Genomic DNA, 81,352 nt, shown 5'->3' with positions numbered 1-81,352 from the left:
CCGACACACAGCATAAAAGGTCACGAAACTGTGCACAATGTCATGACATTAGGTGTAAACAATGTCATGACCTTAAGCGTGCACACTGTCATGACTTTAAGCGTGCAAAAGGTAGTGACACATAACATTCCGGATCTGTGGTACTGCCGGTTTCCGGTTAGTTGGTACCGCAGCCGGGGGTTGACCGGCGAGAGCCCAGAAGCGAAGTCGGGTTTCGCCGGTCAGTGAAGGCTAGCTGTCTACGGTTATCTGAGCGTGCGCGAGGTGTCGGCGCATGTCGTAGTCACCGAGTTCGATGCGCTGTCCGGCGTTGAGTCTGCTGACCAGTGAGTCCGCGCTGATAGGGTCAGGCCCAGTTTTTCGAAATCCGGCTGGTCATAGCACTTGCGGCGGGCCCCGCGATGGTCGCTGACGTGCTCGTCGAAAATGATGGGTCCAGCTGAGTAAACGACTCCTTGGTGATGCCGTGGTCAGCGATGAGTGTCTTGGTTTTGGCGATATCGCGTCTAGAGCAGTCAAGCGCTACTGCAATAGCGGAGTAGGTTGCCCCCTCTAGACACAGTGTCATGATGTCTTTGAAGTTGGCCATGAAAGGTGATGACGCGCCGGCACGGGTTGTGCCAACGCCACCTATACAATGATCGAAAATGAATGACGGTACCACCTACCTGGAAACCCGGTACCAACTACGCGCAACTACGCGGATTACCGGTACCAACTACGCCGAAACGGCACGCATTGGGATGTGGTGTTTGGTGCAACAATCGAATCCCGGCGGCCTGATACGAAAAGTCGCATCCGACCGCCGGGCCGTCTAAATATTCCAATTTCCCGGGGCCGCCTTCGCGTAGTCAACCCCGATCGTCTTGAAGTGCTCGTGGGCGGCATCAATCTTCGCCTGCTCAGTTGTGCGCAGGAGATGCTCGAGCACCGTGCTCTTTGTTTCGCGGATCATGTACAACTTGTCTTCGCCGTCTACCTGTTTCACGATTGCCCAGTCGGGGTTGTATGGCCCGACCGGGGTATCAATCTTGAACTTCGGCGGTAGCTTTAGGAACAGTTTGATGTCTTCGCGGTCGTCGAGGAGTTCGGCGAACCGGCGCTCGGCTTCGGAGTCGTAGACGACGAAGTCGTAGTCGGTTTTCTCGCGGTTCTTGACCTTGTACAGGTTGTCCAGGAAGTATTGCTTTTCTTCGATGCCGTCTTGCTGAAGTTCGGTGAGCGAGTACACGCTGCCGCCGATCTTTTCGTATTGGACGCCTTCGGTGACGATTGAGGCGAGTTCGGCTTCGATGATGCCTTTGACCATCTTGATGTAGTCGTTCGGGTTGGAGATGAACTCGTCGAGGCGGTCACTCTGGATGAGGATGTCGATGATCGTTCTGCGGGTGAGTGACGTTGCTTCTTGGAGCTCAGAGACGATATCCGGCAGCTTGTACCCGCCTCGCAGCTCCGCTGTACGGCTGCTTGTTTCTGAGCCTTTGGTGCCGCCGCGAGCAACAGTCAACCGGGCCTTCTTCACTTCGATTCGAAGGGGTGCAATCTCTTCAGCCTTCTTGATCTTCTGTACGGCGTTCTTGATCAGTACATCGCGATCAACTGAGACGCTATAGGTCGTGCGTTGGCTGATCTTCTCCCAGAATTCTTCGAATTCGCGCGACTGAAAGTACAGCTGCTTGTTCAGTTTGCGCGTCGTTCGAGCACGCTTCGGTTTTACGTAATGCTCAATATTCGCGCGGCGCAGTACCTCGATGACCGCCTCTTCCACGGGGCTGTACTCTGCTGCCAGGCCTAGGGAGAAGTCATCGGCATCCGGGGTGAAGGATGCGGTGACGTAGCCGTCTTTGTTCAGGAAGCCACGCTGTTTCAGGTGGTCCCAGATCTCGGCGGATGTAGTGAACCCTAAGTTTTCTTGCTCTTCCGCGTCGGGTTTCGGCAGCTTGGCAAAGTCGCCTTTGCGAATGTACCCAATCGCCACACCGGCCTTCTTGTATTCCTTTTGGAGGTTGGTGGCGAACTCTTGGTAGGACTCATTAGCGACGACGGTGAGCTGGGCAACGGAACGGTCCGCTACGCGCTCGCCGTGCTGGTTCACAGGAAGTCGCAACCCACGCCCAATCGTCTGGCGGCGCTCGGTCTCGGATCCCATTTCACGCAGGGTGCAAATTTGAAATACGTTCGGATTGTCCCAACCTTCGCGCAGCGCGGAGTGGGAAAAGATGAATCGAACCGGTTCGTCTTCGCTCAGCAGCCGGGCCTTGTCCTTCATGATGAGGTCGTAGGAGTCATCATCCTTGGCTGTGACACCTGAGGTGTCGCCGTAGACGCCTTTTTTGATCTGCGAGAAGTATGCACGCCGCAGCTCAATCGGATCCTGTGGGAGCAGGTCTTTATACTGCGGGAATCGGTTTCGTTCTTCGATGAAGAGCTCGTCGAACCACTGGGCGAACTTGCCGTCGGCAGTGGTGTTGTCGGCGCCGTCTCCGAGGTAGCTGGCCACTTTATCCACGAAGAAGAGGCTCAGCACCTTGATGCCGAGGGGGCGCATCAGCGTTTCTTTGCGGAAGTGTTCGCGGATGGTTTCGCGGATCATTTCGCGGTAAACGGTCTCGTCGTTGCCACCGATCGTTTCGCCGACTTGGAGAATGCCGTGGTTGGTCAGCTCGATAAAACCGCGACCGTCGAGGTTTATTTCATTGATTCGCCAGTTGTTGTCGTAGGCGGGGTTGCCGGTGACCTTCTCGAGGTCCTGGTTCTGCTTCACCTTCTTCACCTGGCGGGCTAGCGATCCGTCCTTCTTGCGGCACACCAACTCGAGGCTCGCCTGCCACGGATTGCTATCGATGGAAAGAAGTTTGATGTACGGCTTGGCGTCGCCACCATGCTCCGTTGCTTCCGCCACAACGATCTGTTTGACCAGGCCCAGCTCATGAGCATCAACCGGGTCCAACCGGTAGGTAACGTTTCGTGTTTCGCGGTGTGTCGCACTGTAGCGAAGGATGAACGCCGGATCCATGCCTGCCAGCGCCGTTTTGGATAGTTCAGATTCCATGTTCTGCGGCTCATCCATGATCAGAATCGGCCGTGTCGCACGCAGAAAATCGATCGGGCGCAACCCGTTGAGCTTGTCTCGGGTTTGGTTCATGATCAAGTTGTTTCCACGACCACGCACGGAGCCGATCGTCATGATCATGATCTGAATGCTTGTCGACGTCGCAAAGGATTGCACTTCCTCAGCGTTTTTACCGCTGTAGACCATGTAGTCAAACGGCGACGCAGGGTATAGCTGGCGGAAGTGGTCGTGCATCAGCTCGATGCTTGTTTTCACGCCTTCGCGGATCGCAACGCTGGGCACAAGAATGACAAACTTGGTGAAGTTGTATTTCTCCGCCAGCTCAAAGATCGTGCGGAGGTACACATAGGTTTTGCCGGTGCCGGTTTCCATCTCGATGTCGAACTGGAGGCCGTCAATAAGCTCTTTTGCAGGCTCAAGCCCGTGCTCGTTTTGCACGATCTTGAGGTTCTCGAGCACAGTTGCTTCATCGAGTAAGAAGTTGTTGCCGACGGCCCCAATCTCTTCACTCAGATCTATGTCAAGCGCCTGGTTGCTGGTCTCTGGCAGAACTCGTTCGGTGTGGAACGTTGTGAGAAAATCCCCGGCGTCGTTCGGCTGGCCCTCAAACAGGTCGGTGACTGAATCAATCGCCTGAACCTGGTACTCCTGCTTAGCATCAAACTTGAATTTCATGTTGATCCTTTACGCCGTCCAGAGTTCGATGCCGTTGGTCTTGCAGATTTGCGCCAGGTTGGTTTTCAGCTCGTCGTCGCCTTGGAAGGCATCCTCGAGCATGATGAACTGAGCTGGCTTGACTTCCATAGCCTCACGAAGCTGTGCCAGGGTCGGCTTGGTGTGTTCATCGAGGTAGGCGAGCACTAGCGTGTCTTCTTCACCGTCTTCGTCATCGACTCGGACCACCGCTTTATACGACAGACCGTCGATATTGCGGTCACGAATCTGCTCAACCAACGAGTGGCCCTGTTTAAGCAGAATCTCAGTGAGTAGGTCATCAGGGGTAGCGTTGTCATCGGCGCTTTCACGGAGATCCAGTAGGTGTTGCTCTAGAGCAGTCGCGTCGGTGTCGGAGTCGGTCCGCCACTTGGTGAAGTTGGTGTCGGCGAGCTTGTAGGAACGGAAGCCGGTATCTAAACGGTCTAGGTCTGCGTGGTTCTGCTCTTGGACGCTCTCGCGAACACTGTCCGAAGCTTTTCCGATCCGCACACGAGATATATCCGCGATAGTTTTGAATCCTGACTTCGCAGCACTTGACTTTTCGGAAAGTGGTTCTGGAAGCTGGACCATTATGAAGCTTCTGTCTTTGAGGTCTTCCGAGTTTAGCTCGAACGTAGCATGTGCTGTGGTGCCGGAACCAGCAAAGAAATCTAGCACGATATCGCCTTCTGCGGTAGAGACCATCGCAAGAAGCTTGACTAAATCGACAGGTTTCGGATAATCAAACCAATTCTTGTCTATTCCTAAGTCGTTGATGTCCGTTGATCCCGATGATGTAGTGATGTCCATCACAACATCCTTCATGGTCGTAGTGTCTACATTCCTTACCTTTGTGTAGACTTTCCAACCTGCCGCAGTATTGGTGAAGAATAAGTTGTGGCCTTCTTCACTTACCTTCTTCCGGCTCCATCTGTTGGCGTGGAATAGATGTGTCCCATTATTGTTTCGCTTCGGTGGGATTTTTATGAACCCCTCATGCAAATGGGCTTCGGAAACATTCTCGGTCTTAATCTCTTTGCTGGAGGGGTTGTAATAGATGTCGTATACCAGGTTTGGGCGGGTCTCCTCGTTGAAAGCCGAGTTAGTATTATATAGCTCATTTTTTACAACGTAGGGTCCGTAGTCATCATGCTCGATCTGGTAGTTAAAACCCTTGTAAATCGACGGCATTAGCTCCTTTAGCGTTCTGCCGGGGCCAATAAATTCCCCAACCTGTTTGCCATTGCGCGCGTAAACAAAAATGTACTCTTTAGTTCCGGCTGCACCGCAACCTGAAATCTGGCGGCCTTTGAGGTTGTTAACCCATACAAAAGTATTTACGTGGTTGGCTTCACCAAAAATTTCATCAGAAATCTTCTTTAGGTGAACGCTCTCATTGTCATCAATCGAAATGAAGATCACGCCATCGTCGGTCAATAGGTTCCTCGCCAGCTTCAACCGTGGGTACATCATGTTGAGCCAGTTGGAGTGGTACCGACCCTCGGACTCGGAGTTGGACGAGAGCTTCTTGCCATCTTCGTTGACCTGCTTGGACCACTCGAGGTAGGTCTGTAGGCCCTCTTTGTAGTTATCGGGGTACACGAAGTCTTTGCCGGTGTTGTACGGCGGATCGATGTAAATCATCTTGATCTTGCCGTGGTAGTGCTTCTGCAGAATCTTCAGCACTTCGAGGTTGTCGCCCTCGATGAATACGTTCTTTGTGGTGTCCCAGTCTTTGGAGTTTTCCTTATCCGGGCGAAGCGTCGCAGTGGTTGGGGTTTGCGCTGCGCGCATCGCACGCTTCTTACCTGGCCAGAACAGGCCGAAGCGTTCGCTGGTGTCTGCTACGTCCCCCCCCCTAGTAATTCTTTGAGTTTTTCGACGTCAATTTTGCCGTCGGCAACCGCTTCCGGCACCAACTCGGCGAGCTGCTCGGCCAGCTCGGTACGGAACTCGGGGCTGCTGCCAGGAACTTCGTTGATCATGTCTCGCTCTTCGTTCATTGTTCTTCCCTTTGACTACCTTCGTTTACGCCTTGATCTGCCACCGGATAGTGAACAGCTCTTTTTCAGATCTCTTGCCTTGAAGCGACTGCCTAATCAGAATAAGCAACTCGTCGACATTGTCGCGCAGGTTTCGCTTCTCTTTTCGATATTTGTCCTCGACCGAATCGATCTCGTCGTCAAGATTTCGAGCCTTCTTCTTGAACCGCAGCTGCTCCATCGGGTCGTCAGCTTGAGTAGCTTTCCTACGCAGGTCCTTCCGCTTCTTCTCAAGCTCACGGACAGCTTTCCTGCGCTCCGTGTCGAGATCAAGGATCTGACTTTCAAGCAGTTCTTCCTGCTGGTTGTAGTAGCTCGAGTTGCGGTGCTGGACTTCTTTTTCCAGAGAATCCCGCTGCTGCTCGATCGCTGCCGCAAACAGGTCCGCGTTGAGCGGCCCAGCTATATCCAACGTGTCGACGACGCGCAGATCCATCATCTCTGCTGCATCTTCTTGGTTCAGTACCTCGCCGGAATCGGTGATGCCTGCCGCGAGTAAGTAGCTCTCGGAAATATCGCTGTCGTTGGCTTTCATCCTGAACGTCAAACCCCGGACAACCAGGGACCCAGACTGTCCGGCCAGTTCCTTCATGCGGGAGCTGACGCGGTCGGACTTGCTGATGTCGAACACGAGAGTCTGGCACGGCGTATCCGCCGTCAAAGCGCCATCGATGACGTACTTCGCTAGGTCGCTGTGATAGCGGTACTGCTTGGAATTACCACTTGGCGAGGACTTGAAGTGGTAGCGGCCAGCCGCAATGCCGGCAGCCGGTGGCGTGTTCAGCACGAAGTTGCGTCCGTCGCCTTCAAACGTTGCCTTGCCTTGTAAGCGGTTGATGGTGAGTAGGAGGAGTAGCCGCTCAAACTTGTTCAGTACTTCGCCAGACTGCTCGTCGTAGGATTTCAAGCGGTCACGCACTGACGGATCAAGGTTGTCGAACACCTTCGCTTTCGCTTCAGCCATGTCCTTGCTCACGGTGGCGGCGTACTTCTTCTCAAGCTCCTGGAACGCCTGATTGATCTCATCTGCAGTGCGGTAGCTGTCGTAGATCTTCGCAATCTCCTGAGCGAAATCGAAGCCACTCTCAATGCGGCCCAGCACTTCGTCACTGGCTCCAAAGACGCTGTCGAAGAGGTGGAATTTGTTCTCCAGCAGCTCCAAGATGCGCGCCTCAGCAGCGTTGCCCTCATTGAAGAAATTGACGATGACAACGTCGTGGTTCTGTCCATAACGGTGAATGCGGCCGATACGCTGTTCCACCCGCTGCGGGTTCCACGGCAGGTCGTAGTTGATCAGCATCGAGCAAAACTGCAGGTTGATGCCTTCGGATGCCGCCTCCGTCGCAATCATGATTGAGCCGGAGTCACGGAAGTAGTCAACAAGAGCTTTTCGACGATCTGCCGACGGGTTGCCGGTAATGACGTCGCTACCATCATTCTTTGTGAGCCACTCTTGATAAATCGCAGTCGCCTCAGGCGAATCGTTTTGGCCGTTGAACAGCACCAGCCCTTCCCCGTACCCTGCTTGCCGTAGCGTTTCCGCGATGAAGTTTTGGGTGTCGCTGTACTCGGTGAAGATGATGGCCTTCTCCGGGGCACCGACCTCACGCAGCCGCGCGAAACCACGCTCAATGGCCTCCCCGAGTTTCAGTGACTTCTGATTCTGGTGAATCGATTCCGCGAGCGCTGCGTACTCTCTGAGCTCATCGATCTCGCCCTGCACTTTCTTGCGGACTTCTGGGTCCGACCAGTCCTCGTGCTTCTCCACGAGGTCCCCGAATGCTTCATACGCTGCCTGCTCCTCATCAAGCATGTCGCTATCGAAATCAAACAGCGGTATACGATCGCTCTGCGGCTGGCCTGCTGCCAGTTCCTCCGCCAATCGGTTCGCAGTTCTACGCAACGTGATCCCGACGGCGTACGTCGAGGAGCCCAACCGCTTGCGCATCACCTGCGAAGAAAGTGCTCGTTGCGAGTCATTGAACGCATACAAAGTGTCACGCTGAAGGTAGGCATTAACGAGGTCATAAAGATCCAGCTCTGCCTGCGAAGGCTGGAACTTCACCGTCAACGGGTCACGCTTAGTGAACCGGATGTACTTCTCTGCATCTCGGCGTAGGGTGCGCTTCGTCAACTGGCCGACGCGCTCCGCCAGGTCATCTGGGCTGAATTCGGTGCTTCCTGTTTTCACATACCGCTCACGGAAAACGTCGATAGACCGGAAGTACTCCGGGTCAAAAATCGAGACAAGCCCGTAGATCTCTTCAAGGCGGTTCTGTAATGGGGTTGCTGTGAGCAGCACTACCTTGCTTGCACCATCAAAAACCTCACCGACCGAATGCGCCACTTTGGCATGCTTCCTGCCCTTATAAAAGTTGCGTAGACGGTGGGCCTCGTCAGCAACGACTAAGTCCCACGGACGCATCAGGTCGGCCTTGTTCTGCTGGACAAACTCGTAGGAAGCAATCAAGACCTGACCAGGCGCCTTGTTAGCCAGGAGCGTGGTCTTGGACTTTGCATCGAGCAGCTCGGATGGGATCAAGAACTTCTCGTACAGCTCCTGCTTCCACTGTTGCCGAAGACTGGCAGGCGCAACGATCAGGATGCGACGTTTACGCTCCGCCCAGTACTGCGTAATAACGATGCCCGCCTCGATCGTCTTACCGAGGCCGACCTCATCGGCCAACACGACTCCCCTAGTCGCGTTGCCCTTCAGCGCGAATAGTGCTGCCTCAATCTGGTGAGGTTTGGGTTCCACTTGGGCGTCGAAAAGCAGTCCTGCAAGCTTGCCGACATGATCGTTGGCATAACTCCGCTCAAGCTCATGCGCGAAATACTTCGCTTGATGGTTGGAGAGGTGCATCCCGAAGGAGATTCCGGGGTTCTCTGGGCTTACGCTCTCCGGTACAGACTGGTCAGGGCTCTGAATCATAAATTTCCTGATGTAGTGAAACCGCTTGAATGTAACTGCGTCATTGTACTGTAGCGAGAGGGGCGTGAAGGGTGAATGCGGATGACTCTACGGATTTCACCGCCCATTCCTTTCCACTGTTCGAACAAGAATTCCACAGCCCGCCAGTAATGTCCGGACCGTCTTTTATATTGGGGTCTATGACAAATGAAAACCCTATATACGCGCGGTATGTGCTCACGTTGCCGTCGAAAGTATCCGACAAAATCGCGACAGACCACGGCGCTGGCCACCGCCTTTTGATGGCGCTGCTTCCTGATGGAGTGCTTGATCACCAATCCCCGCGACAGTCCGCACACCTGCTGTGGACGATGGCGAAACCAACTGAGATGCTCGTCAGTTCCTGCATCCCGTTGAAGCAGACAGCCGATATTTCGGTGGTGGCCGCAGAACACACCGAACCGCAGGCTGGAAAGCGCTATCTCCTCCAGACAACGGTTGAAACCACTTACACCCCTGCTACGTGGGTACCGGAAGAAATCTGGAACCTTCCGAACCGGCCGGCAATCCATGGCAAACGTGTCCCCGTGCCGAACGAAAAGCTCGAGCAATGGTTGGTGGAAAAACTTGAGCGGGCCGGCTTCTCGGTCGCCAGTCTTGATGCTGCACGCTCGTACCGGCTGCCGATCAGGAAACGTACGGTGCCGGTTGCAGATATTGCTGCTGAAGTCACAGTCGCGGACGCTGAGTTGGCGCTGAGGGCGTATCGCGAGGGCTTCGGCAGGTCGAAAAACTTTGGCTGCGGCCTTTTGCGGCTCTCGCCACTCGCATAAACCCACTTGAACTATCTGAAAGGACTACTTCTTATGTCTCATGATTCCCTCTCAAAGAACTACGCGGCGATCACATATGTTGGGGACATGGTGCCCACAGCTGGTCGTGGCGCACCAATCGCACCGCCGACCTACATTGGAAGCTCTGATGGGGCTGCATTTGCTCGTTCTGAGGCGCAACCAGTACCTACTCCTGAATCGGGCTATCGCGAGTTCGCGAAGGACCCTGATTCTGGTGCGCTCGTGCTTCGTCCGTCGGTTGTTGTGAATTCGCTTGGTGCTGAGGCAACGCGGATTGAAACGGCGATCATCGAAAATGAGGATCTCTTGGGGCTAAAGCTGCCAGGTATCTTCTTGGATCATGAAAAGACCAGCGACGAGAAGCTACTCGAGGTGGCAACGAAGGCGTTGAAGAAGAAGGATGCAGCACCGTATGACGAGAAGTTCCTCGCTGAAATGCTGCGTAATGACCTACGCCAGGCTGAAGCGAGCACGTGGGTGACTTCTCACCGTCATGCGGATGCATACATCAGGCACAGCGAGATTGATGGCAAGCAGATCTGGGCAGATCGCGATAGCGAGGTGTACAGGATCATCACTAACGCCTCAGCCGATCGTGCAGACTTGCTGTTCCGCTACTTCCCTAACTCCGCGCTGTTTGGGTTCTGGCTGTCGTCGGTCGCTCCGCGGCGTCACAAGCTGGCGCGTTCGCTCTCGTCGGTGATGACAGGCTATGACGCGCACGATATTGCGTATGGCGCGACGAAAGGTGACGTACTTGGCGGCATCTCGGCCGAAGTGAATTTGCAGCGGGATGATAAGACACTGGAGCTTTGCGAAGGCGGCGACCAATCCCCATCGGAGTTCGGTCTCGGTCCTGTACCAAACGCACCGACGACAAAGGCCTTTTCGTGCGGTTCTATTCTGCGCCAGTCCTCTGTATCGTTGACCAACCTGCGGCACCTTAAGGTGCCTGGTAACCGCGAAGCGTCGCATCTGATTGCTGATGTACTGGCCTGGCTAGGAATCTTCGGGTTGCTTGTTACGCAGGATGACAACTTCCTCCGTTCAGGGTGTGACCTGGTCACGGTGCAGTCGACATCAGGATTCAAGCGCATCACCGCTGCTGGTACTGCTGAGGATTGGGACATTGACTTGGACGCAGCGATCGCTGGTTTCCAGGCAGCATATGGCCGACTGCCTGAGGAGCTGCGCTTCGCAGAGCCGATCTATACCGAGTACCCGGAGGCCATTTTGGCTGCACGAGCGACGACTATCCTGAACGAGTCCAAAGCTTCGAAGTCTGAGAAAGGCAAGAAGAAGTCTGAGAAAGGCAAGAAGTAGTGGCACTGACATTTTCCGTTCAATTTGTCGCGGGGATGTACTCGGGGCATCACGAGGATCATGTCGTGTTCCCGCCGTCGCCAGCGAGGTTGGTCGCAGCGCTGCTTGCAGCGGCACATCGCTTACCGGAGGTCGAAGATGCTCGTGCGATTTTGAGTGAGATATGCGCTGCGGCGGATCCGCTCATCGTTGTCCCGCCCGCGTATGCAGGAGGCTCAGGAGAAACGTATATGCAGCCGATTACCGCAACCCCGGGCGGTAAGAAAGCTAATCAAAAGGTGTTTGAAGGTCCGCAGAGAATCATGAGGCAACGCGGTGGAAAGATTCGCAAGCGCTCCAGTGGGCATTTTGTGGTCACTGGGGACCTGTACTTCGTGTGGGAGCAGCTCGACATCAACGATGAGCAGCTTGCGCTGGTGCAGCAGCTCGCCAACGACGTCGGGTATTTCGGCCGCGAGTCTGACCTGGTGGTGATCAGCGCAGGCCGCACCTCCAAGGTTGACTTGATCCGCGAGTGTGCGAACTCGCATGAGTTCTACTCGCCGATGCCACGGGGAGGTAAGCAACTCCGTGTGCTCTCACCGGGTTTTCTGAGCTGGCTCGATGATCGCTACGCGTCCACGTTCGGTGAGGATGCACGGGTCACCATTCCCGTGGATCACCGCGTGCGGACAGCTTCGTATGCTCCCGCCGCAGTGGTTCCGAACAACGACAGTGTGCTCGTTCCCCTCGCTTTTCGACGCCCACTTCCCCTCGAGCAGGCGCTCAAGTACGCGAAGTCGGTTCGTGGCGAAGGCGGCGTCGCAGCCTTCCCTCTAACCCGTTCCGGCAACCGTTACCTGGATGGCTCCGCGGTAGGCCTAGGCGTCGTGACCACCGGTGGAGTCGTTCTTGATCCGTCATTCGATACTGAAGTACTCGGCGAGAATACAGGGGCGATCACGCTGCAGCCGAGCTATTGGCTTCGCCCAGCGCAGGTTTGGATGGCAGCGGTTCCGTTCATAGGCCACCCTGACAAGTGGGTCGCTACCCAGCAGATTCTTGCCGCGGTACCCGATGCCGAAATCCTTGAGATGTCTGCAGCGCCTGTTCGCGCCGGGCAACAGCATGTTCCGACGTTACCCACGCAGCGCGCTTGGCATCTTGTTTTGCGCACCCCGGATGTCGTCCACGGCCCGCTGTTACTGGACCCTAAGCATGGCACCGGAGTCTGTCTTCCCGATTATCGAGCGAAAGAGGCCCAATCATGAGCACTTTCCCAACATTTGCCTCGTTCTACGAGGCGGTGCATGGATTCGCGCCGTTCAAGTGGCAAGATGAGCTCGCCCAGCAAGTGTGGGAGCGCAAGAGCTGGCCTGAGCAGGTCGCTGCACCAACCGGTGCCGGCAAGACCTCGGCGTTGGATATTGCCGTCTGGGCGCTAGCAAAAGACGTTGCCGAGCACGGCGTAGGTGCGCGCCATTTTCCGCTGCGTATTTTCCTCACAGTTGAGCGCCGCTTAGTAGTGGATGGTGCTGCTGCACACGGCGCCATTATCGCGAACAGACTCGAGACACAGCCGCAGCTTGCGCCGGTACGAGACGCGCTACGCCAGCTGCTTCCACGAGATCACAAGGGGCCGGTGCTTCGTGTCACGTCGCTCCATGGTGGCAAAGCCCCCGAACGTGAGTGGCTTACTCCGGTGGGCGCACAAATCATTACGGCAACGGTAACGCAGCTTGCTTCCCGCACGCTGTTCCGAGGCGTCTCTGTCTCCCCACGCACACTGTCCATGCATGCAGGTCTTACGGGTGTTGATCGCCTCATTCTTATCGACGAACCCCACCTTGCCCCGGCCGCCGTCAAAATGTGGCGCGAGGTGGAGCAACTCCAACGCCAGTACCCGCGTTCGCCTCTCGTAGGCTCGACCGTTGTTCTCGGAGCGACAATTCCTGAAAGCCTGAGGTCAGCTGATTGCTTCATTGGTTCTCTTGCCGAGGATCCGTCTCCAGCGGCGAAGGCCCGGTTGGGGATCAAGAAACCGGTCCGATTAGTTGAGACGTCGAAGCCGGTAGACGAGCTGGTAGCGGCTGCGGAAACCGCATTTCAATCACGCTCCCAAGACCCAGACAGCGATGGCGTCTTGGTCGTAGTGAATACGGTGAAGCGGGCTGTTGATGTGGCGAAGAAATTGCGTACGAAGCTGAAGCGTAGTTCTGCCAATGTCGTGTTGCTGACTTCGACGGTTCGACCCATTGATCGGGTACTGCCGGATGATTTCACTCCGGACACGGTGATCGTCGCAACGCAGACTGTCGAGGTCGGCGTGGACATTGATGCAGAGGTACTGGTGACGGAGTTGCCGTCGCTACCTGCACTAGTGCAACGCTTTGGGCGTGTGAATCGTACCGGCCTGCGCCAGCAGCGCGAGTCCACTGTTGTGATTCCGGTAAAGCCTGACGGTGCCGCGAAATCCATTTATGGACGCGAGCAGATGCAGGCATCGCGTGACAGTCTCTTTGCACAGGCAGAAGACGGTCTGATCGGAGACGCAAGCACGCTCGTGGTTCCCTCTGAGGCATGGGAACCTGATCCTCGTACCTGTTCGGTGGAGGAGTACTTGCCTCGTTTGACTTCGACCAGGCCTCCGGCGCAGGTTCCGTGGGAAGCGTTGGCGTTCGGACCTGATGCGACAGACCGCGCTAGTGTCACATTGGCGTGGCGTGAAAACCTGGATGAGATACTTGACCAAGCGCAAGTATTTCCCGACGAAACGATCGCTATTCCGATCGGGCAGGCGCAGGCGTTTCTCTCTGGAAAGTCATCGGATGCGGCGTTCGCGGATACTGTGGCGAGGAGTGGCGACAAACCGAAGTCGCAGCGTATCACCATCAACTGTCGTATTCGTGTTGGCGAAGAATGGGTGCAGCCCGAGTCCATCAGCCAGGTGGAACCGGATGCGCTAGTGGTTATCTCTGCGTCCGAGGGAGGCTACTCCCCAGAGACGGGGTTCTCTACGAAGCTGCAAGCGCCGGTGGAAGACCAATCGATGCAGATCTGTGTTCAGCAGGGACGTGGTTTCTTCGATATCGGGCTTCTCGATGAGCAAGACCTCTTCATGCTTGCCGAGCAACTTGGCCTCGAACCAGCCGATCTCATCTTGCAACGCATAGCGGAGCGCTTCTCCGACGTTGACGTTGAGAACCTCGACGTTGTGCTCAGCGGCCGTGCCGTTGGCGTCCGCTACTCCACAGCTGCAGCGCGACGCACCCCCAAACGCGTCACGCTTGCCGACCACAGCGTGCAGACTTCCCAGCTCGCCGAACAATACGCGACGCTTTCCGGTATTCCCGACGACATGGTTGAAGCAGTCTCTCGCGCCGGGCTCCTTCATGACGCCGGCAAGGTTGACCCCGGATTCCAACACAGTTTCGGCAACTATCTGCCTGAACCCGTTGCGAAACCGGTCGGTCGCGTCATGCCGTCGTTGCTTGATCGCGGTCAAACGACGTGGCGTCACGAAGTCCTTTCAGCGACCGCGGTTCGTGGTGACTCTTTCGCGGACGAACTCGTGCGCCACCTGATCCTGTCCCACCACGGTTGGGCTCGGCGCCTGAGCCCGCACGATGGCACAACCTACACGAACTCACTGCGCTACCGACTTCTCGAGGAACAATTTGGACCTTGGGGCGTGGCCCTTTACGAAACGATGCTGCGGAGCGCGGATTGGGCAGCATCGGCCTCTCCACGCAGTGGACTAGCCGAGTCGTGGGAGTCCCTCAACATCCATGTCAACCCCAATTCCCTCGTCGATGTCTCCGAGTACGCGGTGACGCACGTGTTCACAGGCCCACGGCCGTATTCCCTCACGATGCTTCTCGCAGGCATCGGAGCGCTCGCTTCTTGCGTCCGCAATGGCGATACCTCGGCGAAACTCAGGGTGGTCGACGGCAAGGTGGAACTGTCGTCGACAGTTGATCCTTCTTGGGACATGCAGCTCTATAACTCGATGGCCTTTTCTCTAGAGGTCGGGGCCGGTTTCAAGAGTCCGGATGGCACTTTGTGCGATAGTGATGCAAAGGATCGAGTGAAGGGGCGAAATAAGTGGTACCTCCAACACCGGCAGTCGGCGCTTGAACAGTGCCCGGAGGCCGCTCCTTTGTTTTTCGATGCCTTCACTGACGATGGGGAGTCGAGGTTGTTCTCAATCCCGATTTTCCACGGGAACGGAAAGCCGTATTTTGCCATTGTCACCGATGACCCCGTTCAACGAACACAATCACTTTACGACCCCACCATCGGCCTCGTGGATGGCAAAGGGACCGGAGGACTCGACGTCAACACAGACGATCGCTTCTCTGGTGACATGGATCGGCGATACTCCGAAGACCATCTGGCCTGGGCAATCGCGGGCATGGTTGCACTCGGCATGCCAGGTGACGAGAACGGGTCCGGTGTCCGCGATAGGCAATTGACACTGACCGCGCCTACCGAATGGTCGACTTTGGAAGAAATCCAAGACTTCGTCATGAGTCCCATTTCGACCTTGCCAATCTACAAGTGGCGCGACCAGCCAACCCGGCAATCTGGCCAAATCAAAGTATGGGAGCCCATCATGGACAGTTCTTAATCCCCGTAGTGTCACGGTTGTGCTCCGGTTTAAGACTACTAGTGCTCCTGCCTTGCTGACGGGGCAGTCGTATCTAAAATGGTCGGTGGTGTGACATCACTCCAGGTCAGTAAGCGTCTTCCCCGCATGCGCGGGGGTGGTCCGCAGGGCTTTAAGCGCAAAACAGACGCGCAAGCGTCTTCCCCGCATACGCGGGGGTGGTCCCTCATCGATGACGGTCGCGTCGTAGTCGTCTTGGTCTTCCCCGCATACGCGGGGGTGGTCCGCACTGCGCCCCCTCCACACGCAGACGGGTAAGGTCTTCCCCTCATACGCGGGGGTGGTCCGCCAACGTCATCGGAGAACAGCGTGCCCGGCCAGTCTCCCCCGCATACGCGGGGGTGGTCCCGTGGGCGTGCAATCCAGGAGGGTGCAGCGCAGGTCTTCCCCGCATACGCGGGGGTGGTCCCAACAAGCTGCAACAGCCGCAACCCTTGATCACGTCTTCCCCGCATACGCGGGGGGTCCCGAGTCCAACGGGCGTGAAACGTCCGGCCAAATGTCTTCCCCGCATGCGCGGGAGTGATCCCTTGGTTATGGTGGCCTTGATCAGCTGCGAGGTGTCTTCCCTCCATGCGTGGGGGGTGGTCCCCGAATCAGGCAAGCCGTACTTTGTGTCGGAGCGTCTTCCCCGCATGCGCGGGGGTGGTCCCAGCCGGGATGGTCACGGCGCGGGGGTTCGATTGTCTTCCCCGCATGCGCGGGGGTGGTCGAGGATGACCTTCCCAACCTGCCCCGGCCACGACCTCTCTACCCCCATTACTCTCCTCTGCAATTCTGTTCACAAATTCTCGACTCCGCGCGTGAAGCACGTCCCCACCCACTACCTAATCCCTCTTCTGCCCCCATGTCTCCGATTCGCCGATCCACCCCTCGAACGCCAGCATTCAGGCCTCGGATCTGTCCCCATCGATCTTGCCTGCGACTGGGGAGCGGTCCGAGCGTGATGTGGGTCCGAGTGCGGTCGCAAGATGTTAGGTTGTAGCACTTCGGCCGCCATCATTGCTCGCCTAAAATCCGCTCCGGTTAACCTCCTATGGTCGACCAACCCCGGTACGCACTTTCGGCGATTAGGCGATCGCCGAACCGCGAAATCGGCGCAGATACTCGAAACTGGTCGAAAACCCCGTGACCAGCATTGGTCGACGAGACCAAAGCAGCACGCGAGGCGCGCCGAGCACCCGGGGTGCGGAGGGGGCGTCGATAATTAAAGCTCTATTAAAACCGTCTGCAAAGGGTTATTGTTATCCGTGTAAGTCGCCTGTGTTCGGCGTTGTGCAGATTTGTGGAGAAATAGAGTATGAACCGGAAGAAACTGGTTGCGCTGTGTGGTGCCATCGCTATTGCGTGCGGGTCAATTACTGCGGTGGGTGGCCCGGTGGCGGGCGCGTACGTGGAGAAGCAAGACACTGCAGGCATGCAGCCGAGCCCCGATGTGACTAACCCGGCGAAGATTCCGGCTGTGGACGTGAAGGTCGAAACGGATAAGAAGGACGAGGTCAAAGCTGGCGACACGTTTAATGTAACGATTTCGGGAACAGCGGAGGCGCCGTTTCCTGCTAAGGGCGGAGCTGCTCAACCCGGTCAATCCAACATTCAAGGCTTCACTGTTGAGGTAACACTACCGGACGGCATCGAGCTTGCCGACCGAGCACGAGTAAACATCAATGGCCAGTCTTTGGGAACTCAGGGGTTTAATGAACTCCCCTCAGGGTCGTACGAAGTAGACCTTCACGGCGCTATGGGCGAGAAGGGCAACTTCCAGGTCACCGCCCCCGTAAAGGCAACGAAAGATGCTCCGGCGGGCGAGACTTTGAAGTTTTCTGGCGCTGCCCAAGCACTGATTAATCCGGAGTTCTCTTTCGACGCTGTCCCGGGTAAGCGTACCGTTTCGCCTCAGGTAGTTGACGGCAAGTGCACCTGGATTGCCAAGACGGAATACGAACTCCATGCTGGTGAATACGGCGCCTGGCTTACTGAGCTTTTCCTCGGCGTCACCGACCCAACCAATGTTCAGCTTGGCGACGCCACCATTACCATTTTTGACGCCGACGGCAAGAAGGTCACCGGCAAAGCTGGTGAGTTCAACGCTGAGGGACGGTTGACGGACCCGAGAACGTTGGAGCAGCGCAATGAGCAGTATAAAAACACGACTTGGCAGCAAACTTACGACTGGGGATTGAACCCCAATCGCGCCGACCTGAACAAAACGCTTGGGCAGGTGTTCCTTCCTAGCGGTAGCCGCGTAGTCATCGAGCAGCCCGTATACGATAACCAGCGTCATTGTTCGATGACGGAGGTGTACCCGTCGGATATTTATAGCAGCTACGTCGGCGGCGTCATCATGAACCCAATCAAGCGTGAGACCGCCGAGATCCAAATCTCAGCGCCGGAAGCCCCGACCTCGCCTGCCGAGACGCCAACGCCCACCGTAACTACGACGGCAACTACGACGGCGACTACCACCGCAACCACCACGGCGACGACGACGGCGGACTGCGATTGCTCTCCAACGACGGTGACTGAGACCGCGACGACGACGGAGAAGGCCCCTGAGCCGACCACCGAAACCGCCACGGTGACCACCAAGGAGATCACCCCGACCACCGTTACGAAGAAGGTCCCTGAGCCGACCACCGAAACAACCACGGTGACCACCAAGGAGACCACCCCGACTACCGTAACGTCCACAGCCACCGAGACCACTACGGCGACCACCACAGCGACCGAAAAGGCCACCGAGACCGTCACGACCACGGTCACCACGACCCCGGCCACCCCGGTGGACCCGCAGGAGCCCACCCCGACCGTCCCCGCAACGTCGACCCCGACCGCGCCGGGCAAGGTCGCTGAGCATTGCTTTGCCAACGCGATCGCGTCCCCGCTGTTCTACCTGGTGCCGGTTGGTGTGCTTGCGGCGGTTGGCGGTGAGCTCGCCCGTCCGTACGCCGGTGCACTGAATGAGCAGCTCGCACGCATCAATGCGGATATTCAGGCAGCGTTCCAGCAGGATTCGCCAGATCGCGGTCGCAATGGTCGCACTCCGCGTAACGACGACCCCTCCGCCGCCCTCCGCGCCCAATTAGAGAAAGCGAACCGGAGGTTCCAGGAGATTGCTTCTGACCCGAACGTACAGCGTATCGGCACGGTCGCCGCAGTGATCTTCGGTTTAGCTGCTGCCTCCGCCATCCTTTACGACTGGTGCTCCTCCGAGCCTGGCAAAGCCTTCACCGCTATTGAGGGCAGCAGTGCCGCGGAGCGTTTCCTGAACCGGAACCGCTAACCCCCTGCCCTGCCACAACCGGAAACGGGATACTAGTGAACTGAATTGAGCAGCGACTGTGTAGTGCCTCAACCCCATTACTCCCCGCTGCAATTCTGTTCACAAAATCCCGACTCCGCTGGAGGCAACTACTTCAGGAGGCCTCCAGCCTCCGCACCCACTGGGCGAGCGTGCCGTCGATAATCGCGGCATGCAACATAGTGAGGCCAACGATCCACCGCCCGGTGAATTCGCCGGAGTCGCCCATCGCTTCGGTGGGCAGCATGACTTGGGGTGGGGTGAATGTCGTCGTTGGCATGCGCCGCAGAATCTGGTCGATCGCAGTGCAGTTGGGGCGATTCGGCCCCATCATCACCTACGGTGGGTCGTGTTGACTCAATTTTGACTAGCGGGCGTCGATGAGTAGCTCGGTTGCGTAGTTCTTTGACCGCAAGCGCCTGGCTTTGGAAACGCCTGCGATTACTGGCGCTTCGGCCATAGGGCGAGAGGTTCGGTTCAAGCGCCTCATTCCAAAGAATTACGCGAGCATTGCGTTCTCCCGCATGAGGCTTGGGGAGAAGATGCACCCACTGACCAAACGTCAGCCCCGCTAACGAGTCATCCTGCGTACGCCACACACTGCGGACTGAGCCGATAAAATGGTGCGTAAACGCCCAGACGCCACCACCCCCGATACCCCACAGATTGGATCAACGATGTCCCAGCCAAAAGACGACCTACCTGTCAACCGCCCCGAAGTGTTTGGTGCTGCCGCCTCGGCAGACTCGACTGACCACGCCACCTGCATCCAGACGATCAACGCCGTCGCTCCAAGGCCGGACAACGCGCGGCCAGGCGTCAAGCGCCTGCTGCAGGGCGACGGAGTGAACCTTATCGTCTTCAATTTCTGCCCTGGCCAGACGTTGCCGGATCACAAGTCGGCCAACCCGATCACCGTGCAATGCCTCAACGGGTCTCTCGAGTTCGAGTGCGGCGGCGAGCGCTTCCCGCTCAAGCAGGGAGAAGTTGTCCACCTGCGCGCGTATGTGCCGCACGCGGTCTACTGCCCGGATAACGCCCTGTCGGCGGGCAACATTTTGCTGCTCAGCATGCTTACGGGCGAACGCCACGGCGAGCAAGACAGCTAAGCCCAAACACAACCCTAAAGGTGCACGATCTCCACGTCGTCCCAAACTTTGGCGAGGTACTCGGCGGCAACTAACCGGTGGCAGGTGGAGGGGTCTGCTTCGGAGCAAAGCAGCACGGCGTCGTCAAAAAGCGACCGATCGAGCGACGAAACCTCCCCAGCGTCGTACTCCTCGCGCAGCTGCTTCGAAAACTCATCGAAGCCAACTTCGTCATGCCGGTACGCGTGCATCAGATCCGCCGACGGCGCGAGAGCGAGCTCGTGCGTGTACGGCATGTCCAGGATGACCCGCAGGAAGTAGCGCAGGTCGTCCTTCTTGGTAAACCCGGCAAGCTGGTTCGTGTTCGAGCGGCGAATATCCACCACGCGCCGCACGCCGGACTCGCGCAGAATGTCGAAGAACTCCTCCGCGCTCTTGTGTGAAAACCCGAGTGTGTAAATTCGCATAATCCTCCTAGATCACGAAGTCTTGCCCGCAGCCACCGGGTCGTAGCCCTGCTCGCGCAGCTCCGACGGCGCGTCGATCGAAAGGTCTTCAGGCTTCGGTGCAAGTGCATCAGTCACGCAGCCCACGGTACCGCAGGGACTCTTGCTTATCGACGCCCCACTGTTCCACCAAACGTCTTCCGCTGTGCCCTAATGTCCCTTAAGCCCGGATTACTCCCATCTGCAATTCTGTTCACAAATTCTCGACTCCGCTCGTGACGCCTGTCCCTTCCCCTATCCTGTCCCCATGCCTACGATCCGCCGCGCCAGGCCCGACGACGCCGAAGCCCTCGTCGAACTGTCTATCGCCACGTTCACGCAGACCTTCGGCCACCTCTACGACCCCGCCGACCTCGCAGCCTTCCTCAACGAGGCCTACAACCTGCAGAAACACAAAACTCTCCTCGCCGACCCCGACCACGCCACCTGGCTCGTCGAGGACAACGGCGCCCTCGTGGGCTACGCCCTCGCTGGGCCCTGCAGCCTCCCCCACCCCGACGTCCTCCCCGAAGACCGCGAGCTCAAACGCCTCTACCTCCTTGCCGACCACCAACAGTCCGGCCTCGGCTCCACCCTCATCGAGCTGGTCCTCGACTGGATCGGCCCGCGTACCGCGTGGCTCGGCGTGTGGTCACAGAACTTTGGTGCGCAGCGTTTCTATCACCGCTACGGCTTCTCCAAGGCTGGCGAGTACTTCTTCAAGGTCGGCAATCACCGCGACCACGAGTTCATTTACCGACGCCCCGCCCCCTCTGCCCCCTAAACTGCTCCCGTCGACCTCTTACGGTCGACCAACCCAGGTCAGCGCAAAATCGGTAAAAACGCCCCAAAATAGCCGAAAACGCCGTGACCTGCATTGGTCGACCGGAGCAGGTCGACGGGAACGAAACCAGCGCGAAACCGGCGCGAAAACAGTGTGAACCCACCACGCTACCAGCGCCCCAAACCGGCACGATCGTGCCGAAAACGCCTCTTGCGCACGCCAGAACTGCAAACTACACTCCAAAACGGCATGATCGTGCCGAAACTCCAAAAGGCCGAAACCCCTCCAGAATCACAACACCGAAAGGCCCCCCATGTCCCCCACGCCCCGCAGTCTCGGCGAGCAGGCTCGCGAGCAACGCCGTGCCATGCGCCTGACACAGGCGGACGTGGCCGACCTGTCGATGGTGTCGGAACGGTTCATTCGAGAGTTTGAGCAGGGAAAACGCTCGGTTCGCCTGGATAAGGTTGAAGCCGTGCTGGCGGTGCTTGGCTTGGATGTGGTGGCGGTGCAGCACGTTCCGGAGGCGCTGCGATGATCCAAAACCCGATGATTCAGCACCAACCCAAGTCCCGGCCGCTGGTGTGTGGGTGAATGATGTGCTTGCGGGGCAGATTGTGAGTCGGGGTGGCGTCAATACGTTTAGTTACGTTGATGGGTACGCGGAGTCGGGTGGCGCTATAGTCGCGACGACGTTGCCGTTCGGCAAAGTGGTGGAGACTTCGTCGGGGGCGCTGCCCCCGTTTTTTACGGGGCTGTTGCCGGAGGGGCGTCGTCTGAGCGCGTTGCGCAGGAGCGTGAAGGCGTCGTTGGATGATGAGCTGGCGATGCTGCTCGCCGTTGGCGGCAACACGGTTGGTAATGTGCGGGTGCTGCCGTGGGGTCAGCCGCCGTCCGAGGTCGCACCGCTGGTGAACGTGCGGGATGGGCATGGCGATTTCGCTGACCTGTTGGATCCGTCGACCGGTTTTGATGCGAATGCGTTGGCGGGGGTGCAGGAGAAGGCGTCGGCACGCACGCTTGCACTTCCGGTGCGGGGCGACGCGGTTTTGAAGATTACGCCACCGGAGTTTCCGGGGGTCGTCGAGAATGAAAATACCTGCTTGGCGGCGTATCGCACAATGCCTTCGGCGCGGGGCCGCGTGGTGGAGGCCCAGGTGGTTCACGATGCTTCAGGCAGGTCAGGCTTGGCCGTCTCGCGTTTCGACGGCCACTTCCCCCACAAACGTCCCGTCGAAGATGCTGCGCAATTGCTGGGCATCTACCCGAGTGAGAAATACAACGTGAGCTACGAGGATGTGTGTGCCTCGGTGCTTGGCGTTGTTGCTGCTCCGTTGGTTGCGGCGCGCGGGTTGGCGCAGCAGTTGGCGTTTGCGTGGCTGTCGGGCAATGGGGATCTGCATGCGAAGAATGTGTCCGTAATGGATTCGGGTAGAGGCTTCGAGCTCGCCCCGGTGTATGACATCCCGAGCACCGTCCCCTACGGCGATACTTCCCTTGCGCTCCCCGTTCGCGACTCGACGTCTGGGTTGAGTTACAAGAAGTTCCTCGCCTTCGCGGAGGATATTGGGTTGCCTGAGCCGGTTGTTCGCAAAGTCGCCGACGAAGCCCTTGCCGCCACGGCGGATCTGGCCGAGCACCTCATCCGGGACTGTGATTTTGATCCACGCCGGGCCAGGGATCTGAGGCGGGTGCTTCGGGCTCGTCGTGCTCACTGGTAGCCCAGGTGCAATTCTGTTCACAAAATCGCTAAGGACAGTTTTCGACACCTTCCGCCCAAGCCTCCGCGCAGCTGGCCGTCGATAAGTTAGCTCAATTTCATTCATCGGCTAAGGTGTGTGGGGTCACATTATTGTCGAGCGAGAGAGGATTTCATGAGCGAGCGCGCCACGGACCCCGTACCTTTCAGCAGCGAGCACCAGGAGGTTGCCGCTGACGAGTTCGAGCTGGAGAACCTCACACCGGCGGACAAGCGCGAGATCCGCCGCACGCGGCGAGCCCCGTCTCCGGACGGTAGTACCTGGTCGTGGGCGATTACGCTGTTTGGCACCGCGGTCGGCGCCGGAATCCTCTTCCTGCCTATCGACGCCGGCTCCTTCGGCTTCTGGCCCCTCCTCCTCGCGACAATCCTGGTTGGACCAATGGTGTTCTTCTCGCACCGTATGTATTCGAGGATTGTGTCGGCGTCGCCGGTGAAGGGCCTGGACGTGCTGCAGGTCATCACGTCCCTGGCCGGCCGGAAGCGCGGCCTGGCAACGGCGCTGATGTACTGGCTGGCGATCTACCCGATTGTGCTGATTTATGGCGTTTCGGTGACGAACACGATGGACAGTTTCATCGTGAACCAGATGGGCGGCCCGCACGTGGACCGTTGGCTGCTGGCCACGATTTGCGTCGGCGTGATGACGGGCGCGTACGCCCTCGGCAAGAAGGCGACGCTGTGGTTCGCGAATCTGCTGGTGTATCCGCTGATCGTGGCGCTCGCTGCCGTCTCTCTGTACTTGATCCCGTACTGGGATCTGGAGAGTTTCATGGCGTACAAGTCGGACGTGCCGCTGTGGAAGGCGATGCTGTTTGTGCTGCCTGTTCTGGTGTTTTCCTTTTCGCATATGGCGGCGGTGTCGCAGTCGGCGTTGGATGTGCAGAAGTCGCACGACGGTGATGTGGCCGGTACGGAGAAGGAGGTCTCCAAGATTGAGTTGATCACTTGTACGCTCCTGGTCAGCTTCACGATGTTCTTCGTCTGGTCCTGCACGCTCGCCCTCGGCGCGGATGGCATGGCCGCCGTGCGCGAGGAGAACATTCCGGTCCTCTCCTACTTCGCCAACACGACGAATGCCCCGTTCATGGCGGTGGTGACTCCGGTGGTCGCGCTGTGTGCGATTGCGTCGTCGTACTTTGGGCACATGCTTGGCACGGAGGAGGGCACGCAGTACCTGTTGCGTGCGGTGGCGCCGAATGCGACGGAGAAGTGGAATCCGCGTGCGGTCCGCGCGGGCATCTATCTCTTCGTCTTCGTATCGACGGTCGCTGTCGCCATCTTCAACCCGTCAATCCTGGATTTGATCTCGGTCGTCGGCGGTATCTTCATTACCTTGCTGGTTTACATCGTGCCGATGCTCCTCTTCCGCCACGCGACCGCCTTCCGCCATTACGCCAACCAGCCGGAGGCGATCTTCGTGTTCGGCCTGGGCATCGTGATCATTTGTGTCACGGTCTGGCAGATGGTGGCGTAGTACGGCGGGTTGCACGTTTATGGTGTGGATGTTACAGTTGTAAGTGTAAACCCTCTGGAGGTGAAGCGCTGTGACAACGAAAACTAATCCGGCAATTGAGGTCACCCAAGCTGTCGAGCAGCAGGCCAGCCAGGTCGTGGCTAACCCCGAAACGTTTCATGATGCCGTGCGCGGTACGTTTCCACCTGCATTAGCCTCATTTATCGAGTCCATCTTGGCCAGGGTCGCGCGCGGAGAGAGCGTCGCGCTTTCCCGCCCCTCCGAGATACTCACCACCACTGAGGCCGCTGAGTATCTCGGGATCTCTCGGCCGACTCTGATGAAACGGATTCGAGAAGGCGAAATCGATTACTTCAAAGCCGGGTCACACACGCGGCTTCGCAGGGAAGACGTCGTCGCATACTTGCAGCGGTGCCGTGCGCGCGCACGTCACGAGTTCGATGCGATTCGAGAGCTCGATAATGAGATCGAAGGCCTGTGAGTATTCCAGTCCTTTTTGACGCTAACGTCTGGTACTCGCGCACTCTCACCGACTGGTGCTTCCTTCTCTTCCTGGGCTCTGATAAAGATGTCGAGCCACCATTCTTTCCAGTGTGGATCGAGGATATTATCGCCGAAGCTCAGTATCATTTGCGCAGAAATAACCCACACGCTCCCGAGGGTGCTATTTCAAAACGCTTCAAGCGAATTCGCGGTGCGGTGGCGGAATGGGAAATCTCCGGTTTTGCTGTTGGCAAGTATGGGTACGCGGACATTCATGATCATCACGTTCTCAGCGCTGCCGTGGCTGGCAACGTCCAGTACGTCGTCACCAGCGACAGGGGACTCGTTGACTATGTCGACTCACAGCAGTTTCTGTTTGACGTGCTGACTCCGGATGATTTCTTTTGCCACATTTTTGAGGCGTTCCCAGGGCTTTGTAAGAGGGTAGCGCAGGAAAACGAGGCTTATTGGGAGAAGGTAAAGGGCGTCAAAGCGGCGGACCGGCCGATAACTGCCGTAATGCTAGAGCGCTCGGGCTGTCCGAATTTCGCAACGGTTATTGATTACGTTTTAAGGTAGCGAGTGCAGTCGGCGTTTCGCGCACCACATTCCATTGCTGATTGTTCGCGAACTGGGGAAATGGCATGCGACTCGGTCGAAAATAGAGATTGTGGTGCACAGGGAGTTCGCAGAGTGCCAAATCTGACATCGCGTAATATCTAGCACTTTTCTCACCTGGAACTATAAATGGACAGACCAAATGGGGTTGCATCTCTTGGCATGCGTCTCACTTTGCTAGGCGCCAAATTCCCTCGCCGGAGGTCGCCGACCTGAGGGAATGTAGTGGAGCCTCGCCGAAAGGCCGGGTTTTGGTGCGCAGCGCTCCGCCGCTACGTGAATCGGACGCAGCCCGGGAATACTCTCAGCACTGACGCGTTAGGGTAGTTGACACGTCACGTAAATGAGAGGGGCTAACGATGCACATTGGAATCCTGAGGGCGGGCAAGCTCGGTACCGTCCTGGGTAGGCACGCTATCGCCGCAGGCCACGAGGTTACGCTTGCTGGTGCGGGCGAGCCGGAGACGATCGACCTGATCGTGCGCGCGCTCGTACCGGGCGCGGCGACCGCTACCGCAGGGGACGTCGTCAAGGTTGCTGACGTCGTGATCCTCGCGCTGCCGCTGCGGAACTTCCGCCAACTGCCTGCTGATGCGTTGGCGGGAGCGCTGGTCGTCGACGCGATGAATTACTGGTGGGAGACGGACGGCCACCACCCTGAGCTCGCGGAGGCGAACTCCTCGCGGCTGGTGCAGGACCACCTGACGCAGTCGCGCGTGGTGAAGGCGTTCAACCACATGGGCTACCACGATCTCGATGAGGGCTCCGGGACCGGCAAGGCGATTGCGGTGGCGGGGGATGGCGAAAGGGACGTCGAAAAGGTGGCGGGGCTCGTCCGCGACTTTGGGTTCGATCCCCTGCCCCTGCACTCCCTCGATGCCGGGGTTGCGCTGCAGCCCGGGCATCTCGCGTTCGGCGCGAATGTTGACGTGCACACGCTACGCACACTGATCAATGACAAGGAGCAGGCATGACCACGGTAGATACCGCAGCTATTGAGTTCGGCTTAGATACGTTCGGCGACATCCCGCGCAAAGAGGACGGCGCGCTGTTCACGCACGCCGAGGCGATCCGCGCGACACTCGAGGAAGCAAAACTCGCCGATGCCATAGGTGTCGACGCCTTCACCGTCGGCGAACACCACCGGCCCGACTACGCCATCGCCTCCCCGCCGACGATGCTCGCGGGCATCGCCACCGCCACGCAACGCCTCAAGTTGGCGTCCGGGGTGACGGTGTTGTCCTCCGACGACCCTGTCCGCGTCTTCGAGCAGTTTGCCACCCTCGACGCGTTGTCGAACGGCCGCGCAGAGGTGATCCTCGGGCGCGGATCCTTTACCGAGTCCTTCCCGCTCTTCGGTTACAACCTCGAGGACTACAATCAGCTCTTCGAGGAGAAGCTCGGCCTGTGGGCCGAGGTGGTGAAGGAGGAGCCGGTGACCTGGTCCGGCCAGACCCGAGCCGCGCTCAATAACGCGGACCTCTACCCGAAAACCGAACATGGCCTGACTACCTGGGTCGGCGTCGGCGGTTCGCCGGAGTCCGTCGTGCGCACCGCCAAGTACGGGTTCGGCCTCATGCTCGCGATCATCGGCGGCGCACCCGTCCGGTTCAAGCCGTACGTGGATCTGTACAAGCAGGCCTCGGCGCAGTTCGGAACCACCGCGCACCCCGTGGGCGTACACTCCCCCGGCTTCGTCGCCGACACTGATGAGGAAGCCAGGGAACTCATCTTTGAGGAGTACGCGGCGGCTCAGCATCGCATCGGGAAGACGCGTGGGTGGCCGCCGCTGACCCGCAGCCGCTTCGAGTCGGAGATCAGCCGCGGCGCGCTCACGGTGGGTTCGCCGGAGACGGTAGCAGCAAAGATCGCCAACACGGTTCGCACGCTTGACCTCGGGCGATACGACATGGTGTACTCCACCGTCGGGCACATCCCCCACGCCGCCCGCATGCGTTCGGTGGAGCTCTACGGGACCAAAGTCGTGCCACTGGTACGCGACATGATTGCCGACACCTAGCACCCTAGCCCCGCGCCACCGGCCCCGGGTTGAGGCGCGGCTTCAACGTCGCGTGCGGCAATTCCGGCGCAGGCAGCCAATCGGCCCTCGCCTGCTTGATCTCGCCGACGCTCATGTAGCCGATCGCGTGCTCCGGCAGGGCTACGTTCTCGAGGCGGACGACAAGTAGGCCGTGCTCGAACGAGGCCTGAGCGCAAGCTCAACCTCAGCCCCCGAGGCGATGCGCAACTGCGCCCCAAGCATCGGACGCTGCCGATGCGGAATCGTCCGATGCACCGGCATCGCCCTCGGGCCACCAAGCGGCACCTCCCGCGGGAGAAGCACCTCGACTGCGCTGTACTGGGAACTCATGGCGGCAATGGTATCCGGTGCGGGGTGAAGGGAGCTTGTGTGCTCGCATGCCGCACCAAATTCCATTGCTGGCCAGTGACGACCTGGGCTTTTGCTGTCTCGGCACGCCGGAAACCCGGGTTCTGGTGCACAGCGAACTGCCAGAAACCCTTTCGTTAGTGGAGCCAGTGCCAAAGGACGCCTCCGAAAATTCACGACCTGGGAAAACACCCGTTTTCAAAACCGAAATTGCGTCCTTTGGCACTCGCTCCCTGTAACCACACCGAAAACCCCAGGTAATTCTTTTAGAGGCCTATTTCCACGCCAGAAAGATATCGGAAAGATATAGGGAGCCTGGAAGCCCCGCCGAAATGTTATTTGTGCAGGTCAGAGAATTGTTTCGATATCTTTCTATCTCTTTCTACGCCCGAATCCAACGGGTGCCGCGGCCTCGCGGAGGACCATCCGGGTCGATCTTCGCGCGCCCGAGGCTGCGCAAGTGTCGAAGGATCCGGCCTGCTTCGGCGACGCTGACACCGGTCTGGTCGGCGATGTCGGCGGATTGGAGTGCGGCACCGTCGTGGAGTTTGGCCTCGATCCATTCCTGGACGCTCACGGTGGCCAGGTCGCCGGGTTGTCCCAGGTTAAGGAGTTTCCGGGCTTCACCGCTGAGGGTCCACTCGTCGGCGTCGGTGACGGGGTCGAGAAGGCCGCGGGCGACGAGGTCGTCCATAAGCTCATGTACCTCAAGGGTAGTGAGCTGGGTTTTCTGTGCAGCCGTTGTTGCTGTAATGAGCGGCGCGGAGTTGAGGTGCCAGAGCACAATCAGTGCCGCAACACTATCGACGACCTCCTCGCCGAAACGCTCCGAAAGCTTCCGCAAGCCCTTGATGAAGTTGGTATCTGGCTGCTGCGCTGCTAGCACCACCTGCACATTTGCCTCGGTCGCGGTTACCTCCGGGGCGCTGCGGCCGGTGCGGATCATGGTGGTCCACATGCGGTCGAAACCGCGCGAGCTTTCCTCTGCGAGGCCGAGCGTGCGCATCGCTGCCATGAGTCGATTGTTCCGTGGCACTGAGGGCGTCGATAGCAATGTATCAACCGTTACGCCTGGTGGGAGAGGTCCCGGAGAAGTGATCTTGAGCGTGCGGTTCGTTTGCTCGACCACTACTGGGCCGGGCAGGCGCCAGTCGCGGTGAATGAATGCGTTCGAGACGGCCTCGTCGACTGCCTGCGACGGGAACCTACTGATGGCGACTTCCTCACCATCCTCAAACTGCACGCGCTCAATCTCGCGGTCACCATTTTCCGCAATCAGACGTCGCAGGCGTGGCAACGCGAGCAGCAGAGGGTCTGAAATGAGCGTGGCCTGCGGTTCTTGCCCTGGGATGCTGCGCCACAGGTGGCGGACCACCACGTCTGTCGGGTTTGGTTGGGCGAGGAGGATTTCGGCGGCGCGCTTGAGTTGGCCGTCGTCACGCATGAGCCCGAGCTCTCGAAGCAGGCCAGTGGTGGTCTGCGGGACTGCCGCGTCTGAGCCCCGCGAGCGGCGATGCTCCCGCAGCATCCGCCGAGCCTCCTCGATGACGGGAAGTTGCAGGTCATCGACAGTGATATCGGCTGGGTCGTTCGAATAGTCAGGGTCTCGCCGCGCGGCATCAATCGCTCGGCGTAGCTCCTCTGTCATCGGCTGGCACGAGAACTGCGAGTCCGCCGTCCGCCTTTTCGCCGCACCATCACCCCGCGTGTACAGCGCACGAGCTTCCGGCACGTGAATCACTACAAGCCGAGCACCCCACGCATACACCGCTGTGACCTGCACATTCATGTTCGGCTTCGTGCCATTGAAGATTCTGCGGGCAATGTCCTCCTCGCCCAGCTCAGTGCCAGTGAATGCGCCCGCGCCGGGAGTCCGGTCCGCAACGCCGACAACAATGTGCCCCGTCGCCGCCTCGCTGTTGGCCATACAAATAGCCTCATTCAACAGCTTCTCGACGAGCTTCGCCCTCCCGCCCTTCCCCTCACGAGCAGTGGGATCCTCCTTGAATTCCAAAATCAGCGACTCTTGCGAGTCCGCCGTCGCTCCATCATGAATCGCCTCCAGCGCTAAACGAACATACGAGGGGAGCGCGTCCCAAGCTGATTCCGTGACCATGTGGCAGATTGTACATTCCCCAGGTAATTCTTTTCGGAGCCAATTTTGGGAGTTGAAAGATATCGGAAAGATATAGGGAGCCTGGAAGCCTCGCCGAAATGTTATTTGTGCAGGTCAGCAATTTGTTTCGATATCTTTCTATCTCTTTCTATATCTTTCGGTGTGAGGGCGCCGGGTGCACCAAATTCCACCTCGCGCAATCAGCGACCTGGCCTTTTACCCTCCAGCCCCGCCAAAAACCCGGGTTCTGGTGCACAGCTAATTGCTAGAAACCCTTTCGCCAGCGGAGCCAGTGCCAAAGGACGCACCCGAAAATTCACGACCTGGGAAAACAGCCGTTTCCAAAACCGAAATTGCGTCCTTTGGCACTCGCTCCCTGTGACCAAGCCACCAGCAAGCCACCAACAAGCCACCAACCTGCCACCAACCCGTCGTGCGCATTCCCTCACAACCGATGTGCGAGTAAAGTAGGCCCGTAATTTATGGGCAAACAGCCCAGAAGCCACGAGCCCAAAGGGCCACGAGGAAAGGGAGGCGCATTATGCGTGTTGGCATTGTCGGCTATGGAAACTTGGGCAAGAGCGTGGAGCAGCTGGTGAAGCTGCAGCCGGATATGGAGTTGTCGGCGATCTTCTCGCGCCGCAGCAAGCTGGACACGGACACCCGCGTGTTGCCGGTGGCGGAGTTTGGCCAGTACAAGGACGAGATTGACGTCGCGATTCTGTGCCTGGGTTCGGCGACGGATATTCCGGAGCAGGCGCCGGAGTTTGCGAAGTACGTGCCTACCGTGGACACCTACGATAACCACCGTGACATCCCACGTCATCGCAAGGCGATGGACGAGGTCGCGCGCGAGCACAACACGGTGTCCATCGTTTCCACTGGTTGGGACCCGGGCATGTTCTCGTTGAACCGCGCGATGGCGGAGGCAATTCTGCCGAATGCGCAGCAGCACACGTTCTGGGGCCCGGGCTTGTCGCAGGGTCACTCGGATGCGGTGCGCAGGATTGAGGGCGTCGCGAAGGGTGTGCAGTACACGATCCCAGCGCCGGATGCGTTGGATCGCGCGCGCCGCGGCGAGACCGAGGGTCTCGACGGCAAGTCCGCCCACAAGCGCGTCGTTTACATCGTGCCGGAGGATGGCGCCGACACCGCCGCCATCGAGCACACCATCCGCACGATGCCGGACTACTTCGTCGGCTACGAGGTAGAGGTCAACTTTATTGACGACGCCACCTTCGTCCGCGAGCATTCCGGCATGCCGCACGGCGGTCACGTGATCACCACTGGTGGCGTCGGCGAGAACCACCAGCTTGTCGAGTACACCCTGGAACTCTCCAGCAACCCCGACTTCACCGGCGCCGTCGCCGTCGCGTACGCGCGCGCGGCTGCCCGCCTCGCGGAGGATGGCAAGTCGGGCGCGTTCACGGTGTTGGAGGTCCCGCCGTACCTGCTCTCCCCGGTCGCTCTCGACGACCTGATCGCCCGCGACGTCTAACTCACGGGTAGAAGGTGCCGCAAAAGGCCCTTAGAGATTTTGTGAACAGATTTGCACATGCAGATCTGTTCACATTTTTCTGACTCTTCTGGCTACACTTCCTGGAAGTGGCATTTTCAGGAGGCCCCTGTGAAGAAGTTCATTGCCCTGTTTATCGCGTTCGTGCTCGCAGTTCTTGTAGCGCCGAGTGCTTCGGCGATCTCCGTGCGTGGCGACGCCGCTTCGCCCCGATCCGCAGTTGCTGTGGTGCATGCGGGTGGGGGAGTGGAGGCGTCGAGAAATGGGTGGGAGGCGCGGCCGGCGCTGAGCCTGAGCAAGCTCTACCTGGGCTATTGGGTGCTGTACCACGGGGCGCCGCGGCATAAGGCGATGGTGGAGGAGATGGTGCGCACCTCGAGCGATGGCATCGCGAGCGTTCTCGATGCGGCGTACCCGCAGGCCATTGATGCGATCGCGCGCGACTTCAAACTGAGTGCCACTCAACGGCGTGGCAATTGGGGATTGGCGAGTACGTCGGCGGTGGACGTCGCGAGGTTTGTGCAGGCCATCAGGCACGATCCGGTAGCTGCGCCACTGCTGCGTGGCATGGCGCACGCGGCACCCGTCGCCGCGGATGGCTTCCCGCAGAACTACGGCACCTCGAGACTGCCCGGTGTGCAGGGCACGAAGTTCGGCTGGGCCGACGACCGGCGCAGCTCCACCGCGACGGTTAGTTACGGTGCCGGGTTCGCGGTCGCGGTGCTCACGTACGGTGATGCGCATGCGAATACGGTTGATGCGCAGCGTGCCGTCGATACCTCGCTGCTTCCGGGGCCGAGCGGTGGCCGCAAGATCGTTGACATGCTGCCGCCGCAGACGCCGAATGAGATCAAGGGCTTGATCCCGAAGCATTGGGAGGTCCCGGCGGGCTCGTCGGTGCCGTGGTAAAGGGCGGGTTTGACCAGCTATTACGAGAATAATGGGGCCTAATCTCACAAGGTTTCGGTGTTTCGGGGAAACCTTGGGAGATTAGGGGCAGGCGCAATTCTGTTCACAAAATCCCGAGCAAGCTTTTCATCGGCCAATCTCGACACAGAACGCCGAATGGAGCAGCTAGATCAGGCCCCCGGGCATCCGATGCGCATCGGCAAAGTGTCGTGGTGAATTACGGCAGCATTGCAGCGATGTTGGCTGGCAGCATCGGCTCGAGCGCTGGCAGTGCGACTGTGCCGAGGACGCCCGCGATCAGCAGCGCGATAGACGTCCAGAATCGCTCTCAAACAGTGAGATATGCCTTTAACCTGCGGGTGTTGAGTGCGATTCTGATTTATATTTTGAGTTATACTTCTATACATGAGCGAAACCGCTATCAAAACCACCATCAACACACTGCGAGACATAGGCAACGACACCTACAAAATCGAAGCAAAAGATGCCTCGCATGGCTTGCCAAAGAGCATTGATGAAACTCTCTCTGCGTTTGGAAATATGCCAGAGGGTGGAGTCATCCTGCTCGGTGTGGCAGAAGAAGACGGCAGCTTCCCCGTGACAGGTATTTCCAGCCCAAAGACCGTAGAGAGTCAGTTAGCAAATAAAGCACGACAGAAGATCGTGCCTCCCCTCCACCTCGGCGCTATCGAAACTGCAACAGTCGATGGCAAGACTGTGCTGCAGTGCATCGTTCCTCCGCAGCCCTCGGACCGTAAGCCATTCCGGGTTGGGAAAGGCGGCCCCGCCTACATTCGGTCCGGTGACGGTGACTACGAACTCGACCCAAACGAGGAACAGCTTCTTGTTTCGCAACGCGGAGTCCCAAAGCACGATCGGGCACCTGTGGAGGGTGCCAGCGTCGAACGAGACCTCGACCCGGATCTGCTTGAACAGTATCTGGAGCAAGAGCGCTCACAATCCAGGCGTCTTGCCCAACTGCCGAGAGAAGAGCAGCTGATTCGCACCAACGTCGTCGCACCCGATACAGGCGAGCCCACGGTGGCAGCAATTTATGCCCTCGGTATACACCCCCAGCAGTTTTTGCCTCTCAACGTCAAAGCACACGTTACCCGCGGACCACATGACCCCAGGGCAATACGAATGCGGGACAGGAAAGAATTCACCGGACCAGTCCCCGATTTGCTTGAAGCGGTAGTCGAGTGGGTGACCGATCACCTGCAAACAACCACCGTCTTTACTGATGGCCACGGCAAGGATGTGCCAGAGCTTCCCACGTTGGCCATTCGCGAGATCGTAGCCAACGCTCTCGTTCACCGTGACCTGTCTCCGGCCAGCATGCTTGCCTACACACAAGTAGTAAAGCACTCAGACAAGCTCATCGTGGTCAACCCTGGCGGACTTTGGAGATTGACCGAAAGCGAACTTGGCAACACCGGACCGCGGGCACGCAATCCCGTCTTGTACCGCATGTGTACTGCAGTAAAGACGCCGAAAGGCCACCGCGTCATTGAGGCAAGCGCGACAGGCATTCCCGCAGTACGTGAGGCTCTTCATGACGCCTTCCTCCCCGCCCCTTATTTCAAAGACAGAGTCATCGACTTCCAAGCGATCCTGACCTCTTCGACCATGCTTTCCGAAGTGGATCTCGCTTGGGCTACGAATCTTCCGGGGGGAGAGGTGTTTTCCACGGCGCAGCGCCATGCGCTCATCCGGATGCGCAATGGTGAGACGCTTACCAACGCGTCCTATCGCCAAGAATTCCCGATGGACTCCACCCAAGCACGCGCCGAGTTACAACAGCTTGTGGAATACGGCCTAGCGACCGCCCTTGGCCAAGCAGGTGGCACCGTTTATTCTTTCCTCCCGGAAGAGACATCTGCGCCGAAAGCCCCAGAGTCAGCAACTCCGACATCTCCACAATCACGGAGCCGCGCGTACCTACGGAGCGGGGAAAAAATCGACCTGATCCGCAAAGCGCTCCACCACGCCGGACAGCCACTGTCCAAACGTGAAATCGCCGAGCACACTGGCATGAGTTACGGTCAAATAACCCCGACCCTGAAGGCAATGGAGCAGCAAGGCATCATTACGTTCACAGAAAAGCACTGGAACGCGAAGAACCAGCGCTACGCGCTTTCTGGTGAACAAGACGAGTAGATGCGGACAACGCGGCGTCGATAAGCATCATGCCTATCGCCAGCACGACGACCAGGGAGATCAAGAACTCGGTGTGGCTCCCCTCAGCGCTCGGCCACAAGTCGATCAAGCCAGGCGCCGCAAGCGCAAGACCCGCGATCGCGATATAGCATTGCGGCACTCCTGTAAATCTCTTGCCGCAGCTAATCGACGTCCAACTCCGTCCCAATAATGCGGCCCGTCTAGACGTGACTAATCGTCCAAGGGTTCCGTGTCTCCGGGAAACCTTGGACGATTAGTCGGGTGGATTCGGCTTGTGGTGACAGAGGCCGTGGTGGTGTTAGGGCAGCATCGCTGCGATGTTGGCTGGCAACATCGGCTTGAGCGTTGGCAGCGCCACCGCGCCGAGGACGCCCGCGATCAGCAGCGCGACCGGCGTCCAGAACGTTGCCGCGCGACCCGCGTTTGTCATCTTCGAGGACTGCTGGGTGATGAAGCTTGCCTCGTAGTTTTCGCCCTTGGCGCAGGCGATGTAGGATTTGAAACTTTCAATCGTGTACAGGAGTTCAGGGAACTCCTTGAGTATTTTCTCATCTTTGGTGATGGTGGTGCCAGTGTAGAACTGGATTAGCAGGCTGCGGTTGGTGCTTTGGAGTTCCCTCAGACGTGCCTCGATCTTTGGAAGATTCTCTATCGCCCATGTGCGGTCGGTTTGCTTCGTAAAGTAAGCAGCTTCGCTAGGGTCATCGAGGTGGCGCTGAACAATTGACATGTTAGTTTCTGTAATCTTGCACGTATTTTTGTCGACCATCTTGTTGCCCAGCGGTGCAGAGATTAGGTAGGAGTCCATCGGGTGCTTCTCAGTTTCGGCGCCCGTGGTCGGCGCGAGCGCCCCGACGGTCATGGTTGCGGCGAGGGCTACGGCTGCAATTTTCTTCACACCGAAAACTCCTTTGGGTGACAGGAAAAACAAGGTTCTTGTATATTCAAGCCCCCTCAGCGGTTGTCAAGGCTGCGGCCCGGGCGCGAAGTCAAGTGCAATTCTGTTCACAAAATCCCGAGCAAGCTTGTCAGCACACCTTCCACTCCAAAACCCCGGAACTCGCAGCGCCCCGGCCTACCCAAGCAGCGCGTTGTCGATGAGCCGCACGCCGTCCACCGTCGCCGCAACGAGCGCCAGGCCGGGCTCGGACGTCGGCTGCAACGTATCCGGATCGACGACCACCAGGTAGTCCAGCGTCACGCCCTCCGAAGCAGCGAGCTCCGCGCGCACCGCGTCGACGTCCAACGCGCCCGCGTCGACCTGTTCCTGCAGCGTCCGCAGTGAACGCGACAGCGCCAACGCCTGCGAACGTCCAGCCTCGGAGAGGCGCACGTTGCGCGAGGACTGCGCCAGGCCGTCCGCGGCGCGCGCGATAGGCAGGGTGCGGATCTCCACGTCGTGGTTCAGGTCGCGAACCATCCGGCGTAGCACCGCGACCTGCTGCGCGTCCTTCTGTCCGAAGTAGGCGACGTCCGGTTTGGCCAGGTTGAACAGCTTGTTGACGACGGTCGCGACACCGTCGAAGTGCCCCGGCCGCGACGCGCCTTCCAGGACGGTGCCCATCTCGCCGGTGCGGACCCAGATCTGTGGAATCCCGCCGGGGTACATTTCCTCGACGCTGGGCGCGAACACGATGTCCACACCGAGGCCCTCGCAAAACGTTGAGTCCGCCTCAATATCGCGTGGGTAGTTGCGGTAATCGTCGGTGTCGCCGAGGTCGGTGAACTGCAGTGGGTTGAGGAACACGCTGGTAATCAGCGTATCGACCTCTCGCCGAGCACGCTCGATGAGTGTGCCGTGCCCGGAGTGCAGCGCGCCCATCGTCGGCACCAGGCCGACGGTCCCGGTCGCTTCGGCGCGCGCCGCGCGGAGCTCTTCAACAGTGGTAATGACTCGCATGGTGGCCTTCCTTAATCCTCGAACGATTCGGCAGCAGCAGGGAATTCTCCCTTTTCGACGTCCTCCCGGTACCGCCGCGCCCCCTCCAGCAACTGCGCTCCCAGGTCCGCGTATTGGCGCACAAACCGCGGCGTTTTTCCGCCGGCGCGGAACCCGAACGCGTCTTGCCACACCAGGATTTGCCCATCGGTGCCGTTGCCTGCGCCGATGCCGATGGTCGGGATCGGGACCTCCTGGGTCACCCGCGTCGCGATCTCCGCAGGCACCATCTCCAGCACGACCGCGAAAGCACCCGCGTGTGCGACGGCGGTGGCGTCGTCAAGGAGCTGCTGCGCCGCGTCACCACGACCTTGGACAACGTAGCCGCCGAGCGCGTGCTCGGATTGCGGCGTGAACCCGATGTGGGCGCAGACGGGAATGCCGGCGTCGACAAGCGTTTTGATCGTCGGCGCCATCTCGACGCCGCCCTCCAGCTTCACTGCCTGCGCCCCGGTCTCCTTCATGACGCGCACCGCCGCGGCGAGCGCCTGCGCCGGCGACTCCTCATACGTGCCGAACGGCAGGTCAACCACCACAAACGCACGCTGCGTCGAGCGCACGACGGCGGCGGCGAACGTGATCATCTCGTCGAGCGTGATCGGCAGGGTAGTGGTGTGGCCGAGCACCACGTTGGCCGCCGAGTCCCCGACGAGCAGGAAGTCGATCCCGGCCTCGTCGAAGAGTTGGGCGGTCATGGTGTCGTAGCTGGTCAGGGCCGTAAATTTGCGGCCCTCAGCCTTGGCCTGGGCGAAGTAACGAGTACGAAGGCGTTTCATACCGCCTTATATTAGGACGGTGCGTGGCGGTTTGTTGGCGGTTATTGAAAACCGGATGTCCACCATGGTGTACACAAAACCCTTTACAATCGCGCGAAATGCACTAGGTTGTGTAGAAACACTTTGAAAAACGGGGGGACACTTTGCGCACCTATACCTTGGCACCACTACTCGCCGCCACACTGCTCGCTGGCTGCTCCAGTACCACCCTTACCGACGCCCCTTCCGCCACACCCAACGCCCCTCCGGCGGATTCTGCTGGTCAAAGAGCCTTTGTCTTCGAATCCGGTACCGTCCCCATCGGCGACTTCGACCCATTCACGCTTGCCCCCGAGGACTACTTCGATCCCTGCAACGACATCACCGAGGACGAATTCCGCCGCGCGGGCTTCACCGGGGAAATCAAGCGGAGCACGGACGGGGAGATTGACTCGCCGCATGGGAACTCATTTTGTATGTTTTCTGAACCCGGCACTTTTCAGTCCACAGGAATTGCGAACAGTGACGGGAATAGGACACAAGCAGAACAGACGCGAGTCATGGTCGAGGGGGTTGAATCAAAGATCTTGCCGGAGATCTACGTCTACAAACAGGAGATGCCGCTCGTGACGACTCATCCGTGTATCGCACAAGTAGATACAAAACGTGGAGCTATTGGAACGTTCTTTTTTAGTCTTGACGAAAGCTATTCGTTTGATGATTACTGTCAGATTGCGGTTGATCTGCTAGAGCAATTGTATTTATCCGGGGAACAAAACTAACCGAAAATATTGGGGGAAATATGACAAAAATACTTATTGAGGTTGATGATGTTAACGGCGCCATTAACGACCTGCAGACGATAGTCTATGGCGCTGCCGGAATGTTTACGGCAACCACTTTTAATGCTGGAGCAACCTTCTCCGCCGTCTCCGGCCTCCGCGAGGCAGGGGAGAAACACGGGGCGATCTACTCGGAGCACGCTCCACTTGCGACGGACGCGTTCACGGGGAATGTGAAGTCGTCGGCAAAGGTGTTGAAGGTCTGCCTGGACAATACAGTGATGGCGGACGATTCGATTGCGGGGATTGTGAACGCGGTCGGGCTTAGTGGAACGCCTGGGTTGAGTGGGCTGGGTTCGAATCTTGGGATGTCGTCGGCGGCGGCTGTCGCGAAGAGTTACAAGACGCAGCCGTTCAATAACAGTTCGGTGTACGCGTCGACGGATGGGAGCTTCGAGTCGCTGGTGAGCAATATTCTGACCACGAACACAGCGATTCCGTCGGGGTTGGCGTCGAATTGGACGTCGAATGCGCAGCGTATTTACGAGATGGTGGAGGCCATCGCCCCGGCCATTGCGTCCCTCGAATCTTCGGCGGAGACCGAGTTCGTCGCCCAGGCGATCGCGCGTCTCCAGCTGATTCAGACGGCGGGCTCCGAGTACGCAGCCAACTCGGCGGCGCTTGCGGGGAATAACACGGGATTGGCGGCGTTGGCGTCGTCGTCGCAACTTATGGCGGCGGCAGCTCAGGCTGCGGCGATAGCAGCTGAGGCGGTATCCCCGGCTGCGGTGAAGGCTGTGAAGGAGGCCTTTGTCAGTTCCTACCCGATGTACGTCAACTCGTACCTGCCAGCGACGAACCCGACCTTCGTCAAGCTGCTGCCGGACCTCACCGACGTCACCGGCTCCGACTTCTCCATCAGCGGCCCACCCGCGCCGACAGCACCCGAGTTCGCGGACGCACCGATGCCGGCGGGGCTTGCCAGCATCTTTGCCAACAACGGTTACACAGATCTCGCCAACGCGCGCGGCCCGCAGGACGTGTTGCAGCAGTTTGGGAAGCCGAACCCGGACATGCTCAACGCCATTGCGTCCGGCGCCACCCCGACCCAGGTCGCTTCAGCCCAGGCCCCGACGCTTCCTCCACCAGGCGCACTGAACGCTCCGGCAGCGAATGTCGCGCCGGGCGCTGGCCTCCACGGCGGTCTCGCCTCCGGTGCAGGTGGGCTCAGCGGTGCGACGACCGGCGTCGCCTCCGCAGCAGGCTCCGGCGTAGGCGCAGGCCAGGGCGCATTCGGCGGCATGCCGATGGGTGGCGCAGGCGGTGGTGGCCGCCATCGCGCCGGGTCGCTGCACCAGCAATCAGCAGGGTTCGGCTCGTCAGCAGGCTCAGGCTCAGGCTCAGGCTCAGCCACAGGCTTCGGCTCCAACGCTGGCCTCGCCGGCGGCGGCGCGGGAGGATTCGCCGGTCGGCCGGGTGCCGGGTCCACAGGTGGCTTCGGCGGCCAGACCAGTGCAGCGAGCGCCGCAGGATCTTTCACCAACACCGCAGGTCAGCAGGGGCAACGAGGCGGATTCATGGGCGCGCCAATGTCGCAGGGCCGCGGCAAAGATGACAAGAAGCAGCGCCCGAAGGCGGTCACCAGCGCCGTCGAGAGGGAGGGCAACATCCACGCCCTGCTTGGCGACGCCCCCTTAGTCAACCCCGGCGTCATCGGGTTCAACGTGCGTGGTCAGTAGGTAGCCCAGCGCGCTGGCGTAGTTCGGCGGCGCGCTCCGGGCGTGGCCGTAGTCGCCAGATGTGCGCGCTCACCCCGGCACCAATCACAGCGAGCAGCAACGCCACCGGCCACAGCCCGACCACCACTATCACCACCCATATGGAGGCGCCCATCCCCAACCACGGCAGCCCCAGAATCCGCAGCTTCTGCGCCCGCGTCAGCTGTCCTGAGTAGTAGTCAATAATGAACGGCCCGAACGTGTCATGGCGCAGCAGGTAGCGCTCCAGCCTTGGCGAGCTCCGCGTGAAGCACACCAGCGCAAGCAGCAGAAACGGCGTCGTGGGCAGGATCGGCACCCACACGCCGACCGCGCCCAGAGCGAGCGCCACCAGCCCCACAATCATGTACACGTATCGCATCGTCGCCACAGTCTAGCCGCAACATGCAACAATAGTTGTATGACTGCCTGCACTATCCTGTACGCTTCGTTCTACGGATCCACCAAGGAATACGCCAATGAGCTGGCGAAACGCCTCGGCACCACCGCCGAGCCAATCCCCGACGCCGACTTCAACCCCGAAGGCCCCATCGTGGTTCTCGCCCCCATCCACGGCCCGAACAACCCCGGTGCCAGCTTCATCCGCAAGCTCCCCGACCCACTTTTCGACGCCCACTCCGTCTCCCTCGTCACCGTCGGCATGAGCCTGGACGAAGTGGCCGTCGATAAGGACTTTTCCGCGAAACTTTTGGGCAGCCGCGCGGTCAGCGTCACCCGCTTCTACCTGCCCGGACGCATGAACTACTCCGAGCTGTCAGCCGCCCACGCTGCCACGATGGCGGGCGTCGTCGGCGCCCTGCGACTCAAACCGCGCAAGTCCGCGAACGACCGCATGATGATCGACACCTATAACAAGGACGTCGACCGCGTTGACTTCACCCGCCTCGCCCCCGTCGAGGCCTGGGTGCGCGACAACGCTTAGCGGAGTAGCCCAGCCTGCTGCGCGATTCCCCCGAGCAGGCCGAGGATGCCAAGCACGAACCCGATGATGATGCCGGCTTTCGTGCCGTCATCCATCGGCTCAGCCTTGAAATCCTTGCCCTGCAGGCATGCCTGGAGTGCCATGCCGTCATTGATGGCTGCGGTGTCCTCAGCAGTCGAGGATCCAAACGCCTCGCTGAGCTGCGACGACTGCTGCACATTTGAGATGTCCGTATCTGCCAGCTTCTTGAGGCCATCTTGCTTTGACACCCATTTTTTGATGGCGTCCTGAGTGTACGTTCCGTTGTTTTGGGTCATGTCCGCGCTGTCGAACTTCAGTGTGCAGTACTTCTGGTAGTTCTTCGTGCTCATCGTGTTCGACGCCGCATCGGCAGCCGGCGCGAGCATGGAGGCAGCCAAAGTGGCGGCGACAATAGTGGCGGTGATCTTCTTCATGAGTATTTTCCTTTTTGTAGAGAGAAAGCCCCGCATGGTGCGGGGCGAGCATTCCAGGTGGAACGTGTGCCTATGGCAGCATCGCTGCAATGTTGGCTGGCAGCATTGGCTTCAGCGCTGGTAGAGCGAGGGCAACGATGCCTGTGAGCAGGCCAACGCCGGTCAGCGTCCAGAAAGTAGCCAGACGTGCCGTGCGGTCCATTCTGAGGGAGAGCGCGGTGATACCGTCGGTCTTGTAGTTCCGGCTCTTGGTGCAGGCGCTCATTGCTTTTCGGGATTCCCACTTAGCGGTCTTCCAGGAGCCTTCGTCGATACCGGACAGGAAGCCGAGGCGGTCAGCAAATTCAGAACCGTCCCCTGGATCTGCAGCCAGCTCGGCCTCTGCCTGGGTAGGGGTGAACGTCTGGTTGTAGGTCAAAGTCCCACCGTCAAGCACTTTGATAACACAGTTACCGTTGACCATTGTATTTGTGACAGTGACGGTATCGGCCGCCTCGGCCGCAGGGGCCGCCAGGCCGAGTGCCATGGTTGCAGCTACGGCTGCGGTTGCGAACTTCTTCACAGTGAGATCTCCTTTAGTTGACAGGAAGAAATAAGGTTCTTGTATATTCAAGCCCCCCCCCCCTCATCATTTGTCAAGGCGGGGGAGATGCAGGGGTCTAGCGGAACAGTCCAGCCTGCTGCACGATTCCCCCGAGCAGGCCAAAGATGCCAAGCACGAAACCGATGATGATGCCGGCTTTCTTTCCTTCGTCCATCGGTGTGGACTGGAAGTCCTTGCCCTGCAGGCATGCCTGGATCGCCAGGGCGTCGTTCATGCGCGCTGCGTCGTTACCGTGCGAAGAGCCGAATGCCTCGCTGGGCTCGGACGACTGCTGGGCGCATGGGAGAGCCTTGTTTGCAAGAGCAGTCAAGGTCTTGTCCTTCTTGACCTCACTTTGCAGGAAGGTGGCGTTTACATTTTTAGAATCGAGCTTCAGTGTGTAGTACTTCTGGCCATACTGGTAGCTCATCTTGTTTGACGCGGCATCCGTAGCCGGTGCAAGCCTGGAGACGGCCAGCGCCACGATGCCGAGGAGCGTAGGCACAATGATTGACAGGCAGTATGCAGCTGCGCGAGCCTCGTGCGGCTCAACCACGGAGGCCAGCGAGTCAACAGCGTTGGTGGTGTAGTTCTTGCCTTCTTGAGATAACGATCGTTTCTTGCGGCTGGAGTTAGGTTAGGGCTTGCGTTTGATGACTTCGGGTATGCGTGCAGGGCCGGTAATCCAAACTTCAGCGCCAGGCCATAGTGCGTGAACCGTACGGCTGGCAATTCGGTGCCAGTGCTGCAGCGTGCCGGTATCTAGAAGCGGCTCGAGGTGTGAGGCCCTATTTCTGGCATGTAGGAGGGTTGAGCACCAGAAATAGGCGGTACCAGCTGAAGCGTCGAATCCTTTGCCTGTTGCGCAGATATTTGTCCGAAGATCTATTGCCTGGTCCCAGATGTCGAATTGTGGAGCGTTCGCACGACCTCCGAGCCGAATTGGTTTCGGTATGAGGTGCCTCCATGACCCAAAAGTTAGCGCGGCCACGAGGTCGTCGTGGGTTGGGTGTGGTTTGACTGCATGCCCGTTCAGTGGATCTCTCATCGAAGCCTTTGCTTTTGCTTCCCACCATGATCCATGAAGGTCTCCTTGGCGCCTGTGGGGGCTATTGGTCCAGCTGGATGGTGGAGTGCGGCGGACAATATGTGATAAGGGTACCTGTGGCTGGGTAATCCATTCTGGTGTACCGCCGACTTGCATGTTCCATGCTCGTAGCTGTTGATCAATCGTATCCCGCAGCGCAACTTCAACTAGCGCTAGGGTGCTTGTCACTGCGGCGGCTGCATCGATATTCCATTGATATAGTGCGAGGGCTTTTTCTGGTTCCTGGTGTGCTGCATCAAGATAGGTTTGAAACCGTGGGGCAGGGATATTTGTGATGAGCTTTTGATATGAAGACGGTTGCATTTGTTTTCCTTCATTATGTCAGCGTTGGCTGGTTTGCTCTGTAGAAAAGGGATGGGTATGATTGCGGTCATTGAGCAGGAATCACCTGCAAATTAAAGGAAATTCCGGTCCCGAACATTTTGTTCGGGGCCGTTTTTCATTTTCGACTGCTTGGATCTAGCGGCCCCTAAGCCTTAGTGCTTCACTTGGCTTCCGGGTGCTGCCAATAGAACTTGTTTGATTTGTTCCTTGTTGAGGTTCGGGTCCCCTCCTCGGCTGGCGGCCTTTCGCCATATTGGGTTAAAAGTGGCGAGCATCGCCCGATAGGTCGGCAGCATTTCGTGGTGTGAGTTACCGCCGTTTCGCTCTATGAATTCCTTCTGCTCTTCCCACCGCCCAGTATCGACCAGGTAGCCAACGTATCCTGCAAGTCTAGATTCGGTATCGAGTTGGTAATCAAACCCTTGGAATGTGCCGACATGTTCGGCGTCGATAACTCCAATTTTCGTCCACCCATCAGGCCCCAGTTTTCGAACGCTAAAATGCAAGACCCGAAACATGTCGAGTATGTCCCATGTAAGTTTGCACTCTTCGTAGGTTAACTCGGTGTCCGTTCCGAGGACCGCGGAATACTCCCCTGCATATCCGCATTCGAGTGCTGTTACGACATGTTGGAAAGAGTCGGCGTCGAAAAGCTCTTCTGGCAGTTTTCCGTGCGCTGCCAGTAAATTACAGTATTCCAAAGCTAAAATTTTACGCTCTACGGGGCTGATTGAGACGTCTCTGTTGTTTCGTTGCTGACTTTGTTTCTCCGAAATATGGCCAACATTTGACTCAAGAATTTCACGTATAAATTCGCTTTGTGTTTGGTTCTTGGTAGCGGACTCCCTCACGATCAACTCGGCTAGGTCATCCGGTACGCGAATTGTTATGGATTTCATTGCTTCCTCACTTATAGATAAAGATTAATGTCTTACAAAATAGCATACACGCTTACATTAGTGGGTTGTTTAGGCCGCCAGATATGGGTTGCGCATTCACCGATTGATCGAGTGGCATTTTTGGGCTTTTCGACGCCAATTCCCCCCATCTTGCGCTGACCTGCATTGGTCGATGCTAAGACGTCGACCGGAGCGGGTCGACCGGAACGCCCCACCAGCGAACAGACCAACAACCGAACCGCACGCAATTCTGTTCACAAAATCCCGAGCGCCGTTCCGATGACACATCCCACCCCACCGGCAAGCCCCACCGACAAGCTGCACCGCCACATTCCCCCTCCACACCCCACCTCCGGGCCCCACCCACTACACTGTGTATCCATGACTAACGCGAGCGAAACCCCAGCGCACCGTTACGGCGCGGGCCTGGCAAATCAGATTGAGCAGAAGTGGCAGACGTTCTGGAAGGACAACGGCACGTTTAACGCGCCGAACCCGGTCGGCGACCTCGCTACCGGTGACCCACTGCCCGAGGACAAGCTGAATGTGCAGGACATGTTCCCGTACCCGTCGGGAGCGGGGTTGCATGTGGGTCACCCGCTTGGCTACATCGCGACGGACGTGTTTGCCCGCTATAACCGCATGTTGGGCAAGAACGTGCTGCACACGTTGGGCTATGACGCGTTTGGTTTGCCGGCGGAGCAGTACGCGATTCAGACGGGTACGCATCCGCGTACGACGACTGAGGCGAATATCCAGAATATGAAGCGTCAGCTGGGCCAGTTGGGTCTGGGGCATGATCCGCGCCGTTCGGTGGCGACGACCGACCCGGAATTTTATAAGTGGACGCAGTGGATTTTCCTGCAGATTCATAACGCCTGGTTTGATGAGGACCTGCAGAAGGCTCGTCCGATTGAGGAGCTGGTCCGTGACCTGCTCACGGGTGCGCGCACGACGAAGGACGGCCGTAACTTCCGCGATTTGACGCACGCGGAGAAGCACAAGGCGATTGATGAGTTCCGCTTGGTGTACCTGTCCGATTCGATGGTGAACTGGTGCCCTGGTTTGGGCACGGTGCTGGCGAATGAGGAGGTCACGGCGGAGGGGCGTTCGGAGCGTGGGAACTTCCCGGTGTTCCGCAAGCGGCTGCGTCAGTGGATGATGCGTATTACTGACTACTCGGATCGCCTGCTCGATGACCTTGATTTGCTGGATTGGCCGGAGAAGGTCAAGGCGATGCAGCGTAATTGGATTGGTCGTTCGCGTGGTGCGCAGGTGGCGTTCGCGTCGGAGGCGGGCCCGCTCGAGGTCTTTACGACGCGCCCGGACACCCTGTTCGGCGCGACCTACATGGTGCTCGCGCCTGAGCACCCGCTTGTCGACGCCCTCACGGCCGATGCCTTCCCGGCCGACACGGATGAGCGTTGGACGAATGGGGCGGAGTCGCCGAAGGTGGCCGTCGAGAAGTATAGGGCGGCGATTGCTGCCAAGAGTGACTTGGAGCGCCAGGAGAATAAGGAGAAGACTGGCGTGTTCCTGGGTTCGTTTGCGACGAACCCGGTGAGCGGCGAGCAGGTCCCGATCTTTATTGCTGATTATGTGCTGACGGGCTACGGCACGGGCGCGATTATGGCGGTGCCTGCGCACGATGAGCGCGACTACGAGTTCGCGACCGTCTTTGGTCTGCCGATCGTGCCGGTGCTCGACGGCGACATCACAGAAACTGCCTTCACCGGCGACGCGCCGCACATTAACTCGGCGAACGAGCAGGGCCTGGACTTGAACGGTCTGGGCAAGGACGAGGGTATCGCGAAGGCGATCGAGTGGCTGGCCGACAACGGTGCTGGTGAGGAGAAGATCCAGTACAAGCTTCGCGACTGGCTCTTTGCCCGCCAGCGCTACTGGGGCGAGCCGTTCCCAATCGTCTACGACGAAAATGGCCAGGCGCACGGCCTGCCGGAGGACATGCTGCCGGTGGAGTTGCCGCAGGTGGAGGACTACAACCCGGTGTCCTTCGACCCGGAGGACGCGGATTCTGAGCCGGCGCCGCCGCTGGCGAAGGCCACTGACTGGGTCGAGGTCGAGCTCGACCTTGGCGAGGGCACGAAGAAGTACTGGCGCGACACGAACGTGATGCCGCAGTGGGCGGGTTCGTCGTGGTACCAGCTGCGCTACATCGACCCGACGAACGAGGACGCGTTCTGCGACATCGAGAACGAGCGCTACTGGACCGGCCCCCGCAGCGAGAACGACCCGGGCGGCGTGGACCTTTACGTCGGCGGTGTGGAGCACGCGGTGCTGCACCTGCTCTACGCCCGTTTCTGGCACAAGGTGCTCTACGACCTGGGCTTTGTGTCCTCGAAGGAGCCGTACCATCGCCTGTTTAACCAGGGTTACATCCAGGCGTACGCCTACACGGATTCGCGTGGCGTGTACGTCCCGGCGGCCGAGGTGGAGGAGAAGGACGGCAAGTTCTACCGCAACGGCGAGGAGGTCAACCGCGAGTACGGCAAGATGGGCAAGTCCCTGAAGAACGCCGTCGCCCCGGATGACATTTGCCGCGATTACGGCGCGGATACCCTGCGCGTCTACGAGATGTCGATGGGTCCGCTCGACACGTCGCGGCCGTGGGCGACGAAGGACGTCGTCGGCGCGCACCGTTTCCTGCAGCGCCTGTGGCGCCTGGTTGTGGACGAGGAGTCCGGCGAGGTCACCGTCACCGACGCCGCGCTCACCGAAGATGACAACAAGCAGCTGCACCGCACGATCGCCGGTGTCCGCGATGATTACGAGCATCTGCGGGATAACACGGTCGTCGCGAAGCTGATTGAGTTCACGAACTACCTGACCAAGACGTACCCGTCGGGCGCTCCGCGCGCGGCGGTCACTCCGCTGGTGCAGATGGTGGCGCCGCTCGCCCCGCACATCGCGGAGGAGCTGTGGGCGAAGCTCGGCCACGCCGACACCATCACGTTCGAGCCGTTCCCGACCTTCGAGGAATCATTCCTTGTCGACGCCACCATCGAACTACCCGTCCAGATCAACGGCAAGGTGAAGGCCAGAATCGACGTCCCGACGGACGCCTCCAAGGAGGACACCGAGGCAGTTGCGCTGGCGGATGCTCGCGTCAAGGAGCTGACCGACGGCAAGAACGTGGTCAAGGTGATTGTGGTGCCGGGCCGCATGGTGAACCTGGTCGTTAAGTAAACGTTCAGGAAACGTGTAGGCGCTGCGGAGCGTTTTTGTGTACTGTTGGGCAACATGACTGAACCAAATACACCAGAAAACGATCCGCAGAACCCGGGTGGCATCCCGTCCTACCCGGAGTACGGCGCGTCGCCTTACGGCCAGTCCTCGGGACAGCCCTCCGGCCAGTCCTACGGGGAGCAGGCCGATTTCGGTGCGTTTGACGTCAACTCGGCCGCGCAGGCGTCCGGGCAGAGTGCGTTGCGCTACCACGGCGCTCAGCTCGCCGTCCCGACGAGCCCCGCAGCAGCGATGCTCGCGAACGACGACGGCTTCGTCGGCATCACGCCTTCCCAGTTCGGCGACGGCGTCACCCCGCACCCGATCAGTAACCCGGCCGCGAACGGTGTCGCCCACCAGCTGGGTACCGGGAAGCTGTCCGTCGGCGCTGCGCTGAAGTACGGTTTCAAAACCGCCTACGCCAACCCGGGCACCTGGCTGGTGCTCGCGTTCGTGTACGCGCTGCTGAACAACATCGGCGGCGTCTTCCAGAGCGATGGCGTGAGCGCCCTGGGCACGCTGGTCCTGTTCTTTGCTTCCCCACTGTTCATCGCGGCAGCGCTGCAGCAGACCCTGGTTGGCCCGAAGCAGTTCATCCTGAAGGACATCAAGGCGGCTGCGTACGGCAAGACGCTTGGGATGACGGTAGTCGTTGGCATCATCACGACTCTGATCTTCGCCCTGCTCATGGTGATCGGTTTTGCCGTCGGCTTTGTCGGCGCAGACCCGGAGGCGCTCCTGAACGCCTCGGGCGGTGACCTAAGCGCCATAGACCCATCCGTGTTTGCCACCCTGTTCGTTGGGATCGGCATCGCGGTGTTGATCATGTTGCTTATCTCGCCGTTCTTCATCTTCCAGTCGTTCTACGCAGCCGACAACAACGGCACCTTCGGCGATGCCTTCAAGGCCGGCTTCACCACGGCGAAGCGCAACTACGGTGGTCTGCTCGGCCTGATGATCGTCTGCGGGATCCTGATGGCCACCGTCTCCGGCAGTGGCGCCGGCTCCAGCGCGGCAGCGATCGTCTCGCTGGTGTTGGGCACGCTGCTGACCGCCCCAGCACTCCTGGCGATGGTGTACGCCTACCGCCAGGTCTCCGGCGGCCCCGTCCCGCACGAGGTAGCCGTTGCCTAAACGCAGCACCTACTACACGGCCGTGGCACTGACCGCCGCGGCCGTGCTCTTTTTTACCGTCGGCAAGGCGTACGTGGGCCTGCCCGGTGTGTGGGAAACAACCTCCCATGAGGTCCGCCACCTGCGCCTCATCCCTTTCGGATCCTTCATCTACTACCGGGTCTGGTGGGGGCCGTGGCTCAACCTCATCGGCAACATCGTCCTGTTCCTTCCCGTCGGCTACTTGGCCCGCCTCCGACTCGGCACGGTGTGGAAGGCCACCCTGGTGTCGATGGTGGCGTCACTAAGCATTGAAACAGCCCAGTACGCGCTCGCCGCCGGCTACTCCGATATCGACGACCTCCTCATCAACACCGCCGGCGGCGCCCTGGGCGCTACACTGGCCGGCATGGGTAACCGCTCCTTTACTCGCACCATCTTCCCCGACGGCAACGAGCCCGACGCCCGCTTCACCCTCGCCAACGAACGAACCTTCCTCGCCTGGACCCGTACGGCCCTCGCGTTCCTCGCCGGCGGTATCGCCCTCGGCGCCTTCGATGTCACCGGCATCCCGCCCGGCACTCAAACCTTCGCCGCAGCCACCGTCATCGTGATCGGCATGGCGATCGCCGCCGGGGCCGCCATCCGCTGGGTCCGCGTGGAGCGAGCACTGCGCCACGGCCGCCCCCTGCCCGCCCCCGCGATCGCGCCACTCCTCGGCGTCGGCATCCTGGTCGCCTCCATCGTGGTACTAGTGGGGCTCCTCTCGTGACCATCCCCGTTCCGGACCCTGGCCTCCAACCCGAGCGCACCGCCCTGAGCTGGACCCGCACCGCCTTGGCCATGCTCGTTTGCTCGATGGTGCTCCTGCGCTGGTCCCACGCCTACCCGGTGCCCGTGTTCGGCGCCGTCGGTCTGCTGCTCACGCTGGCGACAGTGCTCATCGCCAGATATCGACGCCTCTACCGCACCGAAGCCCACAACCTCGCCCAGGAACGCTCCCAGCCAAACACGGTCTCCGTCTTCGCCACTGCCTCTGCCCTGGTGGGCTTGGGCGGGCTGGGCCTGTGGCTTGTCCTGGTGAATTAGAGGTGCGCATTAGGGGTGCGCACCTTTTTCCTACCCGAGCAGCGCGCGACCTGGGGAAACGCGCCGACCCGCGTGCGGAAAACAAGGAATTTGGTGCTGTCAGATTCGACGCAGTGACAAATCACGCAGCTAGGAAAACCTAGCCCATTTCTGACCAGGCATTATGAATATCTAGGTCAAAGGCGGGTGTGTGTTTTGCCACTCGACGCCAGTCTTGTGCTCCTTTTTCCTACCCGGGCAATCCGCGACCTGGGGAAACACGCCGACCCGCGCGTGAAAACAAGGAATTTGGTGCGCGTGTCGCCTCATTGGGAAATGGGCCTGACAGCGGACGCAATTCTGTTCACAAAATCCCGACAAGACTTCTGAGCACTACCTCAAGTCGGGCGCTCGAGGAAGAGCGCTAGGAGGAAAAGTCGATCGCGATGCACTTCAGCATGTCGTAGCCGTCGCCGTTGAGGCTGAACTCGCCGTCGACTTTCTCGCCGAACCCGAAGGACGCGAGCAGCGTGGTGCCTTCTTTGTAGATGGTTGAGTCGGCGGTGTGGGGGGAGTCGGAGATGAGGTTGAACATGAGCTGGTTCCAGTTTTCGCGGCCGAAGGTCGCGTAGAAGCCGCGTGCGATGTTTTCGGCGAAGTCGAAGGGGTTGTCGCCGCCGCTGAGGAGTTCGATGCCTTCGTCGGTGATGGTGTAGCGCCCGGTTTGTTCGGCGCGCATGAAGCCGGATTCGACGAAGAAGTTGTGGAGGCGCTGCCGCCAGATGGGGTCGTCGAGGAGGATGCCGTCCATGAGGTCGTAGAGGTTTTCGGTGATGCCGGTGTAGACGGGGGATTCGAAGGTTGGGTTGGGGCCGTAGTAGTCTTCGAGGAATTCGCCGATGGCGGCCATGACGGCGGGGTTGCTTTCGGGGTTGGGGTCGATGGCCATGATGTCTTTGAGGTCTTCGCGGTTGGCGAGGTATTCGCGGAGCGCTTCGCGGACTTCTTCGTCTTCTTCGGTTGCGGCGTTGGGGTCCATCATTTGGCGACTGACCATAGTTTCGACGCTGTAGTAGATGCGGTTCGAGATGCTGACGGGGTCCGCTTTGGTGAGCCTGTCGACCATGTGGCCCGGCGACATCACGGGCATCGCGGAGAACAGGGTTGGCGTGATGTGCATGTCGGCGGGTTGGCCGGCTGCGAGGCGGACGGCTTCGTCATAGAGCTCGGTCATCATGGCGGGGCCTTTGAGGTGCTCGATGACGTCGGGACCGAGCGCCGAGATCAGGACGGGGGTCGGGCCGGCGATGGTGGATGGCCCGAGTACTTGGACGTTGATGTTCCAGTTGGCGCCGGCGTCGTAGATGTAGCTCATGGTTTCGGGCATGTCTTGGACGGTGAGGTCGTTTTCGTCGTATTCGCCGGCGGCTGGTTGGGCGGTGTAGACGCGTTGTTCGCCGTTGATGGTCCCCGAAAACATGTGTGTTGCTGCGCTCGAGAAGCCGAGGGTGGCGTCGATAATGAGTGCGAGTTCCCCCAGGTACATCGAGTGATCAACATTAATGCATCGTGAAATCTCGGGTCGGGAGTTTTCTACGGTGATTAATAGAGAGATGTTCATGTCGTTCACTCTATAGTTTTGTATCTTTTAGCGCTCGCGAACTACCCAGAATGTGCAGCGGGCGACGCAGAGGAGCCAGTGGAAGACGAGGAGGGCTGGCAGCGCGGTGGCGATGATGGTGAGCCATTCGAGGTTCCAGACTTCGGCGAGGTGGTGGCTGCCGACGCTGATGGTGCCGGTGGGGAAGGTGGAGGCCCACCAGGCGGGGGAGTATCGCACCCAGTGCGCGACGGCGGGGTAGAAGTGCCACATGGCGAAGGCGATCATGGGGATCGCGATGATGAGCAGCACGGTGCCAACGATAAGCTCGGCATCCTTGCCGAACAGCAGGTCCACGGCGGACACTGTCTGCCCGACGACGCCGAGGGGGATCCAGACGGTCGCCGCGTTCGGCCCGCTCAGGTCCACTTTTCGACGCCACGCCGCCACATACACCCTGGCAAACAGCGGATACGCTGCGCCTATCGACGCCACCAAGCAGCACACGCCGAGTATCCAGTAGATGTCGCCGCCGCCTTTGGCGTGGGTGGTCCCGGCCGTGTTGGCCGCCATGATGGGGCCGACGAGCGCGAGCCCCCACGCGAAGTTCGGTTCCCCTTGGAAGCCGCGGAGCTGGTTGGCGTACACGGCGAGGCAGGCGGGAGCCCCGACCCAGAACCCGACGAGGATGTACGTCAGGTTGTCGGTGAGGTTGGTCCAGGCGGTGCCGAGCGACATGATCCCGATGAACGTCATGGCCCACGGCGCCATCATGTCCTGGTGGAAGCGGGGCGTGCGGTAGATGATGAACCCGACGACGAGCGCCACCAGGATGGCCACCCCGATACAGGCCACGACCCACGCCAGAGGGTCGAGTCCGCTGATGACCAGCAGCGTCGCCACCAGCGAGGTCCCCATGAGGCTGCCGCCCCACGCCGGGCCCGCTGGCGGCAGGCTATAGCTGGTCCTGGTTTTCACACGCGCTCACGCTGCCAGGAACGGAATCGGAGTGCGCACGCGCACCAGTGGAACAGCAGCAGGAGCAGCAGCCCGAAGGAGAGGGCGTGCCAGCCCTCGGTCCAGGAGCCCAGGCACAGGGTGCCCACCGGGAATGTGGAGCCCCACCAGCCCGGGCCGTACGGCGCCCAGGTGAAGACCGCCTGGTAGAAGCAGTACATGCCGAAGAGGACGCACGGTACGCCGATGGCGAACATGATGATGCCGTAGAGGTGGGCGTCGAAAAGGAAGGTGGAGGCGGCCGTCGACTGGCCGACAACCCCGAGCGGAATCCAGGCCGTGCCTGCCGCCGCGCCGCGCGGGCGATCGCGGCGCCGCCACAGCGACCAGTAGCAGTAAGCGAACAGCGGGATCGCCGGGATGAACGTGAAGAAGAAGCACACGATGCCAGCGTGGTGGTAGAACATGCCGTGCTCGGCGGCGAGCTGCCCACCGGACGTCGCCGCGACCATCGGCGTGACCGGCGCCAGCCCCCATGGGAACGCCGGGGTGGTGTAGTGCTCCGATACCTTCCAGAAGCCCCACAGCTGCCACAGGCACACCGCGATCGACAGCGGCGCGCCAATCCACCAGCTGATCAGCTGGAAGATGTCGTTGCCGGTCAGCGCCGTCCACGCAGAGCCGCACGCCAAAAGCCCCATCGTGTACATGCCCCACGCCGCCATGTTCTGGTGCCGCGGCGGCTCGTTGCGAATACCCACCGTGAACACCGCCAATAACACGGCCGCTACCAGTGCAAACGCGATCTGGCCGAAGCGGAACCCGTGCAACCCGGACAGTGTAGAGGCGATCGACGTCCCCATCAGGGACCCGGCCCACGCGGGGCCATACTTAGGCAACTGCATGCACCTACGCTAAGCCCGCCAGGCCTGTTTGGCCAACTACGAAACGCTGCCGAACAGCAGCGCTCGGCCCGTTTCTGTCCCCGTGTTGCGGACCGTCACCGCCAGGTGCCCGGCCCCAACCTTGCCTGCCTGGCCGCGCTCCAGCGCGACCCCCTCCAGACGCAGCCCCTCCGACTGAGCAAGTAGGTGGTGCTCGTAGCCCTCGTTGACCCAGAGCGTGACCTGCGCGCCGGGCTCCACCCGCAGCTCCGCGGCAAGTCGCCCCTTGGGCCCCGGCCTTGACTGCCCCGCCAGGCGCCCCGCATAGACTCGCAGCTTCCCGCCGGGCGTGGTGTCCACCGCCTTGAGCACCACCCACTCCGACGGCTCGCGGTCCGTGAGCGCCTTCGTTGTCGTTGGTATGTCTTCAGCCGAACAGATTTCTACAGTCGCACGCATGCAGCTATCCTACCGACGTGCAGAAACTTTCCGGTGGCCTCCTACTTGCGCTGGCCCTGCTCACCGCAGCGGGCCCGCTCGGCATCGACATGTACTTGCCCGGCATGCCCGAGCTCGCCACCCAATTATCGACGTCCCCCTCCTCCGCCCAACTGACCATCTCGGGGTTCATGCTCGGGATGGCACTCGGCAACCTGGTCTTCGGCGCCATCTCTGACGGTACGGGCCGCAAACCCGCCATCCTGGTCTCCTCGGTGGTGGCGCTCGCGGCATCGGTGGCGTGCGCCGTCGCCCCCACGATCTCCTTCCTGATCGCCGCCCGATTCCTCCAAGGCCTGGCAGGGGGCTGCGCCGTCGTCGTTACGCGAGCCGTCATCCCCGACATCGCCCACGGCCGCGAGGCCGCCCGCGGCCTGTCAGGCCTCATGGCGATCTCCGGCTTCATGCCCGCAATCGCCCCCGTACTCGGCGGCCTGATCATCCCCACCTTCACCTGGCGAGGCGTCTTCTGGACCATCGCCGCCGTCAACCTCGCCCAAATCCTCATCGCCTGGCGCTTCGTCCCCGAAACCCTCCCGCCCGCCAAGCGCACCCGCGGCACCCTCCGCACCATCTTCCCCCGCATGGGCCAATGCCTGCGTCGCCCCGCCTTCCTCGGCTACATGTTCGCCGCCGGGCTCGGCTTCGGCACCCTGTTCTCCTACATCTCGGCATCCCCGCTGGTCCTACAGGTCCAACTCGGCGTTACACCTACCACCTTCTCCCTCATCTTCGGCGGCATCGCCCTGCTCATCCCGCTGTCGAACTCCATCAACATGCGCCTGGTTAAGACCCACCAGCCACGCACCCTGCTCGTTGTGGCGTTATCTGTTGACATCCTCGCCGGGCTGATCCTGCTCGCTTACAGCCAGCTCGGTCCCAACCTCACGATGCTCCCCTTCATCGCCATCCTCTCCGCCATGGCCGGGTTCATCATGGCCAACGCCTCGGCGCTCGCCGTGGAGGAGATCCGGGACATCGGGATCGGCGCCGGCACCGGCGCGATGGGCTTCTTCCAGTTCATCATCGGCGGCCTGGTCCCTCCCCTGGTGGCGCTCGGGTCCAACCCGACCGCATCGATGGCCAACGGCATCCTCACCTGCGCCGGCCTGGCCCTGCTTGGCGTGCTGTTGGGGAGCGCGGCACCACATTCCAGGCCTAAAAACATCTAGCACTTCTGTGGCGTGCAGGTATCCTGGGGCCGCTTTTCAAATGCTGGAATTTGGTGTTTGGGCCGAACACGATGACACCAAATTCCTTTGCGCAGGGGCCGCGACCTGGGGAAATTCCCAGGCACGCTTTCCAAAGCGCAAAAGCAGGAATTTGGTGCACGCCCTGCCATAGCTATCGATTTCGACCCGGTTCTACTTATCCTCAGAGCGATTGTCCGTGAGAAAACCCATGAAACTGAAGTATGGGACATCTTCTGTCGCTCGTTGAACGGCTGCGAAAACAGCATCACTAATAGGGTCAATCACCTGGTCACTTAGGTTTAAGACTTCCAAGAAGAAGTGCTGGGTAATCACGTATGGACGAAAGCTCTCCTGATTGCTACCAGGTTCTAATTCTTCAGCGAGTTCATACTCGTCTTCATCGCATTCACCAACTGTGAAATCAGGAAGAGCGTCAGTTTCGGAGAAGGAAACTTTGAGTTCCTTCTGGAAACGCTCTGCAATATCGTAAGAATCTTTTTCAGAGCAATACACGTAAAGGTCTTCGTAAAAGCCTTGCAGCTCACCATTTGACAAGGAAGAAGGACTGGTCATGCGAAAGCCACTCCGTTCATGAGTAGTCGGGATAGTAAGTCTAGCTTTAACGGGGGCAGCAATTTCAGTTGCGCCGAGTGCTAGTGCTTATGCACCGAAGCCAGCATCAGAAGTCTTCCTAGCGCGGAAAAGTTGTCACGCTGAAGTGCGCTGTCGTAAATCTTCGGAATGAAGCAACGGGGCAATACATCTTTGGCAAAGGCAAGGACAGGGGCGCCGCTCAGCGAGATGCAAATAATAAACTGGGGAGGATGAAAGGAAAAGGATTCAAGCTCAAGCACTGCCGAGCAATCTAGCGCCCAACCAACACCTAAATAATCTTGCGCTCCCTCGCCCGGTCCACGGCGGCGGTCCGGTTGTCCACGCCGAGCTTGTTATAGATGTGGATCAGGTGGGTTTTCACCGTGGCCTGCGAGATGAAGAGCCGGTCGGCGATGGCGCGGTTGGAGGCGCCGGTCTGCAGGGCGCGCAGGATCTCGATTTCGCGGGCGCTTAAGGCCTCGTCGGGGCGCATGAGGCGCTCGGCGAGGACCCCGGCGACTTCCTGGGAGAGGACGCGTTTGCGCTGGGCGGCGGCGATGATGGCGTCGTGGAGTTCGTCCTCGGGGGCGTCTTTGAGCAGGTAGCCGAGCGCGCCTGCTTCGACGGCGGCGACGACGTCGGCTTCGGTGTCGTAGGTGGTCAGGATGAGCACGGGCGGGCCGCCTGCTTCGCCGAGGCGGCGGGTGACTTCGATGCCGTCCACGTGCGGCATCTGGATGTCGGTGACCACAACGTCGACGTTGTCGGGCATCCGCTCGATGGCGCGCCCGTCCGCGCCTTCGCCAACAACGGTGATGTCGCCGAAGGAGTCGAGTACTGCGCGGAGGCCGGCGCGGACGACGGGGTGGTCGTCGAGAAGCATGACGTTGATCTCACTCATGGGTGTCCTTTCCCAGGGGGATGCTTGCTGCTAGTACGTTACCTTCGACGCTGAGGGTGCCGCCGACTTCCGCGACGCGCGCCCGCAGACCGCGCAGGCCATAGCCTTCGGGGCCGGTGATGCCGCGACCGTTGTCGAAGACGTCGACGGTGGCGACGTCCCCAAGCTGTTCCACCGTGACCACGGCGCGGGTGGCGTCGGCGTGGCGCACGATGTTGGAGAGCCCCTCGCGCACGACTCGCTCGATGACGCCGGCGGCGGGCTCGGGCACGTCTTCGACGTTGAGGTCCACCGTGAGCCGCTGCCCGAGTGCTTGTTGACGCCCCTCCGCTCCCCGCGCGAGCTCCTCCAGCCTGCGTGGCAGGGGTTCGGCGGGCCCGGCGTTGACGGCGACGAAGCGGCGCGCCTCGGCGAGGTTGTCGGAGGCGGTGGCGCGGATGGTGTCGAGGATCTGTTTCGCGCCGGGCTCGGTGATCTGTTTGTCCAGCGTGCGGCCGAGCAGCACGATGGAGCTGAGGCCTTGCGCGATGGTGTCGTGGACTTCGCGGGAGAGGCGGGCGCGTTCCTCGAGGACGCCGGAGGCGTGTTCGGCGGCGGCGAGTTCCATGTGGGTGGCCTGGAGTTCGTAGGCGAGGTGTTTGTAGTGGTCGGCTTCGGCGCGGAGTGCCCGGTAGGAGTGGTAGATCAGCAGCGCCAGCACGGTGCCGAGCAGCGGTCCGACCACTCCGCCGATTCCCGCGCCCGGCGCTGTGATCGACAGCGTGAAGGCCAGCAGCAGCGCCGCCACCGCGATACCGGACCAGGTGGGCAGCACCACGGAGACCAGGATGACCAGCGGGAACTCCAACCAGACGAACTCGGCGGCGTGCAGCGCCATGACCACCCACAGCGCGAGGACGGCGGCGAGCCAGGTGTACATGGCAGCGCGGGGGAAGCGCTTGCCTTCGTTGTAGGCCACAGTCCCGGCCAGGTAGAGCAGCGCGAAGGGGACCGCCATGCAGATGGCCAGCGGGTTCCACCTGCTGGAGGCGATGCCGACGAGCAGCAGCACGGCAACCAGCACGTGCAAGCTGACGCGCAGGAAGGTGAGGATCCGGTTGGTGGTGTTCACGCAGATCACCTTAGACGGTGCACCCGACATCCGATGGAGGGCGGATCAACCGGACGGTTGATTCGAGGTTCAACCCCGCTCCCGATGGGGAATGTGCCTGCTCACACGCACAATGTGGGCATGTTCGTCGGATTGAGAGAAATTGTGAAAGCGCGAGGCCGCTTCGGCCTCATTGTTGGCACGGTTGGCCTGATCACGTTGCTCGTGGTGATGCTGACCGGGTTGACCAACGGGTTGGGCAAGCAGAACACGGAGGCCCTGGAGGCACTGGATGCAAAGTCGGTCGTCTTCCAGGACATGGATGAGCCTTCCTATATGACGTCGCGCGTGACGGCGGAGGAGGGCACGGTCCCGCTGGGCACCGGCCAGACCCTGCTGTTGCGGGAGAACGGGAAGGAGGAGTCCATCTCCATCCTGGGTCTGCCGAAGGGCACTGAGCTGCCCGGCGGCGAGGTGCTTGGCGACGGCGCGGTCGCGTCGCGTGAGCTGCACGTCGCTCCTGGCGACGAGCTCTCCGTCGGCGGCACCCCGATCACCGTCGACGCCGTCACGGATGACCTGTACTTCTCCCACACCGCGGTCTTGTGGGTGAACACGGAGGACTGGAAGGCCGCCATGCACACCGACGCGGACGGCACGGTGCTGCTCGCCAGCGATGACCGCGGTATGAGCATGAAGGAGTCCTTCAACGGCCTGGCTGCGTACAAGTCGGAGCAGGCGTCCTTCAACATGATCCTTGGCTTCCTGTACGCCATCGCGGCGCTGGTCATCGTGGCCTTCTTGACGGTGTGGACCATGCAGCGCACCCGTGACCTGGCCATTTTGAAGGCGATTGGGGCGTCGAATAGCTACTTGCGCAAGGATGCGCTGGGTCAGGCGGCGGTGCTGCTGGGCATCGGCGCGGCGGTTGGCGCCCTGATTGCGCTGGGCATTGGGCTGGCGGCGTCGAAGGTGGCGCCGTTCTCACTGACGGTGCTCACGGTCGCGGGGCCGCCGCTGGCGATTTGGACGATCGGGATGGTGGGCGCGTTCATCGCGACGCGCCAAATTACAAAAGTTGAGCCGCAGCTCGCACTGGGAGGTATTGCGTAAATGTTGCACATGGAACACGTCACCGTCACGTACCAAGACGGCGAGGACACACTCACGGCGCTGGACAACATCAGTTTCGACGCCAACCCCGGCCACCTCACATTCATCATCGGCGAGTCCGGCTCCGGCAAGTCCACGCTGCTTTCCGCAGCGGCCGGGCTACTGAAGCCCGACAGTGGCACCATTCTTGTCGACGCCACCCCGGTCTCCGACGAAGTCCGACTGCAGAAGATCGGGATGATTTTCCAGCAGGCCAACCTGATCGGGGCGCTCAATGTGAGGGATCAGCTGCTGGTCACCGACCACATTCGTGGTGTGAAGCCGCGCGTGGACCGCGCGAACGAGCTGCTCGCGGAAGTCGGCCTCGACGGGCTTGGGGACCGCAGCATGCAGCAGCTCTCCGGCGGGCAGCGCCAGCGCGTCGGCATCGCCCGCGCGCTGATGGGGGAGCCGAGGCTGATCCTGGCGGACGAGCCGACCGCGGCGCTCGACTCCGAGCGCTCCCACGAGATCGTGGCGCTGCTGCGCACCCTGGTGGAGGAGCACGATATCGCCTGCGGGTTCGTCACCCACAACGCCAGCCTCATCTCCGAGCGCGACGAGGTTGTCCGCGTCCGCGACGGCCACGTGTCGCGCGAGCGCGTTTCAGCGTAGCCGCGGCCGCGACCCAAGCGCCAAGGTGATGAACGCGCAGGCCGCCAGTCCGGCCGTCATGCAGAGCGTGCCAGGCAGGAAGCCGGCGTCCACCACTGCGGCGCCGAGCGCGGACCCGGCTGCGATCCCGACCTGGTAGGTCACCACGTAGATGGAGCTTGCCAGGTCTTCGTTGCGCTTCCCGGCGTGCAGGAAGATGGTGGTCGCCGACGGCGGCAGCGCCCCGTTCGCCAGACCGAACACGATAATCATCGCGATGATGAGCAGTACCGATTTCGTCTCCAGCGCGAGCAGCCCCAACGCCGCCGACCCGACCAGCAGCACGGCGACGAACCCGTTGACCCGGATCATGCGCCGGTCCACCGTGTTGCCCGCCGTCAGCACGCCAATCACCCCGCAGATGCCGAAGAGGGATAGCCCGAACGGGACCAGCTTCGGCCCGGCTGTCGTCGTCATGAGCAGCGCCAGGTAGGTAAAGGTGGTGAACACGGCGGTGACGTTGAACGTCAGGAAGAGGACCAGCGACGGTATCGCCGACTTTGTCCGCTTCGCCCCCGCTGCCGGCTCCGGGTGCTTCGCCGGCATCGAGGGTAGCGACGCCACTAACGCCACCACCGAGAAAATCACCGCGACGCCCAACGCCCAGGTAGCGCCGCGCCACCCGATCATCCCGCCGAGCATGGTGGTCAACGGCGTACCGATCACCGCCGACATCGTCGACCCGAACGACACCGTCGCCACGGCCTTGCCCGTCATCCCCTTCGGCGCAAGGCGTGCGGCCATCGGGTTGATGAGCGACCAGAACAGCCCGTGCGTAAACGCCGCGGTCACCCTCGCCGCCACCAGCACCGCGTAACTGTTCGCGATGCCCTGCAAGATCACGCCCCCGGCCAGGAAGCCGAGCGTGGCCAGGAAGACTGGCCTGCGGTCCCAGTTGCGGGTGAAGTGCATCAGCGGGATGGTCACCACGGCGACGAGGCCGGCGTACACGCTCATGAGGAGGCCGATCTGGCCTTCCGTCACGCCGAGGTCCTGTGCCATGGGCCGAATCAGACCCACCGCGAACATCTCGTAGGTGACGTAGACGAACGCCGCGAAGCTCATCGCGGACAACGGCAGCATAGGGAGCGACGACTGTTTACTCACACGTGACAACCTACACCGCGCGTGTTAGGCGAACGCCCCCAGGTTCAGCGCCTGCATGATCACGGTGCCTCCCGCTAGCACCGCGCCGAGTACCCCAAGCACGATTCCCGCGATTGCGAGCGGCGTGAGCTCCTTCTCTTCCACGGTCTCGGGCGTAGTCGTGGTTGGGGTCGGTTCCGTAGTCGGCTTTGCCACGGGCCTCGTTGTGGCCGTTGCGGTCGGCTCGGGTGCTTGGGTGGTTGGCGTGGCCGGTGTCGTGGGCGTGGGCTTTGGTGCCGTGCTGGTAGTCAGCGTCGGGATCGGCGGCACCACCGTATTCACCGCGTTCGGCGGGATCGGTAGCGCCAGGGTGGCGTCGCCGCCGGCGGCACAGAGCTGCTCAGCCCGCTCCCGCAGAGTGACGTATTCCTTGACGCGCCGCAGGTTGGTGTAGAAGAACGTGTCTGCGTATTGCTGCGCCCAGGCGGTTGCGGCGGCGTCGCTGAGCCCGGGGAAGCGGGTTTGGAGCTCGCGCGCGATGTCTGGGGTTTCAGTGGCTTGGGTGACCGGCCGGAACAGGGCGCGTTGCCCTGGCCCGAGCACCTGGTATTGCCCCATCAGTTCGTAGTAGTGGTAGGTCAGCACGTCATCCGCCGACGCCTGCGGTGTGGTGCGTTGCGGACTGTACTTGAATAGGTACCACTCGGCGACGCTCGCGGGCAGCCCCGCCTCAGTGAAGGCCTCAACCGCGTACGTGTGCTGCAGCGAGTCGGGCCGCGCGAAGTTGCTGGGAGCGAGAAACTCTCGCCCTTCCTCTTCCCTAATCCGCTTATAGACGTCCTCTTCGACCTTCCCCAGCTCCGGAAACGCTTGCCGGAATGTTTGATAGTCCAGCGCGTACTCTTTTTCGGGCGCGGAGAAGTGGAGGCGCGCTGCGTTCATGAGGCGGGCGTATTCGGCGGGGGAGAGGTAGAACGCGCAGAGTTTCGTTGCGGGATCTTGGGGGCCGATGACGGCGGCGTCCGCAACTGGAGATAGCAAACTGGCGCTGAGCCCGAGGGCTACAACGCCAGTGAAAAATCTCCGAGACTCCATGGAGATGAGATTACAGCATCTTGGCTGCTGTCAGGCCGAGGACCGCCAGGATTGCAATCACGATGGTGCCAACAATGCCACCGATGAGGGCAGCCGAGTTATCGCTCGTATCGACTGTCTTCGAAGGCTCCTGGTTCACAGTGGTCTTCCCGTTCAATGGGTTGACCTGAACGTCAACGGAAACCGTGGTGGTCGGAGAGGAAGGCGTGGTGGTTGGCTGCTGTTCCTTGTTACGGTCCGTGCCCTCAGCACCCTGCGAGACTGCGTCCGGGTTGGAGTGCTGCGTTGGGAAGAGCACGATGCCGGACTTGCCGTCGCGGCAGTTGTCCTTCGACTGGTTCAGCGCTGCTTCGACTTCCGCCATGGTGCGGGTCTCTGCGACGCCTTCCTGGTTCTCGAACTGGTCAACCCAAGCAGCTGCCTGTTCGTCGGTGAGGCCCTTGAACTGGTCCTTCTTCTCCTGGATCAGGGCGTCGCGGTCACCGATGGTCGGGAAGACTGGTTCCGGTGCGCGGAACGACTGCTTCGAGGCTGGGATCTCGCCGTTCTCGAAGTACTTGTCGTACTCCAGGATCTCTGGGAGGCGACCCGGGTTCTCGAAGCCTGCCACGACTGCGTCGCTCCACTTGTGGGTGACGTAGTCGAGTGCGACAGACTCTGGCAGTTCCGAGTCCTCAGCGACCTGCTTAGCGAGCTCAGCGAGCTTCGGGCGAGGATTTGGCTGGAACTGCTGCTGGTACGCAAAGTCCGACTTCAGATCGTTGTACAGCTTCTCGCCGTGCATCTTGGCTGCTGGGAAAGCCTGCTCGAATGCGAGCTTCCACGCCTTGTCGACGTCGAAGCTTGCCGCCTTGCCTTTCGACTGCTCATAAAGCTTTGTCTCTTCGGCGTTAAGGCGGATGGAGCATACGCCGGAGACATTCTCGCCAACGGTTGCGCCTTCAGCGGAAGGGGCGACCATGGCGCACGCGCCGAGCGAGAGCGCGATTGCGATTGCTTGGAGTCTCCGATTGTTGAACATATTTCTGAGTGTAGCCGAGGGAGCTGCGGAAACGTATTCGTTCGTTGACGCGTGTTTCTGTATTTATCCAGGAAAAACCGTAAATAAACCTTAATATTCACATACTCGCAGGTCCATGACATGTGTTTGCGGGATTGTTCAACATCTACATTTAAGGAAGCCACAAACCAAACAAAGGGACCATACCCCACCTAACCCTTTCTGGGGGTGTGGAGGGTGAAAATGCAGTTCATCGGCATTAAATTACAGCGGTGTAATTTAGACCCACATACACTGCTTTTGCTAAAAACGTGCGCACCACGCCGTAGCGCTACGCACATTGGATGCAATTTCGCTAGCAGAAGTCTGTGCGTGGCCGTACGGTGTCCGGGAAGCGAGCCACGCAGCCACCGCGTGTACCTGAACCGACTGGGCCAAAAGTAGGACGTCGTCTATCCCGTCGCGCGCCACACGAGCCCCAATAATCCCGGCAAGCACATCGCCGGAGCCGGGTGTGGCGGCCCAGGAGGAGCCGGCGTCGATAAGGATGGATTCCTGGCCGTCTGAAACGACCGTGGCACGCCCCTTCCGGACCACCGTGCAGCCGAGCGCCCGTGCGCAGTCGGCAGTCTCCTCGACGCGATCGTTGGTCATACCTGTATATAGGCGTGAAAATTCACCGTCGTGCGGGGTCACCACAACCCGCGCCAACTTACGCGGCGCGCGGGCCACAAGGGTGAGCGCATCCGCGTCGAGCACCACCGGCACACCCTGCCGCAACACCCAATCGACGGCAGCATCCGCCTCCCCATCGATCCCGATACCAGGGCCGCACACCCACGCCTGCACCTGACCGGCTTGCTCCAACTCGCGGGTGGCCACGACCTCCGGCCGCGCCCGTACCACCTCAAGCGCCTGCGCGCCCGCGAACCGCACCATCGCCGGTGTCGCCGTCACCGCCCCAGCCGTGCACAGCAGCGCCGCGCCCGGATACGTGCCGCTGCCAGCGTGGATGCCGACCACACCGCCTGTGTATTTGTCGTCATCGGCGCCGGGCTCCTTGACGCTCACCGGCACCGGGCCCATCGGCCTGATGCCCTCGAGGTCCAGGCCCGTGTTGGGCACCGCGCGGTACGCCCGCACGTGGCTCTCCGGCAGTGGTAGGCCAATGTCCGCGCACAGCACATTCCCGCAGCGCGTCGAGAGGGCATGCGCGTAGCGCCACCCGCCGAACGTCACCGTCACGTTGGCCTGCAGCGCGTTGCGGCCGGCCTTGCCGGTGTCGGCATCCACGCCGCTCGGCACGTCCACGGCCAGCACCTGGTTCGCGTCGATGTCGGCGACAGCGTCGGGCAGGTCGCCGGCCCCGCCGAGGCCGAAGAGGCCGTCGATAAGGAGGTCGCACGCCCCAGGCTTCTCGACGACCCCACCTCCGGCCCCCACAAACGCATCCAACGCCCGCTGCTGCGCCCTGCCCAGCGGCAGCCAGGCCTCGACCTGCCATCCCTCCCTGGCGAGCTCCGCCCCCGCGTACAGCGCATCCCCACCGTTGCCGCCCGGGCCCACCAGCAACAACACTCGCTCCCGCGGCCCCGACATCTCGCGCGCCACGCGCGCCACAGCATGCGCGGCGCGTTGCATCAACGCATCTGGAGACGCCTCAGCGGCAAGGAGGGGAGCTTCCGCGGCTCGAATCTCCGCGGCGGAATAGGCAAACGGTGCAGCAAACATTCCGCCATTCTACGCGCTATTCCGCCTGGCAGGAGGGGCACCAGAACAAATTGCGGCCCTCGTACTTGCGCACCTCGATTGGTGTGCCACAAACAAAGCAGGGCTCGCCGGCGCGGCGGTACACGTAGACCTCACCGCCGTGGTCGTCCTTCCGGGGTGGTCTGTCCATCGCCTCGGGGCTGTGCTCGGGGCGCACAGTATCTATCCGGCCGTGCTCCACCCCGTACTCCATCAGCTCGCGCACGTCCTGCCACAGGCGCAGGAACGCCTCGTGGTCCAACGCGCGGCCCGGCACGAACGGGGAAATACCCAGGCGGAACAGCGGCTCCGCACGGTATATATTGCCCACGCCCGCGAAGTACTTCTGGTCCATCATCAACGACCCAATCGTGCGTCTCGACGCCCGCACCCTTTTCCACAACGCCTCCGGATCCGCGTCCGGGTCAAGGGGGTCTTCGCCGCTGCGGTCCAGGATCGCCTGCTCCTCCGGTGGGGAGACGTAGCGGCAGTACTGCGGGCCGCGCAGGTTCGCCGCCACGTCCTCGTTGGCCAGGCGTAGCCGGATCTGGCCCCACACGTCCTCGGCGGGCTCGAAACGGAAGGAGCCAATCAGGCCCAGGTGCACGTGCACCGTCGCCGTGGAGAACTCCAGGAACAGGTGCTTGCCCACCGCGCGGGCCTCCGTCAGGGTGGCGCCGGCGAGCGGGGTGACGTCGAAACGTCCTTGCGGGGACGAAATCTCGATGGGCTGTCCTGCGAACGCATCGTTCAGGTGGTGGGCGAGGCGATGGATGACGTGGCCTTCGGGCATTGGACTCTGCTACTCCTTATATCTCACCGATTAAGGTACAGTGCGCGCCGGCTTCCGCTCCGGTCGACCTCTTAGCGTCGACCAATGCAGGTCACGGCAATTTGGGGCTTTTCGACGCCAAAAACCTGATTCCGCGCTGACCAGGGTTGGTCGACCGTAAGAGGTCGACGGGAACCAACCCGCCCCAACGTGCACAAATAGAGATGCGCGCGCTGGCCCGGTATACTTCAGGTTCCATGCCATATAGCGTTGGATTTGATCGGGATAAGTACATTGCGATGCAGTCGGAGCACATTTCGGCCCGACGAAAAGCAATTGGGGGAAAGCTCTACCTAGAGATGGGTGGCAAGCTCTTCGACGACAATCATGCCTCCCGCGTTCTGCCGGGGTTTACGCCGGATAACAAGATTGCGATGTTGGACCGCATCAAGGATGAGGTCGAGATCGTGATCGCGTTTAACGCGGGTGACGTGGTGCGTCAGAAGATGCGGGCGGACCTCGGGATTTCTTACGAGGAGGACGTGTTGCGCCTCGTGGATGTGTTCCGGGAGCGCGGGTTCCTCGTCGAGAATGTGGTGGTGACCCAGCTGGAGGGTGAGAACCCGCTGGTGGAGGCGTTCATTGAGAGGCTGCAGCGTCTGGGCCTGACGGTGTCGCGCCACTACATGATTGCCGGGTACCCGCACGATACGCAGCGCATCGTCTCCGAGGAAGGCTTTGGCCGCAACGAGTACGTGGAGACGTCCCGCGACCTGATCGTGATGACGGCACCGGGCCCGGGCTCCGGCAAGCTGGCCACGTGCCTGAGCCAGATTTACCACGAGCACCGTCGCGGTATTAACGCTGGCTACGCCAAGTTTGAGACGTTCCCCATCTGGAACCTGCCGCTGTCGCACCCGGTGAACCTCGCGTACGAGGCCGCGACGGCCGACCTTGATGACGTCAACGTGATCGACCAGTACCACCTGGACGCCTACGGGGAGACCGTCACCAGCTATAACCGCGACATTGAGGTGTTCCCGCTGCTCAAGGCGCTGCTGCGCGAGGTGACGGGGGAGGAGCCGTACCAGTCACCGACGGACATGGGCGTGAACATGGCCGGCTACTGCATCAGTGATGACGCCGCCTGCCGCCACGCCGCGAAGCAGGAGATCGTGCGCCGCTACTACAAGACGCTCGTGGACGAGCGCCGCGATGATACCGACCACACCGTCTCCGACCGGATCCTCAACGTCATGCGGAAGGCGGAGGTGACCCCACAGGACCGCGTGGTGGTCGCCCCGGCCCTGGAGGTCGCACAGGCCACCGGCTCGCCGGGCGCTGCGCTGGAGCTGCCGGACGGCACCATCGTGACTGGCAAGACGACAGACCTGTTGGGGCCGTCGGCTGCGGTGCTGCTCAACGCCCTGAAGGTGCTCGCGGGGATCGACGACTCCGTCCACCTCCTGTCGCCGGATTCCATCGAGCCGATCCAGACGCTGAAGACGCGCCACCTCGGGTCCGTGAACCCGAGGCTGCATACTGATGAGGTGCTCATTGCGTTGTCGGTGTCGGCGTCGACAAGCAGTGATGCGGCGGCGGCGCTGGAGCAGCTGAAGAACCTGCGCGGCTGCGACGCGCACACCAGCACCATCCTCGGCTCCGTCGACGAGGGCATTTTCCGCAACCTCGGCGTGCTGGTGACTTCCGAGCCGAAGTACTGGAAGAAGGGGCTCTACCACAAGCGCTAAACTCGTGGGCATGACGAGCAAGATCCTCCTGTATTACAAGTTCCAGCCCATCACGGACCCGGACGCGGTGCGCCTCTGGCAGCGCGACCTCTGCGAGGGCCTGGGGCTGACTGGCCGCATCCTGATCTCGAAGGACGGTATCAACGGCACCGTCGGCGGCGACATTAAGGCCTGCAAGACCTACGTGAAGAAGACGAAGGAGTACTTCCGGGGCATCGAGTTCAAGTGGTCTGAGGGCGGCGCGGAGGACTTCCCGAAGCTGTCGGTCAAGGCGCGCGATGAGATCGTGGCGTTCGGCGCGCCGGGCGAGCTGAAGGTGGACGAGCATGGCGTCGTCGGGGGCGGCACACACCTGAAGCCGGAGGAGGTCAACGAGCTGGTGGCCAACAACCCGGATGTTGTGTTTTTCGACGGCCGCAACGCCCGCGAGGCTGAGATCGGCAAGTTTAAGAACGCTGTGGTCCCGGACGTGGAAACCACCCACGACTTCATCAAGGAGCTGGAGAGCGGCAAGTACGACTGGATGAAGGACAAGCCAGTCATCTCTTATTGCACCGGCGGTATCCGCTGCGAGATCCTGTCCAGCCTGATGAAGAACCGCGGCTTCGAGGAGGTCTACCAGATCGACGGCGGCATCGTCCGCTACGGCGAGAAGTACGGCAACTCGGGCCTGTGGGAGGGCTCGCTGTACGTGTTCGATAAGCGGATGCACACCGAGTTCGGCCCGGAGAATGACCCGGACTATGTGCAGCTTGGCCACTGCGTGCACTGCGGGGCGCCGTCGAACATGTTCTATAACTGCGCGAGCGAGCCGGAGTGCCGCCACCAGTACTTAAGCTGCGAGGCCTGCCGGGAGGAGAACCCCTACTGCGCAGATTGCGCTAGTGCGTCGCATCAAGCGCCAGCATCCCAATCGTGACCGTCAGCCACCACATGGTGAACGGCACGATGGGCAGCCAGAACACGCCCATCCAGGGGATCCAGCGCTCGTAGCGGTTGAGCTTGCGCACCATCAGCACCGCGCAGGTGAGCAGGCCCGCCACCGGCGGAATCGAGGTAACGACGGCCCACCACGTCCGCCACGACTCGGTGCACAGCCACGTCGCGTCCCCGGCCTCGCACAGGGGGCCGCCCTGCACGCGGGCGACGGCGGCGAGTGCCCACGCGAACAACAGCGTGCCCAGCACCGTCACCACAGCAAGCGCGATCGCCTGCTTCGTCGACGCCTTGTTGCGCCGCGCGACCTCCAGCGGGTCCGGCTCTAAGGCCAGCTCGTCGAAGCTGGCCGGTTCCGGCCGGACGCGGGAGAAGCGGTCCGCGCCGGAATGCAGATCGTTTTCGGGGTGGTCAAACACGTCAGCCATGGTTAGTGCTTCCCTCGTGGGTACACGATGACGGGCACGGGGGCGAAGCGGATGAACTCGCCCTCGCGGGTGCCAACGAACACGCGCTTGAGCGGGCCCGAGGACTTCGAGCCCAGGCACAAAATGTCGCCCTTCTTCCACTTCACCGAGTCGATGGCCTTCTTCCAACCCTTGCCGGTGGCGACGAAGGTGGAGACGTCGAGACGTTCGGTGTGCTCCGGCCCGAGGTGTTCCGCGACAGCAAACGCCGAGTCGCGTGCGCGGTCCAACAGGCCGAGCGCGGCCTCGTTCCACTCCATCTGGTCTTCCTGGTCATCGAAACCGCCGCCCTCGCTGGGGGAAAACGCGATGATACGCAGGGGGACGTCGAGAAGGCAGGCGAGCGTGGTGGCGTACGCCAGGCCGGAGAAGCTCGGCTGCACCGCGCCAGAGTCGATGAGCGAGTAGGTGACGCGGGTGATGCCCTTCTTCGAAAGCTGCACGCCCTTCGGCGCCAGGCCCAGCGGAAGCGGGGAGGAGTGCATCATCTCGTCCGCGTCGGACGTCGGCCGGAAGCGGCCCTTCGACGTCTTCGACTTCGAGCCGAGCAGCAAAATATCAGCCTCGAAACCGTCCGCCATCTCGAACAGGCACTCCGCGAGGCTGCCGCGCTCCAGCACCTGCGCCACCGGGTCCGCCCACTGCGAACGTGGCAACTCGTGCTTCAGCGCCTTCGTGGCCTTCTCGCTGATGGTGTCTCGCTGCTTCTGCAGCCACTTGTCGTACTTCTTCGACGACAGCGACTTCGTCCACGAACCCGACACCGACGCCGCAACCCGCACCGTCACGGGCAGGCTCCGCCCCAGCCAGGCGGCGAACTCGATCGCCTCCGAGTTGGAAGCATCCCAACCAACGAGCACTCGAAGTGGGCGCTCAGACTCAAAGGACTGGGCTAGTTCAGAAGAGAAAGATCGTGGCGCCATACCGACCTAGTGTATTAGCTTTCCGGGTTCGCGTAGACGTCTGCCAGGGTATTAATTGCCTCGGTGGCGGCGTCGAGCTGCTGCAGCGAGGCGTCATCAAGCGTGGCGAGCATATCCGCGAGGTACTGCGTGCGCTCCTTGCCCACTCGCCTCAACTCACGTTTGCCCTGGTCAGTCAGGTCGACGAGCACGCCGCGCCTGTCCTCCGCGGAGCGCGTGCGGTGCACGAGGCCGCGCTTCTCCAGCTGGTTGATGGTGTTCGAGGCCGTCGGCATCCGCACGCCCTCTGACGTGGCGATATGGCTGATCCGGCTCGGCCCTTCCACCTCGAGGCGACGCAAGATCGAAAGCTGGGGGCCGGTGAGGTCGGAGCGTTCCGTATTTCGGAAATACGCGACATACAAACTCGTCATCGCCGGGCGAATACGCTGTGCCAACTCCAACGGGTCAGGACGATCAGCCATAAGGACCTGCCTTGTACAAAAGAGACGAACAAAACGTGCAACGCATCATTCTATACATAGGCGAAGGAAACTATATTGTTGCGCTAGTATGGCGGCGATGTTCACCTACCAGCACGAAGTTTCGCACGAATGGCAACGCCGGGCGGCCCTTCGCGCCTATCACGCCGGGCACATTCCCAAAGAAGAGCTTTGCGACGCCGACTTCCTCCTCCGCGCAGCCGCAGAACATCACGGAGAGGCGTCGAAAAGAAACTGCCCAATTTGCGGCCGTGACATGCGAGAAGTGCGCTGGGTGTACAGCGAAAAGCTTGGACGTCGCACCGGCACCGCACGCAGCGAGGCTGAGATTGACACCCTCGTGGGTGAGGTCGGCCCAATCACCGTGCACAAGGTGGAAGTGTGCCCCCACTGCCACTGGAACCACTTGTTGCAAGAATGGACCGCCACTCCAGTGCGGTAAAAACGCCCGGTACGGGTAGTGTGTGCTGTAGCAATTCTGTAGGTGATCGTACAGGGACAATGTGTGACTAACGTAGACGAGAAAACCAAGACCCCATCCAAGTCCCGGTCGCGGACGGGCCAATGGGTCCTAGCCATGCTCCTGCTCGTGGTGTTGCTGGCCAGCATCCCAGCTGTGTGGTTTATCTGGAACTACCAGCGGGCGAACATCCCGGAGCCGCATGAGATCGAAACGGCGCAGATCTCAAACCTCTACTTTAACGACGGCAAAACCGACCTGGCTCGCATCGTGCCGCCGGAGGGCAACCGCGTTCAGATCCCGCTGGAGCAGGTGCCAGTTGACGTGCAAAACGCCGTCCTCGCTGCCGAGGACCGCGACTTCTGGGACAACTCCGGCTTCTCCTTCACCGGCTTCGGTCGCGCCGTGATCGGCCAGATTACCGGCAACGCATCAGCCGGTGGTGGCTCCACGATTACGCAGCAGTACGTGAAGAACGCCCTGGTCGGCAATGAGCACTCCTATGAGCGCAAGGCCAAGGAGCTGGTGTACTCCATCAAGATGACCCACTCTTGGACCAAGGAAGAAATCCTCAACGCCTACCTCAACACCGTCTACTTCGGGCGCAACGCATACGGCATCGAGGCTGCTGCGCACGCATTCTTCGACAAGCCGGCCAGCGAGCTGACGCTGGAGGAGGGCGGCGTGCTTGCGTCCTCCATCCAGCTGCCGAGCCAGCTCGACCCGTGGACCAACCCTGACGGTGCGAAGGCCCGCTGGAACTACGTGATGGACGGGCTCGTTGAGACGAACAAGCTCGACCCTGCGAAGCGCGCCGGGCTGCAGTACCCGGAGACCCGCGATCCGTCGACCTACTCCGCCTACACCGAGGCGAGCGGCCCGAACGGCCTGATTAAGAACCAGGTGATGACGGAGCTGGCCACCATCGGCATCTCCGAGTCGGACCTTACCAACCGTGGGTTGAAGATCACCACCACGATTGACCCGAACTCGCAGTCAGAGGTCGAGCGGATTTCCCGCGAGCAGCTTTCGCTCCTGCAGGACGACGCCCGCACCGGCGTCGTGGCCATCGACCCGAAGACGGGCGCAGTACGCGCCTACTACGGTGGCGACGACCCCTCCGGCTGGGACTACGCCAACGCAGGTCTGCAGACCGGTTCCACCTTCAAGATCTTCGCGCTGGCCGCGGCCCTACAGCAGGGCATCCCGCTCAACGCGATGTACTCGGCAACCCCTGTGACGCTGCCGGGTGGCCACGTGGTGACGAACTGGGATGGTGGCGGCGCAGGCATGATCTCCATGCTGGATGCCACCCGCACCTCCTCGAACACCGCGTTCATGCGCATCCAGGATGACCTGGATAACACCACGCAGGACACAGCTGACATGGCGCACGCTCTCGGCGTGGCCCGCTCCATCCCAGGTATCCCGGTGACGCTGCGTGAGAACGGTGGCCAGCCCTACGAGGGCATCGTGCTGGGCCAGTACCAGTCCCGCGTGCTCGATATGGCTACGGCGGTGTCCACGCTGACGAACCGCGGCCTGGCGCACCCGACACACTTCGTGCAGCGCGTCACCGACGCCTACGGCGAGGTCCTCTACGAGTTCGACCCGGGCTACACGGAGCGCCGTGTTTCCCAGCAAGTCGCCGACAACGTGATTAAGGCGATGCAGTCCGTCGTCCCGTACTCCAACGCCGTGTTGGCCGGCGGCCGTCCGTCAGCCGCGAAGACCGGTACTGCCCAGCTGGGCAACACCGGCCTGAACAAGGACGCCTGGACCGTCGGCTCGACGCCGCAGCTCGCCGTGGCCGTGTGGGTGGGCACTGCCGACAACACCTCGGCCATCTTCAACTCCTACGGCGGCAACATGTTCGGCGCCGACACCCCGGGCCGGATCTGGAAGAACGTGCTGGACTCCCTCCTGCAGGGCCAGGACTTCGAGTACTTCCCTGAGGCATCCCCGGTGTACTGGGGCGTCCACCCCTACTCGGGCGGCGTGAACCTGGGCGGCTACTACGGTGGCTTCTCCGGTAATTCGACCACGGGTGCTCCGGCGGATGCGGCGTCGCCAAGCGCCGACGCCAACGCGCCGACGGGCGAGGCCGGACCTGGCCAGCCGGCGGCACCAGCCCCCGCACCGGCTCCGGCTCCGGCGCCAGCACCGGCGCCCGCGCCGCGGCCGGACCCGGTACAGGACGCAATCGACCAGGTTATAAACGATATCTTTGGATAACGGAGCAACGATGACAGCAACCACGTGGCCTGACCCGAAGGATCGCGTCCAGCCAGCCCTCACCGAACCCGCCGCCCGCGGTTGGGTTGAGTTCCTCGGCGGGCCGATGGGGCGCTTCGCCCAAATTGGTCGCTCCAAGTTCTGGACGCCGCTACGCACCATCTTCGCGCTCGCCTACGTCTTCATTGGCCTCGGCGCGCTGTCGAAGTCGAACTGCGCAATGGGCAAGTTGGACGATAACGGCATCATGCAGGTCAACTGGGACGGAAACCGGCAGTACACCTCCTTTTGCTACAACGACATCCTGCCGCTGTACGGCGGCCGCGGCCTGGACCAGCCGGGCTTCGTCTACGACTTCTCCTGGGTTGAGGGTGACCTGACGCGCTACATGGAGTACCCAGTGCTCGCTGGCCTGTTCCAGCAGTTCTGCGCGTTCATCTCCCGCAACACCTACTTTGTGGTCTCCCGCATCCTGCCGGAATCCGGCTGGTACTTCTACGTCACCGTGCTCATCCTGGCCGCCATCTGGGTGGTCACGGCGCGCATGGTGGCGGAGCTAGCCGGTAACCGAATCTGGGACACCTTGCTCGTCGTCGGCTCCCCGTTGCTGATCATGCACCTGTTCACCAACTGGGACATCCCATCCATCTTCTTCGTCGTGGCAGCCATGCTCGCCGTGCGCAACAAGAAGTACTGGCTGGCAGGCGTCCTGATCGGCGCCGGCACCGCATTCAAACTGTGGCCACTGTTCATCCTCGGGGCCTACCTGGTGCTGGCGATCAGGAAGCGCACCTTCGTGCCCTTCCTGAAGATGGTGGCCGCCACCGCACTGACCTGGGTGGCGGTGAACCTGCCGGTGTACCTGCACAACCCGGAGGCATGGAACGAGTTCAACCGCTTGAACACTGACCGCGGCTGGGAGTGGACCACCATCTACGCAGTGATCAACCGCGTCTTCGGGTGGAGCGGATTCGACAGTGGCGAAGGAGCCCCCGTCATCCTGAACACGGTTACGCTGGTGCTCTTCCTCGCGGGCTGCGCAGCCGTCCTCGTGCTTGGCCTGAAGGCGCCGCGCACGCCGCGCGTCGCCGAGCTGTTCGTGCTCATCGTCGGCTTCTTCCTCCTCTTCAACAAGGTGTGGAGCCCCCAGTACTCCATCTGGTTCATCGTTCCCGCTGTCCTAGCCCTGCCGTACTGGCGCCTCCTGCTGACCTGGATGACGGTCGACATGATGGTGTGGCCAGTGCTGATGTGGCACATGATGGGCGAGGACCAAAAGGGCGCCCCGGGCGCGCTGCTGGACACCGTCATCATCTCCCGCGACGCACTCATCATCGCCATTATGGTGCTGGTTATCCAGCAGATGTTCGGCAAGCGCGAGGATAAAGTTGCTGCCGCACACAACGGCCACGACCCGCTTCTGACTACCCCTGAAGATTGGAAGGAGCCAGCATGGGATCCGCAACCGTTACCGGAATCGCCTCAATCGCAGTCGGATTCGGTTTCATCGCCGCAGCGTTCGTAGCGACTAACCGTCAAGAAATCCCTCGCGCCGTTGGCTACGGTCTTGCCGCTTTTGTCTTCATTACCGTCATTCCGGTGATCCTCGCGGTCTTCGTAGCCGTGCCCAATCCGCAGTAGGGCGGAGGGGGCGTCGAGAAGTATTTTGCCCAGCGTAACGGGTGGGGTACGCTGGTGGGGTTGCTTGACGCAACGACCCTCCTGCCACCGCACAATGCGGCGGCCGAAAACATTCAAATCTAGACCATAGGAGGTGATGAGGTCCGTGCGTCACTACGAAGTAATGATCATCCTCGATCCACAGCAGGATGAACGCACCGTTGCCCCGTCCCTGGATAAGTTCCTCGAGATCGTCCGTAAGGAAAACGGCAAGGTAGAAAACGTTGATGTGTGGGGCAAGCAGCGTCTTGCGTACCCAATCAACAAGAAGGAAGAGGGCATCTACGCTGTCATCAATCTTGAATGCGCAGCAGATACCGTCCAAGAGCTCGATCGTGTGCTGAGCCTGAGCGAATCAGTGCTGCGCACCAAGGTTCTGCGAACCGACAAGTAAAGAACGGCTTTCGGAACCACGGAAACGAAGGAGTCAAAACAATGGCACAAGGCGATACACCGATCACCGTCGTCGGCAACCTGGTTGCGGACCCGGAACTGCGGTTTATTCCAAGTGGTGCAGCGGTAGCGAACTTCCGCATCGCTTCCACGCCACGCCAGTTCAACCGCGACACGAATCAGTGGGAAGACGGCGAGGCCCTGTTTTTGACCTGTAACTGCTGGCGTCAGATGGCGGAGAACGTCGCAGAGTCCCTCACGAAGGGCATGCGCGTTATCGTCAACGGTCGCCTGAAGCAGCGCTCCTATCAGACCCGCGAGGGCGAAAACCGCACCGTGTTTGAGGTCGAAGTTGATGAGGTGGGCCCGTCCCTGAAGTACGCCACCGCGAACGTGCAGCGCACGCCACGCGAGGGCAACTCGGGTTACGGTCGCCCACAGCAGCAACAGCAACAGCAGCAGCCTCAGAACATGGGTGGGTTTGGTCAGGCACCGCAGCAGCCTGCACAGCAACAGCAGCAGGCACAGCAGTCGCAGCCACAAAACGATCCGTGGAATTCGGCTCCACCTGCCGGTGGATTCGGCGGGATGGACGACGAGCCCCCGTTCTAAGCATTTCCCACACATAAGCATTTTCAACTCAAGGAAGGTTAGGATTCATGAAACTGATCCTCACCGCTGCCGTTGATAACCTTGGCGAGGCAGGCGAGATCGTCGAGGTCAAGGGCGGCTATGGCCGTAACTTCCTGCTCCCACGTGGCCTGGCTATCCCAGCCACCCGCGGTGCAGAGAAGCAGATCCGTGATATTCAGCGTGTACAGAAGGAGCGCGAGGTCCGCGACTTGGACCACGCAAAGGAGCTGCGTGATCAGCTCGACCAGCTGACCGGCGTGAAGGTGCCAGTGCGTACCTCCGAGAAGGGCAAGCTGTTCGGCTCCGTCAAGCCTGGCGACATCGCAGCAGCTGTCAAGGCAGCCGGCGGTCCATCCCTGGACAAGCGCCGCATCAATGTACCGAAGGGCCTTGTTACCAAGACCGGTGGATACCAGGTCAAGGTGAACCTCCACGACAGCGTGGAAGGCAAAGTGAACTTCGAGGTCGTTAGCAAATAACGACGATTACCGATAGGTAGTCCAACGACAACAGCTTGAGAACGGGTCCCGCTTGTGAGGAGCGGGGCCCGTTTTCGTTTGCCTACCTTCGCCTGTGGATAACTCTCCACAGTGAGGCGGTGTGGCGCCCATGTGACAATGCGTTTAGCGCACCGTAATCGCCTAGTCAAACCGGCTGGTAGCGGGTTTTCCACCGGGGGTGCCAACGGGTATGGTCTTGAATAAAAGTGGTGTGACCTGCGAAGATGTCGCTGTAGCGCGCGCTATCGATGGCTTTTCCACACACTCTCCACACGTTGTGCACATCCCCTGTGGATAGACCCCAGGCACAATAGAAAACTATTCACAGCCCCTGTGGATAACTCAACTGGCGGTACGTGAATTTCCGGGGTATCCGGTACGCTGTTGTGCAACACGAAAGGGTAAAGGGTGCTGCATGGCTGAGAACTCGAGTGCCGCGAGCTTCGACGATTTTGACGACGACTACGTTCCACCACCGGAGCCTCCGGAGTCCTCGGTGCCACCGGAGCCACGCCAGTGGGACGGCGGGTCGTCGAACTTTAACCGGGGCCGCAAGGACCTGAAGGAGTACCGCCAGCCCCCGCACGACGAGCGCGCGGAGCGTTCCGTGCTTGGCGCCATGCTGCTCAACCAGGACGTCATCACTGACGTTTCGGACGCGTTGCGCCCGGAGGACTTCTACTTCCCAGCGAACCAGCTGGTGTACAAGACCATCACGGACCTGTACTCGCACGGATCCGACATTGACGCGGTGGTCGTCGCAGGCCAGCTGGACCGCAACAACGAGCTTGAGCGCGTCGGCGGCGCCCCCTACCTACACACGCTTATCTCCGAGGTGCCGACGGCCGCAAACGCCCGCTACTACGCGGAGATCGTCGAAGAGAAGTCGATCCTCCGCCAGCTGGTCAACGCAGGTACGCACGTGGTGCAGCTCGGTTACGAGGGCGAAGACGGCATGGAGATCGACGCCGTCGTGGACCGAGCTCAGCAGGAACTCTTCCAGATCTCTCGCAAGAACGCCGGCGAGGACTACAAGGTGCTCGGCGACCTGCTGCAGGACACTGTCGACGAGCTCGCAGCCATCGCGCAGGGCGGTGGCCTGGAGCAAGGCGTGCCCACCGGCTTCATTGACCTGGACAAGCTCACCAACGGCCTGCACGCAGGGCAGATGATCATCATCGCGGCGCGCCCGGGCGTCGGTAAGTCGACGCTGGCGCTCGACTTCATGCGCTCCTGCTCAATCCAGCAGGGCAAGACCTCAGTGATTTTCTCGCTGGAAATGAGCGCGTCCGAAATCATCATGCGCATGCTCTCCGCCGAAACGGAGATCAAGCTGTCCTCGATGCGCTCGGGCCAGATGGGGGAACAGGACTGGGAGAAGCTCACCCGCCGTCTCGAGGAGATCCAGGACGCCCCACTCTTTATCGACGACTCCCCCAACCTCACCATGATGGAGATCCGCTCGAAGGCGCGCCGGTTGAAGCAGCAGCAGGGCCTCGACCTGATCGTGCTGGACTACCTGCAGCTGATGAGCTCCGGCAAGCGAGTGGAGTCGCGCCAGCAGGAGGTCTCCGAGTTCTCCCGTAACCTGAAGCTATTGGCGAAGGAGCTCGAGGTACCGGTGATCGCGATTTCCCAGCTCAACCGTGGCCCCGAGGCCCGCACAGACAAGAAGCCGCAGCTCGCCGACCTCCGCGAATCCGGCTCCCTGGAGCAGGACGCCGATATGGTCTTCCTGCTCTACCGCCCGGACTCGCAGGACCGCGACGACGAGCGCGCCGGCGAAGCCGACATCATCGTGGCGAAGCACCGCGGCGGGCCAATCGACACGATTCCGGTTGCACACCAGCTGCACTACTCGCGCTTCGTGAACATGGCGCACGGCTAATCCTGCACCCGTCCGGGGGTGGGCAGCCAAGGCTGCCCTTGCTTAGGGTTGGCTCGCCATGCATGACACGCTGCGCGTTTCTGGCTAGCATTGTGGCCTAACACAGTTACGAACGAAGGAAAAGTCACAATGTCTGTCCGAATGATGCACGACGCACCGTCCGCGTGCGCCCACACGGTGGCCCAATTAGAGGAACGTATTACCGTCGCGAAGAACCAGGATTCGACGATGCTGCTGAACCTCCCCCGCAGCATCGACGAGCTGGCCGCCACCTCCCAGCCAAGCGGTGTCCTGCACCGCCTCCGCGGCCTGTTTAGCGCGTAGCGCGGAAGCGGCGCAGCCGCAGCGAGTTCGTCACCACGAACACGGATGAAAATGCCATCGCTATGCCTGCAAGCAGGGGGTTGAGCAGCCCGATGGCTGCCACGGGGATGAGCACCACGTTGTACGCAAAGGCCCAGAACAGGTTGCCTTTGATGGTGCGCAGCGTCGCGCGCGACAGGCGGATGCCGTCGGCGGCGCTGACCAGCGAGTTATTCATCAGGGTGATGTCGGAGGCCTCGATGGCCACGTCGGTACCGGCGCCCATCGCCATGCCAAGGTCGGCCTGCGCGAGCGCTGCGGCGTCGTTCACGCCGTCACCGATCATCGCCACGCGTTTGCCCGCGTCCTGCAGGCTGCGCACGAGCTCGACTTTGTCGGCGGGGAGTACGCCGGCGGTGACGTTGGCGGCGTCGATACCCACTTCCTTCGCCACGGCGAGCGCGGTCGCGCGGTTGTCGCCCGTGAGCAGGTGCGGCTCGAGCCCCAGCTCCTTCAGCTTTTCGACGCCCACCCGGGAGTCTTCCTTCACGGCGTCGCGCACCGCAATAACCCCTTCAAGCACGCCGTCGACCTCGACGGCGACCACGGTCGCGCCAGTCGCCTCCATGGACTCAAAGTCGTCCCGGTATTCGCCGAGGTCAACCGTTGGGCGCCCCACCCGGACGTGTTTGTCGTCAACGGTCGCGCTGGCGCCGATGCCGGGCTCGTTCCGGAAGTCGGTGACGGACTCGGTGCGAGCGTCCTGGACGTAAGCGGTGATGGCACGGGCGATGGGGTGCTCCGAGTGCGCCTCCACGGCGGCGGCGAGTGCGAGGGCGTCGCTGCTGCCATTCGCGTCAACCACGGTCATTTCGCCGGTGGTGACGGTCCCGGTCTTGTCCATCACGATGGTGTCCACCTGGCGGGTGGATTCCAGGATCTCCGGGCCGCGGATCAACAACCCGAGCTCGGCTCCTCGCCCGGTGCCCACCAGGATGGCGGTCGGGGTGGCCAGGCCGAGCGCGCACGGGCACGCGATGATCAGCACCGCCACCGCCGCCGTAAACGCAGCGGCCACGCTATAGCCCAACAGCAGGTGCGCTACCAGGGAAACCGCCGAGATAGCGATCACGGTCGGGACGAAGATCTGCGCGATCCTGTCCACCAGCCGCTCTACCGGCGCCTTGCCTGCCTGCGCGTCCTTGACCAGTTGGCCCATCTGCGCCAGCGTCGTGTCCGAACCAACGCGCGTCGCCCGTACAAGGAGGCGGCCGTGCGTGTTCAGGGTCGCGCCCGTGACGTCGTCGCCTTCCTTGACGTCGACAGGAACAGACTCGCCGGTGAGCATTGAGGCGTCGATCGCCGAGCGTCCCTCGACCACCGTGCCGTCCGTCGCGACCTTCTCGCCTGGGCGCACCACGAACGTGTCGCCGACCTTCACGTCGGCGATCGGCACGCGCGTTTCCACGCCGTCGCGCAGCACAGTCGCGTCCTTCGCGCCCATGTGCAGCAGGTTGCGTAACGCCTCGGAGCTGCGCCCCTTCGCGCGGTGCTCAAACCAGCGCCCAAGCAGCAAAAACGTGATAACGACGCACACCGTCTCCAGATAGACCTCGTCCATCGCCGCCGAGTTCGGCATGAGGCTCATGTGCATTTTCATGCCCGGCTCGCCCGCGTTGCCGAAGAACAGCGCATAGATAGACCACCCGTAGGCGGCCGTGGTGCCCATGGAAATCAGCGTGTCCATGGTCATGCTGCCGTGACGCAAGTTCAACAGGGCATTGCGGTGGAACAGCGACCCCGCCGAGAAATACACCAGGGTCGTGGCAGCAAACGCCGCCCACTGCCAGTACGTGAACTGCAACGCCGGAATCATCGACACCAGCATCACCGGCAGCGACACCACCGCGGACCACACGATGGTCCACAGGAGGGTGTCGCGCTCGGGTTCGGAGGGGGCGTCGGCAAGCGGCTCGTCGGCGTCAGTGACCGTGAACGCATCGTAGCCCGCGTTCCGAATCGTTTTGATCAACGCATCAGGGTCCGCGAGCGCCGGATCGTACTCGACGGAGGCGGTCTCCGTCGAAAAGTTCACCGACGCCTCGACCCCCTCCATCTTGTTCAGCTTTCGCTGCACCCGCGACGAGCACGACGTACACGTCATGCCCGAAACGCCGAGTTCTATCTGTGCATTCGACATTAGAGCAGCTTGAACCCCGCTTCCTCAACCGCCTTATCGACGTCCTCCCTGCTCACCTCTGCGCCCTCAACCACAACCTTGCCGGTTGTGTGGTCAGCGTTCACCGAGGTCACGCCTGGGATCTCCCCGACCTCTTCCTGGATGCTGAGCTCGCAGTGCCCACAGCTCATGCCCTCAACCTGGAATGTTTGCGTTGCCATAATATTTCCTTCCTTCCTGCGGGAATCGCCCCGCACTTGTTAGTGTTGCATTGATAGCTGCCAATCTAACAAAAAACGAAAAGGAGCTACCTAATGGCCACAACCGACCTCACTGAGGAAACATTCCAGGAAACCGTTCTCGGAGAGGGCATTGTCATCGTCGACTGCTGGGCGTCCTGGTGCGGCCCCTGCCGCCAGTTCGCGCCTGTTTACGAAAAGGTCTCCGAGAAGCACCCGGATGTGACCTTCGCGAAGCTCAACACCGAGGAATACCAGCAAGTAGCGGTCGCCCTGGATATCCAGGCAATCCCGACGCTCATGGTGTTCCGCGACGGAATCATGGTCTACCGCGAAGCCGGTGCCCTGCCGGAATCCGCATTCAACGACCTCGTCGAACAGGTCAAAGCACTCGACATGGACGAGGTCCGCCGCCAGGTCGAGGCCCAAAACGCGCAGGAGGGACAGTAATGGCAAACCCATTCGTAAAGGGCTGGAAGTACCTGATGCAGTCCTTCGACACCAAGATCGACGAAAACGCCGACCCGAAGGTGCAAATCCAGCAGGCCGTCGCCGCCGCTAAGAAGCAGCACCAAGAAATCACTGAGCACGCAGCCGCCATCATTGGCAACCGCAACCAGCTCAGCATGAAACTGGACCGCCTGCTGAAGTCCCAGCAGGACCTTGAGGCGAAGACCAAAACCGCCCTCCAAACAAACGACGACGCCGCCGCAGAGGTCATCGCCACCCAACTGGTGTCCGTCGAGCAGGAACTCGAGCAAACCAAGCAGGCCTACGCCTCCGCCGAGCAAGCCGCGCAGGAAGCCCAAGCGAAGCAGAAGGAATCAGAGGCGCGCCTGCAGGAGCAGCTCGCCCAGGTCTCCCAGCTGGAGTCCCAGCTTGACCAGGCGAAAATGCAAGAGCAGACCACCGCAGCCATGGACTCCATGAACCAGTTCGGTGGCAACGACAACGTCCCGACCCTCGACGGCGTCCGGGACAAGATCGAACGCCGCTACTCCCAGGCGCTCGGCGAGCAGGAGCTGGCCAAGTCCTCCATGACCGACCGGATGACCGAAATCGAGTCCGCTGGCAGCGATGTCGCCGCCAGCGCCCGCCTGGATCAGATCCGCGCTGAGCTTTCCGGCGGCAAGTCGGCTTCGTCCTCTTCCGAGGCCCCGAAGGAAATCGAGGACAACAAGGACTAGGAAAACCTCAGCGCCGCAAACTGTAGTAACAGGATTGTAGTATTCCCCGAAAATAGGGGCTGCGGATGTTTTGTTGGAGTGCATCACGAGGGACTTTGTCTCGTAGTTATGCACTCAGCGCCTGTCTATGCTCAGCGATGGTCGTATAACCATCACCAAGTGTCGACTTCAACCTTGTATGGATATAGAAGTCAATGTAGGACTCAATATACTCGCGCATCTGCGCAACTGTCATCTGCGACGTAT

77 protein-coding genes are annotated in these 81,352 nt (G+C 60.8%); 42 read left to right on the top strand and 35 right to left on the bottom strand.

The features are described from left to right. Positions 1-228 (top strand): hypothetical protein (locus JMN37_RS06600; protein WP_252931410.1); only part of this gene is annotated, 228 nt, incomplete at its 5' end. Between the two features lie 118 nt (positions 229-346). Here the strand turns inward: JMN37_RS06600 and JMN37_RS06595 are convergent. After that, positions 347-589 (bottom strand): hypothetical protein, encoded by a 243-nt coding sequence (locus tag JMN37_RS06595; protein WP_071573735.1) that lies wholly within the window; start codon positions 587-589, stop codon positions 347-349. 58 nt (positions 590-647) lie between these two features. On the opposite strand from JMN37_RS06595, the gene JMN37_RS06590 reads away from it, so the two are divergent. Continuing rightward, positions 648-818, top strand: coding sequence for a hypothetical protein (locus tag JMN37_RS06590; RefSeq protein WP_252931409.1), 171 nt, complete (start codon positions 648-650; stop codon positions 816-818). Here JMN37_RS06590 and JMN37_RS06585 read toward each other — a convergent pair. From JMN37_RS06585 to JMN37_RS06570, 4 genes are read right to left on the bottom strand one after another with little or no spacing between them, the layout of a single operon-like run. Then, positions 815-3,748, bottom strand: a complete 2,934-nt coding sequence (locus JMN37_RS06585) for a restriction endonuclease (protein ID WP_071573736.1) — start codon at positions 3,746-3,748, stop codon at positions 815-817. The genes JMN37_RS06590 and JMN37_RS06585 overlap by 4 nt on opposite strands. Positions 3,749-3,757: 9 nt before the next feature. Next, entirely contained in the window at positions 3,758-5,563 is a 1,806-nt protein-coding gene (locus JMN37_RS06580) for a site-specific DNA-methyltransferase (RefSeq protein WP_252931408.1), read from the bottom strand. A 50-nt stretch (positions 5,564-5,613) separates the two neighbouring features. Beyond that, positions 5,614-5,772 carry a hypothetical protein gene (locus JMN37_RS06575; RefSeq protein ID WP_252931407.1) on the bottom strand — a complete coding sequence of 53 codons (159 nt, stop codon included), beginning with the start codon at positions 5,770-5,772 and terminating at the stop codon, positions 5,614-5,616. Between the two features lie 25 nt (positions 5,773-5,797). Then, the gene (locus JMN37_RS06570; protein WP_252931406.1) at positions 5,798-8,743 is read right to left on the bottom strand and encodes an SNF2-related protein; all 2,946 of its coding nucleotides are present in this window, start codon (positions 8,741-8,743) and stop codon (positions 5,798-5,800) included. 179 nt (positions 8,744-8,922) lie between these two features. Here JMN37_RS06570 and JMN37_RS06565 point away from each other — a divergent pair, with 179 nt between their 5' ends. From JMN37_RS06565 to JMN37_RS06545, 5 genes are all read left to right on the top strand, one after another. Then, the gene (locus JMN37_RS06565) at positions 8,923-9,555 is read left to right on the top strand and encodes a type I-E CRISPR-associated protein Cas6/Cse3/CasE (RefSeq protein WP_177224309.1); all 633 of its coding nucleotides are present in this window, start codon (positions 8,923-8,925) and stop codon (positions 9,553-9,555) included. A gap of 33 nt (positions 9,556-9,588) precedes the next feature. Further along, positions 9,589-10,899, top strand: coding sequence for a type I-G CRISPR-associated RAMP protein Csb1/Cas7g (gene cas7g, locus JMN37_RS06560; protein ID WP_071573899.1), 1,311 nt, complete (start codon positions 9,589-9,591; stop codon positions 10,897-10,899). Next, positions 10,899-12,149: a type I-G CRISPR-associated protein Csb2 gene (gene csb2, locus JMN37_RS06555; protein ID WP_071573898.1), complete on the top strand. Its 1,251-nt coding sequence runs from the start codon at positions 10,899-10,901 to the stop codon at positions 12,147-12,149. Before cas7g ends, csb2 begins: the two co-directional genes overlap by 1 nt. Next, a complete protein-coding gene (gene cas3g / locus JMN37_RS06550; RefSeq protein WP_071573897.1) occupies positions 12,146-15,508 on the top strand; it encodes a type I-G CRISPR-associated helicase/endonuclease Cas3g in 3,363 nt (1,120 codons plus the stop codon). The genes csb2 and cas3g overlap by 4 nt, the downstream gene beginning before the upstream one ends. Positions 15,509-16,847: 1,339 nt before the next feature. Further along, positions 16,848-18,830 carry a hypothetical protein gene (locus tag JMN37_RS06545; protein WP_252931405.1) on the top strand — a complete coding sequence of 661 codons (1,983 nt, stop codon included), beginning with the start codon at positions 16,848-16,850 and terminating at the stop codon, positions 18,828-18,830. 133 nt (positions 18,831-18,963) lie between these two features. Here JMN37_RS06545 and JMN37_RS06540 read toward each other — a convergent pair whose 3' ends face one another. Then, positions 18,964-19,128: a hypothetical protein gene (locus tag JMN37_RS06540; protein ID WP_177224308.1), complete on the bottom strand. Its 165-nt coding sequence runs from the start codon at positions 19,126-19,128 to the stop codon at positions 18,964-18,966. A gap of 340 nt (positions 19,129-19,468) precedes the next feature. On the opposite strand from JMN37_RS06540, the gene JMN37_RS06535 reads away from it, so the two are divergent. Then, entirely contained in the window at positions 19,469-19,957 is a 489-nt protein-coding gene (locus JMN37_RS06535; protein ID WP_252931404.1) for a cupin domain-containing protein, read from the top strand. Positions 19,958-19,971: 14 nt separating this feature from the next. Here JMN37_RS06535 and JMN37_RS06530 read toward each other — a convergent pair whose 3' ends face one another. Beyond that, a complete protein-coding gene (locus tag JMN37_RS06530) occupies positions 19,972-20,403 on the bottom strand; it encodes a DUF488 domain-containing protein (protein ID WP_252931403.1) in 432 nt (143 codons plus the stop codon). 286 nt (positions 20,404-20,689) lie between these two features. Here JMN37_RS06530 and JMN37_RS06525 point away from each other — a divergent pair, with 286 nt between their 5' ends. From JMN37_RS06525 to JMN37_RS06490, 8 genes are all read left to right on the top strand, one after another. After that, positions 20,690-21,205 carry a GNAT family N-acetyltransferase gene (locus JMN37_RS06525; protein WP_071573893.1) on the top strand — a complete coding sequence of 172 codons (516 nt, stop codon included), beginning with the start codon at positions 20,690-20,692 and terminating at the stop codon, positions 21,203-21,205. Positions 21,206-21,518: 313 nt separating this feature from the next. Then, positions 21,519-21,743 carry a helix-turn-helix domain-containing protein gene (locus JMN37_RS06520; RefSeq protein ID WP_070361682.1) on the top strand — a complete coding sequence of 75 codons (225 nt, stop codon included), beginning with the start codon at positions 21,519-21,521 and terminating at the stop codon, positions 21,741-21,743. Between the two features lie 52 nt (positions 21,744-21,795). Next, positions 21,796-22,926, top strand: coding sequence for a type II toxin-antitoxin system HipA family toxin (locus JMN37_RS06515; protein ID WP_252931402.1), 1,131 nt, complete (start codon positions 21,796-21,798; stop codon positions 22,924-22,926). Between the two features lie 153 nt (positions 22,927-23,079). Continuing rightward, complete coding sequence (locus tag JMN37_RS06510) at positions 23,080-24,441, top strand: amino acid permease (protein WP_252931401.1); 1,362 nt, start codon at positions 23,080-23,082, stop codon at positions 24,439-24,441. A 70-nt stretch (positions 24,442-24,511) separates the two neighbouring features. Continuing rightward, positions 24,512-24,922 (top strand): helix-turn-helix domain-containing protein, encoded by a 411-nt coding sequence (locus tag JMN37_RS11445; protein WP_070361684.1) that lies wholly within the window; start codon positions 24,512-24,514, stop codon positions 24,920-24,922. Further along, entirely contained in the window at positions 24,919-25,503 is a 585-nt protein-coding gene (locus JMN37_RS06500; protein WP_252931400.1) for a PIN domain-containing protein, read from the top strand. The genes JMN37_RS11445 and JMN37_RS06500 overlap by 4 nt, the downstream gene beginning before the upstream one ends. Before the next feature lie 398 nt (positions 25,504-25,901). Then, positions 25,902-26,516, top strand: coding sequence for an NADPH-dependent F420 reductase (locus tag JMN37_RS06495; RefSeq protein ID WP_252931399.1), 615 nt, complete (start codon positions 25,902-25,904; stop codon positions 26,514-26,516). Continuing rightward, positions 26,513-27,562, top strand: a complete 1,050-nt coding sequence (locus JMN37_RS06490) for an LLM class flavin-dependent oxidoreductase (protein WP_252931398.1) — start codon at positions 26,513-26,515, stop codon at positions 27,560-27,562. The genes JMN37_RS06495 and JMN37_RS06490 overlap by 4 nt, the downstream gene beginning before the upstream one ends. Before the next feature lie 141 nt (positions 27,563-27,703). Here the strand turns inward: JMN37_RS06490 and JMN37_RS11440 are convergent, their stop codons facing one another. Further along, positions 27,704-27,913: a hypothetical protein gene (locus JMN37_RS11440; RefSeq protein ID WP_370295979.1), complete on the bottom strand. Its 210-nt coding sequence runs from the start codon at positions 27,911-27,913 to the stop codon at positions 27,704-27,706. A 400-nt stretch (positions 27,914-28,313) separates the two neighbouring features. Continuing rightward, positions 28,314-30,047, bottom strand: a complete 1,734-nt coding sequence (locus tag JMN37_RS06480; protein ID WP_252931397.1) for an RNA/DNA-binding domain-containing protein — start codon at positions 30,045-30,047, stop codon at positions 28,314-28,316. A gap of 541 nt (positions 30,048-30,588) precedes the next feature. On the opposite strand from JMN37_RS06480, the gene JMN37_RS06475 reads away from it, so the two are divergent. The 3 genes from JMN37_RS06475 (at position 30,589) to JMN37_RS06465 (ending at position 34,632) form a co-directional block, all read left to right on the top strand. Next, positions 30,589-31,545, top strand: coding sequence for a diaminopimelate dehydrogenase (locus tag JMN37_RS06475; RefSeq protein ID WP_070361687.1), 957 nt, complete (start codon positions 30,589-30,591; stop codon positions 31,543-31,545). A gap of 129 nt (positions 31,546-31,674) precedes the next feature. Continuing rightward, positions 31,675-32,472: a hypothetical protein gene (locus tag JMN37_RS06470; RefSeq protein WP_252931396.1), complete on the top strand. Its 798-nt coding sequence runs from the start codon at positions 31,675-31,677 to the stop codon at positions 32,470-32,472. Between the two features lie 405 nt (positions 32,473-32,877). Further along, a complete protein-coding gene (locus JMN37_RS06465; RefSeq protein ID WP_252931395.1) occupies positions 32,878-34,632 on the top strand; it encodes an ATP-binding protein in 1,755 nt (584 codons plus the stop codon). A 319-nt stretch (positions 34,633-34,951) separates the two neighbouring features. Here JMN37_RS06465 and JMN37_RS06460 read toward each other — a convergent pair whose 3' ends face one another. The 3 genes from JMN37_RS06460 to panB form a co-directional block, all read right to left on the bottom strand. Further along, on the bottom strand, positions 34,952-35,551 hold the full coding sequence (locus tag JMN37_RS06460) for a hypothetical protein (protein ID WP_252931394.1): 600 nt from the start codon (positions 35,549-35,551) through the stop codon (positions 34,952-34,954). A 177-nt stretch (positions 35,552-35,728) separates the two neighbouring features. After that, positions 35,729-36,553, bottom strand: a complete 825-nt coding sequence (gene panC / locus JMN37_RS06455; RefSeq protein ID WP_252931393.1) for a pantoate--beta-alanine ligase — start codon at positions 36,551-36,553, stop codon at positions 35,729-35,731. 11 nt (positions 36,554-36,564) lie between these two features. Next, on the bottom strand, positions 36,565-37,368 hold the full coding sequence (gene panB / locus JMN37_RS06450) for a 3-methyl-2-oxobutanoate hydroxymethyltransferase (protein WP_252931392.1): 804 nt from the start codon (positions 37,366-37,368) through the stop codon (positions 36,565-36,567). A gap of 143 nt (positions 37,369-37,511) precedes the next feature. Here panB and JMN37_RS06445 point away from each other — a divergent pair, with 143 nt between their 5' ends. Beyond that, positions 37,512-38,129 carry a DUF3558 family protein gene (locus tag JMN37_RS06445; protein WP_252931391.1) on the top strand — a complete coding sequence of 206 codons (618 nt, stop codon included), beginning with the start codon at positions 37,512-37,514 and terminating at the stop codon, positions 38,127-38,129. Positions 38,130-38,149: 20 nt separating this feature from the next. Continuing rightward, positions 38,150-39,868, top strand: a complete 1,719-nt coding sequence (locus JMN37_RS06440) for a hypothetical protein (protein ID WP_252931390.1) — start codon at positions 38,150-38,152, stop codon at positions 39,866-39,868. On the opposite strand, the gene JMN37_RS06435 is transcribed toward JMN37_RS06440, so the two are convergent. Beyond that, positions 39,849-40,268 (bottom strand): YbaN family protein, encoded by a 420-nt coding sequence (locus tag JMN37_RS06435; protein ID WP_252931389.1) that lies wholly within the window; start codon positions 40,266-40,268, stop codon positions 39,849-39,851. The two genes, JMN37_RS06440 and JMN37_RS06435, sit on opposite strands and share 20 nt — an antisense overlap. Before the next feature lie 39 nt (positions 40,269-40,307). Here JMN37_RS06435 and JMN37_RS06430 point away from each other — a divergent pair, with 39 nt between their 5' ends. Further along, positions 40,308-40,829, top strand: coding sequence for a flavodoxin domain-containing protein (locus tag JMN37_RS06430; protein WP_252931388.1), 522 nt, complete (start codon positions 40,308-40,310; stop codon positions 40,827-40,829). On the opposite strand, the gene JMN37_RS06425 is transcribed toward JMN37_RS06430, so the two are convergent. From JMN37_RS06425 to JMN37_RS06410, 4 genes are all read right to left on the bottom strand, one after another. Next, a complete protein-coding gene (locus JMN37_RS06425; RefSeq protein WP_252931387.1) occupies positions 40,826-41,284 on the bottom strand; it encodes a hypothetical protein in 459 nt (152 codons plus the stop codon). The genes JMN37_RS06430 and JMN37_RS06425 overlap by 4 nt on opposite strands. A 70-nt stretch (positions 41,285-41,354) precedes the next feature. After that, positions 41,355-41,846: a hypothetical protein gene (locus tag JMN37_RS06420; protein WP_070975373.1), complete on the bottom strand. Its 492-nt coding sequence runs from the start codon at positions 41,844-41,846 to the stop codon at positions 41,355-41,357. A 97-nt stretch (positions 41,847-41,943) separates the two neighbouring features. Next, complete coding sequence (locus tag JMN37_RS06415; RefSeq protein WP_252931386.1) at positions 41,944-42,423, bottom strand: hypothetical protein; 480 nt, start codon at positions 42,421-42,423, stop codon at positions 41,944-41,946. A gap of 1,028 nt (positions 42,424-43,451) precedes the next feature. Continuing rightward, complete coding sequence (locus JMN37_RS06410) at positions 43,452-44,198, bottom strand: YfbU family protein (protein WP_252931385.1); 747 nt, start codon at positions 44,196-44,198, stop codon at positions 43,452-43,454. Positions 44,199-44,579: 381 nt separating this feature from the next. On the opposite strand from JMN37_RS06410, the gene leuS reads away from it, so the two are divergent. Genes leuS through JMN37_RS06385 form a run of 4 tightly spaced genes read left to right on the top strand, consistent with a single transcriptional unit; the run spans position 44,580 to position 49,646 of the window. Beyond that, entirely contained in the window at positions 44,580-47,405 is a 2,826-nt protein-coding gene (leuS, locus tag JMN37_RS06405) for a leucine--tRNA ligase (RefSeq protein WP_252931384.1), read from the top strand. A 54-nt stretch (positions 47,406-47,459) separates the two neighbouring features. Continuing rightward, complete coding sequence (locus JMN37_RS06400; protein WP_252931383.1) at positions 47,460-48,578, top strand: hypothetical protein; 1,119 nt, start codon at positions 47,460-47,462, stop codon at positions 48,576-48,578. A 22-nt stretch (positions 48,579-48,600) separates the two neighbouring features. Further along, a complete protein-coding gene (locus JMN37_RS11435) occupies positions 48,601-49,329 on the top strand; it encodes a VanZ family protein (protein WP_370295981.1) in 729 nt (242 codons plus the stop codon). Then, positions 49,326-49,646, top strand: a complete 321-nt coding sequence (locus JMN37_RS06385; protein ID WP_252931382.1) for a DUF202 domain-containing protein — start codon at positions 49,326-49,328, stop codon at positions 49,644-49,646. The genes JMN37_RS11435 and JMN37_RS06385 overlap by 4 nt, the downstream gene beginning before the upstream one ends. 403 nt (positions 49,647-50,049) lie before the next feature. Here the strand turns inward: JMN37_RS06385 and JMN37_RS06380 are convergent, their stop codons facing one another. From JMN37_RS06380 to JMN37_RS06365, 4 genes are read right to left on the bottom strand one after another with little or no spacing between them, the layout of a single operon-like run. After that, a complete protein-coding gene (locus JMN37_RS06380; RefSeq protein ID WP_252931381.1) occupies positions 50,050-51,246 on the bottom strand; it encodes an IS1096 element passenger TnpR family protein in 1,197 nt (398 codons plus the stop codon). A 27-nt stretch (positions 51,247-51,273) separates the two neighbouring features. After that, positions 51,274-52,203, bottom strand: coding sequence for an SLAC1 family transporter (locus JMN37_RS06375; protein ID WP_252931380.1), 930 nt, complete (start codon positions 52,201-52,203; stop codon positions 51,274-51,276). Next, on the bottom strand, positions 52,200-53,087 hold the full coding sequence (locus JMN37_RS06370) for an SLAC1 family transporter (protein WP_070361705.1): 888 nt from the start codon (positions 53,085-53,087) through the stop codon (positions 52,200-52,202). Before JMN37_RS06370 ends, JMN37_RS06375 begins: the two co-directional genes overlap by 4 nt. Positions 53,088-53,123: 36 nt before the next feature. Then, positions 53,124-53,525, bottom strand: a complete 402-nt coding sequence (locus JMN37_RS06365) for a hypothetical protein (protein ID WP_252931379.1) — start codon at positions 53,523-53,525, stop codon at positions 53,124-53,126. Between the two features lie 17 nt (positions 53,526-53,542). On the opposite strand from JMN37_RS06365, the gene JMN37_RS06360 reads away from it, so the two are divergent. Continuing rightward, positions 53,543-54,736, top strand: coding sequence for a multidrug effflux MFS transporter (locus tag JMN37_RS06360; protein WP_252931378.1), 1,194 nt, complete (start codon positions 53,543-53,545; stop codon positions 54,734-54,736). Between the two features lie 192 nt (positions 54,737-54,928). On the opposite strand, the gene JMN37_RS06355 is transcribed toward JMN37_RS06360, so the two are convergent. The 4 genes from JMN37_RS06355 to JMN37_RS06340 form a co-directional block, all read right to left on the bottom strand. Continuing rightward, positions 54,929-55,330 (bottom strand): hypothetical protein, encoded by a 402-nt coding sequence (locus tag JMN37_RS06355; protein ID WP_252931377.1) that lies wholly within the window; start codon positions 55,328-55,330, stop codon positions 54,929-54,931. 80 nt (positions 55,331-55,410) lie between these two features. Beyond that, complete coding sequence (locus JMN37_RS06350; protein ID WP_252931376.1) at positions 55,411-55,611, bottom strand: hypothetical protein; 201 nt, start codon at positions 55,609-55,611, stop codon at positions 55,411-55,413. A 29-nt stretch (positions 55,612-55,640) separates the two neighbouring features. Then, positions 55,641-56,252, bottom strand: coding sequence for a response regulator (locus JMN37_RS06345; protein ID WP_252931375.1), 612 nt, complete (start codon positions 56,250-56,252; stop codon positions 55,641-55,643). Further along, positions 56,245-57,363 carry a sensor histidine kinase gene (locus tag JMN37_RS06340; RefSeq protein WP_252931374.1) on the bottom strand — a complete coding sequence of 373 codons (1,119 nt, stop codon included), beginning with the start codon at positions 57,361-57,363 and terminating at the stop codon, positions 56,245-56,247. The genes JMN37_RS06345 and JMN37_RS06340 overlap by 8 nt, the downstream gene beginning before the upstream one ends. Positions 57,364-57,483: 120 nt before the next feature. Between JMN37_RS06340 and JMN37_RS06335 the strand changes: the two genes are divergently transcribed. Next, on the top strand, positions 57,484-58,455 hold the full coding sequence (locus JMN37_RS06335; RefSeq protein WP_252931373.1) for an ABC transporter permease: 972 nt from the start codon (positions 57,484-57,486) through the stop codon (positions 58,453-58,455). Beyond that, a complete protein-coding gene (locus tag JMN37_RS06330) occupies positions 58,456-59,109 on the top strand; it encodes an ABC transporter ATP-binding protein (RefSeq protein WP_252931372.1) in 654 nt (217 codons plus the stop codon). Here the strand turns inward: JMN37_RS06330 and JMN37_RS06325 are convergent. The 5 genes from JMN37_RS06325 to JMN37_RS06305 all read right to left on the bottom strand — a co-directional run bounded on the left by JMN37_RS06325 (position 59,101) and on the right by JMN37_RS06305 (position 64,871). Further along, positions 59,101-60,213, bottom strand: a complete 1,113-nt coding sequence (locus tag JMN37_RS06325; RefSeq protein WP_083433286.1) for an MFS transporter — start codon at positions 60,211-60,213, stop codon at positions 59,101-59,103. The genes JMN37_RS06330 and JMN37_RS06325 overlap by 9 nt on opposite strands. A 66-nt stretch (positions 60,214-60,279) precedes the next feature. Continuing rightward, positions 60,280-61,329, bottom strand: a complete 1,050-nt coding sequence (locus tag JMN37_RS06320; RefSeq protein ID WP_071573818.1) for a hypothetical protein — start codon at positions 61,327-61,329, stop codon at positions 60,280-60,282. A gap of 10 nt (positions 61,330-61,339) precedes the next feature. Then, positions 61,340-62,350 carry a hypothetical protein gene (locus JMN37_RS06315; protein WP_252931371.1) on the bottom strand — a complete coding sequence of 337 codons (1,011 nt, stop codon included), beginning with the start codon at positions 62,348-62,350 and terminating at the stop codon, positions 61,340-61,342. A 282-nt stretch (positions 62,351-62,632) separates the two neighbouring features. Beyond that, positions 62,633-64,060 (bottom strand): bifunctional ADP-dependent NAD(P)H-hydrate dehydratase/NAD(P)H-hydrate epimerase, encoded by a 1,428-nt coding sequence (locus JMN37_RS06310; protein ID WP_070361715.1) that lies wholly within the window; start codon positions 64,058-64,060, stop codon positions 62,633-62,635. 16 nt (positions 64,061-64,076) lie between these two features. After that, on the bottom strand, positions 64,077-64,871 hold the full coding sequence (locus JMN37_RS06305) for an Fpg/Nei family DNA glycosylase (RefSeq protein WP_252931370.1): 795 nt from the start codon (positions 64,869-64,871) through the stop codon (positions 64,077-64,079). 236 nt (positions 64,872-65,107) lie between these two features. Here JMN37_RS06305 and JMN37_RS06300 point away from each other — a divergent pair, with 236 nt between their 5' ends. Both JMN37_RS06300 and trhO read left to right on the top strand, forming a co-directional pair. Continuing rightward, positions 65,108-66,601 (top strand): DUF1846 domain-containing protein, encoded by a 1,494-nt coding sequence (locus JMN37_RS06300; RefSeq protein WP_252931369.1) that lies wholly within the window; start codon positions 65,108-65,110, stop codon positions 66,599-66,601. Between the two features lie 10 nt (positions 66,602-66,611). Continuing rightward, positions 66,612-67,520: an oxygen-dependent tRNA uridine(34) hydroxylase TrhO gene (gene trhO, locus JMN37_RS06295; RefSeq protein WP_252931368.1), complete on the top strand. Its 909-nt coding sequence runs from the start codon at positions 66,612-66,614 to the stop codon at positions 67,518-67,520. Here the strand turns inward: trhO and JMN37_RS06290 are convergent. From JMN37_RS06290 to JMN37_RS06280, 3 genes are read right to left on the bottom strand one after another with little or no spacing between them, the layout of a single operon-like run. Further along, a complete protein-coding gene (locus JMN37_RS06290; RefSeq protein WP_252931367.1) occupies positions 67,483-67,965 on the bottom strand; it encodes a hypothetical protein in 483 nt (160 codons plus the stop codon). The genes trhO and JMN37_RS06290 overlap by 38 nt on opposite strands. Positions 67,966-67,967: 2 nt before the next feature. Then, on the bottom strand, positions 67,968-68,927 hold the full coding sequence (locus JMN37_RS06285) for a universal stress protein (protein ID WP_071573823.1): 960 nt from the start codon (positions 68,925-68,927) through the stop codon (positions 67,968-67,970). Between the two features lie 14 nt (positions 68,928-68,941). Next, positions 68,942-69,391, bottom strand: coding sequence for a MarR family winged helix-turn-helix transcriptional regulator (locus JMN37_RS06280; RefSeq protein WP_070361721.1), 450 nt, complete (start codon positions 69,389-69,391; stop codon positions 68,942-68,944). A gap of 97 nt (positions 69,392-69,488) precedes the next feature. Between JMN37_RS06280 and JMN37_RS06275 the strand changes: the two genes are divergently transcribed. From JMN37_RS06275 to JMN37_RS06235, 9 genes are all read left to right on the top strand, one after another. Beyond that, entirely contained in the window at positions 69,489-69,851 is a 363-nt protein-coding gene (locus tag JMN37_RS06275; RefSeq protein ID WP_070478730.1) for a DUF5318 family protein, read from the top strand. Between the two features lie 63 nt (positions 69,852-69,914). Next, on the top strand, positions 69,915-72,104 hold the full coding sequence (locus JMN37_RS06270) for a transglycosylase domain-containing protein (protein WP_252931366.1): 2,190 nt from the start codon (positions 69,915-69,917) through the stop codon (positions 72,102-72,104). A 10-nt stretch (positions 72,105-72,114) separates the two neighbouring features. Continuing rightward, positions 72,115-73,629 carry a glycosyltransferase family 87 protein gene (locus tag JMN37_RS06265; protein ID WP_252931365.1) on the top strand — a complete coding sequence of 505 codons (1,515 nt, stop codon included), beginning with the start codon at positions 72,115-72,117 and terminating at the stop codon, positions 73,627-73,629. Then, entirely contained in the window at positions 73,557-73,745 is a 189-nt protein-coding gene (locus tag JMN37_RS06260) for a hypothetical protein (RefSeq protein WP_071573826.1), read from the top strand. Before JMN37_RS06265 ends, JMN37_RS06260 begins: the two co-directional genes overlap by 73 nt. Before the next feature lie 136 nt (positions 73,746-73,881). Continuing rightward, positions 73,882-74,178 (top strand): 30S ribosomal protein S6, encoded by a 297-nt coding sequence (gene rpsF, locus JMN37_RS06255; RefSeq protein ID WP_070361725.1) that lies wholly within the window; start codon positions 73,882-73,884, stop codon positions 74,176-74,178. Positions 74,179-74,219: 41 nt separating this feature from the next. Then, positions 74,220-74,789 (top strand): single-stranded DNA-binding protein, encoded by a 570-nt coding sequence (locus tag JMN37_RS06250; protein ID WP_070361726.1) that lies wholly within the window; start codon positions 74,220-74,222, stop codon positions 74,787-74,789. Positions 74,790-74,836: 47 nt separating this feature from the next. Beyond that, positions 74,837-75,289 carry a 50S ribosomal protein L9 gene (rplI, locus tag JMN37_RS06245; RefSeq protein WP_070361727.1) on the top strand — a complete coding sequence of 151 codons (453 nt, stop codon included), beginning with the start codon at positions 74,837-74,839 and terminating at the stop codon, positions 75,287-75,289. 436 nt (positions 75,290-75,725) lie between these two features. Next, the gene (gene dnaB, locus JMN37_RS06240) at positions 75,726-77,198 is read left to right on the top strand and encodes a replicative DNA helicase (protein WP_071573828.1); all 1,473 of its coding nucleotides are present in this window, start codon (positions 75,726-75,728) and stop codon (positions 77,196-77,198) included. Between the two features lie 129 nt (positions 77,199-77,327). Then, complete coding sequence (locus JMN37_RS06235) at positions 77,328-77,522, top strand: hypothetical protein (RefSeq protein ID WP_070361729.1); 195 nt, start codon at positions 77,328-77,330, stop codon at positions 77,520-77,522. On the opposite strand, the gene JMN37_RS06230 is transcribed toward JMN37_RS06235, so the two are convergent. Continuing rightward, positions 77,512-79,701 (bottom strand): heavy metal translocating P-type ATPase, encoded by a 2,190-nt coding sequence (locus tag JMN37_RS06230; RefSeq protein ID WP_252931364.1) that lies wholly within the window; start codon positions 79,699-79,701, stop codon positions 77,512-77,514. The two genes, JMN37_RS06235 and JMN37_RS06230, sit on opposite strands and share 11 nt — an antisense overlap. Next, the gene (locus tag JMN37_RS06225; protein ID WP_071565750.1) at positions 79,701-79,901 is read right to left on the bottom strand and encodes a heavy-metal-associated domain-containing protein; all 201 of its coding nucleotides are present in this window, start codon (positions 79,899-79,901) and stop codon (positions 79,701-79,703) included. Before JMN37_RS06225 ends, JMN37_RS06230 begins: the two co-directional genes overlap by 1 nt. Before the next feature lie 93 nt (positions 79,902-79,994). Between JMN37_RS06225 and trxA the strand changes: the two genes are divergently transcribed. Together trxA and JMN37_RS06215 are read left to right on the top strand one after the other, a co-directional pair. Next, positions 79,995-80,369: a thioredoxin gene (trxA, locus tag JMN37_RS06220; protein ID WP_070975350.1), complete on the top strand. Its 375-nt coding sequence runs from the start codon at positions 79,995-79,997 to the stop codon at positions 80,367-80,369. Further along, on the top strand, positions 80,369-81,106 hold the full coding sequence (locus JMN37_RS06215; RefSeq protein ID WP_252931363.1) for a PspA/IM30 family protein: 738 nt from the start codon (positions 80,369-80,371) through the stop codon (positions 81,104-81,106). The genes trxA and JMN37_RS06215 overlap by 1 nt, the downstream gene beginning before the upstream one ends. Positions 81,107-81,352 lie beyond the last annotated feature (246 nt).

It is taken from the genome of Corynebacterium lipophilum (assembly GCF_024102595.1).
Taxonomy (GTDB): Bacteria; Actinomycetota; Actinomycetes; order Mycobacteriales; family Mycobacteriaceae; genus Corynebacterium; species Corynebacterium pseudogenitalium.
This window is presented reverse-complemented; position numbering and strand designations above follow the sequence as displayed.

Bases quoted from the DNA above. Each gene is read 5' to 3' on its own strand.
- JMN37_RS06595 (WP_071573735.1), bottom strand. From the start codon at position 589: ATGGCCAACTTCAAAGACATCATGACACTGTGTCTAGAGGGGGCAACC.
- JMN37_RS06590 (WP_252931409.1), top strand. From the start codon at position 648: ATGAATGACGGTACCACCTACCTGGAAACCCGGTACCAACTACGCGCA.
- JMN37_RS06585 (WP_071573736.1), bottom strand. From the start codon at position 3,748: ATGAAATTCAAGTTTGATGCTAAGCAGGAGTACCAGGTTCAGGCGATT.
- JMN37_RS06580 (WP_252931408.1), bottom strand. From the start codon at position 5,563: ATGCGCGCAGCGCAAACCCCAACCACTGCGACGCTTCGCCCGGATAAG.
- JMN37_RS06575 (WP_252931407.1), bottom strand. From the start codon at position 5,772: ATGAACGAAGAGCGAGACATGATCAACGAAGTTCCTGGCAGCAGCCCC.
- JMN37_RS06570 (WP_252931406.1), bottom strand. From the start codon at position 8,743: ATGATTCAGAGCCCTGACCAGTCTGTACCGGAGAGCGTAAGCCCAGAG.
- JMN37_RS06565 (WP_177224309.1), top strand. From the start codon at position 8,923: ATGACAAATGAAAACCCTATATACGCGCGGTATGTGCTCACGTTGCCG.
- cas7g (WP_071573899.1), top strand. From the start codon at position 9,589: ATGTCTCATGATTCCCTCTCAAAGAACTACGCGGCGATCACATATGTT.
- cas3g (WP_071573897.1), top strand. From the start codon at position 12,146: ATGAGCACTTTCCCAACATTTGCCTCGTTCTACGAGGCGGTGCATGGA.
- JMN37_RS06545 (WP_252931405.1), top strand. From the start codon at position 16,848: ATGAACCGGAAGAAACTGGTTGCGCTGTGTGGTGCCATCGCTATTGCG.
- JMN37_RS06540 (WP_177224308.1), bottom strand. From the start codon at position 19,128: ATGCCAACGACGACATTCACCCCACCCCAAGTCATGCTGCCCACCGAA.
- JMN37_RS06535 (WP_252931404.1), top strand. From the start codon at position 19,469: ATGGTGCGTAAACGCCCAGACGCCACCACCCCCGATACCCCACAGATT.
- JMN37_RS06530 (WP_252931403.1), bottom strand. From the start codon at position 20,403: ATGCGAATTTACACACTCGGGTTTTCACACAAGAGCGCGGAGGAGTTC.
- JMN37_RS06525 (WP_071573893.1), top strand. From the start codon at position 20,690: ATGCCTACGATCCGCCGCGCCAGGCCCGACGACGCCGAAGCCCTCGTC.
- JMN37_RS06520 (WP_070361682.1), top strand. From the start codon at position 21,519: ATGTCCCCCACGCCCCGCAGTCTCGGCGAGCAGGCTCGCGAGCAACGC.
- JMN37_RS06510 (WP_252931401.1), top strand. From the start codon at position 23,080: ATGAGCGAGCGCGCCACGGACCCCGTACCTTTCAGCAGCGAGCACCAG.
- JMN37_RS06495 (WP_252931399.1), top strand. From the start codon at position 25,902: ATGCACATTGGAATCCTGAGGGCGGGCAAGCTCGGTACCGTCCTGGGT.
- JMN37_RS06490 (WP_252931398.1), top strand. From the start codon at position 26,513: ATGACCACGGTAGATACCGCAGCTATTGAGTTCGGCTTAGATACGTTC.
- JMN37_RS11440 (WP_370295979.1), bottom strand. From the start codon at position 27,913: ATGAGTTCCCAGTACAGCGCAGTCGAGGTGCTTCTCCCGCGGGAGGTG.
- JMN37_RS06480 (WP_252931397.1), bottom strand. From the start codon at position 30,047: ATGGTCACGGAATCAGCTTGGGACGCGCTCCCCTCGTATGTTCGTTTA.
- JMN37_RS06475 (WP_070361687.1), top strand. From the start codon at position 30,589: ATGCGTGTTGGCATTGTCGGCTATGGAAACTTGGGCAAGAGCGTGGAG.
- JMN37_RS06465 (WP_252931395.1), top strand. From the start codon at position 32,878: ATGAGCGAAACCGCTATCAAAACCACCATCAACACACTGCGAGACATA.
- panC (WP_252931393.1), bottom strand. From the start codon at position 36,553: ATGCGAGTCATTACCACTGTTGAAGAGCTCCGCGCGGCGCGCGCCGAA.
- panB (WP_252931392.1), bottom strand. From the start codon at position 37,368: ATGAAACGCCTTCGTACTCGTTACTTCGCCCAGGCCAAGGCTGAGGGC.
- JMN37_RS06440 (WP_252931390.1), top strand. From the start codon at position 38,150: ATGACAAAAATACTTATTGAGGTTGATGATGTTAACGGCGCCATTAAC.
- JMN37_RS06435 (WP_252931389.1), bottom strand. From the start codon at position 40,268: ATGCGATACGTGTACATGATTGTGGGGCTGGTGGCGCTCGCTCTGGGC.
- JMN37_RS06430 (WP_252931388.1), top strand. From the start codon at position 40,308: ATGACTGCCTGCACTATCCTGTACGCTTCGTTCTACGGATCCACCAAG.
- JMN37_RS06425 (WP_252931387.1), bottom strand. From the start codon at position 41,284: ATGAAGAAGATCACCGCCACTATTGTCGCCGCCACTTTGGCTGCCTCC.
- JMN37_RS06410 (WP_252931385.1), bottom strand. From the start codon at position 44,198: ATGAAATCCATAACAATTCGCGTACCGGATGACCTAGCCGAGTTGATC.
- leuS (WP_252931384.1), top strand. From the start codon at position 44,580: ATGACTAACGCGAGCGAAACCCCAGCGCACCGTTACGGCGCGGGCCTG.
- JMN37_RS06400 (WP_252931383.1), top strand. From the start codon at position 47,460: ATGACTGAACCAAATACACCAGAAAACGATCCGCAGAACCCGGGTGGC.
- JMN37_RS06380 (WP_252931381.1), bottom strand. From the start codon at position 51,246: ATGAACATCTCTCTATTAATCACCGTAGAAAACTCCCGACCCGAGATT.
- JMN37_RS06370 (WP_070361705.1), bottom strand. From the start codon at position 53,087: ATGCAGTTGCCTAAGTATGGCCCCGCGTGGGCCGGGTCCCTGATGGGG.
- JMN37_RS06365 (WP_252931379.1), bottom strand. From the start codon at position 53,525: ATGCGTGCGACTGTAGAAATCTGTTCGGCTGAAGACATACCAACGACA.
- JMN37_RS06355 (WP_252931377.1), bottom strand. From the start codon at position 55,330: ATGACCAGTCCTTCTTCCTTGTCAAATGGTGAGCTGCAAGGCTTTTAC.
- JMN37_RS06345 (WP_252931375.1), bottom strand. From the start codon at position 56,252: ATGAGTGAGATCAACGTCATGCTTCTCGACGACCACCCCGTCGTCCGC.
- JMN37_RS06335 (WP_252931373.1), top strand. From the start codon at position 57,484: ATGTTCGTCGGATTGAGAGAAATTGTGAAAGCGCGAGGCCGCTTCGGC.
- JMN37_RS06330 (WP_252931372.1), top strand. From the start codon at position 58,456: ATGTTGCACATGGAACACGTCACCGTCACGTACCAAGACGGCGAGGAC.
- JMN37_RS06325 (WP_083433286.1), bottom strand. From the start codon at position 60,213: ATGAGCTTCGCGGCGTTCGTCTACGTCACCTACGAGATGTTCGCGGTG.
- JMN37_RS06320 (WP_071573818.1), bottom strand. From the start codon at position 61,329: ATGGAGTCTCGGAGATTTTTCACTGGCGTTGTAGCCCTCGGGCTCAGC.
- JMN37_RS06315 (WP_252931371.1), bottom strand. From the start codon at position 62,350: ATGTTCAACAATCGGAGACTCCAAGCAATCGCAATCGCGCTCTCGCTC.
- JMN37_RS06310 (WP_070361715.1), bottom strand. From the start codon at position 64,060: ATGTTTGCTGCACCGTTTGCCTATTCCGCCGCGGAGATTCGAGCCGCG.
- JMN37_RS06305 (WP_252931370.1), bottom strand. From the start codon at position 64,871: ATGCCCGAAGGCCACGTCATCCATCGCCTCGCCCACCACCTGAACGAT.
- JMN37_RS06300 (WP_252931369.1), top strand. From the start codon at position 65,108: ATGCCATATAGCGTTGGATTTGATCGGGATAAGTACATTGCGATGCAG.
- trhO (WP_252931368.1), top strand. From the start codon at position 66,612: ATGACGAGCAAGATCCTCCTGTATTACAAGTTCCAGCCCATCACGGAC.
- JMN37_RS06290 (WP_252931367.1), bottom strand. From the start codon at position 67,965: ATGGCTGACGTGTTTGACCACCCCGAAAACGATCTGCATTCCGGCGCG.
- JMN37_RS06285 (WP_071573823.1), bottom strand. From the start codon at position 68,927: ATGGCGCCACGATCTTTCTCTTCTGAACTAGCCCAGTCCTTTGAGTCT.
- JMN37_RS06280 (WP_070361721.1), bottom strand. From the start codon at position 69,391: ATGGCTGATCGTCCTGACCCGTTGGAGTTGGCACAGCGTATTCGCCCG.
- JMN37_RS06275 (WP_070478730.1), top strand. From the start codon at position 69,489: ATGTTCACCTACCAGCACGAAGTTTCGCACGAATGGCAACGCCGGGCG.
- JMN37_RS06265 (WP_252931365.1), top strand. From the start codon at position 72,115: ATGACAGCAACCACGTGGCCTGACCCGAAGGATCGCGTCCAGCCAGCC.
- JMN37_RS06260 (WP_071573826.1), top strand. From the start codon at position 73,557: ATGGGATCCGCAACCGTTACCGGAATCGCCTCAATCGCAGTCGGATTC.
- rpsF (WP_070361725.1), top strand. From the start codon at position 73,882: ATGAGGTCCGTGCGTCACTACGAAGTAATGATCATCCTCGATCCACAG.
- JMN37_RS06250 (WP_070361726.1), top strand. From the start codon at position 74,220: ATGGCACAAGGCGATACACCGATCACCGTCGTCGGCAACCTGGTTGCG.
- rplI (WP_070361727.1), top strand. From the start codon at position 74,837: ATGAAACTGATCCTCACCGCTGCCGTTGATAACCTTGGCGAGGCAGGC.
- dnaB (WP_071573828.1), top strand. From the start codon at position 75,726: ATGGCTGAGAACTCGAGTGCCGCGAGCTTCGACGATTTTGACGACGAC.
- JMN37_RS06235 (WP_070361729.1), top strand. From the start codon at position 77,328: ATGTCTGTCCGAATGATGCACGACGCACCGTCCGCGTGCGCCCACACG.
- JMN37_RS06230 (WP_252931364.1), bottom strand. From the start codon at position 79,701: ATGTCGAATGCACAGATAGAACTCGGCGTTTCGGGCATGACGTGTACG.
- JMN37_RS06225 (WP_071565750.1), bottom strand. From the start codon at position 79,901: ATGGCAACGCAAACATTCCAGGTTGAGGGCATGAGCTGTGGGCACTGC.
- trxA (WP_070975350.1), top strand. From the start codon at position 79,995: ATGGCCACAACCGACCTCACTGAGGAAACATTCCAGGAAACCGTTCTC.
- JMN37_RS06215 (WP_252931363.1), top strand. From the start codon at position 80,369: ATGGCAAACCCATTCGTAAAGGGCTGGAAGTACCTGATGCAGTCCTTC.